The 114,402-nt window shown below is 58.4% G+C and carries 103 protein-coding genes, 3 tRNA genes and 1 riboswitch (1 of these 107 cut by a window edge); of the genes, 40 read left to right on the plus strand and 66 right to left on the minus strand.

Annotated features, from left to right (window positions below; all coding sequences use genetic code 11):
- The first annotated feature begins 92 nt into the window (after positions 1–92).
- On the plus strand, positions 93–1,418 hold the full coding sequence (gene rimO, locus BBA90_RS14360; RefSeq protein ID WP_065649744.1) for a 30S ribosomal protein S12 methylthiotransferase RimO: 1,326 nt from the start codon (positions 93–95) through the stop codon (positions 1,416–1,418).
- Here the strand turns inward: rimO and BBA90_RS14365 are convergent.
- The 6 genes from BBA90_RS14365 to BBA90_RS14390 form a co-directional block, all read right to left on the minus strand.
- Positions 1,415–1,864, minus strand: coding sequence for a DUF4385 domain-containing protein (locus BBA90_RS14365; RefSeq protein WP_065649745.1), 450 nt, complete (start codon positions 1,862–1,864; stop codon positions 1,415–1,417). The two genes, rimO and BBA90_RS14365, sit on opposite strands and share 4 nt — an antisense overlap.
- A gap of 166 nt (positions 1,865–2,030) precedes the next feature.
- Positions 2,031–2,936 (minus strand): glutathione ABC transporter permease GsiD, encoded by a 906-nt coding sequence (gsiD, locus tag BBA90_RS14370; RefSeq protein ID WP_065649746.1) that lies wholly within the window; start codon positions 2,934–2,936, stop codon positions 2,031–2,033.
- 10 nt (positions 2,937–2,946) lie between these two features.
- The gene (gene gsiC / locus BBA90_RS14375; RefSeq protein ID WP_065649747.1) at positions 2,947–3,867 is read right to left on the minus strand and encodes a glutathione ABC transporter permease GsiC; all 921 of its coding nucleotides are present in this window, start codon (positions 3,865–3,867) and stop codon (positions 2,947–2,949) included.
- Positions 3,868–3,915: 48 nt separating this feature from the next.
- Positions 3,916–5,451 carry a glutathione ABC transporter substrate-binding protein GsiB gene (gene gsiB / locus BBA90_RS14380; protein ID WP_065649748.1) on the minus strand — a complete coding sequence of 512 codons (1,536 nt, stop codon included), beginning with the start codon at positions 5,449–5,451 and terminating at the stop codon, positions 3,916–3,918.
- 61 nt (positions 5,452–5,512) lie between these two features.
- Positions 5,513–7,348, minus strand: coding sequence for a dipeptide ABC transporter ATP-binding protein (locus tag BBA90_RS14385; RefSeq protein ID WP_065649749.1), 1,836 nt, complete (start codon positions 7,346–7,348; stop codon positions 5,513–5,515).
- 12 nt (positions 7,349–7,360) lie between these two features.
- Positions 7,361–8,311 carry an isoaspartyl peptidase/L-asparaginase family protein gene (locus tag BBA90_RS14390; RefSeq protein WP_065649750.1) on the minus strand — a complete coding sequence of 317 codons (951 nt, stop codon included), beginning with the start codon at positions 8,309–8,311 and terminating at the stop codon, positions 7,361–7,363.
- A gap of 284 nt (positions 8,312–8,595) precedes the next feature.
- Between BBA90_RS14390 and moeA the strand changes: the two genes are divergently transcribed.
- Together moeA and moeB are read left to right on the plus strand one after the other, a co-directional pair.
- Positions 8,596–9,831, plus strand: coding sequence for a molybdopterin molybdotransferase MoeA (gene moeA / locus BBA90_RS14395; protein WP_065649751.1), 1,236 nt, complete (start codon positions 8,596–8,598; stop codon positions 9,829–9,831).
- Positions 9,831–10,586 (plus strand): molybdopterin-synthase adenylyltransferase MoeB, encoded by a 756-nt coding sequence (gene moeB, locus BBA90_RS14400; RefSeq protein ID WP_065649752.1) that lies wholly within the window; start codon positions 9,831–9,833, stop codon positions 10,584–10,586. The genes moeA and moeB overlap by 1 nt, the downstream gene beginning before the upstream one ends.
- A gap of 54 nt (positions 10,587–10,640) precedes the next feature.
- Here moeB and BBA90_RS14405 read toward each other — a convergent pair whose 3' ends face one another.
- The 8 genes from BBA90_RS14405 to mntR form a co-directional block, all read right to left on the minus strand.
- Complete coding sequence (locus BBA90_RS14405; RefSeq protein ID WP_039383434.1) at positions 10,641–12,233, minus strand: ABC-F family ATPase; 1,593 nt, start codon at positions 12,231–12,233, stop codon at positions 10,641–10,643.
- A 283-nt stretch (positions 12,234–12,516) separates the two neighbouring features.
- Positions 12,517–12,918 carry an H-NS family nucleoid-associated regulatory protein gene (locus BBA90_RS14410; RefSeq protein WP_065649753.1) on the minus strand — a complete coding sequence of 134 codons (402 nt, stop codon included), beginning with the start codon at positions 12,916–12,918 and terminating at the stop codon, positions 12,517–12,519.
- 405 nt (positions 12,919–13,323) lie between these two features.
- The gene (locus BBA90_RS14415) at positions 13,324–14,802 is read right to left on the minus strand and encodes a sugar porter family MFS transporter (protein ID WP_065649754.1); all 1,479 of its coding nucleotides are present in this window, start codon (positions 14,800–14,802) and stop codon (positions 13,324–13,326) included.
- A 243-nt stretch (positions 14,803–15,045) separates the two neighbouring features.
- Positions 15,046–16,566 carry an efflux transporter outer membrane subunit gene (locus BBA90_RS14420; RefSeq protein ID WP_065649755.1) on the minus strand — a complete coding sequence of 507 codons (1,521 nt, stop codon included), beginning with the start codon at positions 16,564–16,566 and terminating at the stop codon, positions 15,046–15,048.
- A 1-nt stretch (position 16,567) separates the two neighbouring features.
- Positions 16,568–18,136 carry a DHA2 family efflux MFS transporter permease subunit gene (locus BBA90_RS14425; RefSeq protein ID WP_065649756.1) on the minus strand — a complete coding sequence of 523 codons (1,569 nt, stop codon included), beginning with the start codon at positions 18,134–18,136 and terminating at the stop codon, positions 16,568–16,570.
- Entirely contained in the window at positions 18,133–19,290 is a 1,158-nt protein-coding gene (locus BBA90_RS14430) for an HlyD family secretion protein (protein WP_065649757.1), read from the minus strand. Before BBA90_RS14430 ends, BBA90_RS14425 begins: the two co-directional genes overlap by 4 nt.
- Positions 19,291–19,462: 172 nt before the next feature.
- Positions 19,463–20,572, minus strand: a complete 1,110-nt coding sequence (locus BBA90_RS14435; RefSeq protein WP_065649758.1) for an SLC13 family permease — start codon at positions 20,570–20,572, stop codon at positions 19,463–19,465.
- 21 nt (positions 20,573–20,593) lie between these two features.
- Complete coding sequence (gene mntR, locus BBA90_RS14440; protein ID WP_065649759.1) at positions 20,594–21,052, minus strand: manganese-binding transcriptional regulator MntR; 459 nt, start codon at positions 21,050–21,052, stop codon at positions 20,594–20,596.
- Between the two features lie 224 nt (positions 21,053–21,276).
- On the opposite strand from mntR, the gene BBA90_RS14445 reads away from it, so the two are divergent.
- Positions 21,277–21,468: a hypothetical protein gene (locus tag BBA90_RS14445; protein WP_065649760.1), complete on the plus strand. Its 192-nt coding sequence runs from the start codon at positions 21,277–21,279 to the stop codon at positions 21,466–21,468.
- Between the two features lie 140 nt (positions 21,469–21,608).
- Here BBA90_RS14445 and ompX read toward each other — a convergent pair whose 3' ends face one another.
- Positions 21,609–22,121: an outer membrane protein OmpX gene (ompX, locus tag BBA90_RS14450; RefSeq protein ID WP_065649761.1), complete on the minus strand. Its 513-nt coding sequence runs from the start codon at positions 22,119–22,121 to the stop codon at positions 21,609–21,611.
- Between the two features lie 370 nt (positions 22,122–22,491).
- Between ompX and rhtA the strand changes: the two genes are divergently transcribed.
- The 5 genes from rhtA to glnQ all read left to right on the plus strand — a co-directional run bounded on the left by rhtA (position 22,492) and on the right by glnQ (position 26,709).
- Positions 22,492–23,382: a threonine/homoserine exporter RhtA gene (gene rhtA, locus BBA90_RS14455; RefSeq protein WP_065649762.1), complete on the plus strand. Its 891-nt coding sequence runs from the start codon at positions 22,492–22,494 to the stop codon at positions 23,380–23,382.
- Between the two features lie 306 nt (positions 23,383–23,688).
- Entirely contained in the window at positions 23,689–24,192 is a 504-nt protein-coding gene (dps, locus tag BBA90_RS14460; RefSeq protein ID WP_039383410.1) for a DNA starvation/stationary phase protection protein Dps, read from the plus strand.
- Positions 24,193–24,497: 305 nt separating this feature from the next.
- Positions 24,498–25,244: a glutamine ABC transporter substrate-binding protein GlnH gene (gene glnH, locus BBA90_RS14465; RefSeq protein WP_065649763.1), complete on the plus strand. Its 747-nt coding sequence runs from the start codon at positions 24,498–24,500 to the stop codon at positions 25,242–25,244.
- 86 nt (positions 25,245–25,330) lie between these two features.
- Positions 25,331–25,990 carry a glutamine ABC transporter permease GlnP gene (glnP, locus tag BBA90_RS14470; protein WP_039383407.1) on the plus strand — a complete coding sequence of 220 codons (660 nt, stop codon included), beginning with the start codon at positions 25,331–25,333 and terminating at the stop codon, positions 25,988–25,990.
- A complete protein-coding gene (gene glnQ / locus BBA90_RS14475) occupies positions 25,987–26,709 on the plus strand; it encodes a glutamine ABC transporter ATP-binding protein GlnQ (protein ID WP_065649764.1) in 723 nt (240 codons plus the stop codon). Before glnP ends, glnQ begins: the two co-directional genes overlap by 4 nt.
- A 66-nt stretch (positions 26,710–26,775) precedes the next feature.
- On the opposite strand, the gene rlmF is transcribed toward glnQ, so the two are convergent.
- Complete coding sequence (gene rlmF, locus BBA90_RS14480) at positions 26,776–27,702, minus strand: 23S rRNA (adenine(1618)-N(6))-methyltransferase RlmF (RefSeq protein WP_065649765.1); 927 nt, start codon at positions 27,700–27,702, stop codon at positions 26,776–26,778.
- Positions 27,703–27,862: 160 nt separating this feature from the next.
- Between rlmF and BBA90_RS14485 the strand changes: the two genes are divergently transcribed.
- The gene (locus BBA90_RS14485) at positions 27,863–28,489 is read left to right on the plus strand and encodes a flavin reductase family protein (protein ID WP_065649766.1); all 627 of its coding nucleotides are present in this window, start codon (positions 27,863–27,865) and stop codon (positions 28,487–28,489) included.
- 4 nt (positions 28,490–28,493) lie between these two features.
- Here the strand turns inward: BBA90_RS14485 and hutG are convergent, their stop codons facing one another.
- Entirely contained in the window at positions 28,494–29,279 is a 786-nt protein-coding gene (gene hutG / locus BBA90_RS14490; protein WP_065649767.1) for an N-formylglutamate deformylase, read from the minus strand.
- Positions 29,276–30,493 carry an imidazolonepropionase gene (hutI, locus tag BBA90_RS14495; RefSeq protein WP_065649768.1) on the minus strand — a complete coding sequence of 406 codons (1,218 nt, stop codon included), beginning with the start codon at positions 30,491–30,493 and terminating at the stop codon, positions 29,276–29,278. Before hutI ends, hutG begins: the two co-directional genes overlap by 4 nt.
- An 85-nt stretch (positions 30,494–30,578) precedes the next feature.
- Between hutI and BBA90_RS14500 the strand changes: the two genes are divergently transcribed.
- Together BBA90_RS14500 and BBA90_RS14505 are read left to right on the plus strand one after the other, a co-directional pair.
- Entirely contained in the window at positions 30,579–31,934 is a 1,356-nt protein-coding gene (locus BBA90_RS14500; RefSeq protein WP_065649769.1) for a formimidoylglutamate deiminase, read from the plus strand.
- Entirely contained in the window at positions 31,931–32,473 is a 543-nt protein-coding gene (locus BBA90_RS14505; RefSeq protein ID WP_065649770.1) for a HutD/Ves family protein, read from the plus strand. Before BBA90_RS14500 ends, BBA90_RS14505 begins: the two co-directional genes overlap by 4 nt.
- Here the strand turns inward: BBA90_RS14505 and hutC are convergent.
- Positions 32,457–33,212: a histidine utilization repressor gene (hutC, locus tag BBA90_RS14510; protein ID WP_065649771.1), complete on the minus strand. Its 756-nt coding sequence runs from the start codon at positions 33,210–33,212 to the stop codon at positions 32,457–32,459. The genes BBA90_RS14505 and hutC overlap by 17 nt on opposite strands.
- Before the next feature lie 317 nt (positions 33,213–33,529).
- Here hutC and hutH point away from each other — a divergent pair, with 317 nt between their 5' ends.
- The 3 genes from hutH to BBA90_RS14525 all read left to right on the plus strand — a co-directional run bounded on the left by hutH (position 33,530) and on the right by BBA90_RS14525 (position 38,107).
- Complete coding sequence (gene hutH, locus BBA90_RS14515) at positions 33,530–35,083, plus strand: histidine ammonia-lyase (RefSeq protein ID WP_065649772.1); 1,554 nt, start codon at positions 33,530–33,532, stop codon at positions 35,081–35,083.
- A gap of 10 nt (positions 35,084–35,093) precedes the next feature.
- The gene (hutU, locus tag BBA90_RS14520) at positions 35,094–36,779 is read left to right on the plus strand and encodes a urocanate hydratase (RefSeq protein WP_065649773.1); all 1,686 of its coding nucleotides are present in this window, start codon (positions 35,094–35,096) and stop codon (positions 36,777–36,779) included.
- A gap of 170 nt (positions 36,780–36,949) precedes the next feature.
- Entirely contained in the window at positions 36,950–38,107 is a 1,158-nt protein-coding gene (locus BBA90_RS14525; RefSeq protein ID WP_065649774.1) for a M20 aminoacylase family protein, read from the plus strand.
- Between the two features lie 51 nt (positions 38,108–38,158).
- Here the strand turns inward: BBA90_RS14525 and ybiB are convergent, their stop codons facing one another.
- From ybiB to BBA90_RS14545, 4 genes are all read right to left on the minus strand, one after another.
- Complete coding sequence (gene ybiB / locus BBA90_RS14530; protein WP_065649775.1) at positions 38,159–39,127, minus strand: DNA-binding protein YbiB; 969 nt, start codon at positions 39,125–39,127, stop codon at positions 38,159–38,161.
- Positions 39,128–39,197: 70 nt separating this feature from the next.
- Positions 39,198–41,333 (minus strand): ATP-dependent DNA helicase DinG, encoded by a 2,136-nt coding sequence (gene dinG, locus BBA90_RS14535; RefSeq protein WP_065649776.1) that lies wholly within the window; start codon positions 41,331–41,333, stop codon positions 39,198–39,200.
- 92 nt (positions 41,334–41,425) lie between these two features.
- Entirely contained in the window at positions 41,426–41,941 is a 516-nt protein-coding gene (locus BBA90_RS14540; RefSeq protein WP_065649777.1) for a GNAT family N-acetyltransferase, read from the minus strand.
- Entirely contained in the window at positions 41,938–42,501 is a 564-nt protein-coding gene (locus BBA90_RS14545; RefSeq protein ID WP_065649778.1) for a helix-turn-helix domain-containing protein, read from the minus strand. The genes BBA90_RS14540 and BBA90_RS14545 overlap by 4 nt, the downstream gene beginning before the upstream one ends.
- Before the next feature lie 152 nt (positions 42,502–42,653).
- Between BBA90_RS14545 and BBA90_RS14550 the strand changes: the two genes are divergently transcribed.
- The gene (locus BBA90_RS14550; RefSeq protein WP_065650490.1) at positions 42,654–43,388 is read left to right on the plus strand and encodes a MerR family transcriptional regulator; all 735 of its coding nucleotides are present in this window, start codon (positions 42,654–42,656) and stop codon (positions 43,386–43,388) included.
- Between the two features lie 169 nt (positions 43,389–43,557).
- Here BBA90_RS14550 and BBA90_RS14555 read toward each other — a convergent pair whose 3' ends face one another.
- The 9 genes from BBA90_RS14555 to bglX form a co-directional block, all read right to left on the minus strand.
- Positions 43,558–44,292, minus strand: coding sequence for an ABC transporter permease (locus tag BBA90_RS14555; protein WP_065649779.1), 735 nt, complete (start codon positions 44,290–44,292; stop codon positions 43,558–43,560).
- Positions 44,289–45,221, minus strand: a complete 933-nt coding sequence (locus BBA90_RS14560) for an ABC transporter ATP-binding protein (RefSeq protein ID WP_065649780.1) — start codon at positions 45,219–45,221, stop codon at positions 44,289–44,291. The genes BBA90_RS14555 and BBA90_RS14560 overlap by 4 nt, the downstream gene beginning before the upstream one ends.
- On the minus strand, positions 45,214–46,380 hold the full coding sequence (locus BBA90_RS14565; RefSeq protein ID WP_065649781.1) for an ABC transporter permease: 1,167 nt from the start codon (positions 46,378–46,380) through the stop codon (positions 45,214–45,216). The genes BBA90_RS14560 and BBA90_RS14565 overlap by 8 nt, the downstream gene beginning before the upstream one ends.
- Before the next feature lie 3 nt (positions 46,381–46,383).
- A complete protein-coding gene (osmF, locus tag BBA90_RS14570; RefSeq protein WP_065649782.1) occupies positions 46,384–47,292 on the minus strand; it encodes a glycine betaine ABC transporter substrate-binding protein OsmF in 909 nt (302 codons plus the stop codon).
- Between the two features lie 160 nt (positions 47,293–47,452).
- On the minus strand, positions 47,453–47,986 hold the full coding sequence (idi, locus tag BBA90_RS14575) for an isopentenyl-diphosphate Delta-isomerase (protein ID WP_065649783.1): 534 nt from the start codon (positions 47,984–47,986) through the stop codon (positions 47,453–47,455).
- 203 nt (positions 47,987–48,189) lie between these two features.
- On the minus strand, positions 48,190–50,085 hold the full coding sequence (locus BBA90_RS14580) for a methyl-accepting chemotaxis protein (RefSeq protein WP_065649784.1): 1,896 nt from the start codon (positions 50,083–50,085) through the stop codon (positions 48,190–48,192).
- Between the two features lie 207 nt (positions 50,086–50,292).
- Complete coding sequence (locus tag BBA90_RS14585) at positions 50,293–51,402, minus strand: suppressor of fused domain protein (RefSeq protein WP_065649785.1); 1,110 nt, start codon at positions 51,400–51,402, stop codon at positions 50,293–50,295.
- A 129-nt stretch (positions 51,403–51,531) separates the two neighbouring features.
- A complete protein-coding gene (locus tag BBA90_RS14590; RefSeq protein WP_065649786.1) occupies positions 51,532–52,410 on the minus strand; it encodes an oxygenase MpaB family protein in 879 nt (292 codons plus the stop codon).
- A gap of 74 nt (positions 52,411–52,484) precedes the next feature.
- A complete protein-coding gene (gene bglX, locus BBA90_RS14595; RefSeq protein WP_065649787.1) occupies positions 52,485–54,782 on the minus strand; it encodes a beta-glucosidase BglX in 2,298 nt (765 codons plus the stop codon).
- A 155-nt stretch (positions 54,783–54,937) separates the two neighbouring features.
- Between bglX and dld the strand changes: the two genes are divergently transcribed.
- Positions 54,938–56,647 (plus strand): D-lactate dehydrogenase, encoded by a 1,710-nt coding sequence (gene dld / locus BBA90_RS14600; RefSeq protein ID WP_065649788.1) that lies wholly within the window; start codon positions 54,938–54,940, stop codon positions 56,645–56,647.
- Between the two features lie 48 nt (positions 56,648–56,695).
- On the opposite strand, the gene BBA90_RS14605 is transcribed toward dld, so the two are convergent.
- From BBA90_RS14605 to BBA90_RS14615, 3 genes are all read right to left on the minus strand, one after another.
- Positions 56,696–59,149: a DUF3772 domain-containing protein gene (locus BBA90_RS14605; protein WP_065649789.1), complete on the minus strand. Its 2,454-nt coding sequence runs from the start codon at positions 59,147–59,149 to the stop codon at positions 56,696–56,698.
- A gap of 163 nt (positions 59,150–59,312) precedes the next feature.
- Positions 59,313–60,251 carry a D-alanyl-D-alanine endopeptidase gene (gene pbpG / locus BBA90_RS14610; protein WP_065649790.1) on the minus strand — a complete coding sequence of 313 codons (939 nt, stop codon included), beginning with the start codon at positions 60,249–60,251 and terminating at the stop codon, positions 59,313–59,315.
- A 186-nt stretch (positions 60,252–60,437) separates the two neighbouring features.
- A complete protein-coding gene (locus BBA90_RS14615; protein ID WP_065649791.1) occupies positions 60,438–61,025 on the minus strand; it encodes a Yip1 family protein in 588 nt (195 codons plus the stop codon).
- 168 nt (positions 61,026–61,193) lie between these two features.
- On the opposite strand from BBA90_RS14615, the gene BBA90_RS14620 reads away from it, so the two are divergent.
- On the plus strand, positions 61,194–61,769 hold the full coding sequence (locus tag BBA90_RS14620; RefSeq protein ID WP_065650491.1) for a DedA family protein: 576 nt from the start codon (positions 61,194–61,196) through the stop codon (positions 61,767–61,769).
- Here BBA90_RS14620 and BBA90_RS14625 read toward each other — a convergent pair.
- Positions 61,766–62,545: an SDR family oxidoreductase gene (locus BBA90_RS14625; RefSeq protein WP_075050748.1), complete on the minus strand. Its 780-nt coding sequence runs from the start codon at positions 62,543–62,545 to the stop codon at positions 61,766–61,768. The two genes, BBA90_RS14620 and BBA90_RS14625, sit on opposite strands and share 4 nt — an antisense overlap.
- Positions 62,546–62,662: 117 nt before the next feature.
- On the opposite strand from BBA90_RS14625, the gene BBA90_RS14630 reads away from it, so the two are divergent.
- The 3 genes from BBA90_RS14630 to BBA90_RS14640 all read left to right on the plus strand — a co-directional run bounded on the left by BBA90_RS14630 (position 62,663) and on the right by BBA90_RS14640 (position 67,523).
- Positions 62,663–64,477 (plus strand): glycoside hydrolase family 15 protein, encoded by a 1,815-nt coding sequence (locus BBA90_RS14630; protein ID WP_065649792.1) that lies wholly within the window; start codon positions 62,663–62,665, stop codon positions 64,475–64,477.
- Between the two features lie 197 nt (positions 64,478–64,674).
- Entirely contained in the window at positions 64,675–65,790 is a 1,116-nt protein-coding gene (locus tag BBA90_RS14635; RefSeq protein WP_065649793.1) for a L,D-transpeptidase family protein, read from the plus strand.
- Between the two features lie 137 nt (positions 65,791–65,927).
- Entirely contained in the window at positions 65,928–67,523 is a 1,596-nt protein-coding gene (locus BBA90_RS14640; protein WP_065649794.1) for an inorganic phosphate transporter, read from the plus strand.
- A gap of 67 nt (positions 67,524–67,590) precedes the next feature.
- Here BBA90_RS14640 and dusC read toward each other — a convergent pair whose 3' ends face one another.
- The 3 genes from dusC to BBA90_RS14655 all read right to left on the minus strand — a co-directional run bounded on the left by dusC (position 67,591) and on the right by BBA90_RS14655 (position 70,572).
- Positions 67,591–68,541, minus strand: a complete 951-nt coding sequence (gene dusC / locus BBA90_RS14645; protein WP_065649795.1) for a tRNA dihydrouridine(16) synthase DusC — start codon at positions 68,539–68,541, stop codon at positions 67,591–67,593.
- 4 nt (positions 68,542–68,545) lie between these two features.
- A complete protein-coding gene (rhlE, locus tag BBA90_RS14650) occupies positions 68,546–69,925 on the minus strand; it encodes an ATP-dependent RNA helicase RhlE (protein WP_065649796.1) in 1,380 nt (459 codons plus the stop codon).
- 254 nt (positions 69,926–70,179) lie between these two features.
- Complete coding sequence (locus BBA90_RS14655) at positions 70,180–70,572, minus strand: YbhQ family protein (RefSeq protein ID WP_039383339.1); 393 nt, start codon at positions 70,570–70,572, stop codon at positions 70,180–70,182.
- A 176-nt stretch (positions 70,573–70,748) separates the two neighbouring features.
- On the opposite strand from BBA90_RS14655, the gene BBA90_RS14660 reads away from it, so the two are divergent.
- Genes BBA90_RS14660 through BBA90_RS14670 form a run of 3 tightly spaced genes read left to right on the plus strand, consistent with a single transcriptional unit; the run spans position 70,749 to position 73,716 of the window.
- On the plus strand, positions 70,749–71,510 hold the full coding sequence (locus BBA90_RS14660) for an endonuclease/exonuclease/phosphatase family protein (RefSeq protein ID WP_065649797.1): 762 nt from the start codon (positions 70,749–70,751) through the stop codon (positions 71,508–71,510).
- Positions 71,507–72,751, plus strand: a complete 1,245-nt coding sequence (gene clsB / locus BBA90_RS14665) for a cardiolipin synthase ClsB (RefSeq protein ID WP_065649798.1) — start codon at positions 71,507–71,509, stop codon at positions 72,749–72,751. The genes BBA90_RS14660 and clsB overlap by 4 nt, the downstream gene beginning before the upstream one ends.
- Complete coding sequence (locus tag BBA90_RS14670; RefSeq protein ID WP_065649799.1) at positions 72,751–73,716, plus strand: lysylphosphatidylglycerol synthase domain-containing protein; 966 nt, start codon at positions 72,751–72,753, stop codon at positions 73,714–73,716. Before clsB ends, BBA90_RS14670 begins: the two co-directional genes overlap by 1 nt.
- 66 nt (positions 73,717–73,782) lie before the next feature.
- Here the strand turns inward: BBA90_RS14670 and BBA90_RS14675 are convergent, their stop codons facing one another.
- From BBA90_RS14675 to moaA, 7 genes are all read right to left on the minus strand, one after another.
- A complete protein-coding gene (locus BBA90_RS14675; RefSeq protein WP_039383334.1) occupies positions 73,783–74,490 on the minus strand; it encodes a Bax inhibitor-1/YccA family protein in 708 nt (235 codons plus the stop codon).
- A 56-nt stretch (positions 74,491–74,546) separates the two neighbouring features.
- Entirely contained in the window at positions 74,547–75,641 is a 1,095-nt protein-coding gene (locus tag BBA90_RS14680) for a DUF1615 domain-containing protein (RefSeq protein WP_065649800.1), read from the minus strand.
- 73 nt (positions 75,642–75,714) lie between these two features.
- Positions 75,715–76,170, minus strand: a complete 456-nt coding sequence (gene moaE, locus BBA90_RS14685) for a molybdopterin synthase catalytic subunit MoaE (protein WP_065649801.1) — start codon at positions 76,168–76,170, stop codon at positions 75,715–75,717.
- Positions 76,171–76,172: 2 nt separating this feature from the next.
- Positions 76,173–76,418, minus strand: a complete 246-nt coding sequence (gene moaD, locus BBA90_RS14690; RefSeq protein ID WP_065649802.1) for a molybdopterin synthase sulfur carrier subunit — start codon at positions 76,416–76,418, stop codon at positions 76,173–76,175.
- The gene (moaC, locus tag BBA90_RS14695) at positions 76,411–76,896 is read right to left on the minus strand and encodes a cyclic pyranopterin monophosphate synthase MoaC (protein ID WP_065649803.1); all 486 of its coding nucleotides are present in this window, start codon (positions 76,894–76,896) and stop codon (positions 76,411–76,413) included. The genes moaD and moaC overlap by 8 nt, the downstream gene beginning before the upstream one ends.
- Positions 76,893–77,414: a molybdenum cofactor biosynthesis protein B gene (gene moaB, locus BBA90_RS14700; RefSeq protein ID WP_065649804.1), complete on the minus strand. Its 522-nt coding sequence runs from the start codon at positions 77,412–77,414 to the stop codon at positions 76,893–76,895. Before moaB ends, moaC begins: the two co-directional genes overlap by 4 nt.
- A gap of 17 nt (positions 77,415–77,431) precedes the next feature.
- Complete coding sequence (moaA, locus tag BBA90_RS14705; protein ID WP_065649805.1) at positions 77,432–78,418, minus strand: GTP 3',8-cyclase MoaA; 987 nt, start codon at positions 78,416–78,418, stop codon at positions 77,432–77,434.
- Positions 78,407–78,542: riboswitch (molybdenum cofactor riboswitch) on the minus strand. (Overlaps the previous gene by 12 nt.)
- A gap of 193 nt (positions 78,543–78,735) precedes the next feature.
- On the opposite strand from moaA, the gene BBA90_RS14710 reads away from it, so the two are divergent.
- On the plus strand, positions 78,736–79,638 hold the full coding sequence (locus tag BBA90_RS14710; RefSeq protein ID WP_065649806.1) for a gluconeogenesis factor YvcK family protein: 903 nt from the start codon (positions 78,736–78,738) through the stop codon (positions 79,636–79,638).
- Positions 79,639–80,331: 693 nt separating this feature from the next.
- Here the strand turns inward: BBA90_RS14710 and uvrB are convergent.
- The gene (gene uvrB, locus BBA90_RS14715; protein ID WP_065649807.1) at positions 80,332–82,353 is read right to left on the minus strand and encodes an excinuclease ABC subunit UvrB; all 2,022 of its coding nucleotides are present in this window, start codon (positions 82,351–82,353) and stop codon (positions 80,332–80,334) included.
- Positions 82,354–83,253: 900 nt separating this feature from the next.
- Here uvrB and BBA90_RS14720 point away from each other — a divergent pair.
- Entirely contained in the window at positions 83,254–83,970 is a 717-nt protein-coding gene (locus BBA90_RS14720; protein WP_065649808.1) for an ABC transporter ATP-binding protein, read from the plus strand.
- 24 nt (positions 83,971–83,994) lie between these two features.
- Here the strand turns inward: BBA90_RS14720 and bioD are convergent, their stop codons facing one another.
- From bioD to bioB, 4 genes are read right to left on the minus strand one after another with little or no spacing between them, the layout of a single operon-like run.
- On the minus strand, positions 83,995–84,663 hold the full coding sequence (bioD, locus tag BBA90_RS14725) for a dethiobiotin synthase (protein WP_065649809.1): 669 nt from the start codon (positions 84,661–84,663) through the stop codon (positions 83,995–83,997).
- The gene (gene bioC, locus BBA90_RS14730; RefSeq protein WP_065649810.1) at positions 84,660–85,415 is read right to left on the minus strand and encodes a malonyl-ACP O-methyltransferase BioC; all 756 of its coding nucleotides are present in this window, start codon (positions 85,413–85,415) and stop codon (positions 84,660–84,662) included. The genes bioD and bioC overlap by 4 nt, the downstream gene beginning before the upstream one ends.
- Positions 85,399–86,547 (minus strand): 8-amino-7-oxononanoate synthase, encoded by a 1,149-nt coding sequence (bioF, locus tag BBA90_RS14735; protein ID WP_065649811.1) that lies wholly within the window; start codon positions 86,545–86,547, stop codon positions 85,399–85,401. Before bioF ends, bioC begins: the two co-directional genes overlap by 17 nt.
- On the minus strand, positions 86,548–87,579 hold the full coding sequence (gene bioB / locus BBA90_RS14740) for a biotin synthase BioB (RefSeq protein WP_065649812.1): 1,032 nt from the start codon (positions 87,577–87,579) through the stop codon (positions 86,548–86,550).
- A gap of 85 nt (positions 87,580–87,664) precedes the next feature.
- On the opposite strand from bioB, the gene bioA reads away from it, so the two are divergent.
- Both bioA and BBA90_RS14750 read left to right on the plus strand, forming a co-directional pair.
- Entirely contained in the window at positions 87,665–88,957 is a 1,293-nt protein-coding gene (bioA, locus tag BBA90_RS14745) for an adenosylmethionine--8-amino-7-oxononanoate transaminase (RefSeq protein ID WP_065649813.1), read from the plus strand.
- A 67-nt stretch (positions 88,958–89,024) separates the two neighbouring features.
- Complete coding sequence (locus BBA90_RS14750; protein WP_065649814.1) at positions 89,025–89,501, plus strand: kinase inhibitor; 477 nt, start codon at positions 89,025–89,027, stop codon at positions 89,499–89,501.
- 69 nt (positions 89,502–89,570) lie between these two features.
- Here the strand turns inward: BBA90_RS14750 and pgl are convergent, their stop codons facing one another.
- On the minus strand, positions 89,571–90,557 hold the full coding sequence (gene pgl, locus BBA90_RS14755; protein WP_065649815.1) for a 6-phosphogluconolactonase: 987 nt from the start codon (positions 90,555–90,557) through the stop codon (positions 89,571–89,573).
- 148 nt (positions 90,558–90,705) lie between these two features.
- Here pgl and BBA90_RS14760 point away from each other — a divergent pair, with 148 nt between their 5' ends.
- Complete coding sequence (locus BBA90_RS14760) at positions 90,706–91,524, plus strand: pyridoxal phosphatase (RefSeq protein ID WP_065649816.1); 819 nt, start codon at positions 90,706–90,708, stop codon at positions 91,522–91,524.
- A gap of 15 nt (positions 91,525–91,539) precedes the next feature.
- Here the strand turns inward: BBA90_RS14760 and modC are convergent, their stop codons facing one another.
- From modC to BBA90_RS18850, 4 genes are all read right to left on the minus strand, one after another.
- Positions 91,540–92,598 (minus strand): molybdenum ABC transporter ATP-binding protein ModC, encoded by a 1,059-nt coding sequence (gene modC, locus BBA90_RS14765; protein ID WP_065649817.1) that lies wholly within the window; start codon positions 92,596–92,598, stop codon positions 91,540–91,542.
- The gene (gene modB / locus BBA90_RS14770; RefSeq protein WP_065649818.1) at positions 92,598–93,290 is read right to left on the minus strand and encodes a molybdate ABC transporter permease subunit; all 693 of its coding nucleotides are present in this window, start codon (positions 93,288–93,290) and stop codon (positions 92,598–92,600) included. The genes modC and modB overlap by 1 nt, the downstream gene beginning before the upstream one ends.
- The gene (gene modA, locus BBA90_RS14775) at positions 93,287–94,060 is read right to left on the minus strand and encodes a molybdate ABC transporter substrate-binding protein (RefSeq protein WP_065649819.1); all 774 of its coding nucleotides are present in this window, start codon (positions 94,058–94,060) and stop codon (positions 93,287–93,289) included. The genes modB and modA overlap by 4 nt, the downstream gene beginning before the upstream one ends.
- 151 nt (positions 94,061–94,211) lie before the next feature.
- On the minus strand, positions 94,212–94,370 hold the full coding sequence (locus BBA90_RS18850; protein WP_039383289.1) for an AcrZ family multidrug efflux pump-associated protein: 159 nt from the start codon (positions 94,368–94,370) through the stop codon (positions 94,212–94,214).
- A gap of 118 nt (positions 94,371–94,488) precedes the next feature.
- On the opposite strand from BBA90_RS18850, the gene modE reads away from it, so the two are divergent.
- The 6 genes from modE to gpmA all read left to right on the plus strand — a co-directional run bounded on the left by modE (position 94,489) and on the right by gpmA (position 101,206).
- The gene (gene modE / locus BBA90_RS14780; protein ID WP_065649820.1) at positions 94,489–95,271 is read left to right on the plus strand and encodes a molybdenum-dependent transcriptional regulator; all 783 of its coding nucleotides are present in this window, start codon (positions 94,489–94,491) and stop codon (positions 95,269–95,271) included.
- A 74-nt stretch (positions 95,272–95,345) separates the two neighbouring features.
- Complete coding sequence (gene modF, locus BBA90_RS14785) at positions 95,346–96,830, plus strand: molybdate ABC transporter ATP-binding protein ModF (protein WP_065649821.1); 1,485 nt, start codon at positions 95,346–95,348, stop codon at positions 96,828–96,830.
- Positions 96,831–97,082: 252 nt separating this feature from the next.
- Entirely contained in the window at positions 97,083–98,126 is a 1,044-nt protein-coding gene (gene galT, locus BBA90_RS14790) for a galactose-1-phosphate uridylyltransferase (RefSeq protein ID WP_065649822.1), read from the plus strand.
- The gene (galK, locus tag BBA90_RS14795) at positions 98,127–99,275 is read left to right on the plus strand and encodes a galactokinase (protein WP_065649823.1); all 1,149 of its coding nucleotides are present in this window, start codon (positions 98,127–98,129) and stop codon (positions 99,273–99,275) included.
- Positions 99,269–100,303, plus strand: a complete 1,035-nt coding sequence (gene galM / locus BBA90_RS14800) for a galactose-1-epimerase (RefSeq protein ID WP_065649824.1) — start codon at positions 99,269–99,271, stop codon at positions 100,301–100,303. Before galK ends, galM begins: the two co-directional genes overlap by 7 nt.
- A gap of 150 nt (positions 100,304–100,453) precedes the next feature.
- Positions 100,454–101,206: a 2,3-diphosphoglycerate-dependent phosphoglycerate mutase gene (gpmA, locus tag BBA90_RS14805; RefSeq protein WP_065649825.1), complete on the plus strand. Its 753-nt coding sequence runs from the start codon at positions 100,454–100,456 to the stop codon at positions 101,204–101,206.
- Between the two features lie 56 nt (positions 101,207–101,262).
- On the opposite strand, the gene aroG is transcribed toward gpmA, so the two are convergent.
- Positions 101,263–102,315 carry a 3-deoxy-7-phosphoheptulonate synthase AroG gene (gene aroG / locus BBA90_RS14810; RefSeq protein ID WP_065649826.1) on the minus strand — a complete coding sequence of 351 codons (1,053 nt, stop codon included), beginning with the start codon at positions 102,313–102,315 and terminating at the stop codon, positions 101,263–101,265.
- A gap of 296 nt (positions 102,316–102,611) precedes the next feature.
- Here aroG and BBA90_RS14815 point away from each other — a divergent pair, with 296 nt between their 5' ends.
- The 4 genes from BBA90_RS14815 to zitB all read left to right on the plus strand — a co-directional run bounded on the left by BBA90_RS14815 (position 102,612) and on the right by zitB (position 107,645).
- Positions 102,612–102,965, plus strand: a complete 354-nt coding sequence (locus tag BBA90_RS14815; protein WP_084798769.1) for a YbgS-like family protein — start codon at positions 102,612–102,614, stop codon at positions 102,963–102,965.
- A 105-nt stretch (positions 102,966–103,070) separates the two neighbouring features.
- A complete protein-coding gene (locus BBA90_RS14820; protein ID WP_065649828.1) occupies positions 103,071–103,655 on the plus strand; it encodes a response regulator transcription factor in 585 nt (194 codons plus the stop codon).
- Positions 103,637–106,711, plus strand: coding sequence for an ATP-binding protein (locus BBA90_RS14825; protein ID WP_240484893.1), 3,075 nt, complete (start codon positions 103,637–103,639; stop codon positions 106,709–106,711). The genes BBA90_RS14820 and BBA90_RS14825 overlap by 19 nt, the downstream gene beginning before the upstream one ends.
- The gene (gene zitB, locus BBA90_RS14830) at positions 106,686–107,645 is read left to right on the plus strand and encodes a CDF family zinc transporter ZitB (RefSeq protein WP_065649829.1); all 960 of its coding nucleotides are present in this window, start codon (positions 106,686–106,688) and stop codon (positions 107,643–107,645) included. Before BBA90_RS14825 ends, zitB begins: the two co-directional genes overlap by 26 nt.
- On the opposite strand, the gene pnuC is transcribed toward zitB, so the two are convergent.
- Both pnuC and BBA90_RS14840 read right to left on the minus strand, forming a co-directional pair.
- On the minus strand, positions 107,642–108,361 hold the full coding sequence (gene pnuC / locus BBA90_RS14835) for a nicotinamide riboside transporter PnuC (protein WP_065649830.1): 720 nt from the start codon (positions 108,359–108,361) through the stop codon (positions 107,642–107,644). The two genes, zitB and pnuC, sit on opposite strands and share 4 nt — an antisense overlap.
- A 163-nt stretch (positions 108,362–108,524) precedes the next feature.
- On the minus strand, positions 108,525–109,028 hold the full coding sequence (locus BBA90_RS14840; RefSeq protein WP_065649831.1) for a methylated-DNA--[protein]-cysteine S-methyltransferase: 504 nt from the start codon (positions 109,026–109,028) through the stop codon (positions 108,525–108,527).
- 159 nt (positions 109,029–109,187) lie between these two features.
- On the opposite strand from BBA90_RS14840, the gene BBA90_RS14845 reads away from it, so the two are divergent.
- A complete protein-coding gene (locus tag BBA90_RS14845) occupies positions 109,188–110,669 on the plus strand; it encodes an AlkA N-terminal domain-containing protein (RefSeq protein WP_065649832.1) in 1,482 nt (493 codons plus the stop codon).
- A 342-nt stretch (positions 110,670–111,011) separates the two neighbouring features.
- Here the strand turns inward: BBA90_RS14845 and BBA90_RS14850 are convergent.
- The 7 genes from BBA90_RS14850 to tolA all read right to left on the minus strand — a co-directional run.
- Positions 111,012–111,087, minus strand: a tRNA-Lys gene (locus BBA90_RS14850).
- Positions 111,088–111,119: 32 nt separating this feature from the next.
- Positions 111,120–111,195 (minus strand) — tRNA-Lys (locus BBA90_RS14855).
- 50 nt (positions 111,196–111,245) lie between these two features.
- Positions 111,246–111,321 (minus strand) — tRNA-Lys (locus tag BBA90_RS14860).
- Between the two features lie 166 nt (positions 111,322–111,487).
- Complete coding sequence (cpoB, locus tag BBA90_RS14865) at positions 111,488–112,282, minus strand: cell division protein CpoB (protein WP_065649833.1); 795 nt, start codon at positions 112,280–112,282, stop codon at positions 111,488–111,490.
- A gap of 9 nt (positions 112,283–112,291) precedes the next feature.
- Complete coding sequence (gene pal / locus BBA90_RS14870; RefSeq protein ID WP_065649834.1) at positions 112,292–112,819, minus strand: peptidoglycan-associated lipoprotein Pal; 528 nt, start codon at positions 112,817–112,819, stop codon at positions 112,292–112,294.
- A gap of 67 nt (positions 112,820–112,886) precedes the next feature.
- Positions 112,887–114,182 (minus strand): Tol-Pal system beta propeller repeat protein TolB, encoded by a 1,296-nt coding sequence (gene tolB, locus BBA90_RS14875; RefSeq protein WP_065649835.1) that lies wholly within the window; start codon positions 114,180–114,182, stop codon positions 112,887–112,889.
- Positions 114,183–114,299: 117 nt separating this feature from the next.
- Positions 114,300–114,402, minus strand: partial view of a cell envelope integrity protein TolA gene (gene tolA / locus BBA90_RS14880; RefSeq protein ID WP_065649836.1) — the 3' end only. 1,253 nt of this gene lie beyond the right edge of the window; only the last 103 of its 1,356 coding nucleotides appear in the window; the start codon falls outside the window, past its right edge; it ends in the stop codon at positions 114,300–114,302.

Here is a 114,402-nt window from a genome sequence, read left to right on the forward strand (position 1 = left end):
AGGCAGATTATCGCTTCAGCTATACATTTTCCGCTGCAACCTCTGTACAATCGCGCTCCTGTCCATACTAATTATGATGAATTTTTATCCTTATGAGCCATGTCACTAATCCGCCACGCGTGGGCTTCGTCTCACTCGGTTGTCCTAAAAACCTCGTTGACTCAGAACGTATCCTGACGGAACTGCGTACTGAAGGCTATGACGTGGTACCACGCTACGATGACGCGGAGATCGTTATCGTTAACACCTGCGGATTTATTGACAGCGCGGTTCAGGAATCTCTGGAAGCGATTGGTGAAGCGCTGAATGAGAACGGCAAAGTGATCGTCACCGGCTGTCTGGGTGCCAAAGTGGATCAGATCCGCGAAGTGCACCCGAAAGTACTGGAGATCACCGGTCCGCACAGCTATGAGCAGGTACTTGAGCACGTGCATACCTACGTGCCTAAACCTGTGCATAACCCGTTTCTGAGCCTGGTGCCTGAGCAGGGCGTGAAACTGACGCCGCGCCACTACGCCTATCTGAAGATCTCAGAAGGCTGCAACCACCGCTGTACGTTCTGCATTATTCCGTCCATGCGTGGCGATCTCGACAGCCGCCCGATTGGCAGCGTGCTGGATGAGGCGAAGCGTCTGGCTGAGTCGGGCGTGAAAGAGCTGCTGGTGATCTCACAGGACACCTCGGCTTACGGCGTTGATGTGAAACATCGCACCGGTTTCTGGAACGGCGCGCCGGTAAAAACCAGCATGGTGAGCCTGTGCGAACAGCTCGCGAAGCTCGGCGTCTGGGTGCGTCTGCACTATGTTTATCCCTATCCGCACGTCGATGATGTCATCCCGCTGATGGCAGAAGGCAAAATATTGCCCTACCTCGACATTCCGCTGCAGCACGCCAGCCCGCGTATTCTGAAGCTGATGAAGCGCCCGGGCGCTGTGGAACGTACGCTGGAGCGCATCAAGCGCTGGCGCGAGATCTGCCCGGAGCTGACGCTGCGCTCTACGTTTATCGTGGGCTTCCCCGGTGAAACCGAAGAAGATTTCCAGATGCTGCTCGACTTCCTGAAAGAAGCGCGCCTCGATCGCGTAGGCTGCTTCCAGTACAGCCCGGTAGAAGGTGCTACCGCTAATCAGCTGCCGGATCCGGTTCCGGAAGAGGTAAAACAGGCGCGCTTTGACCGCTTTATGCAGCTGCAGCAGCAGATCTCCAGCGAACGTCTGCAGGAGAAAGTCGGCCGCGAAATACTGGTGATCATCGATGAAGTGGATGAAGAAGGTGCCGTCGGACGCAGCATGGCAGACGCACCGGAAATCGACGGTGCCGTCTATCTCAACGGCGACCGGCAGGTAAAAGCAGGTGATGTGGTGCGGGTGAAAGTGGAACACGCCGACGAATACGATCTGTGGGGCAGCCGCATCTAACCATATTTCTTCTGATGCGCTTTTTTACGCGCCAGATAATCTTCATCAGCGCGTAATTTATCCCAGCACGCTTTAAAGATGGCCGCCGCGGCGGCCTTCTCTTTCTCTACCGTCCGCGGCAGCTCTTTGCCATCAGCATCATATTTACGCCCGCCCTGATGATTGCTGTAGCGCCGGGCGCGCGTATATCCCATCTGAATAAATTTGCGTGCCATATCCATACCGACAAAATCATCTTTCTCGCGATAGTCTTCAAACAGCTGCATGATTTTTTCAGACGACTCTTTCGCCACCTCGACGGTGCGAAAACGCCACCAGGGCAGAATCTCGCTTTTGTAAGGCTCTACCATCAGTACGCCCTGCTCACCCCGCCCCACGCGATAAAGCTCAGGATGCTGTCGCAAATCGAGATTTTTATAATCCTGCTGATAGTCAAACGGTTCCATCTCTTTTCTCCTTTGCGCCCTGACCTGTGATCGGAACTGCTTTGCGCCGGCAGCATGCTTACCGGCAGAGCAACGTCCTGCGAAACGGGCCGGGGAAAATCTGTGAAAGCGTTATTGCTGCTCCTTTAATATTAGACACATTTAGTGGCCCGGGCCGGTCCGCTGCTCAGCTTTTCAGTTTTGGATCCAGCGCATCGCGCAGACCATCACCCAGCAGGTTAAATGCCAGTACGGTCAGAAAAATCGCCAGACTGGGAAAAATAGCCACGTGGGGTGCCATCACCATATCCGCCCGCGCTTCATTCAGCATCGCTCCCCACTCCGGCGTGGGTGGCTGTGCACCGAGCCCCAGAAAAGAGAGGCTGGCGGCAGTAATAATTGAGGTGCCAATCCGCATCGTGAAATAGACCATGATTGATGAGATCGTGCCGGGCAGAATATGCCGTAAAATAATGGTCCGGTCTGAAGCACCGATACTGCGCGCCGATTCGATATAAGTCTGCTGCTTCAGCACCAGCGTGTTACCCCGCACCAGCCGGGCGAACGCGGGTATGCTGAAAATCGCTACCGCCACAATGACATTGCTCATCCCGCTGCCCATAATGGCGACGACCGCAATCGCCAGCAGAATACCGGGAAACGCGAACAGTACGTCGCAGATGCGCATAATCAGGCGATCCCACCAGCCCTCATAGTAACCCGCCAGCAGACCCAGCAGCGTACCGATAAACGCACCGATAATCACAGAGAAAAAGCCCGCCATCAGCGAGATACGGGTACCAGCCAGCACCCGGCTGAATATGTCGCGCCCCAGCGAGTCCACGCCAAACAGATGCAGCCAGGATGGCCCTTCATTCAGGCGATCGTAGTCGAAATAATTTTCCGCATCGAAAGGCGCGATCCACGGTGCAATACAGGCCACCACAATCAGCAGCAGGACAAAACTGCCTGCCAGCAGCGCCACATGCTGCCGGCGAAAACGGCGCCAGAACTCACGCCACGGGGTACGCACCCGGTTTTCCGTCAGGTGCGGCAGCTGTTTCACCGCCGCATCGCGTCGCCAGTTATTCAATTGCGACTCCTTATTTGTAGCGAATAGCCGGATTAATCGCCGCGTAAAGCATATCGACAATCAGGTTGATCAGAATAAACTCCAGCGAAAACAGCAGGACTTCCGCCTGAATCACCGGATAGTCACGCATCTCCACTGAGTCCACCAGCAGGCGACCCAGACCAGGCCAGTTAAACACCACCTCCACGACGATAGATCCCCCCAGCAGGAAACCAAACTGCAGGCCCATCATCGTGACCACCGGGATCAGAGCGTTACGCAGCCCATGTTTTACCACCACCAGCGATTCGCGTACGCCTTTGGCCCGGGCGGTGCGCATGTAATCTTCCTGCAAAACCTCTATAAAGGAGGCGCGGGTAAAGCGCGCCATGATCGCCGCGACGGCAGCGCCCAGCGTGACAGAGGGCAGAATATAGTGCTGCCAGCTATCCGCGCCGACGGTGGGCAGCCAGCCCAGCTCCACGGAGAAAATCTGCATCAGCAGCATGCCCAGCGCAAAGGCCGGAAACGAGATGCCGGAAACCGCCAGCGTCATGCCGATACGATCGGGCCAGCGATTGCGCCATACGGCAGAAACAATCCCCAGCGCCATACCCAGCAGCACTGACCACGCCATACTGGCCAGCGTCAGCCACAGCGTCGGATAGAAGCGCATCGCAATTTCATCCGCGACCGGGCGTCTGGAGACCAGCGACTGGCCGAAATCGCCCTGCAGCGCGTTGAAAATAAAGTGCCCGAACTGCCGGATGAGAGGCTGATCCAGCCCCAGCTCGCTGCGTACCAGCGCAACAACGGATGCATCGGCTTCGGGTCCGGCAATCAGACGTGCCGGATCGCCGGGCAGCAGATGCACGAACAGGAACACCAGTACGGCAACAATCAGCAGCGTGGGGATCAGCCCCAGCAATCGTTTAAAAAAGTAGTTGAGCATGCAACATCCTGCGCAGCAGTGGCCAGCCTGAACGGCTGGCCAGTCTGGTTACTTCAGATCCGCTTCGTCGAAATTAAACGAGGTATCCGGCATGACATAAAACCCGGTCAGGTTTTTGTTACTGGCAGAGAGCAGCTGCTCTACCACCAGCGGGATCCACGGGCGATCGTTCCAGATGCGATCCTGCGCATCTTTATACAGCTGCGCTTTGCGTTCACGGTCGGTGGTCTTTAACGCATCAGCCAGATCTTTATCCACCTGCGGGTTACTGTAAAACGCAGTATTGAAGATCGCTGGCGGCCATGAGGTGGTGGCGAACAGCGGCGTCAGCGCCCAGTCGGCTTCACCGGTAGAGGCGGACCAGCCGGTGTAAAACATGCGCACACCGCTCTCTTTCTGCCCCTTGCCTTCCACTTCCGCGGCCCGCTGTCCGGCATCCATGGCGGTGACTTTTACCTTCACGCCTACCTGAGCCAGCTGCTGCTGGGTAAACTGCAGCACCTTCTGCGCCGTACTGTGGTTATGCGAGGACCAGAGCGTGGTCTCAAAACCGCTGGCGTAGCCCGCTTCTTTCAGCAGCGCGCGCGCTTTTGCCGGATCATATTTGATAGCCGGATAACGCTGAGCGAAATCGATAGAGGGCGGCACGATACCGGTAGCGGGGGTGGCATAACCGGCAAACGCCACTTTTGCCAGCGCCTCGCGGTTAATGGCATATTCCAGCGCTTCACGCACTTTCGGGTTATCAAACGGCTTTTGCGTCACGTTGAGGCTGATGTAACGCTGCATGATAGAAGGCGTGGTCACTACGTTCAGCTTACCGTTGCTTTCAAGGCGTTTGGCCTGCTCAAAAGGAACCGGAAACGCAAACGTTGCCTCACCGGTCTGCAGCATGGCCGCGCGGGTGTTGTTATCCACGACTGGCCGCCAGGTGATGGTATCGAGTTTTGGATAGCCCGGCTTCCAGTAGCCCGGCCACTTTTTCACTTTGACAAAATCGGTCTGATTCCAGGTGTCAAACTGATAGGGTCCGGTGCCGACCGGATGGAAGCCAATCTCTTTGCCATATTTTTTCAGCGCGGTGGGCGAAATCATCGCCGCCGCCGGATGTGCCAGATTGTTGATAAACGCCGAGAACGGCTGCTTCAGCGTAATTTTTACCGTAAGCGGATCGACCACTTCCGTGGTCGCAATATATTTGAACAGGTTATAGCGTTTGAGATGGTTGTCGGGATTACTGGCGCGATCGAGGTTGACCTTCACCGCCTCAGCGTTGAAATCGGTACCATCCTGAAATTTGATGCCGGAACGCAGTTTGATGGTGTAGGTGAGCCCGTCATCGCTGGCCTGAGAGCTTTCGGCGAGCACGTTAACCAGCTTCATCTCCTTATCAAAGCTGAACAGCCCCTGATAGAAGGATTTGGCAACCGCCTGCGATAGCGTATCGTTGGCGTCATAAGGATCCAGCGTGGTAAAGGTCGAGCCCACGGCAATGACCGCATCTTTTGCCGCCCAGGCGGGCAGCGACAGCGCAGCGCTCAGCACGCCAGCCGTCATAATTCCGTTACGCATAATCTGGTGCATGATGGTGATTCTCCTGTAGTCCCTGTCTGCTGCGTCCTGGGTTCAGGACGCTCTGTTTTTGTCAGGCGCCACTGATCGCGTGGCGTGCCACAAAGTGTCCCGGCGCGACCTCCAGCAGCGGCGCGATTTCCGGCTCATCTCCCAGCGGACGTACGGCGCTGGGGATCTCATCAACCATTAACGCCCGTTCACGGTGCCGGTGTGCCGGATCGGCTACCGGTACCGCCGCCATCAGCTTGCGGGTATAAGGATGACGTGGCTGCTCAAACACCGCCTGGCGTGGTCCTATCTCAACGATCTGTCCCAGATACATCACGGCTACACGATGGCTGATCCGCTCCACCACTGCCATATCATGGGAAATGAACAGAAACGCGATGCCGGTTTCCCGCTGCAGATCAAGCATCAGATTGATAATCTGCGCCTGGACCGATACATCCAGCGCTGACACCGATTCATCCGCAATCACCACTTTGGGATTCAGCGCCAGCGCACGCGCAATACAGATGCGCTGACGCTGCCCGCCTGAAAACTCATGCGGATAGCGCTGCGCATGCTCCGGCTGCAGCCCTACCCGCTCCAGCAGCCAGGCAACGCGCTTCTCTGCCTGCGCGCGACTCATCACCCGGTGCACCAGCAGCGGCTCCATCACAGAAAAGCCCACGGTAAGGCGCGGATCGAGGGAGGCGTAAGGGTCCTGAAAAATAAACTGAATATCGCGCCGCAGCGCCGCCAGCGCGGCACCCTGCAGCGCGTCGATGCGCTGACCGTCAAAGGTAATGCTGCCGCCCTGACTGGCGACCAGCCGCAGCAGTGAACGACCGGTGGTCGATTTACCGCATCCCGACTCACCAACCAGTGCCAGCGTCTCACCGGCATAAAGATCAAAGCTCACCTTCTCTACCGCGTGCACCCGGCGCGTGACCCGGTTAAAGAGACCGCCACGCAGATCGAAGCGGGTGACCAGGTCGCGCACCTGCAGCACCGGAGGCCGATCGCGACGCACGGTATCCTGCGGCAGAGCCGGCACCTCTTGCCCGCCGGGGTGGAGCAGCGGAAATTTCGCCGGCAGTGGCTGCCCGCTCATTGCACCCAGCCGGGGCACGGCCGCCAGCAGCGCGCGGGTATAGGGCTGAACCGGTGCGTTAAACAGCTGCTGCACCGGCGCCTGTTCGATAACATCGCCGCGATACATCACCTGTACCCGATCGGCCATCTCAGCAACGACGCCCATATCGTGCGTGATAAAAATCACGCCCATCTGCATCTCTTTTTGCAGCACGCGGATGAGCTGCAGGATCTGCGCCTGAATAGTGACATCCAGAGCCGTAGTCGGCTCATCGGCAATCAGCAGCGCCGGCCGGCAGGAGAGCGCCATCGCAATCATCACGCGCTGGCGCATGCCGCCAGAGAGCTGATGCGGATAGCGCGACAGAATAGCGTGCGCATCCGGAATGCGTACCAGGTCCAGCATGCGACGCGCTTCAGCCAGCGCCTGCTGGTGACTCATTTTCTGATGTAAGCGCACGGATTCAGCAATCTGTTCGCCCACGGTAAACACCGGGTTCAGCGAGGTCATCGGTTCCTGGAAGATCATCGCCATGTCAGCGCCGCGCACCTGCCGCATCTCACCGGCTGACGCACGCATCACGTCCAGGATCTCCCCGTTTCTGCGGCGCAGCTTTATCTCACCGCTTATCTCGCTGCCCGCCTGCTGAATCAGGCGCATCAGCGCCAGTGACGTCACTGATTTACCTGAGCCGGATTCGCCAACCAGCGCCAGGGTTTCACCCCGCAACAGATCGAGCGAAAGATGACGGACCGCTTCAGTTTTGCTCTCTTCATGCTGAAAAGTGACGCACAGATCGCGTACCGCCAGCACCTGCTGCTGTTCCATTCTGCCTGCTCCTTAGCTGTCGCGGTAAATGGCTACCTCAACCGGACCCTCAACGTAAGCAAAGCCCCGGTACATGCCTTCGCTGTTAAACGGCAGTGCAAGATTGCCGTGTGCGTCAACCGCAATCAGACCGCCGCTGCCTTCCAGCTCCGATACCGTATCGTGGATGACGCTGGCGGTCGCCTGCTGCAGCGAACGTCCGCCATATTTCATCTGTGCGGCGACATCATAAGCCGCCAGCGTACGCATAAAGACTTCACCAGTGCCGGTACAGGAGACCGCAGCGCTGTCGTTGCTGGCATAGCAGCCGGCGCCAATCAGCGGCGAGTCGCCCACGCGGCCAGCCTGCTTGTTGGTCATGCCCCCGGTGGAGGTCGCCGCGGCAAGATTGCCGTGCAGATCCAGCGCGACCGCACCCACGGTACCCAGTTTGCGATCCTCATCCAGCGGCGTCGCGGCCACATCGTGATCCAGCGGCGTAGCGTCGCTGTCGCGCACGCGCAGCAGCTGCGCCAGACGTTCTGGCGTTGAGAAAAAGTCAGCGGCAACGGGCTTCAGCCCCTGTGCCACGGCAAAAGCTTCTGCGCCGGCACCGATCAGCAGCACGTGAGGACTCGCCTCCAGTACTTTACGCGCGGCAAGGATCGGATGTTCAATATGACTGACGCCTGCTACTGCGCCCGCCTGCAGCGTACGACCATCCATGATGCTGGCATCCAGCTCGTGTGTGCCCTGATGGGTGAAAACTGCGCCCCGCCCGGCATTGAATAGCGGACACGCCTCCAGCCGTCGCACTGCGTCAGTCACCGCATCCAGTGCGCTTCCGCCTGCGGCCAGAATCTGCTGCCCCGCTGCGATAATGTCGTGCAGCTGCTGCCGGTAATGCTGCTCGCGCGCCGCGCTCATAGTCGTGCGGGAAAGCGCGCCTGCTCCGCCATGGATAGCGATTACTGCTTTCGTCATTAGCTGCACCTGTCAGGATTATCAGCAGAAAAAACACTGATTTAGAATGGTTTTCATCATTTTCAGACAATTTTCGACTATAGGAAGCACCCGGCAGCTTGTAAAGCAGAAAGTGCATCTGCCCTCATAACCTTTTCTCAGGCTTTATAGCTTTTTCCTTTCGCGACAGACCTTGTTAAATGCCCACCGCGCGATCTGTGCGGCCGGATCAAACGGGTCTGGCCTTACGCCAGCGCCTTAACCCATAATAGGTTACATCTGACATTTATCCGTCCGGGAGAGATATGGAACCCAATACCGCTGGCTTAATTTCGCTGGAAGAGGCGCAGCAGATGATGCTGCAAACGCTGCAACCTGTGAGCGGAACCGAACAGGTTACCCTCGCTGATGCTGCCGGACGCATTACCGCAGAGTCGGTGATCTCACCGCTGAATGTGCCCTCATTCGATAACTCTGCAATGGATGGCTATGCGGTGCGGCTAAGCGATCTCAGTGCTGACGGGCCGCTCGCCGTCGCGGGCAAAGCCTTTGCCGGTGCCCCCTGGCGGGGCACATGGCCGGCAGGCAGCGTTATCCGCATCATGACCGGTGCCCCGGTACCGGCAGGCTGTGACGCGGTGGTCATGCAGGAGCAAACGGAACAACACGCAGACGGTATCGCGATCACCGCACCGGTAAACGCGGGTCAGAATATCCGCCGCATCGGTGAAGATATTCGCGCCGGACATCAGGTTCTGGCAGCGGGTGTGCGGCTGGGTGCCGCTGAGCTGCCGCTGCTCGCCTCGCTGGGTATTGCCCGGGTATCGGTGCGGCGCAGGCTGCGGGTGGCAATATTCTCGACCGGAGATGAGCTGCAGGCCGTGGGGGAACCGCTGGCAGAGGGCCAGATTTATGACACCAATCGCCTTACCGTCTCGCTGATGCTCAGCAAGCTGGGCTGCGAGGTTATCGATCTCGGCGTTATCGCTGATGACCCGCTCGCGCTGCGTCAGGCCTTTATGGCAGCAGACAGTCAGGCCGATGTGGTTATCAGCACCGGGGGCGTCTCAGTGGGTGAAGCGGATTTTACCCGGGAGATCCTCGACGAACTCGGCACCATAGGCTTCTGGAAACTGGCGATCAAGCCGGGCAAACCTTTCGCGTTTGGCCAGCTGGCCAATAGTCTGTTCTGCGGGCTGCCGGGCAACCCGGTCTCTGCCGCCGTGACCTTTTATCAGCTGGTCCAGCCGCTGCTGGTCAGGCTGAGCGGTCAGACAACACCGGCAATGCCGCTGCGCCAGCGTGCGCGGACGCTGGACCGTCTGAAAAAATCACCGGGACGCCTCGATTTTCAGCGCGGGGTGCTCAGCCGCAGCAGCGAAGGTGTGCTGGAAGTTCGCTCCACTGGTGCACAGGGCTCTCACGTTTTCAGTTCGTTTGCGCAGGCCGACTGCTTTATTGTGCTGGAGCGCGAACGCGGTACGGCAGAAGCGGGTGAATGGGTTGAAGTTGAGCCTTTTAACCCTCTGCTGGAGGGGTAATGACACGCGAACTTACGCATGAAGAGATGCTGCGCTATAACCGGCAGATTGTCCTGCGCGGCTTCGACTTCGCCGCACAGGAGCAGCTCGCAGAGTCACGCGTGCTGATAACGGGCCTGGGGGGGCTGGGATGCGCGGCCGCACCCTGGCTCGCCTCCGCTGGCGTCGGACATCTGACGCTGCTCGACTTTGATACCGTCAGCCTGAGCAATCTGCAGCGGCAGATCCTGCATCGCGATGAAACGATTGGCCAGCCCAAAGTCGACTCTGCGCGCGCGCAGTTAGCCGCAATGAATCCGCACTGCGTGATTGAAACCTGTGACATGCAGGCTGATGACGCAGCCCTGAGTGCGCTGATTACGCGGCATGATGCGGTGCTGGACTGCACAGATAATGTGGCTACACGTGAACAGCTGAACCGCCTCTGCTTCCGGCAAAAAGTCCCGCTGATTTCCGGTGCAGCGATCCGCATGGAAGGCCAGCTGAGCGTTTTTACCTGGCAGCCTGGCGAGCCCTGTTACCGCTGTATCAGCCGTTTGTTCGGAGAACAGACGCTGAGCTGCGTGGAAGCCGGCGTGATGGCCCCGCTGGTGGGCGTCATTGGCGCAATGCAGGCGATGGAGACGCTGAAACTGCTTACCGCGTTTGGTGAACCCGCCCGCTCACGCCTGCTGATGTATGACGCAATGCGTGCTGAATTCCGCAGTATGAAAGTAGTGCAGGACGCACAGTGTGACGTGTGTGGTGCCCCCTGAATGCAAACAGGCCGCCCGGTCGGGCGGCCTGTTAAGCAGACAGAAAGATCAGGGTTATGAAATACCCTGGCTGCGCAGGTAATCTTCGTAGTTACCGGTGAAGTCAACGATGCGCTCGCCTTTCATCTCCATCACGCGCGTGGCCAGCGAGCTGACAAATTCACGGTCATGTGAAACAAAGATCAGCGTGCCTTCATACATCTCCAGCGCCATGTTGAGTGATTCGATCGATTCCATATCCAGGTGGTTGGTCGGCTCATCCATAATCAGAATGTTAGGCTTCTGCATCATCAGCTTGCCAAACAGCATCCGCCCTTTCTCACCGCCCGACAGCACTTTGGCCGGTTTTTTGATGTCGTCATGGCTGAACAGTAAACGGCCCAGTACGCTGCGCACGGCCTGTTCATCATCGCCATCCTGCTTCCACTGGCTCATCCAGTCGAACACGCTCAGGTCTTCGGCAAAATCTTCGGCATGATCCTGCGCGTAATAGCCGATGCGCGCATTTTCAGACCATTTAACGCTGCCGCTGTCCGGGGTTAATTCGCCCACCAGCGTTTTCAGCAGCGTGGATTTACCAATACCGTTGGCACCCAGAATTGCCAGCTTCTCGCCCACTTCCAGCATCAGATTCAGCTTATTAAAGAGTGGGCCGTTATCAAATCCTTTCGTCAGCGCTTCCACTTCCAGCGCATTACGGAATAATTTCTTATCCTGCTCAAAGCGAATATAAGGGTTCTGACGACTGGACGCTTTAACTTCATCCAGTTTGATTTTATCAATCTGTTTCGCACGCGATGTTGCCTGACGGGATTTAGAGGCGTTGGCACTAAAGCGGCTGACAAAAGATTGCAGGTCAGCAATCTGCGCTTTCTTTTTCGCGTTATCAGCCAGCAGACGTTCGCGCGCCTGCGTTGCTGCGGTCATGTACTCATCGTAATTGCCCGGATAAACGCGCAGCTCGCCATAATCGAGATCCGCCATATGCGTGCAGACCATATTCAAAAAGTGACGGTCATGCGAAATGATGATCATCGTACTGTTACGATCGTTCAGTACCTGTTCAAGCCAGCGGATGGTATCAATATCCAGGTTGTTCGTCGGCTCATCAAGCAGCAGAATATCGGGATTAGAGAACAGCGCCTGCGCAAGCAGTACACGCAGTTTCCAGCCCGGTGCAATTTCGCTCATTGGCCCGTAATGTTGTTCAACCGGAATACCCACGCCCAGCAATAACTCGCCCGCACGTGATTCCGCGCTATATCCATCCATTTCACCGTAGGCGACTTCGAGATCGGCAACTTTGTAGCCTTCTGCTTCACTCATTTCTGGCAGAGCGTAAATACGGTCGCGCTCTTCTTTTACGGCCCAGAGTTCCTGATGCCCCATTATGACCGTATCCAGCACACTATATTGTTCAAAGGCAAACTGATCCTGACGAAGCTTACCAATACGCTCATTGGGATCGAGTGAGACATTGCCGTTGGTAGGCACGAGATCGCCGCCCAGTATTTTCATAAAGGTCGATTTACCGCTGCCGTTTGCACCGATTAAACCGTAACGGTTACCTCCGCCAAACTTAACGGAGATATTCTCAAACAGCGGCTTGCTGCCGAACTGCATAGTGATATTGCTGGAAACTAACACGGCATTGACCTTTGTTACACGGTGGATGAAAAAACAGCGGGCATTATGCCAGAGATGGGCTATATGAGCCAGTCTGCGCCGGGCAATGGCGCAGCTTTTCCGCAAACAGGCTGTTAGCAGATGCAAAATAGTGTTAACAGCATCCGTATCAGGCGATTCTGCCCTGCTGACGTTACGTCATCGTTATCAGTTAGCGCAGTTTGTTACATAAGATAAAAACATCAGCCAATAAAAAAGCCGGGGACAATATGTCCCCGGCTCCCATATACAAGGATTGCGTCGCTTATTTAATCAGGAAACTGTCCAGGCTCTTGCCGGCATCCAGCGCTTTTTTAATCGCTGCTGGCGTGCGTCCCTGGCCGGTCCAGGATTTTTCATCACCGTTTTCGTCGGTATAGGTATATTTAGCCGGACGCGGTGCACGCTTGGCGCGTTTTTTACCGGTTTCAAGTGCGCCCAGTAATTCGTTAGGATCGATACCGTCAGCCAGCAGCATTTCGCGATATTTAGACAGCTTCTCTTCTTTTTCGCGATTTTGCGCTTCTTCGGCTTCAACTTCTTCACGACGTTCAGTCACAACAACAGTTAATTTTTCCAGAATTTCTTCCAGATCGGTCAGCGGCAGTTCACGCGCCTGCGCACGTAATGTGCGAATGTTGTTCAGTACTTTAAATGCGTCACTCATCACAATGTCCTTGTTTAAGGGGTATTAATAAACTGTAGCGGCAAGATTACCCAATTCAAATAAAAAAATAAATTAATTTTGCAGACCGGATTATTCTTAACAGGTTCGCTTATTGTTATTGTTCAGTCAGGATAAGCCGTATCGGTTAACATTAAGCGTTAATAAACTGATAAAGTTTCCCGCCACCTGTTGCATTGATATCGATTTCATTTGCCGATCCCACGAGTGAAACAAGTAGTTAGCAAAATTTTAGTTTGTGACATCCTGCAGGCGAAGCGTAAAAATAATTAATCATGTCGCTCTTATTCACATTTATTGTACTTTTTTATTGATGTGGAAGTCAGCCTGACTATCGCCTAAAAAGAAAAACCGGCGAGCGCCGGTTTTATCAGAGAAATCTATTTTTTATCCGCTTTTCTGAGCTGATGGCCTCATTACCTGACGCGGCGATGTTTCCGTCAGCCAGTCGCGCAGATAATGCTCAATCTGTTCCAGTGAACGATTACGGGTTTCCGGTACACAGCAGAAAACAAACAGCGTACCGAACAGGCCGGCTGCCGCAAAAATAAAAAAGGCACCTGACAAACCCACCCATGCGAGAAGCAACGGAAACAGTAATGAGATAGTAAAATTCGTCAGCCACATGGCAAATACCGCCCCGCCCATAAATATACCGCGCAGCCGCGTCGGGAAAATTTCGGATAATAGCAGCCAGGTGACCGGTGATAATGCCCCCTGCTGAAAACTTAAAAACAGCAGCATACCCAGCAGGACCATATAGCTGCGCAGCATATCAGGCTGACCGTTTAACGTGTCCGGCATAAAGTAGCTGACGGATCCGATAAAGACCAGGCAGGCAGTGCACCCTATTTGTCCGATAAGCGTGAGGGTACGGCGGCCAATACGTCCAAGCAGCCAGATCCCGGCAAATGTCATCAGTACTGAGATAACCCCATTGGCGATAGTGGCAAACAACGCGGCATTATCATCCATGCCTACCGCCTTCAGCATCACCGGCGCATAGTACATGATGGTGTTGACGCCGGTAAGCTGCTGGATTGCTGCTATACCTGTGCCGATAAAAAAGAGCTTAAGCAGCCAGGGCTGACGCAACTCGCGCAGACGCGGACGCTGCTGCTGCTCCTCTTCCAGCGTCTCGGTGATTTCGGTCATTTCCCACTCTACGTCTTCACGTGCGCGGGTCCGCTCCAGGACTTTGCGGGCTTCAGCCAGACGTCCTTTCATCGCATACCAGCGCGGCGTATCCGGCATAAACATCATGCCAAACCAGAGCAGGACAGCAGGCAGCGTCGCCACCGCCAGCATCCAGCGCCAGGTACTCTCACCGCCCCAGGCGGCATGGAATCCGGCATTAGAGATGTAGGCCAGCATCTGGCCGGAGACGATCATCAGCTCCTGCATCGTCACCAGCTGACCGCGTTTATTGGCGGGTGCCATTTCCGCAATGTAGACCGGAACAGTAGCGGAAGCACCGCCGACGGCGACCCCGAGGACCAGGCGGAAGAAAATCATCCACTCAGCGTCTGGCGCCAGCGCCGTTCCCAGCGCGCCGGCAGCAAAAATGGTTGCCAGTACCAGAATGATTTTTCTCCGCCCGACCGCCGCGGCAAAATGCCCCGATATCAGTGCGCCAAATGCCGCGCCCAGCAGCAGGCTACTGGTAACGAGACCGGTGGTTAAAGGCGTCAGATGTATATCATCCCCCATAAACAGCAGCGCCCCGGAGATGACGCCGGTGTCATAGCCGAAAAGCAGTCCGCCCAGCGTGGCAACGGCCGCAATCACTTTAACGAAGGGTTCTGTACGCGTATTACTGTTCGGTCCTGAGGCTTTATTGAGGGTAAGCCAGGTTTCACGAGGCATAACTAACTCCATTTCTGAAAAGATGCATCAAAAATAGAGTATTTTTGCCATAAAAATTAAATATGAAATTTTAGTTTTGCCGTGTTCATCATAACCGATGCCAGGAAATTAGATACCGATCACATAAAACCAGCGCACTTGTCTGTTTATGTCAGCTGCAGAAAGCGTAAATTTAAATTCTTATATAAAAAGGAATATTTATTTCAATTATCAGGTCGCCCCGGTGACAGGACGACCTGACGGTCAGTTTGCCTGCGTGGCCGGGCCAAATACCGCATAATCTGGCAGGGTAACCTGCTGATAATTTTCCCATCCGCCGCCCAGTGCTTTGTAGAGCGCCACCAGATCGAGCGCGCTTTGCGTACGGGCCTGTACCGACTGTGCTTTCGCCTGCGCCAGCTGCCGCTGCGCATCCAGAACGTCAAGAAAGGTGGTCAGACCCTGCTTATAGCTGTCGCTGGCCAGATCAAATGTTCGCTGCAGCGCGCCGGTGGTTTCATCCAGTGCCGTAACCTGCTGCTGATCTGCCCGGTAGCTGACCAGCGCATTCTCTACATCCTGCAGCGCCGTTAGCACTGTCTGCCGGTAATCCAGCGCAGCGCTGGCCTGCTGAGCCCGGGCCAGCTTCACGCTGGACACCAGCCGCCCGCCCTGGAAGATCGGAATAGAGAGTGACGGACCAATGCTGAAGAAATGGCTGCTCCAGTCGTCAAGATAGCTGGCATCGGTGTTACGGACGCCGAGCTGACCGGTCAGGGAGAGATCCGGAAAGAGGCTGGCAACTGAGACGCCAATATTGGCGGTCTGCGCATGCAGCGTGGCTTCAGCCTGACGAATATCGGGCCGCCGGCGCGCCAGCGTCGCTGGGATCCCTACCGGTACCAGGCCAGGCAAGGCCGGCAGCGCTTTTACCGGCATCAGCTCATTATCCAGCGCGCCGGGCGTTTTGCCGAGCAGCACCGCCAGACCGTTCATCGCCTGCCGCGCCTGCGCCTCATACTGTGGCAGCTGTGCATTAAGCGAGGCGAGCTGCGCCCGGGCATTTTCCACATTTGTTGCCGGTGCCAGACCGTTTTGCTGCTGGCTTTGTGTCAGTTCCCAGGTCTCCTGCGCAACGTTGATCTGCGTCTGCAGCGTCGCCAGCACCGCCTGCGCTCCGCGCAGCTGCAGATAGGCACGCGCCACTTCAGCTTCCACTGAAATCAGCACGTCGTCACGCTGTGCAACAGCCGCCTGCTGCTGCGCATCGGCGGCTTCCATCTGCCGGCGTACCTTGCCCCAGATATCCAGCTCCCAGCTGGCATCGAAGCTGCCCTGATAGAGCGTTACAGAGTGATTCAGTCCATCCAGCTGTCCGGCGATATCATTATCCACCCGATCGTATACGCCATTGGATTTAAGCAGGCCTTTCAGACCCAGCTGCTGGCGCGTGACTTTGGCTGAGCCATTCAGAGCGGGAAACAGTCCTCCGCGCGCCTGCGCCAGCTGCTCGCGTGCACCGGCGATACGTAATACCGCCTGCTGCAGTGAGAGATTACCGCTGATTGCGCGATCGATCAGGCTATTGAGCTGCGGATCGTTAAAGCTGCGCCACCAGAGAGGGTTGGGTGCGGCAGCCAGTGGCTTAGAGGTTTCCTGTGATGACAGTGCGTGAAAGCTGCCGGGCGTCTGCGGACGCGGGGGCTGATAGTCGGGGCCAACGGCACAGCCCGCCAGCAGCGTCGTCAGCGTCAGCGGCAGCGCAACGCGTGAAAAGGTTCTCATTTTAGTGTGCTCCTGCACTGCCTTCGCTCTTGATCGGCGAAAGTAACCAACATAGAGGGATCAATATCATCGCGACAATGCTCAGTCCCGTGAACACGTCGATATAGGCCAGAATGCGCGCCTGAGCGATCATCTCCTGATAGAGCTGGCCCGCGGCAAGCTGCAGCGGATCGCCAGCTACCTGCGTAAAATCGCGGATCGCCTGAGCCCACTGCTGCAATGTCAGGTTGAACTGTTCGTTCAGTGGCGACATGTTGTGCACCATGTGCGCAGACCGCACCTGTTCGCGCTCGGTGATGCCGGCGGTGGCCAGTGAGATACCGATCGAGCCGGCCACGTTACGAAACATGGTAAACAGCGCGGACGCATCGGCGTTGAGCTTCTGCGGAATCGTGACAAACGCAATGGTGGTAAGCGGAACAAACAGAAAGCCCAGTCCGATAGACTGCGCGCTGCGCATCATAACCAAGGTTTTAAAATCAACGTCCGGCGTCAGCGTACTGGAGTAGAAAAAGGCCAGCGCCAGGCAGCTGAAGCCAAAGGCGATAATATAGCGCGTCTGCACTATTGGCATCAGCTTGAGCACCAGTGGAATAGTCAGGACTATCAGTATTGCACCAGGCGACAGCACCAGTCCTGACCAGGTGGCGGTATAGCCCAGGTCCTGCTGCGCCAGCTGCGGCAGCACCACTGAGCTGCCGTAGAGGATCATGGCCATACCGGCCATCAGCAGACCGGCAACCCAGAAGTTGCGATCTTTCATCACGCGAATATCCACCACCGGCTTACGCGCATAGAGCAGCCAGTAGACGGCGCCCACCAGCCCCACCGCTGCCAGCATGGCGAACAGACGGATAAAATGGGAAGCGAACCAGTCTTCATCTTCACCGCGATCGAGAAACACCTGCAGACAGCCCAGGCCAAGTGTGATCAGGCTGATGCCGATATAGTCAATTTTCAGCCGGCCTTTGGCCCACTTGCGCTCCCACGGCGGATCTTCAAGCAGCTGGTAAATCGCCAGCACCGTTAAAATGCCCACCGGGATATTAATAAAGAAGACCCAGCGCCAGCTGTAGTTATCGGTGATCCAGCCGCCCAGCGTGGGGCCGATCACCGGCGCCACAATAATTGCAATAGAGGAGAGGCCAAAGGCTTTACCGCGATCGGCAGGCTTGAAGTAGTCCAGCAGCACCGATTGCTGCACCGGCTGCAGGCCACCGCCAAAAAAGCCCTGCAGCACGCGAAACAGGATGATTTGCCACAGCTCGGTGGCAATGCCGCAGAGAAATGAACAGATAGTGAACATCACAATACAGATCAGGAAGAACTGCTTGCGGCCAAACAGGCGACTGAAAAAAGCAGATATCGGCAATACAATACCGTTTGCCACCAGATAGGAGGTCAGCACCCAGGTGGATTCGTCATAGCTGGAAGAGAGTGAACCCGCAATATGCGGCAGCGCAACGTTAACGATAGTGGTGTCCAGAATCTCCATGAACACCGCCAGCGTTACTGTGATGGCGACCAGCCAGGGGTTGCTGGCCGGGCGCCAGCTCTCGCCTGCACTCATTCTACCGTCACCTCAGGCTCTACCGAGAGCCCAAGCGGCAGCGGATGCTCGGGATCCAGTCCGCTATCAATTACGATTTTAACCGGAACGCGCTGCACAATTTTCACATAGTTCCCGGTGGCGTTCTCCGACGGGAAGGCAGAGAAACGTGAGCCTGACCCCATCTGAATACTGTCGACGTGGCCATGCAGTTTCATATCAGGCCATGCGTCCACGCTGATTTCCACTTTGTCACCCGGGTTCATGCGCGCCAGCTGCGACTCTTTGAAATTAGCGGTGATCCAGATGTCGGGTGACACCAGCGAAAACAGGGCTGACCCCGCCTGCACCAGCGTACCGAGCTGCACGTTACGTTTGGTGACAAACCCGTCGTAAGGCGCGCGCACTTCGGTATAAGAGAGGTTCAGCTCTGCAGTATTGAGCTGCGCCTGCGCCTGCTCTACCTGCTGCTGGCGCGCTTCAACGTTCGTTTCCTGTTGCCGGATCTGCAGTTTTACCTGCGAGGCGACTTCAACCTGCGCTTTAGCGCTTTGCAGCTGTGCTTCAGCCGAACGCAGCTGCGCCGCCGCGGTATCGATATTACGCTGGGACGTTGCCCGGGGATCCACACCGCGCTGACGGCGATAATCCGCCTGCGCATTCAGTAAGCTGGCCTGCGCGCTCGCCTGCTGCGCCAGCGCCTGGTCGCGCTGCGCCGGATACTGCACGCGCGAGAGTGCCAGCTGCGCCTGCGCCTGATGCAGCTGCGCCTGGGCCAGACCCAGCTGCGCTTTAGCCTGATCGCGCTGTGCAGCGCTGTCGCGCGGGTCGATCACCACCAGCAGATCGCCTTTCTTCACCCGCTGATTATCTTTAACCAGCAGCTGCACCACATAGCCCGAGGCTTTAGGTGCCACGGTGACCGCATTGCCTTCCGTAAAGGCGTCATCGGTGGTTTCAATATTGCGGGTGGTAAACCAGAACCAGAAACCCACTATCAGCATAATCACCACAACAATCGCGAGAATGATGAGCGGCTTTTTACCGGGGCGCTTGCGCGGCTGCTCTTCATCCTGGTTATCTTTATCCTGCTGCTGCGGCTGGTTCTTATCCTGCTGCGATTCGTTGTCGTTTTCTGACGGTTTTTGCGGATCCTGCTGCTGATTTTCGCTCATAATTTGTCATCACTGGCTGAAAGCCCGTTCCCCGGGCACAAACGGTCAACTTAACATTAGATAATAAATTGACAAATTCCAGTGTAACTTTACATAAGCAGAGACAGGCGGCACGTTCTGCCACAGTCGCTGAAAAGGCGCTGAACAGAGAGCGCCCGCAGACGAGAGAAACCTAGTGAAGCCACTGCAGCAGTAGCCAGCCGCAGAGCATTGACCACGCCAGCATCGGCAGTGAGTAGAGATGAAAACGCCACCAGACTGCTTTGTCCTGCGCCATGCGCAGCGCAATCAGGTTCGCCAGCGATCCCGGCAGCAGCCCAAAGCCGCCTATATTGACCGCCCAGGCGAGCACTATAGAGGGATCGGTTTTTTGCAGCAGCAGAATAGTGGCCGGAACATTACTGATAAACTGCGACAGGCCGATAGCCAGTAAATAGATACCGCCCTCCCCCAGCTGCCCGATGCGGGCGAACCACGGCTGCAGTGCAGGCAGATGCATGAGCAGAAAAACGTCGATAAACATCGCGACAAAGACCAGCAGCAGACTCCAGTCAATTGCGGCCAGTACACCTCGCGCCATCATCAGGAAACAGACCGCGACCAGCAGCAGCGCCCAGCCAGTCATCTTCAGCTCCAGCGCCACGATAAATATGATATAGAGCAGCAGACTTACGCTGAACAGACGCCGGCTCCACTGTTGCGCAGCAGCATCGCTGTGTTTGTCTATATGCTGCGCCGGGAAGCTCCACCAGGTCAGCGCGATCAGCGTTATCATCAGCACGGCCGCCAGCGGCAGCATCTGCAGGACAAATCCACCCACGCTCAGCGAACCGTGACTCCACAGCAGGATATTTTGCGGATTCCCGACCGGCGTCAGCAGCGATCCGGCATTGACCGCCAGCGCTTCAAAGATAATGAGCCGCGAAACCGGCAGATGGGAGAATTTACGCAGCGTCAGCGTCAGCGGGACCAGGATAAACAGTGCGACATCATTGGTCAGGAAGGTTGAAAGCAGCGCGGCAGCGCAGACCATAAACAGCGCCAGCGCGCGTTCATGCTGAAAGCGCTGAATCAGTCGTGCGCCCAGGACGTCAAAATAGCCGCTGTTTTCCAGCCCTTTCGTCAGCATCAGCAGGCCGGTCAGCGTCATAATGGTCTGCCAGTCTACGGAAGCCGGCAGCTGTGGCCAGCGATACTCTGCCAGCGGCAGCAGTATCACACCCAACAGTAACAACAAATGCAAAATACGGTCACGCATTAAGGATCGAAGCACAATGGGCATGATAGCGGCAGGCCTTATAAGTTAACGACTCTCATAAAATTTCTGGAAGACAGCCAGGGTTTCGTCACTGACGTGATGCTCCAGCCCTTCAGAGTCGCGTCGTGCGGTCTCCGGGCTGACGCCTAATGCCAGCAAAAATGTTTCAACGATATGGTGGCGAACGCGGCTTGCCTCCGCGAGTTTTTCGCCTTCAGGCGTCAGGAAGACGCCACGATAGGGTACCTGCTCTACCAGGCCTGTCGTGCTCAGACGCTTCAGCATTTTTGCCACAGTGGGTTGCGATACGCCAAGACGCGCCGCCATATCCACCTGACGCGCCTCACCAAATTCACGAATGAGATCGGAAATCAGCTCGACGTAATCATCAATCAATTCACGACGATGAGCTTCGCGCACCTGACGAAAGCCTTCAACATGCTCCTCAATATCCTTAAGCGGCCCCTGAGGGGTATTGATGGCATTTTTCGCACGACGACTCATTAAGCTTCCTCTTTATTATCTGCCGCACCTTACCTGCCGTGCGGACTGGCTGCGCTCATTGTAAACCAGGCGCAAATAAGCACAAATTTTTCATGAATAGTGTTGGCTAAAGAGTATAGCCAATGCTATATTTGTACATGATGTAAGCGAAAAGCGTGAAAAGGCAGCAGTGTCCGGTACGCAGCCGCGCTTACGCATCATCTGTTATTCATGGGGAGGTGAAGATGAGCACCCTGAAAAACTGCCTTGATTGTGGCAAATGCCCGCAAGCCGCTCAGCGCAAGCCCGCTTTTGATATCAAATCGCTGCTCTGCCTGTTCAGCCGCTCGCCTTTTGCGCTCCGTCTGATGCTGCTGGAAAAGCTCGCAGGCAAAAAGTGTGAACGCCCGTGCGAGCAGATTATCTGGCGCGGCTGAACGTCCGCAAGGCTACTGCTTAACCCGCCCAATGGCGGGTTTTTGTTTTTCTGCCCTGCTCTGCTGCAACTCAACACGCAGGCAAAAAAAAACGGCCCCCTGCGGGACCGTTTCATGTGCAACTCTGGTCTAAGCTAAACTTAGAAGCTGTAACCGACGCCAGCGATCCAGGTGCCTACGTCAACGTTGCGGATGCGGCTCTGCTCGTAGCCCACGTCCAGCGCAACGTTTTCAATTGGGTTAAACTGCAGACCTGCGCCGTAAGAGAAGCCTACGTCGCTGCTGTCAGATTTAGACTGACCGGCAGTTTCGTTCTGCTGGAATTTACCGTAGCCGATACCTACAACACCGTAGATGCTCGCCCAGTCATTCAGACGGTAAGCCGGACCACCGGTGAAGCCGTAGTACTGGCCTTTGTTGTAAACACCATCTTCAGTACGATCTTTTTCGGTGTAGGTGAAAGAACCGATCCAGCCCAGTGGGTTGGAACCGTCTTCGTAGCGGTATTTCAGGTTGAAGCCGTTAGCTTTGTTAGCAACGCCCTGATAATCGCTCTGTGCGTAACCGCCAGAAACGGTGCTCTGTGCCATGGCTGAACCAGCAGAAACTGCCAGTACACAAGCCAGTGCTGAAAGACATGCAATTTTTTTCATAACCACCTCAAATGTGAAAATACTTCTCTCCTGACAACGCTAAAAATATAACAAAAGTTAGGGAGAAACTCTGCCCGGATTTTGTTGTCCAAGAGATTGTTTGGTGTAACAGAAAGTTAATGAAGTTTCCTATGTCATTCATTTTACTTATAAAATACGCGGTTATTTAGTTCAATAATTCTGCAAACAAAAAATGCCTTTAAGTAAATTCCTAAAGTAATCTGACAATTCTTTACAAAATCGGCCCTGCAAATGGCTCTTTTTTAGCCATTTTCTGAAGCGTAACTGGCCTTATTTTCTCCCTGTCCGCCAGTATTTGCTTTAAGCTACTCCCCTTCGCTCACCCCTTATTTCCGGAATCGACAACAGGATGTCTGCGCCTCTTTCTCGCAAAAATAGCTTTCCCATATGGCTGCCCGTCGTCATTTTACTTGTCGCTATGATGTCACTGCAGGGTGGCGCTTCGCTGGCAAAATCGCTGTTTGACGTGGCGGGCGCGCCTGGCATCACCGCGTTGCGTCTCGGACTCGGAACGCTACTGCTTTGTCTCTTTTTCAAGCCCTGGCGATTGCGCTTTACCCCCGCGCAGCGCAAACCTCTGCTGATTTACGGTCTGGCGCTCGGCTGTATGAACTTCCTGTTTTACCTCGCCCTGAGAACCATTCCGCTGGGAGTGGGCGTTGCGCTGGAGTTTCTCGGTCCGCTGGCGCTGGCGCTGGCGGGCGCACGCCGGCTGCTTGATTTTCTCTGGATCGCCCTGGCGGTCGCCGGCCTGTGGTTTCTGCTGCCGATTGGTGACGGTGTCAGCCATATTGATCCGCTGGGCGCCCTGCTGGCGGTCGGTGCCGGCGTCTGCTGGGCAATCTATATTCTCGCCGGGCAGCGTGCCGGCGCGGAGCACGGTCCGGCAACCGTGGCAATGGGTTCACTGATTGCTTCAGTCATCTTTGTGCCGCTGGGGCTGCTGTTTGCCTCGCCCGGCATCTGGCACTGGGAAATTCTGCCGCTGGCGCTGCTGATCGCTCTGCTCTCCAGTGCCATCCCCTATTCACTCGAGATGATTGCAATGACCCGTTTGCCGGCGCGGATCTTTGGTACGCTGATGAGCCTGGAACCCGCTGTGGCAGCCCTCTCCGGTATGCTATTTCTGGGTGAACGGCTTACTCTGCCGCAGTGGCTCGGTCTGCTGGCGATTATTGCCGCGTCAGCAGGCACAACGCTCACGATGCGACAGAAAGCCCGGCTGAAAGAAGTCGCATGAACCACCTTTAATTATCTCTGGCCGCTGCAGCCTGTTATTTCAGCAGGCTGCAACAGCATCCGGAATCATTATCATTCCGTTATCGCATCGCTAAAGCTGTTATTATTTTGTCACACTGAAAATGCTTTTCAGCTCCATATAATAACTAACTGAATAATATACGTTATTGCGCAAGCATACTTATAAATCCGTCTCATGTCTTTATCTATCTCTGCTATCGGCCAGAACGCTTCAGCATATTTTATAACAGCTGCTATACTTATTTCCGTGCTTGATTAGGGCAACATCAATTAGAGGACATAAATGATGAGTACCGCAAAACTGGTTAAAAACAATGCTTCCGATCTGATTTACACCCGCAATGATGTGGCTGACAGCGAAAAGAAAGCCACCATTGAGGTGCTCAACCGTCTGGTTGTGGAATTCATTGACCTGTCCCTGATCACCAAACAGGCGCACTGGAACATGCGCGGCGCAAACTTCATTGGCGTGCATGAAATGCTGGATGGATTCCGTGCTGCTATTACCGAACATCAGGACACCATTGCTGAACGCGTGATCCAGCTGGGCGGCGTGGCACTGGGCACCACGCAGGTCGTAAATGATAAAACGCCACTGCAGAGCTATCCGCTGAATATTCACAGCGTCCAGGATCACCTGAAAGCGCTGGCCGATCGCTACGCCATTGTGGCTAACGATACCCGCAAAGCGATCACTGAAGTCAAAGATGAAGATACTGCAGATATCTTCACCGCAGCGTCCCGCGATCTCGACAAGTTCCTGTGGTTTATCGAAGCTAATATCGAATAATTATCAGAGGCGGGTTATCCCGCCTTTTTTATTGCTGCTGCCCCGCTTTTTTGACCCTGTTAACACTTCTTTCATCCCACTCTTTTCTTGTCATCATCCTGATGCACACTGTGGCTGCACCAAAAATGTCATATGCACCATAATGGTGCCCACAAATAGTGCATAGGTTCATTTTTCTGCAAAATCGTGTCAGCTGATAGCCCTGCAGCCGGTAATTTCGGGCTGTTATTAAAGTTGGCATAATTTTTTCATATGACAGCCGTAGTGCAGGCCATCAGGCCTGCAGAGCAATAAAGGATAAAATGATGAAGTCTCTGTTTAACGTCTCTGTGGCCGCGCTGGCGCTGGCCTTTTCTCTTTCTTCTACAGCTGCAGACAAAAAACTGATTGTCGCGACCGACACCGCATTTGTTCCTTTTGAATTTAAACAGGGAGACAAATATGTTGGTTTTGATATCGATCTCTGGGATGCAGTGGCGAAAGAGCTGAAGCTGGATTACACCCTGAAGCCAATGGATTTCAGCGGCATCATTCCGGCACTGCAAACCAAAAATGTCGATCTGGCCCTGGCCGGCATTACCATTACCGAGGAACGTAAGAAAGCGATCGACTTTTCTGATGGCTACTATAAAAGCGGTCTGCTGGTGATGGTACGTAATAACGAAAATGACATTAAAGGCATCGACGATCTCAACGGTAAAACCGTTGCGGTGAAAAGCGGGACCGGCTCGGTGGACTATGCCAAAGCGCACATCAAAACCAAAGATTTGCGTCAGTTCCCGAATATCGACAACGCCTACATGGAGTTAGCCACTAACCGCGCTGACGCCGTGCTGCACGATACGCCGAATATTCTCTATTTTATCAATACCGCCGGTAAAGGCCGTTTCAAAGCGGTAGGCGAGTCGATTGAAGCTCAGCAATATGGTGTGGCACTGCCTAAAGGCAGTGATGAACTGCGCGACAAAATTAACGGTGCACTGAAAACGCTGCGCGACAACGGTACTTACAACACAATCTATAAAAAATGGTTCGGTACTGAACCAAAATAATGCCTGCGTAAACGGGCTTATGCAGCAGGGCGCCCTTTGCGCCCTGCTTTTACCTTTTCCATTGCAACATATTCCGGAGTAACACCATGGAGTTTGACTGGAGCGTCATCTGGCCAGCCCTGCCGATTCTGATCGAAGGCGCCAAAATGACCCTGCTGATTTCCGTTCTTGGCCTGATAGGTGGCCTGATTATCGGCCTGGTGGCTGGCTTTGCCCGCGCCTACGGTGGCTGGATCACCAATAACGTCGCGCTGGTATTTATTGAGCTGATCCGCGGCACGCCGATTGTTGTGCAGGTCATGTTTATCTACTTTGCGCTGCCGATGGCTTTTCCCGATCTGCGTATCGATCCCTTCACTGCAGCGGTCGTGACCATCATGATCAACTCGGGTGCCTATATTGCCGAAATTACGCGTGGTGCCGTGCTCTCTATCAATAAAGGCTTCCGCGAAGCGGGCCTGGCACTGGGCCTGTCGCGCCGTGAGACGCTGCGCTATGTGATTATGCCGCTGGCCCTGCGCCGCATGCTCCCGCCGCTGGGCAACCAGTGGATTGTCAGTATTAAAGATACGTCGCTGTTTATCGTTATCGGCGTGGCGGAACTGACACGACAGGGCCAGGAGATTATTGCCGGTAACTTCCGCGCGCTGGAGATCTGGAGTGCGGTTGCCATTATCTATCTGATTATTACGCTGGTGTTGAGCTTTGTGCTGCGCCGTATTGAGAAAAGGGTGAAAATCCTGTGATTGAATTTAAAAACGTCTCTAAAAATTTCGGTCAGACGCAGGTTCTGCATGACATCAACCTGAAGATTAATCAGGGCGAAGTGGTGGTGATTATCGGCCCTTCCGGCTCCGGTAAGTCGACGCTGCTGCGCTGTATTAACAAACTGGAAGAGATCACCAGCGGCGATCTGATTGTCGACGGCATGAAAGTCAACGATCCGAAAGTTGATGAGCGCCTGATTCGTCAGGAAGCGGGCATGGTGTTTCAGCAGTTTCATCTCTTTCCGCAGATGAGCGCGCTGGATAACGTCGCCTTTGGTCCGATTCGCGTCCGTGGCGCGAAAAAAGAGGATGCTCACAAACTGGCGCGTGAGCTGCTGGGCAAAGTGGGCCTGGCTGAGCGCGCGCACCATTTCCCGGCTGAACTCTCTGGCGGTCAGCAGCAGCGCGTGGCGATTGCACGGGCGCTGGCTGTGAAGCCCAAGATGATGCTGTTTGATGAGCCGACATCTGCGCTTGACCCGGAGCTGCGTCATGAAGTGCTGAAGGTGATGCAGGATCTGGCCGAGGAAGGCATGACGATGGTGATCGTCACGCATGAAGTGGGTTTTGCACAGAAAGTTGCGTCGCGGCTGATCTTCATTGATAAGGGTACGATTGCGGAAGATGGCGATCCGGATACCCTGATCACCTCTCCGCCAAGCGAGCGTCTGCGCGAGTTTCTGCAGCACGTCTCCTGATGCGCTACGCACTCTGAATGAGGCCGCGCCGGGTAACCGGGCGGCCTTTTTTATCCGGCGCTTACCTTAGCGCTTCATCCGCTGTGCGCGGGTAGCGGGCGTCATAAAGCTCCAGGCGAGAAAGCGGCTCTGCTTCTGTCCCTGTGCCATGTTAACGATGCGTACCTCACAGGCCTCTACTGTGGCGAGCCGGTCGCGCAGCGCCGGAAGATTCTCTTTCCGCGAGACCAGCGACGTAAACCAGACAATGCTGCTGCCCTGCACGACGCTCTCATCAATCATACTGCCGATAAACGCCAGCTCACCGCCTTCACACCACAGCTCATTCTGCTGACCACCAAAATTGAGCGGCGCATTCTGCTTCAGTCCGAGATTGCGTACTTTGCGCTGACTGCCTGCTGCGGCATCAGCAGCCGAGGCATGAAACGGCGGATTGCACATAACAGCATGGTAGCGCTCGTTTTTATGGATCACACCGCTGAAAATCGCCTGCGGTTGTTTCTGGCGGCGCAGACGTATCGCACGCTGCAGCCCCGGATTGCCCGCCACAATCTGGCTGGCGGCGGCGATCGCCTCAGCGCTGGTATCTGTACCGGTAAAACGCCAGCCATACTCGGCGTGACCAATCAGGGGATAAATACAGTTGGCCCCGCAGCCAATATCCATGACATCAAGATCGCGCGGGAGCGCCCCGCCGTTGTCTCCCGCCAGCAGATCGGCCAGCGCGTGAACGTAATCCGCTCGGCCGGGTACCGGTGGCGTCAGATAGCCTTCCGGCAGCTGCCAGTTAAGGTTATAAAAGAGCTTCAGCAGCGCCTGATTAAGCAGCATCACCGCCTGCGGATCGGCAAAATCGATCGACTGTTCGCCGTGACCGTTAGGGCGAACCTTCGGCGCAAGCGGCGGATGTGCGGCGGTAAGCGCAGGAAAATCGTAACGCCCCTGGTGGCGATTGCGCGGATGAAAGGGCGTACTGGCGGCTGGCTTATTCATAGTCTCTCCGGAAAGTAAGGCGGGCGTAAGATACTCCGGCTGCTGCCAGCGCACAATCCGCTTACCGCAATTTTACGTTTACACCAGACTCTTTTAGCAACGTTTTTTGCAACGCACGTCGCCCGCCGCGATATGCCTTCATCTTCATTCAGGAGTTTTTATGACGCGCCATCGCTACAGCTACCAGCCCCGGGCCGGACACGGCCTGCCCCACGATCCACTGAACGCCATTATCGGTCCGCGTCCGATTGGCTGGATCAGTTCCCGGAGCCGCAGCGGTCAGGATAACCTCGCGCCTTACAGCTTTTTTAACTGCTTTAACTACCAGCCTCCGATTATCGGCTTCGCCAGCAGCGGCTGGAAAGACAGCGTGCAGAACATCAGCGAAAGCAAGGTGTTTGTCTGGAATCTGGCCACGCGCCCGCTGGCGGAAGCGATGAACGAAAGCTCCGCTTCGGTCGACAATGATGAGTTCGCGCTCGCCGGTCTGACGCCGGTTGCGGCCTCCCATATCGACTGCAGCATGGTGGCAGAGAGCCCGGTTAACTTTGAGTGTCGCCTGACGCAGCTGATCCGGCTGCAGGATGCGCAGGGCAACGAGCTGGAGAGCTGGCTGGTACTGGGTGAAGCGGTCGCCATTCATATTGATGAAGCGCTGCTGGAGGATGGTATCTATCAGACCGCCAGGGCGCAGCCGATTCTGCGCGCCGGGGGCCCTTCTGCCTATTACGGCATCAGCGAGGCGCAGCGTTTTGACCTGGTGCGCCCTGACGCGCGTAAACGGTAAGCGTTTAACGGCTTCCTGCCGTCAGTAGTGCGCCGAGCAGCTGCTGCAGCACCGGCTGCAGCTGTGAAGCGCGCGCCGGCTGCCAGGTGAAAGGCAGCGATTCATCCATGTAGTTGTGCTGCGCCAGCTCCAGCTGTACCGCCTCTACCCCCTGTGCCGGCTGACCATAGGCGCGCGTAATATATCCGCCTTTAAAGCGGCCATTCATCACCCAGCTGAATCGCTGCTGATCGGTACACACCTGCCTCAGCGCGTCGCTGACCGCCGCTGAGCAGCTGGCCCCATCATGGGTTCCCAGATTCAGATCGGGCAGCACACCGCTGAACAGCCGTGGTACCCGTGAAGCGATGGAGTGCGCATCAAACAACAGCGCGTAGCCATATTGCGCTTTCAGGCGCGCCAGCTCCTGCTGCAGCTGCTGGTGATAGGGCTGCCACAGCGTCTGCAAATAGCGCTGACGCGTCGCGCTATCCGGCGTCATGCCGGGTGCAAATACCGGCGTGCCATCAAACAGCGTCTCCGGCCAGAGTCCGGTGGTCGCTGTGGTATAGAGCGGCTGATCATCGGGCGGCCGGTTGAGATCGATAACAAAACGGGAATAGCGCCCGGTCAGCACGCTGGCACCGAGATCGTGCGCAAAATCATACAGCTGCGGCAGATGCCAGTCGGTGTCCGGCAGCGAACGTGCCGCGTCGCTCAGCCCCGCCGCCACCTCCGGCGTAAGCTGCGTCCCGGCATGCGGTATTGAGATCAGCAGCGGCAGCCTGCCCGGCGTAAAATCAAAACTCATTGTGCTTCTCCACGATAGATAACCCGGCACGGCAGTTCGCCGCCCAGCCAGTAAGCCAGCTTGCCCGGACGCGTCAGCGGCCAGTGAACAAAGCTGGCGACTTTGCCCGCCTCCAGTGAGCCGTGCGTCTGCTGCAGCCCCAGCGCTTTCGCGCCCCACAGCGTCACCCCCGCCAGCGCCTCCTCCGGCGTCATGCCAAACAGCGTGCAGCCCATGTTCATCATCAGCCGCAGCGAAAGCGCGGGTGAAGTACCCGGATTGGCGTCGCTGGCGAGCGCCATCGGTACGCCGTAGCGGCGGAATAGCGCGACCGGCGGCCGCTGCGTTTCGCGCAGCAGATAGAACGCCCCCGGCAGCAGCACCGCAACGGTACCGTGCTCTGCCATCGCACGGACATCCTCTTCGCTGGCGTACTCCAGATGGTCAGCGGAGAGCGCGCCGTAGCGTGCGGCCAGCGCCGCCCCGCCCTGCGCCGAGAGCTGTTCAGCGTGCAGTTTTACCGGCAGATCCAGCGCGCGCGCCGCATCAAACACCGCGCTGACCTGCGCAGGCGACAGCGCCAGATGTTCGCAGAATGCATCCACCGCATCCGCCAGATTTTCCTCTTTTACCTGCGGCAGCAGCCGCTGGCAGATGATATCGATCCAGCCCTGCGGGTTGTCACGGAACGCCGGCGGGATCGCATGCGCGGCCAGACAGGTTGCGATGACATCAGCCGGCACGCCGGCTGCCAGCTGGCGTATGGCGCGCAGCATTTTCAGCTCGCTCTCTTCATCCAGACCGTACCCTGATTTAATTTCTACCGTGGTCACCCCCTCCGCCAGCAGATGGGCCAGCCGCGCCCGCGCTGACGCCACCAGCGCCTCCTGTGACGCGGACCGCGTGGCGCGTACCGTGGCAAGAATGCCGCCGCCCTGCGCGGCAATCTCTGCATAACTGACCCCGTTGAGACGCTGCTCAAATTCCGCGCTGCGATCGCCGGCGAACAGCAGATGCGTATGGCAATCCACCAGCCCCGGCGTAATGATGCCGCCGCTGAACGTATGCCGCTGACGCGGCGCGAACGCCGGCAGTTCACTGCGCGATCCGACCCATACCAGACCGCCGTTATCCACGGCCAGCGCACCATCGGGAATGATGTTATAGCGTCCGTCACGCAGCGTAACGATATCTGCGCCCAGCCACAGGCTGTCGATCTGCTTCGCGTTATTCATGTCCGGTTCCCCGCGTGCGGACGATTTACACGTCCTGCTAAAGTATGTATATGTATATACAACTTTCCTGCCTGAAGGATCAACCATGACCACCTATTTTGCCCCGCGCGCCCGGCTGGCAGATGGCTGGCACCACCACGTTATGCTGGAGGTCAGCGATGCCGGTTTTATCACCCGCGTTACGCCAGACAGTACGCCAGGCGCTGCGATACCGCTGGCGGGGGCCGTCATTCCCGCCATGAGCAACCTGCACTCGCATGCGTTTCAGCGTGCGATGGCCGGGCTGGCCGAGGTTGCGGGCGATCCGCAGGATAGCTTCTGGACCTGGCGCGATCTGATGTATCGCATGGTGGCGCGGCTGACGCCACAGCAGGTAGGCGACATCGCCACCTGGCTCTATATAGAGTTGCTGAAAGGCGGCTACAGCCAGGTCGCTGAGTTTCACTATCTGCATCACGATCCGCAGGGCCAGCCCTACCCTGATGATGCCATGCTGCAGCAGGTAATGCTGGCCGCAGAGCGCACCGGTATCGGCCAGACGCTGCTGCCGGTGCTTTACAGCTACAGCGGTTTTGGCGCACAGCCTGCCAGTGCCGGACAGCGCCGTTTTATCCAGCAGACCGGCGTTTACCTGCAACAGCTGCAGCGCGTGGCTGCCGCCTGTGCAGATAACCCGCTGCTGAACTACGGCATCTGCTTTCATTCGCTGCGCGCGGTAAGCGAAGTGCAGATGCACGAGGTGCTGGCCGCCGCGCCGCGCGATCTGCCGGTGCATATCCATATTGCCGAGCAGGAAAAAGAGGTCAGCGACAGTCTGGCGTGGAGCGGCGAGCGTCCGATCGCCTGGCTGCTGCGCCGCTTCAGCGTTGATGCACGCTGGTGCCTGATCCACGCCACCCATCCGGATGAGAACGAGCTGCAGCAGCTTGCCGCCAGCGGGGCGGTCGCGGGGTTATGCCCGACGACCGAAGCCAACCTCGGCGACGGTATTTTTCCGGCGAGTGCCTATATTGCACAGGGCGGGCGCTGGGGGATCGGATCGGACAGTCACGTCTCGGTCAGCGCCCGGGAAGAGCTGCGCTGGCTGGAGTACGGGCAGCGGCTGCGCGACAGGCGACGCAACCGCCTTGCGCTGCCGCAGCAGCCGTCAGTAGGCGATCTGCTGTGGCAGCAGGCTGCTGCCGGGGGCGCTCAGGCATGCGGCATTCGCAGCGGCGTGCTGGCACCCGGCCTGCGCGCTGACTGGCTGGTACTGCGCGACGACCCTCTGCTCAGCGTGACTCCCTCCGACGCCCTGCTCAACCGCTGGCTGTTTGCCGGCGCGCGCAGCGGGATCCGGGATACCTTTGTTGCCGGCCGGCAGGTGATCGCTGACGGTCAGCACGCAGAGGAGGCGCAGGCGGCAGTCCGCGCCGCCGCCGCGCTGCGGGCGCTGCAGTGATGCACCGCTTCCGCTACGACGCGCTGCCGGTCAGCCGCTGGCGCAACGGCGGCGGCGAGACGCGCGAAATTGTCAGCTTTCCGCCCGGCGCGGCGGATTTTGGCTGGCGGGCCAGCATCGCCACGCTTGACGCCAGCGGCCCTTTTTCGCTGTTTCCTGGCGTGGATCGGGTGATCACCCTGCTGCAGGGCGACAGCCCGCTGCTGCAGAGCGGCCAGCAGGCGCACCGGCTGCAGAGACACCAGCCGTGGCGATTTGCCGGAGACGCCGCGGTACAGGCGACCGTACACGGCCGCTGCAGCGATTTTAATATCATGACCCGTCGCGACAGCTGGCGGGCGGATGTCAGCATCGTGCAGGACTCACCGCAGCAGAGCCTGCACGGCGTGGCTTATGTGTTATCCGGCGCGTGGCAGTGCGCCTCAGGTGACATGCTGCAGCTGGCGCAGGGGATCTGGTGGCTGGATGAGGCGCTGACGCTGGCACCGCAGAGCTGCGATGCCCTGCTGCTCTGGTGCCGGCTCAGCCGTGTCCTTTAAAACGTCCCAGCAGCTTATAGCGTGAGCCGGGATAGAGCAGCCGCGCATAGGTCACGATCTTACTGTCGCTCCATGTCTGACGCCGGATCAATAAACAGGGTTCATGCTCCTCCAGCGCCAGATGCCTGCGCTGGCGCAAATCGGGCAGTACCGCTTCAACAATATGCTCGCCGGCGGTCAGCGGCGCGACCCGCATCAGATAGGTATAGGGGGTGACGCTATGGTAATCCTGTTGCAGATAGTCAGGCGCCATCTGCGGGTTCACCAGACGATCTTCCAGCTGCACCGGCAGGTCGTTTTCATAGTGCACCATCAGCGAATGAAACAGCGGCTGGCCGGTGCGCATACCCAGCAGCGCCGCCTGCTCCGGATCTGCCCGCCCCTGCGCCAGCGTCAGGATCTGGCAGCGATGCTGATGACCGCGCTGCGCAATCTCATCCGCAATGTTATGCACTTCCAGCATTGCCGTGTAGCCCTTCATCTCTGCGACAAACGTACCCACACCCTGCATACGCAGCAGATAACCTTCAGCGGTGAGTTCACGCAGCGCGCGGTTGATGGTCATCCGGCTGACGCCCAGCTCGCTGACCAGCTCGCTCTCTGAGGGTACGCGCTGCCTGGCTTTCCACTCTCCGGCACGGATCTGGCTGATAATCGCCTGCTTGACGCGCTGGTAAATCGGTGCCGGTTCATCGCCCATGGCGGCGGCTAACTGCGCCAGTGCCGTTTGCTCGGTCATCTGCTGTTCCTTTCTGCTCTGAGAAGGAAAGTTTACTGGTCCGGCGGGCAGATGTATAGACATGCAGTGGTGCAGTCCGATCACGTCGGGTGCAGAGGCTGCTGCTTTAGCGTGCAGCAGATTAACTCCCTGACCTGCTCACCTGCAGTGCGGCACATTTCACAAATTACAGGGAAACTGGCATAGCGTTTGCTACTTGTATAGACAGGAATAACGTACCTGTGCTTCACTCGGCTTACTGCAGGCGAGTTCTATAACGCCCGGCGTTACGGCGTATTACTGCGCCTGCCACTTACTTGTATATACAGGAGTAGATCATGTCGCATGCACTGCAGGAAATCTGCCTGGAACCCGGCGAGGTGGATCTCGCAACCCTGCGTACTATCTATCAGCAGCCGGTGACGTTACAGCTGACGCCCGCGGCGCGCAGTGCTGTGCACCGCGCCCATACTACCGTCAAAGAGATCGTCGCGTCCGGCAGCGTGGTGTATGGCATCAATACCGGCTTTGGCAAGCTGGCACAGACGCAAATCCCTGCCGCCCGCCTGGCTGAGCTGCAGCGTAATCTGGTGCTGTCGCACAGCGTCGGTCTGGGCGATCTGCTGCCGGATAACGTCACGCGCCTGGTGATCGCCAGCAAGATTATCAGTCTGGCGCGCGGCCATTCCGGTGTACGCATTGAGCTGGTGGACGCCCTGCTGGCGCTGTTTAACGCCGGAGTTATGCCCTGTATTCCGGCGAAAGGCTCAGTGGGCGCGTCCGGCGATCTGGCGCCGCTGGCGCACCTGTCGCTGATGCTGCTGGGTGAAGGTGAGGTGCGCATTGCAGGCGAACGCCTGCCGGCAGCGGAAGGCCTGGCGCGCGCCGGTCTGACGCCGATTGTGCTCGGGCCGAAAGAGGGACTGGCGCTGCTGAACGGCACCCAGGTTTCTGCGGCCCTGGCGCTGCGCGGCCTGTTTGAAGCGGAAAATATTTTCTCTGCCGCGCTGATGGCGGGCGCGCTCTCGCTGGAAGCGATCAAAGGCTCCGTTAAACCTTATGATGCGCGTATCCATCAGGCGCGCGGCCAGCCTGGCCAGATCGCTGTTGCCGCCGCCGTCAGCTCGCTGCTTACCGGCAGCGGGATCCTGCAGTCGCATACCCATTGCGGACGCGTTCAGGATCCCTATTCCATTCGCTGCGTGCCGCAGGTCATGGGCGCCTGCCTTGATAATCTCAGCCACGCCGCGCGCGTGCTGCAGATTGAGGCTAATGCCGCTTCTGATAACCCGCTGGTTTTCAGCGACAGCGGTGAGGTGATCTCCGGCGGCAACTTCCACGCCGAGCCGGTGGCGTTTGCTGCTGACATTATTGCCCTCGCCGTGGCCGAAATAGGGGCTATCTCTGAGCGCCGTCTGGCGCTGCTGCTGGACAGCGGCCTCTCCGGCCTGCCGCCTTTTTTGGTACAGGATGGCGGCGTGAACTCCGGCTTTATGATTGCCCAGGTGACCGCTGCCGCGCTGGCGTCAGAAAACAAGTCGCTGGCGCACCCCGGCAGCGTAGACAGTCTGCCTACGTCGGCCAATCAGGAAGATCACGTCTCTATGGCCACCTATGCAGCACGCCGTCTCGGAGAGATGTGTTTTAACACCGCGGCGGTGGTCGGCATTGAAGCGATGGCGGCCGCTCAGGGCATTGAGTTTCACCGGCCGCTGCAGAGTTCAGCCGTACTTGAACAGGAGATGCAGCGCATCCGCACCAGGGTGGCATTTCTTGCCAGCGACCGCCTGCTGGCACCCGATATTGAGGCGATGCGTCTGTGGGCCGCTGACGCACAGTGGCCTGAGGCGCTAAAAACGTTGCTGCCGAGCCAGCGCCAGAACCAGCACTAAGGAACCGATCATGAGCGATACCCTGACGCAGGCCGTGGCCCGCGAAATCCGTGCCCCGCACGGAAGTGAACTGCACTGCGCTAACTGGCTTATCGAAGCCGCCTGGCGCATGATCCAGAATAACCTTGATCCTGATGTCGCCGAGCGTCCGGACGATCTGGTGGTCTACGGCGGGATCGGCAAGGCCGCACGTAACTGGCCCTGTTTTGAGCAGATCCTGCGCTCACTGCGCCTGCTGCAGCCGGATGAGACGCTGCTGATCCAGTCCGGCAAACCGGTGGGCGTGTTTCGCACTCATGCCGATGCACCGCGCGTGCTGCTGGCTAACTCCAACCTTGTACCGCACTGGGCGAACTGGGATCACTTTCATGAGCTGGATCGCGCCGGCCTGATGATGTATGGCCAGATGACCGCCGGCTCATGGATCTACATCGGTGCTCAGGGCATTGTGCAGGGAACGTTTGAGACCTTTGCTGAAGCGGGACGACAGCACTATCACGGCGATCTTGCCGGCCGCTGGATCCTCACCGCGGGCCTCGGCGGCATGGGCGGCGCCCAGCCGCTGGCCGGCGTGCTGGCAGGGGCCTGCGTTTTAGCGATTGAGTGTCAGGAGTCGCGCATCGATTTTCGCCTGCGCACCCGCTATCTCGATCACAAAGCGCGCACGCTGGATGAGGCGCTGGCGCTGATTGAACAGGCGACTGCGGCAAAAGAGGCGATCTCTGTCGGCCTGCTGGGCAACGCGGCAGAGATCCTGCCGGAGCTGGTAAACCGCGCCCGCGCCGGCGGCATGCGACCCGATATCGTGACCGATCAGACCTCTGCGCACGATCCGGTAAATGGCTATCTGCCGCAGGGCTGGGATGTGGCACGCTGGCAGGCGGAGCGCCAGCGCAATCCGAAAGCAGTTGAACAGGCGGCGCGCGCCTCTATGGCGGTACACGTCCGGGCCATGCTTGAGTTTCACCATATGGGCGTACCGACCGTGGACTACGGCAATAACATTCGCCAGGTGGCTCTGGATGAGGGCGTCAGCAACGCCTTTGACTTCCCGGGCTTTGTCCCTGCTTACATCCGTCCGCTGTTCTGCGAGGGCAAAGGCCCGTTCCGCTGGGTGGCGCTCTCGGGCGATCCTGAGGATATTTATAAAACAGACGCGAAATTAAAAGCGCTGTTTCCGGATAACCTCAATCTGCATCGCTGGCTCGACATGGCGCAGGCGCGCATCGCCTTTCAGGGTCTGCCCGCCCGTATCTGCTGGCTGGGACTGGGCGAGCGCCATCTGGCTGCGCTGGCGTTCAACGAGATGGTGCGCAATGGCGAGCTGAAAGCGCCGGTAGTGATTGGCCGCGATCATCTCGACTGCGGTTCGGTGGCGTCTCCTAATCGCGAAACAGAAGCGATGCGCGACGGCTCGGATGCCGTATCCGACTGGCCGCTGCTTAACGCCCTGCTGAACACGGCCGGCGGCGCCACCTGGGTCAGCCTGCATCATGGCGGCGGCGTCGGCATGGGTTTTTCACAGCATGCCGGCGTCGTGATTGTCTGTGACGGTACGCCTGAAGCGGATGCGCGGCTGGCGCGCGTCCTGTGGAATGACCCGGCCACCGGTGTGATGCGGCATGCTGATGCCGGCTACGAGCAGGCGCAGGCGTGTGCCGTGCGGCACGGGCTGAATTTGCCGATGCTGACCTGACGACCTGGCGCGCAGGGACGCGTGTCCGCGGCTGGTCAGGATGTTATATTCCATAAAGGTATATTCTATAGCCAAATTATTCCGTTTAGCGATAGACGCTCCGGCGACATATCACTACAGTGATGACTTACCCCCCGCGCTGGCGCGCGCTGCGACTGGAGCCCTCTGTTATGAGTCTGCCTGCTCTTCTGCTGGAAAATGCCCTTACCTGGCGTCATCAGTTACATCAACACCCTGAGCTGGGTTATCAGGAGCAGCAGACCAGCGAGCTGGTCGCCCGGGTACTGGAGGAGGCCGGGCTTCAGGTATTTCGCGGCGTGGCCGGCACCGGCGTCATTGGTACGCTGGAGAACGGTCCGGGTCCGGTGATTGGTCTGCGCGCCGATATGGATGCGCTGCCGATTACGGAAAAAGGCAGCGCGCCGTGGAAATCGACCCGGCCTGGCGTGATGCACGCCTGCGGTCACGACGGTCATACCGCCATGCTGCTGGCTGCCGCCTGTCAGCTCGCTGCCACGCGTGATTTCAGCGGCACCATTCACTTTCTGTTTCAGCCCGCCGAAGAGAACCTCGGCGGCGCACGCCGCATGGTAGAGGAAGGCCTGTTCTCGCGCTTCCCTATGGATGCCGTCTATGCGATGCACAACTGGCCCGGGCTGCCGCTCGGCACGCTGGCGGTGAATCCGGGGGCGATGATGGCGTCGCTCGATTCCTTTGAAATCACCCTTTCCGGCCGCAGCTGTCATGCGGCCATGCCGGAAAGCGGCGCGGACCCGATGGTCGTGGCGGCTGAGCTGGTGCTGGCGCTGCAGACCATCCCTTCACGCCGTCTGTCACCGCTGGCATCCGCCGTGGTGAGCGTGACGCAGATCCATGGCGGCGAGGCGATTAACGTCATTCCGGAGCAGATCACCCTGCGCGGCACGGTACGCTGCCTGCAGCCGGAGGTGCGCGATCGGGTGCGCGGATTGATCGAAGAGTTTGTGACCGCACTGCCGCGTCCGTTTGGCGTCAGCGGCGACATTCACTGGTATCCCGGCTATCCGGTGACCGCGAATCACCCTGCCCCGGCACAGCAGGTGCGTGAGGTGGCAGAGCAGATGCTGGGTGACGCGCAGGTAAAATGGGCGTGCAGCCCGTCAATGGCGTCCGAAGATTTCGCCTGTATGCTGGAAGCCTGTCCGGGCGCCTACTTCTGGCTGGGCGCTGACGGCGAAGCGCCTTCTGCGCCGCTGCATAACGCCAGCTACGACTTCAATGATGCGCTGCTGCCGGTGGGGATTACCTTCTGGCAGAAGCTGGCAGAGCGCGTACTGGCAAAACGCTGAGGGCCGTTTTGGTCCGGTAAGCCGGGTGCGCAGAACGGCCTGCTCTCGCGTTTACATTCCCGCCTGCTGCAGCCGGATTTCAGCCTCAGACAGCGTTGCCGCTTCACCCGTTGCCACCAGGCAGCAGGCGAGCTGCAGCCGCAGCGACTGCGGCACGGCACGCATGCCGTTCAGCACCTCATCACTCCAGCGCGCGGTCGCTTCAGCCTGTTTGTTCTCCGGCAGCGCTTCCACACGCTCCGGCTGCCGCTCAACCCAGATTTGCGCCTCACCCGCTGCGCCAGCGATGTAGTTGATCGCCGGACAGCGTAGCGGACTGGCATACACTTCGCCTTCCGTGCCGTTAAGCAAAATAGCGGGCGCGTCTATCGCCTGGAAAAACGCGCCGACGCGCGGCACATATTCAGGGTGCGACACGCTGGCAAGACGCAGCGCGGCGCGTTCTTCAAACGGCGTGGCCAGCTTTGCCAGCGTGTGCGCACTGTTACGCACGCCCATCCGCCAGCGCAGCGCCAGCTGTCTGGCCATGGGCGGACAGAGCGTATCGATGGTGATAAACGCCAGCTCACCGCGATCCAGCGCCGCCTGCGCCTGCGCGGCGCTGGTTACCGCAGCGATGCCTGACGCAGCGAGCACCGCTTCACTGGTTACGCGCGTGGCGTCTTCGCTGATACCGTGCAGCAGCACCGGAAAACCCAGTTTTACCAGCAGCCGCGCCAGCAGCGGCGTCAGATTGCCCTGACGGCGTGCGCCGTTGTAGCTGGGGATCACAATCGGCATGGGCCGGCCGGCCGGCGCCTGCAGCCGCAGCATACGCTGCTGCATAGCGTGGTAGAAGCCACGCATTTCGGCTTCGCCTTCGCCTTTAATCCGCAGCGCAATCAGGATGGCGCCCAGCTCCAGCTCCGGCACCTCCTCTGCCAGCATGGCGCTGTAAAGCGCCACCGCACTGTCGAAATCGATATCGCGCGCGTGGTTTTTACCGCGCCCGATCTCTTTAATTATTTTATTCAGTTCCATATTACGCTTCCTGCTCTCTGGGCGCGCCGCAGTGCGGCGGCCGGAACGAGTACCCGCTCAGCGCGGCTACTCAGGCTTTTCTTTTGCGCTTGGCGCTTTTTTTCTCTTCCGGCACTGCAGGCTGCTCAATCGGAAATACCGGCAGCGCCGCCAGCAGCCGGCTGCCATAGCTTTTACTGAGCAGACGGCGATCGTAAATCACAATTTCACCAAAGCACTGATGGCTGCGGATCAGGCGCCCGACCTGCTGTATCAGCGTAAACGAGGCGCTGGGCAGACTCTGGACTTCAAACGGATAGCGGCGCAGGCTTTTCAGCCACTCGCCTTCGGTCAAAATTACCGGACTGTCTACCGGCGGGAAAGCGATTTTGTGAATATGCACCTGTGACAGCAGATCGCCTTTGAGATCGAGCCCTTCAGCAAACGACTGCAGACCCACCAGAATGCTGCTGCTTCCTGCTGTCACGCGTTCACGATGCAGCGTGACGAGCCTGGAGCGCGGCTGATCGCCCTGCACCAGCATCGTGAGACGCAGCTCCGGCAGCTGCGCAACAAACTGCTGCATCGCCCGTCCGCTGGCAAACAGCACCAGCACGCCTTTATGTTCGCCTTCTGCCATCTGCTGGCGGAAAAAGCGCGCCATCTCGGCGATGTGCTCAGCTTCATTTGCCAGCAGCGGCTCGTAGCGCATTTGCGGGATCACCAGCTTGCCCTGATCGACATGATTGAAGGGGGAATCCAGCGCCACAAAACGATCGCCCGCTTTCTCACTCAGCCCTGACATTTCCTGCAGGCGGCTGAAGCTGCTGAGCGAACGCAGCGTGGCTGATGTCACGACCACATGCGGAATCTTGTGCCACAGCAGTTTCTCAAGCTGGTCGCTGACGCGGATGCCGGCGCAGTGAAACAGCAGGTGCGCCTGCCCTTCGCGCAGTTCACGCGTCACCCATTTAGAGACCGGCGCGTTAGAGGCCTTTTCCATTGCGGCCAGCCGCCACAGTTTGCTGATGGCTTCAAACCAGCCGAAGTGACGGTTCAGCTGCAGAATCGCTTTATGCAGGCGCATGATATCCGCTTTGCCGGTCTGCTCGCCCAGTTCGTTCAGCAGCCCTTCACTCAGGCCGCGCAGCGCATCGCTCAGCTTAAACAGCCGGGTACAGAGCGTCAGCAGCGCTTCCGGCAGCTCGCCCAGCACAAAACGAAACTCACCCGGCTGATTATCGGGTGGCAGCAGCGGATTCAGCGCCTGACTCAATGTCTGCAGCAGCTCACGCATCTCTTCGCAGTGCTGTTTCAGCCGTTCAGGATTCGTCAGCGGCGGCGGCGATTTAGGCCGGAACTGCGCCATGATCGTTTCCACCAGCCGTATGAAGAGATCGAGCTGCAGCCCGCTCCAGCCTGGTGTGATCTCCGCGCTCATCTCCAGTGCGTCACGCGCGACCTCCGGCAGATGGTGCCCTTCATCCAGTACCAGCATCAGGTGCTTTGCCGGTGGCAGCACTGACTCGTTCTCCATAGCTGCCATTACCAGCGCATGGTTTGCGACGACGACGTCAGCCTGCTCAATCTCGCGCCGGGCGACAAAAAAGGGGCATTCGCGATACCAGCGGCAGTGGTGAGCAAGACAGTTGGCTTTATCGGTCGAGAGGCGCTGCCACAGGCTGTCATCAATCGCTTTCTCAGCGTGATCGCGCAGGCCATCCCATGTATGGCGGCTGAGATCTTTCTCCAGCCGGGAACAGATTGTCTGCTCCTCCTTTGAGCCGGTCACCGCCTCTTCATCCAGATAAAACAGCAGATCGCCCTGCTGATCGTCGCTGGCGGCCAGGGCCGCCAGATTACGCGGACACACATAGCGTCTGCGGCCAAAGGCCGCCGTAAAGGTGAGATCGGGGATGATCTTTTTCAGCAGCGGGAGATCTTTGGTGAAAATCTGATCCTGCAGCGCTACGTTGGCCGTGCTGATAACCAGCCGTTTGTCATCGGCACGGCTTACCGCAATGCCGGGGATCAGATAAGAGAGCGTTTTACCTACGCCAGTAGGGGCTTCAATAGCCAGATGGCGCCCCTCATCGCCGGCCAGACTTTTTGCCACTTCGGCAATCATCTGGCGCTGCGGCGCGCGCGGGATAAAGTCAGGAACCTGCTGCTGCAGCGCTTTATACCATTGCGCGATCTGGCTTTTAATTGCTGCTGTCAGAGCCATAATTATTACTGTTGAGTTAATCCGGCCTGTATTTTTACACAGTAATCTGACAGCGTCAGCCTCAGCGGGTGATTTTTCGAACCCGCCTCCTGTTACAGCAGCTTATACATCAGGGTGGTCGCCTCCATGACCCCTTCCGTTGAGCAGGCATAGTGCGGAATAGCGCCGGCGATCTGCCAGCCCAGGGAGAGATAAAGCTGGCTGGCCACATCCCCGCTGCGGGTGTCCAGCACCAGCAGCGTTTTTTCCCGCGTCCGTGCCCGTGCCTCTGCCCGCAGCATCAGCTGACGCGCGATGCCCTGCCGCCGCTGCTGCGGGTGTACCAGCAGCTTGCTGATTTCTGCCCGATGGTAACCGTTAGGCATCGTGCAGCTGCTCAGCGTCACGGTTGCTACCGGGATCTGCTCCTGCCATGCCACCAGCAGGTCATCACTCCCGCCGGATAATGTCGCGATTCTCGCCTGCCAGAAGCGCTCTATCGCCTGCCGATCGCGGGCATCGGTGAAGCCCACGCTGGCGCCGTCCGCCACACAGGCCTGCAGCAGATCGCTTAACGGCGCGAGCGCGTGTGCTGCGCTGGCAGCAGTAAGCTGAGAGAACGTTATCATGGTTTGCATACCGCCAGAATATAACGGGCGCCCGCCTGCGCATCGGCGCTGAACGCAGATCGTCCCGTCAGGTGAAAACGCAGGCAATCGCCGGCGGCCAGCGTCCAGCGCTGATCTGCCATGACGATCGTTAAGCCGCCCTTCTGCAACCAGATATGCTGCTCAAGCCCGGACAGGGGTGGCATGTCATAGTGAATATGTGCGCCTGGCGGGAGTACCCCTTCAATCAATTCTGTTTTAAACTGCCTTGCAGGAGGAGAAAGGGTACGACGCTGAAAACCGCTGTCGGGATCGTGCCAGCAGGTTTGCTGGTCAGCTTTTATCAGCAGCACCGTCTCATCTTCAACCTCCTCCAGAAGACGTGACATTGTCACGCCATAAGCATGACATAACCGGTTGAGTAATGCCGCGGTAGGACTGGTCTCAGCGCGCTCAATGCGCGACAATGAGGCCCGGCTGATGCCTGTAGCCTGAGCGAGTGTATCCAGCGACCAGCCCTGCTGTTCGCGAAGTTCAGCAAGCCGCAGCGCCAGCCGGTTATTCGTTTCAGTTGCTGACATAATGCCCCTTTCAAATATGAGAAAAAAATCTCTTATTTGAGAATTAACCGAAAACCGGGATAAAACTCAAGTTGTACAATAAAATAAAGATTGTACAAGGCAGCCCCGACGGTTAAGGTGTTTTTATGCAGGTCGCAATATTTGAGGACATTATGGCCTTATACAGTATCGGCGATGTTGCCGAGCGCTGTGGAATAAACCCGGTAACACTTCGCGCCTGGCAGCGACGTTACGGTCTGTTAAAGCCCCAGCGCACCGAAGGTGGTCATCGCCAATTTGATGATGAAGATGTTCAGCGTATTGAAGAGATTAAACGCTGGATAGAGAGTGGCGTGCCCGTGGGCAAAGTAAAAGCGCTGCTTGAAGGCGAAACGATCAATGTACACGATGGCTGGACTGCGCTGCAGGAAGAGCTGATGAGCGTGCTGCGTCACGTACGCGCTTCAAAACTGCGTACCAAAATCGCCACCATCGGACGTGAACACCCTATTGATGCACTGATCGATCACGTTTTTGTGCCGGTACGCCAGCGTCTGGGTCTCGATCAAAACACCGCCCGTACCATGTGCAGTCTGCTGGACGGCGCTATCATCGATTACGTTGCTTTCTGTCTGGCCGGGGCGCGCAAAAAGCCGGGTAAAGATGCGCTGATGATCGGCTGGGCTGTGGAAGATCGCACCCGTATCTGGCTGGAAGCCTGGCGTCTGGCGCAGCACGGCTGGCGTATTGATGTACTGGCTGAGCCGCTGGATATGCCACGCCCTGAACTCTTTCCGGGCCAGCATCTGTTTATCTGGACCGGAAAACGGCCAACGCGGCGTCAGCAGGAGCAGTTTGAGCACTGGCAGGCGCAGGGTTTTTCAATACAGATGCATGAACCGGCGTAATGTAAAACCGCACGTCAGGCCTTTTTCCTGCGCCGGGCGCGCGTTATTATGCCTGACTCCCGGCATCAATCAGGTACTGTAATGAACTGGAATAAAATTTTTATCGGTACGCTGTTCGCGATTATGGCGATTGGCGGCATGGGTGGCATGATGCTGGTAGGCTACAGCCTTATTCTGCATACCCGGTAAACCAGCGCTGTACCCGCTCCAGTAGCCGATCGCAAATCAGCGCCAGCAGCGCAACCAGTATGGCTCCCTGAATGACATAGGCGGTGTTAAAGCCGCTCAGACCAATGATCACGGGCGAGCCGAGGCTGGCAGCGCCTACTGTAGACGCAATAGCTGCTGTGCCGATATTGATCATCACCGATGTACGTATGCCTGCCATCATTACCGGCGCAGCCAGCGCCAGTTCAATCTGCCAGAGGCGCCGCCACGGCCCCATGCCCAGTCCGGTTGCGATCTCCCGGTTACTGGCCGGTAAGCTCTCAATGCCCGCCAGCGTCCCCTGCAGCACCGGCAATACGCCATAAAGAAACAGCGCCACAATGGCAGGCGTGGCGCCAAACCCCATTACCGGCACGGCAATCGCTAACACTGCAACCGGCGGGATCGTCTGCCCTGCCGCCGCCAGCGTTTCCAGCGTTGGACGGAACGCACGGCCACAGCGGCGCGTAGCGAAAATTGCCCCGCCCGCGCCCACGATCACTGCCAGCAGGGTGCCACTTGCGACCAGCCAGAGATGGGCCAGCGTCAGGCGCCAGAAGCTCTCCTGCTGATACAGCGGGCGCTCAAGCTGCGGAAACCAGTACGCAAACAGCGGTTCACTGTGCGGCAATCCCCACAGCAGCAGTAAAAACAGCGCGATCAGCCAGCTCAGCGGCTCGTATAACAGGCGCTTCATTGAACGTCCCGCGGGCGCAGCAGATCGCTGAAATGCAGCACACCTACCCGCTGCTGCTGATCCACTACCGGTAACCTGTCGGTCCCGCGCGCAATAAACTGCGACAGCGCCTCGCGCAGCGACAGCGCGGCGGCAATCGGCTCGGCCTCTACCCATTCGCCGCGGCGCGCCACGCTGCCCGCCTGCCCCAGCGCCAGCAGCCTTACGCCCAGCTCACTACGGCCAAAAAAGTTACGGACAAAGTCGCTGGCGGGCTGCGTCAGCAGTGCAACCGGTGCCCCCTGCTGTACGATTTCACCGTTATCCATTAATACCAGCCGATCGGCCAGCGTCAGCGCCTCATCAATGTCGTGTGTAACCAGCACGATGGTACGGCCAGTGAGCCGCTGAATGCGCAGCATCTCCTGCTGCAGCGCCTGACGGTTTACCGGGTCGAGCGCGCCGAAGGGCTCATCCATCAGCAGCAGCTCCGGATCGGCAGCCAGCGCGCGCGCCACGCCAACCCGCTGCTGCTGTCCGCCGGAAAGCTGGTGCGGATAGCGGGTCGCCAGCCGGGGATCAAGGTTCAGCAGCGCCAGCAGTTCCGCTACGCGTGCCGCTATTTTTTGCGCTGGCCAGCCCAGCAGCGATGGCACGGTGGCGATGTTTTTCGCCACGCTCCAGTGCGGGAATAAGCCGATTGACTGAATGGCATAGCCGATGCGCCGGCGCAGGGCGCGAACATTCATCTGTTCGATAGGCTCGCCTGCAAAGCGGATCTCGCCGCTGTCATGTTCCACCAGCCGGTTGATCATCTTCAGAAGGGTCGATTTACCGGATCCGGACGTGCCGATCAGAACCGTAAAACTCCCCTGCTTAATCTGCAAAGAGAGGCGGGAAATCGCCGTTTTTCCGGCAAACTGTTTACTTACATCATGAAACTCAATCATGTTTTTTCTCCAGCAGCGCGGACAGCAGCCGCAGCAGCGCATCACAGAGTACCGCCAGCGCCACCACCGGGATCACACCCAGCAGAACCAGATCCAGCGCGCTGCTCAGCAATCCCTGAAAGACGATAGCCCCGAAGCCGCCCGCACCAATCAGCGCCGCCACGACTGCCAGACCCACGGTTTGCACCACTACCACCCGTAAACCGGCCAGCCAGACCGGCAGCGCCAGCGGCAGCTCTGCCTGCCAGAACTGTTGCCCGGCACTCATGCCCATAGCGCGTGCGGTTTCACGTACCTCAGGCGGCACCTGCGCCAGCCCGGCGACCACGCTGCGCACCAGCGGCAGCAGCGCATAAAGCACCAGCGCAATCAGCGCCGGTGCCATACCGATACCGCTGATGCCAAGACGACCAAGCAAGGGAAAGTGTGCAGCCAGCCCCGCCAGCGGTGCGATAAGCAGGCCGAAAAGCGCCACAGAGGGTATGGTCTGGATCAGATTCAGCAGGCTGAATACCGGCCGCTGCCAGCCAGGACGTCGCGCAATGGCCAGTCCCAGCGGGACACCTGCCAGCAGCACAGGCACCAGCGTACCGCAGACCAGCAGCAGGTGCTGGCTAAAGGCCGCATGGAAAGTGGTGCTGCGGCTGGCATACTCTTTTAGCAGCGAAAGCTGATCCAGCCAGCCGGTCAGTAAAAGCAGCAGCGGCAGCACGCCGGTTTGCAGATTCAGCAGGATGCGCCAGACCACCTGCCCGCTTATCGTTCTGATCGCTTCAGCTGCCAGCAGCAGCGTTAATCCGGCCGCACACCATAAACCGCTGCCAGGTGCCGTACGCGCCAGCAGTGAACTGCTGCGTGCCAGCTCGCTGGCCCCGCTGCCGCCGAGGCCGATGAGCAGTACAAGCAGCCCCTGTGCGCCCAGCAGCGTGAACAGTGATGTACGCCGGCCCGGTAGCCCGAACAGGCTCAGCCAGAGTACCGCGACAGGCAGCACCAGCCAGCCAGCGTGCGCAACCTGCCACGCCATCAGCGGCTCACCCGAGACCAGCCGGTTAGCGGCGAAGCGCAGAAACGGCAGCGTCAGCAGCGTTAGCGTGATCAGCGCCGTCAGCAGCAGCGTGACCGGCTGCCGGCCGGGGCGCAACAGCAGCTGTCTCACCTTTTACAGCAACTTGTTCTGCTGCAGCCACGCTGTTGCTACCTGGCTGGCATCCTGCCCTTCCACCGCAATCTGCGCATTGAGCTGCTGCAGCGTTTTTTCATCCAGCTTACTGAACACCGGTTGCAGCCATTCTTTCATCTGCGGATACTGCTTCAGTACCGCTTCACGCACGACCGGCGCCGGTGCATAGATTGGCTGTACGCCTTTGGGATCGCTCAGCGTCTGCAGACCCAGTGCCGCTACCGGGCCGTCCGTTCCGTACGCCATAGCCGCATTAACACCTGAGGTCTTCTGCGCCGCAGCTTTAATGGTGACCGCCGTATCGCCGCCGGCCAGCGAGAGCAGCTGTGACTGACTAAGTTTGAAGTTATACGCTTTTTCAAACGCCGGCAGGGCATCGCCGCGTTCGATAAATTCAGCGGAGGCAGCCAGTTTGAACTCGCCGCCCTGTTTCAGATACGCGCTGAGATCGTCAAGCGAGGTCAGCTTATGCTGCTGCGCCACGTCACCACGCACGGCGATGGTCCAGGTGTTATTTGCGGGTGCCGGCGTCAGCCAGACGAGATGATTCTTTTCTGCATCAAGCTGTCTGACTTTCTCATAACCCTGCTGCGCATTTTTCCAGGCGCTTGCTTTTTCATCGTTAAAAAAGAATGCGCCGTTGCCGGTATATTCCGGATAGATATCCAGTTCGCCCGCGACGATGGCGCCGCGTACCACCTGCGTGTTGCCAAGCTGAATTTTATTCACGGTTTTTACACCGTGCTTATTGAGTACCTGCAGAATGATATTGCCCAGCAGCGAGCCTTCTGTGTCGATTTTCGATCCTACTTTAACCGCATCGGCGGCATGCGCCGCGCCCATGCTCAGTGACAGGGCAATCAGCCCCAGTAAACCCTGTTTAATCATGATGTTTTCCTTACGCCCTGTTTAGCACCTGGTGATAAACAAGCGTAGCCTGGCGCAGCAGGCGACGGGAAAAAAGCGGAGATTTTACGTCTGTTTTGTTAAGCCGGGCAAAAATTGCCCCGTACAGCACGGGCGTGGTACGCCCGAAAGAGGAGACGTGTCAGGCGGTCAGGCGAAAGTCACCCAGCGTATGCGGAATGCGCGGGAAAGTGTGCAGAAACCACGGGGTAAATTGCTCCGGTTCGGCCTGCATCTGCTGCTGGATTTGCCCGACCGAACGGTAGCACCAGGCGTCCGCTTCTTCCGGATTCAGCACCGGCTCTTCATCGCTGATGGCAAAAAAGACGTGACCATACTCATGTTCAATCAGACCGTTGCTGAGCGGCAGGTTGTAGCTCAGCTCAAACACCGGCGTCAGCGCCAGGTCCAGTCCCATCTCTTCACGCAGACGACGTTCGGCCGCGTCGCGCGTTGGCTCCTGCGGGAAGGGATGACTGCAGCAGGTATTACTCCAGAGCCCGCCGCAGTGATATTTACTGCTGGCACGCCGCTGCAGCAGCAGCTCATGACGCGAATTAAACACGTAAACCGTGACTGCGCGATGCAGTAAGCCTTTTTCATGCACTTCCAGCTTTTCCATCTTGCCGGTGGGACGATCGAGGTGGTCAACAAGAATAACTTCTATGGCAGGCATGAGGGCTCCTTCAGAAAAATCCCTGCTATTGTACACAATCACCGCGGCGGCAGCGGAGAAAATCACGCGCGTTTCGTGCGCTGGCGCGGTAAAAAAATAAGCTTAGCAGGCTTAATCTGAATCGGCGAAGAAGAAGGTATGCAGAGGTAAAGCATGATGAGATTGCGGCAGCGTGTGCGCCACCGCAATCAGGGTTAGTACGGTTACAGCCTGAAGCTTTGCACGACCTGTTCCAGCTGTACGCTCTGCTCTTCCATCGCGCGTGCAGCCGAAGAGACCTGCTCCACCAGCGCGGCGTTCTGCTGGGTGCTGCCATCCAGCTGCGTGATCGCGACGTTAACCTGGTCAATGCCCATGCTCTGCTCACGGCTGGCGGACATGATTTCGCTCATCAGCGTGGTGACGCTGCTGACGCCCTGCATCAGCTCATCCATGGTCTGTCCCGCCTGTTCAACCAGCTGGCTGCCGGTGTCGATATTTGCCACCGACTCCTCAATGAGCTTTTTAATTTCGCGTGCTGAGTTAGCTGAGCGCTGCGCGAGATTACGCACTTCTGAGGCCACCACCGCAAAACCGCGTCCCTGCTCGCCGGCGCGTGCCGCTTCAACCGCCGCGTTCAGGGCCAGAATGTTGGTCTGAAACGCAATGCTGTCGATGACGCTGATGATGTCGACGACCTTACGCGATGAGTGATGGATCTCTCCCATGGTGGTCACGACCTGACGCACGACTTCACTGCCGCGCGCCGCCACGGTGGCCGCGCCGTCAGCCAGCTGATTGGCGTGGGTGGCGTTATCGGCGTTTTGGCGCACGGTGCCGGTCAGCTCCTCCATTGAAGCTGCCGTCTCTACAATCGAGCTGGCCTGCGATTCGGTCCGCGCAGAGAGATCGGCGTTGCCGCTGGCGATTTCACGCGAGGCTGCCGTGATCGCCAGCGCGCTGTCGCCAACCTGACGCATCAGCCCCTGCAGGTAACTGATAAACTGGTTAAAGCTCTCTGCCACGGCGTTAAATTCCGGGCTATTGCTGGCAGGCAGGCGCTGCGTCAGGTCGGCACCGCCGGTGGAGAGTGCTTCAATGTTTTTGTGCAGTACGCCCAGACGTTTCATCATTGCGCGGACAAAGCCCAGCGATACCAGCAGCAGAATGATAGCCAGCGGGATCTGCACCACGCCCAGCCGCGTCAGCATACTGTGCGTCTGCGCATCCAGCAGGCTGGAGGGCACGTCGCTGGCGAGATACCACGGGCTGCCGGGGATCGCCTGCAGGAACAGCGTATGCTCACCATCCTCGCCGCTGAACGTGGTCTGCGCCGGCTCACTACCCGCCTGCGTCAGCAGCGACTTCAGTGCAGCAGCCATCGGCAGCCGGGTCTCGCTCAGGTTTTCCAGCTTTGGCGCACCGTCCAGCAGCGCCGCGTTGCCGACCACTTTGCCATCCGCTTCCACAATCAGCACGCGGCCGTTAATGGCGTCCCCCATCTGCTTCGCCAGCTGATTAAAAAAGCCCAGCGTTACGTCAATGGTAGCCACGCCCCAGACGCTGCCGTCGCGATAGATAGCCATCGCGCAGTTGGTACGCGGCTGCGGGCTGGCCGCATCCTGATAGGCTTTAGCCCAGGCGCACTGCCCTTTTGCTGCGGCCATCCCCGCTTTGTACCACGGCTGCTCCCAGTACTTATCAGCCGCATCAGAATTCCAGTAGGTATTGACCTGCAGCTGATTACTGGCATTGCGCGCAAAAAAGGTGCTGTCTTTCTCTTTTGCCGGATCGCGCCGGTTCGGCAGCGGCCAGATCCCGCCGCCAAACACGTTACTGTCCTGGTACTGGTTCACCAGCGCCGGCAGCAGAATATCTATCGTCGCGCTCTCCATCACGCCGGCAGCTTCCGTTATCGCCCGCTGCTGCGCCTGAACCCGGTTCATCTGTTCGACAATGCGTCCGGCCAGGCCATCAACCTCATAGCGCACCAGGCGGCTCTCATTCTGACTCAGCTGCGGTGCGATAAACTGATTGATCACCAGCACGGTGACCAGCATCAGCACAACAAAAAACGCGACCAGCGTCGCGGTAAAACGGGATTGCGTGGTTTTAAACATTCGGATGCCCTTACCCTGGTTGGCGAGTTGCCTGATCGATGTTAACGGCGTGTTAATAGGGAACTTGAGAGGGGCGGGATCACAAAAAAAGCAAATAGTTGAATCGGGTGACTATTTTCTGCGGTAAGAAACAAGGGGGGAAGCACAGCGGAAAATCGCCTGCCGGTACCGGCAGCGCGCCCCTCTTCACAGAAGAAGGGCGGGCATTTACTGAGGCGGCGCCACAACCTCCTGACGCGGCCGGAAGATATGGCTATTTCCCTCTGCCAGCAGCCGCTGAAGCAGCTGCTGTCCGCCCTGTTCATCTGACTGTGCGAAGTGGCGTTCCGCTTCGGTGATCGGCGTCGCCCAGAGCAGCTCCGGCCGGTCGCCGTCGCGCTTCGGCAATCGCAGCGACGCCGCCTCCGGTGCCAGCGCGTTAGCCAGCAGGAAACTTTCAAAGCCGACCGGTGCCACTTCAGACGCCAGCGTATGCCCTTCGCCAATCCACGTCAGCCGTGCCCACGGCAGGTGTGCAAACTCCGCCAGCGCGCTCGCCATCTGCACCGCGTTGGCCTCGGTCATTACCTCGCCATCTACCGCCAGCGCCAGTTCAACCCGCCGGTACTGGGGTGCCAGCTCTTCAAACAGATAATCGACCTGCGGCATCGGACGAATGCTCATCCCCAGCGTGACAAAATACCAGACGCCGTTGTGCCAGTGCTGAGAAAGCGCCATCGGCGGCCAGCTGCCCTGATCGATAGCGTAATATTTGACCGATTCACCAAATTGCGCCTGGTACACCTGCAGCATTTCATGCTGGATTTTTTCCCACTGCTGGTCGTCGTGCCAGTCACGCCAGAAGTGACGCTGCTGCTCAGCACGCGCATAGTATTCATTGGTGGAGGCTGAACCCAGCGGCGCCGTGAGGCGGTTTTTCCTGATACAGCCGGCTGAGAAGCTGACCTGTTTGCTCTGATAGAGACTCCAGCCAGGGATCACCGCCAGCAGCTGGCCGTAGTACCACAGGGCAGCACCGGTATCATCCGGCTCCCACAGTATCTGCAGGCCTGCGGGATCGAGCATTGGCTCTGCCTCCAGCGTGCGGCAATACTCTGCGCTCAGCAGCGGCGCGATCCCCTGCTCCATCGCTTCGCGATCTTCCTCTGCCGGTGCCGGCAGAAGGTTGCGCAGCCAGCAGCCGCGAACAGCGTACTGGCTGCGAAACAGGTCGTTGGGCCAGATATAAAAATAGGCAGTGCGCGCATCCTGTTCGACGATCGCGGTTAAAGTATGTTGCTGATTCGGCACCTCAGCAATCAGAGGGTAACTGGTCATAACGCCTCGACAATGCCTGGAGGGATCCATTTTCCCCGAGAATAGAGCAGGATCGGCACTCGCGCCATGTGAGACAAGGGTAAAACTCTCAAAGTGCGGCTGCGCTCGCGCTGAGCGCCTGACTTTGCTTCAGCGGTAGCGGACGTCACGGCCCATACGCTGCATCGCCCGTGACCAGGCGCCGCGCTGGATCGACCAGCGCAGCAGGCGCGCCAGCAGCGCCATCTGCCGGTCGGTGCGCCACTGCGTCAGCGGACTGACCGGGCGCTGCAGCTGCAGCTGTGCCCACTCCGGCAGTAAGCCGATGCCCGCCTGCAGCATCGTGCGCATTGCCGGTCGCGCCTGCCAGCCGGGCGCCGGCGCATTCATCAGCAGCGTCATCACCTCCTGGGTGCGCGCATCAAAACAGAGTTCAGGACGTATCGCCTGCAGATAATCCGCTACCTCCGCCACGCTGGCCGGCACCTGCTCTGCACCCAGCGCAATCGCCACCTGCGCCGCTTCCTGATAGTAGCGGTCCTGCTCAGTCCGGCTGAGCGCCGGGTTTTTATAGCGCAGATGGGCCGCCAGAAAACGGCTGGTTTCCGCTACATGCACCCAGGTCAGCAGATGCGGATCGCTGGCCGCGTAAGGATTACCGTTGCTGTCCGTGCCGCTGACCTGCAGATGGATGCGCTTCACCCGTTCAATCAGCGTCCGGGCATCGGCCGTATTGCCAAAGGTCGTTACGGCGATGAACTGGCTGGTGCGGCGCAGCCGGCCGAGCATATCCTGACGGAAGCTGGAGTGATCCCAGACCCCGGCCAGCGCCGCCGGATGCAGCATCTGCAGCATCAGGGCGCTGATACCGCCGCAGAGCATCGCCGGAAAATCACCGTGGATGCGCCAGATAGTGGAGTCGGGGCCAAATAAGCCGGGATCGCCGGGCGGCTGCGAGAGGTCAAACTCGTTGAGTGCCAGCCCGTTAAGGCGAAAGATCTGCTGTTCAATGCGATTGCGAAGCGTCATGGTGGCGTGGTGTCGGATAAAAAGGCGTCAGGGATAGCGCCCCCGGCCTGGCGACCGGGAGACGCGGTTATCCGTTAAAGATAGTCGAACTGCGCATCCTGAGTGCGTACGGAATCCAGGCCAATCATAACGTTAAATTTGCCGGGTTCCGCCACGTGCTGCATCTGCTGATTCCAGAATTTCAGTGCGTCAGTATCAATGGTAAAGCGCACGGTTTGTGACTCTCCGGCTTTCAGCATAATACGCCGGAAGCCGCGCAGCTCCTGTACCGGACGGCTGATACTCGCCACCGGGTCGTTGAGATACATCTGTACCACCGTCGCCCCGTCGCGTTTACCGCTGTTTGTCACCGTTACGCTCGCTTCAATGCTGCCGCTGCGCGGCATCGTGCGCGCAGAGAGCGTCACCGGTGAAACGGTAAAGCGGGTATAGCTCAGGCCGTAACCAAACGGATAGAGCGGACCGTTAATCGTGTCGTAGTAGTGGGAGGTATATTTATTCGGCTTTTCCGGATTATAAGGTCGCCCGGTAGGCAGATGATTATAGTAAAGCGGGATCTGCCCCACTGACCGCGGGAACGTGACCGGCAGTTTACCGGAAGGGTTGTAATCGCCAAACAGCACGTCAGCGATGGCATTGCCGCCTTCCGTGCCGCTGAACCAGGTTTCCAGCATCGCATCCGCCATGCGGTCTTCATTCACCAGCGTCAGCGGCCGGCCATTCATCAGCACAATCACCAGCGGCTTGCCGGTGGCTTTCAGGGCCGCCAGTAATTTCTGCTGGCTGGCCGGGATCGCCAGTTCACTGCGGCTCGACGCTTCATGCGCCATGCCCTGCGCCTCACCCACCGCAGCGACCACCACATCCGCTTTCTCTGCCTGAGCCACCGCCTCATCGATCATCTGCTGCGGGGTACGCGTATCCACGCTGACCGCCTGCTCATAGAGATTGAGGAAACCCTGAATACCTTTGTTGTCTGAAACGTTAGCCCCTTTGGCGTACAGCAGCGTGCCTTTGTTTGCCATGGCATTGCGCATGCCCTGCAGCAGCGTCACCGACTGCTTTGCCACGCCCGCAGCTGACCAGCTGCCCATGATATCGCGCTGGCTGTCCGCCAGCGGCCCTACCAGCGCCACGGTCGCGTCACGCTTCAGCGGCAGCGTCTCGCGCCAGTTCTTCAGCAGCACCATGCTCTTGCGCGCCACGTCGCGCGCTTCGGCACGGTGCAGGCGGCTCTCAGCGTTGGTATCCTGTGGATCGCTGCTCTGCGGTCCGAGGTGGCTGTACGGATCGTTGAACAGCCCCATGTCATATTTTACATTGAGCACGTGACGGGCAGCGTCATCAATTTCACGCATACTCACTGCCCCGCGTTTCACCAGCGCCGGCAGATATTTGCTGTAGTACTCATCGCTCATGCTCATGTCGATGCCTGACTTCAGCGCAATGCGCACCGCATCCTGCGGATCGCTCGCCACGCCGTGTTTGATCAGCTCTTTAATCGCGCCGTGATCGCTGATGGTGATGCCTTTAAATTTCCACTGATCGCGCAGCAGATCTTTCAGCAGCCAGCCATCGGCGGTGGCCGGGGTACCGTTCAGCGAATTCAGCGCCACCATCACGCCACCGCTGCCGGCATCCAGCGAGGCTTTATAAGGCGGCAGGTAGTCCTGCGCCAGCCGCTGCGGGCTCATATCCACGGTGTTGTAATCACGTCCGCCTTCCACCGCGCCGTAGGCGGCAAAATGTTTCACGCTGGTCATCACGGCATAACGATCGGCCGGGCTCTTGCCCTGCATCGCTCTGACCATGGCGCTGCCCATCTGCGACGTAAGATAGGTATCTTCACCAAAGCCTTCTGAGCCTCGTCCCCAGCGCGGTTCGCGGCTGACATCCACCATCGGTGCCCAGGTCATATTCAGACCATCATCCGCGGCCTCATAAGCAGAAACACGTCCCACCTCACCAATCGCATCGCGATCCCAGCTGGCCGCGAGGCCCAGCGGAATCGGAAAAATAGTGCGCTGGCCGTGCACCACATCGTAGGCAAAAAACAGCGGAATTTTCAGGCGGCTTAACTGCATCACCTGATCCTGCATGGCGCGAATATCCTGGCGGGTGACGGTATTAAAAATTGCCCCAACCTGCCCCTGCTGGATCATATCGCGAATCGCCTCTTTCGGCGTGTCGGGTCCGACGCTGATCAGCCGCATCTGGCCAATCTTTTCGTCCAGCGTCATTTTGCTGAGCAGCTGGCTGACATACGCGTCGCGCGCCTGCTCCGTCAGGGGATGTGTTTCACGCAGCGTATCGGCAAACGCCGGCTGCAGAGCCAGGGAGACCGCGAGGCTAACAGAGTAAATCCATTTCATCAGGTTGGGTTCTCTTAAGTAACTGCGCACAATGAAGATTAGCGGGGCAGTGTGCCACAAGATGAGGATAGCAGGTAGCCGCCTTTGTCACACGGCGACCAGAGCCGCGCCGCGTGCTACAGTAGAAACGCCACGTTAACGACAAGGACAGGCTCATGAATTCTCACCTTTCTCATCCTGCACTGGTTGCCGACCTGCGCCGTCTGGTTGGTGCCTCTCATCTGCTGACTGATGCGGAGCAAACCGCGCGCTACCGTACCGGCTTTCGCTCCGGCGCGGGCGATGCGCTGGCGGTGGTCTTTCCGGGGTCGCTGCTCGAACTCTGGCGGGTCCTGCAGGCGCTGGTCAGCGCGGACGCTATTATTCTGATGCAGGCGGCCAATACCGGCCTGACGGAAGGCTCCACGCCCAGCGGCAACGATTACGATCGTCCGGTGGTGATCGTCAGCACCCTGCGTCTCGATCGGCTGCAGCTGATTGATGGCGGCAAACAGATCCTCGCGTTTCCCGGCAGCACGCTCTATCAGCTGGAGAAAACGCTTAAACCGCTGGGGCGCGAGCCGCACTCGGTCATTGGCTCCTCCTGCATCGGTGCTTCAGTACTGGGCGGGATCTGTAATAACTCCGGCGGCTCGCTGATCAAACGCGGGCCAGCCTACAGTGAGATGGCGCTGTTTGCGCAGGTGGACGCCAGCGGTAAACTCAAGCTGGTTAATCATCTGGGGATCGACCTGGGCCACTCGCCGGAAGAGATCCTCGGGCGGCTGGATGATGAGCGCTGGCAGCAGAGCGATGTGCGCTGGGATGAGCGTCACGCCTCGGACCATGAATACGCCGGGCGGGTACGTGATATTCACGCCGATACGCCGGCGCGCTTTAACGCTGACGCCCGCCGGCTGTTTGAAGCCTCCGGCTGCGCCGGTAAGCTTGCGGTGTTTGCCGTGCGTCTGGATACCTTTCCGACTGAGCCACAGCAGCAGGTATTCTATATCGGCACCAACGACCCCGCCGTGCTGGGCGACATCCGCCGTCATATCCTGGCAGAGTTCACCCATCTGCCGGTGGCGGGTGAATATATGCACCGCGATATCTTCGATATTGCCGAAGTGTACGGCAAAGATACTTTCGTGATGATCGACAAGCTCGGCACCGATAAGATGCCGCTCTTTTTCACGCTCAAGGGACGGATGGATGCCTGGCTGAACAAGCTCAGCTTTGTGAAACCGCACTTCACCGATCGTCTGCTGCAGCGTATCAGCCGCCTGTTTCCGGCACACCTGCCAAAACGCCTTAAGCAGTACCGCGATAAGTATGAACACCACCTGATGCTGAAAATGTCCGGCGAAGGCGTTGCCGAGGCGCAGACGTACCTGCAGGACTATTTTCGTGAGGGCGGCGGGGAGTTTTTCGCCTGCGACAGCAAAGAGGGATCGCATGCGTTTTTGCATCGGTTTGCCGCCGCCGGGGCTGCTGTGCGCTATCACGCAGTACATGCGGATGACGTGGAAGATATTCTGGCACTGGATATTGCCCTGCGACGCAACGATGAAGAGTGGTTTGAACAGCTGCCGCCGGAGTTTGATAACGATCTGATCCACCGGCTCTACTATGGCCACTTCTTCTGCCATGTGTTCCATCAGGATTACATTGTGAAAAAAGGCGTGGACGTGCACGCGCTAAAAGAAAGGATGCTGGCGCTGCTCAGCGCACGCGGCGCCGAGTATCCCGCGGAACATAACGTGGGTCATCTCTATAAAGCGAAACCGCAGCTGCAGGCGTTTTATCGGGAACTGGATCCGACCAATACCTTTAACCCCGGCATCGGTAAAACCAGCAAGCAGAAAGGCTGGGCAGTAAAAGCCTGAGACCGGCACTCATGCGCAGGGTGGCCTGATAACCACCCTGCCATTGACTCAGGGTTGCGGCGGATCCTGCTCCTGTGTGGCCGCCGCCAGCGCGCGGCGTTCGATGATCATGGTCTGCGGTGCAGACAGCACAATGCCTTCTTTACGCAGGCGCGTCAGAATATCGAACAGCAGATCGCTTTTGGCTCCTGAGATCTGGCGCTGACTGGCGACGTTGCCGGTTACGCTCAGCACAATGCCCGACGGCGTAAGATCTTTAAACGACACGGAAGGATCAGGCGTCTCCAGAATGCGCTCATTCTCGTTATAGACCTCCAGCAGCAGTTCACGCACCCGCACCGGATCGATATCCAGCGGGAACGTCAGCTGAATGGTCACAACGCCCTGCGCATTTCCCATGGTGGCATTACGTACGTTCTGCGAAATCAGCTGCGAATTGGGCACAATCACCGTCGACTTGTCGCCGAGCTGAATCTCTGTGGCGCGAACATTGATACGCCGGATATCGCCCTCAATGCCGCTGATGCTGACCAGATCCCCTACCTTGACCGGTCGCTCAGTGAGCAGGATCAGGCCGGAAATAAAGTTTTTTACAATCTCCTGCAGACCAAAACCGATGCCCACCGACAGCGCGCTGACGATCCACGCCAGCTTATTCCACTGCAGTCCCATGATGGAGAGCGTCAGCAGGATAATCAGCACGTAGCCGATATTGCTGAACAGCGTCACCAGCGAGACGCGCATGCCGACATCCATGGTGGTTTTCGGCAGAAAATCGTTATCCAGCCAGCGGCGTACTGAGCGTAATATCCAGATACCCGCCACGAGGCAAAGCAGGGCATTGACCATATGCGCCGGTACAATATTCAGCGACTCCAGCCCTTTGCCACCCCAGAACTCAATTACTTTCTGAATCAGTTCTACCGGCGTCGAAGAGGCGAACGTGCCGGTCATCAGCGCCAGCGCGACAATGCCCATCAGCAGCGCTTTACCCAGCGCGCTGAGCAGCGTGGCGGCCTGCTGCAGATAGCGCTCATCAATATTCAGCGAACTCTGCAGGCGGCGTCCGGCTGCGCTGCTGGTGGAGAACAGACTTTCACAGCCGTCGGTAATGACGTGACTCAGAAAATAGAAGGAGCCAAACAGGATCCCGCACCACACCACTTCATAGCTCAGAAAACGCGCCAGCGTCACATAGCCAATCGTCAGTGAAATCAGAATCGCCACGGCGGTCAGCGTGAGCGCCAGCTGAACCAGCCCGACCACTGTCGGACGCGCCTCCGGCGGGTTACCCAGCCGGGTCATCCGGCGACGCACGCGGTTGGTGCGCATACTGATGGCGAGCCCGGTGCTGCCAATCAGCAGTGCAGTCAGGCCGTTAGCAAAAATCGTGGTGCTGAGGCTGGTGCCTACCGTGTAGTTAAACGCTTCTGCGGTCTGAAAGATAAACACCAGCGCAGCGGTAATCGGCGGAAACGGCTTCAGCGCCAGCGCAACCTCATTAGAGATGGCCGGCAGACGCCAGCTGGGACGGCGGGTCGAGAGAAACGCCCGTCCCAGACCGGCAATCAGCCCGCAGTAGACGCTCAGCTGCACCAGGCGGGTAACAAAATCCTGTACGTCACCGGAGACTTCATCCCGGCGGGTAAACGCCAGCGCGCTGAAGTTAAAGGTCAGCACCACCGCCGCCAGCGTGGTCAGCGCAATGGCAGCAGCGAGGAAACTGCGCCGCAGCCGCCCTTCCGGCAGTTTGTGAATACTTACCCAGGCAAGAAACTCTTCGCTGTAGCGCCGTCCCAGCGTCATCACCAGCATGGCTGCCACCAGCCAGCCGATGGTGCCGGCACGCCAGTCCGATTCCCACGACAGGGCCGCCGACGCCTTCAGCTCCGTAATAAAGTCACTGATTTTTTCGCCGTCAAGATCCTGGCGGCTCACCAGCGGCGCCCAGAAGCGCGGGCCAAAAATACTGCCGGAGTTCAGCGCCAGCTGGTTTTTCAGCTGATCGCGGCGCAGATTCACAATCTGTGAAGAGAGCACCAGCGCGCCGTTTTTAATGCCTTCTGCCTGTTTGATCTGATCGTCCAGCTTGCCTTTCTGGCTTTCCAGCGAACGGCGTTTGCGCGTGACCTCCGGCGTCTCTTTAACGCCGCTGTCCGCTTTCGGCGCGGGACCCAGTACCGCCAGCTGCGCATCAAGCTGCTGGCGCTGCGGGAGTAACGCCTGCCCCAGCGTCTCTGCATTGCCCGACAGCTCCAGCGCCATCTCATTAAGCTGGTTGAGCTGGTTTTCGCTGGTTTCTCCCGAGACCTGTCCTTTGATCTTGTCGAGAATTTTTTGCATTTTTGGCAGCTCAACCGCCGGATTAACCTGCGGCGGCGCTTCTTCTTCCTGTGCCGGCTGCTGTTGCGTCACATCGGGCGCGTCATCCGCCTGGCTCAGCGCGGGCACACACAGCATGAGCAGTAACAGCGGAATCGTGAAAAAACGAAACTTCATCATAGAACGACATTCCAGCGAATAAGCCAGTTAAATGAGTGTGGCGGCCCGTACAGGAGGTCGCCGCCGGGTGATAACAGGATTGAGCATATCAAATCAGGGGACGGGTGATATGCCGCTTTGCAAGGGGTGCGGTCCGCCTGCTGGCGGGCGCGCACCCTTGCCGTTATTCCACTACCGTGTTGCTGGTAGTGAGTCCCGCTTTCTGTTTTTTATACGCCAGCGCTGCCGCCGGAACCGGGGCTGCTTTACCGGTTTCCAGCCAGTCGCGCAGGCGATTAGCATCGGCAAAGTGGGTATATTTGCCAAACGCATCCAGTACCACCAGCGCCACCGGGCGGTTGTTGATCACCGTACGCATCACCAGGCAGTGGCCCGCCTCATCGGTGTACCCTGTTTTCGTCAGCTGGATCCGCCAGCCCTCTTTGTAAACCAGGTGATTGGTGTTGCGGAACGGCAGTGCGTAGCTCGGGTGCTGAAACACCGCCGTCTGCTCTTTTGTGGTGCTGAGCTGGCCGAGCAGCGGATACTGACGCGTCGCTTTCAGCAGCTTAACCAGATCGCTGGCGCTGGAGACGTTCTGCGTGGAGAGGCCGGTGGGTTCCACATAGCGCGTATGCGTCATACCCAGCGCGCGCGCTTTGGCATTCATGGCGCGGATAAAGGCGTTATAGCCGCCCGGATAGTGGTGCGCCAGACTGGCCGCCGCGCGGTTTTCAGAGGACATCAGCGCCAGCAGCAGCATAGAGCGGCGACTGATTTCGCTGTTGAGTTTGACGCGCGAAAACACACCGCGCATTTCGCGCGTCTGGCTGATATCCACCGAGAGCAGCTCATCCATGGGCAGTTTTGCATCCAGCACCACCATCGCCGTCATCACTTTAGTGATAGAGGCGATAGGTCGCACGCGGTCAGGATGGCTTGAGAACAGCACCTTGCCCGTGTCGAGATCAACAATCATGGCGCTGCCGGAGGCGATTTGCGGCTGGGCCAGCGGTGCCAGACCCGGGAGCGCGGCGGGTGCAGCCAGTACAGGTGTTATCGCCGCCGGGGCTGCCATAAACAGCGCCAGCGACAGCAGAGAAACAGGTAATTTTACAGACATCGTGTCAGTGAGATCCGATCAGGAATTTTGCGCTGTGAAAGCTCCACAGGCCGCCCGCATCAGGCCTGTCAGGGTACGGGCTGGCAGCAGGATAATACGCGCAAATGGAGCAAATTTCTTAGTGAGATTGTTTCCGGGCGTTAAAAAGGCCGCAGTTATGTGCGGCCTCAGAAAAAAGCGCGAATATCAGAACAGCCGAGGCCCATAACCCCACAGTACAACCGTCAGCGCCAGCAGCACTTCAAAGACCAGTACCCCAATCGCCAGCGTGGAGCCGGAGAAGCGCATACTCTCTTCACGATCGATATTTAAAAACACCGGAATACCGACATAGAGCAGATAACCGGTGTAAACCAGCGCCACTGCTCCCGCCAGTACGCAGAGCCACACCAGCGGATAAAGCGCCACCAGACCGCTGAGAAACAGCGGCGTGGCCACGTAGCCGGCGAATACGGTGCAGCGCTGAATACCGGGACGCTGCGGATAGTCGCGCGCCATCCAGTGGATCACCCGCCCCATCACCGCGACGCCGCCCAGAATTAACAAATAGAAGAGAATACCCAGACCGATGCCGGTCATCAGATTGAGCTGAATAAAGCGATTTTCGCCAAGATTCCAGCCAAATTGTGTCGTGCCGATAAAGGCACATATTACCGGTATCGCTGCCATGAGCAGCACGTGATGCGTGTAATGATGTGAAACGCTTTCGTTTTCCTGCTTGATATGGCGCATTTCCTGATTCGGATGCGCCAGAAGACCCCAGACATGATTCATAAAATCACTCCTCTGATGCAGTGGGCCGCCCCTTTAGCATTCAGTCAGACTCCGACAGGCAGCGTCTCTTCAAGTATAACCAGCCCGCCTGTTTTTGCGGCCCGCAGCACAAAAAAAGCCGTCTGCAGCTACACTGCTCAGGTGTTTGTTCTGTGCAGGGAGAAAAAATTGCATCTCGATATCAATGGATTAATCACCCAGTATGGCTATCTGGCCCTGATGATTGGCTGTATTGCCGAAGGGGAAACCTTTACGCTGCTGGGCGGCGTGGCAGCCCATGAGGGGCTGCTGCACTACGGCGGCGTGGTGCTGGCGGCGATGGCAGGCGGGATCATTGGCGATCAGCTGCTGTTCTGGCTCGGCCGCCGCTACGGTACACGCATTTTGCGCCGCTTCAGTAAACATCAGGCGACGATTGGCAAAGCTAAGCGCCTGATCCAGAAGCATCCCAGCCTGTTTGTTATCGGCGTACGCTTTATGTATGGCTTTCGCCTGATTGGGCCGATTATCATCGGCACCAGCCGCCTGAAGCCGCTGCGTTTTTTTGTTCTCAATGTGATCGGTGCTGCGCTCTGGGCGCTGATATTTGTCACGCTGGGCTATTTTGCCGGCGAAATCATTGCGCCCTGGCTGCATAAGCTTGATCAGCACCTCAAACATCTGGTCTGGCTGGCGGCGGCTATCGTCACCGGTATCGTATTACGCTACCTGATCCGCCGCTGGAACCACCGCCGCGCCGGTTAGCTGTGGTAGCCTTTGAACTGCGGATTTGCCAGGGTGAATCCGCCGTCTACCACAAACGACTGGCCGGTAGTATAGGTGGCCCATTCAGAGCAGAGCCATGCCACCAGACTGGCAATTTCACGCGTGTCGCCAGGCCGGCCTATCGGGATCTCCGGCATATGGCGACGACGCGCATCGCTGTTTTCCATATCGTTCATCGGCGTGGCTATCGCACCGGGTGCCACGGCATTAACCAGGATATGGTGCGGCAGCAGACTCAGCGCCATCGATTTAGTCAGCCCGCCCAGCGCATGTTTCGCGGCGGTATACGCCACCGCGCCGGGCAGCGGCGTATGCTCATGCACGGAGGTGATATTGATGATTCGCCCGCCGTCGCCCTGGTCAACCATATGATGGGCAGCGATCTGTCCACAGACAAACGCGCCGTCGACGTCAACATCAAATACCTTACGCCACTCACTAAAATCCATGTCGAGAAAATCTGCCTGCGATACCACCCCGGCATTGTTGACCAGCACATCAATGCGCCCCAGCGAGTTAATCAGCTGTGCCAGCTGTTTGCCGCCCGCCTGCGGATCGGAGAGATCAAGCTGACGCACCTGCGCCTGCTGTCCCTTGCTCTCCACCAGACGCGCAGTCTCCTGCGCGCCCTCCTCATCGGTGTGCCAGGTAATGCCCAGGGTATACCCCGCTTCTGCCAGCATCACGGCACAGCTGCGGCCAATGCCTGAATCCGATCCGGTTACTACCGCGACTCTCTGTTTGCCTGTCATCATCACGCGCTCCTTACTGTCAGGGATTTTTTAGTATAGAAGTTATCCATCCGTGCCACGACGCTGCCCTGCAAACCGTTTCGTCTATAGTTAACAGTCAGATAAGCTATCGGAGGCGGGATGAGCAAAATTAAACGCAGAATTGATGACCACGGTGTAATCGGCGATTTGCGCACCTGCGCCCTGATCGCTAACGATGGCACTATCGACTATCTCTGCTGGCCAGAACTGGACAGCCCTTCTGTCTTTGCAGCGCTGCTCGACAGTGAAGAAGCGGGCCGTTTTACCCTTGCCCCTGACTGGCCACAGGCGCGTCGCCAGCAGCTTTACCTCCCTGATACCAATATTCTGCAGACCCGCTGGCTGGCTGATGAGGGGGTCGCGGAAATCACCGACTATATGCCGATCTGCGATGAGAGCAGCAAAGTCCCGCGCCTGGTACGCCGCGTAAAAGTGGTGCGCGGTACCGCCACTTTTCAGCTGGTCTGCGCACCGCGTCACGATTACGCCCGGGCAGAAACGCGTGCGGAAATGCGTGAGGGCGGCGTGGCCTTTCTGGCGGAGGGACAACCTGCGCTACGCCTGAGCGCCACGCTGCCGCTGCGCTGCGAAAATCAGGCGGCGGTAGCGGAATTCACGCTGCAGAGTGGCGAACACGCGGAGTTTGTTTTTGGCAACGATGATGACCCGCACGTTGAAACGATCTCAACGGCGCGCTGCTTTCAGGACACGCTTGATTACTGGCTGCGCTGGAGTAATCACAGCTCCTATCAGGGGCGCTGGCGTGAAATGGTGACGCGCTCAGCGCTGACGCTGAAGCTGCTTACGTCGCACGAGCATGGCTCCATCGCTGCCGCCGCCACCTTTGGTCTGCCGGAGGAGCTGGGCGGTGAACGCAACTGGGACTACCGCGCCTCCTGGATCCGCGACGCCTCGTTCAGCATGTATGCACTGATGCGTCTCGGCTACGTGGAAGAAGCGCACGATTTTACCCGCTGGGTCGGCCGCTGTGTTGAACACAGCCATGATGACACGCCGCATCTGCAGGTGATGTATCGTCTGGACAGCGGCACTGAACTGCATGAAAGCGAACTGCTGAATCTTTCTGGTTACGCTGATTCACAGCCGGTGCGTATTGGTAACGACGCGTGGCGACAGACGCAGCTCGATATTTATGGCGAACTGATGGACGCTATCTATCTGGCCAACAAATATGGCGACGCCATCTCCCATCGTGGCTGGCTGCATGTCTCCAGCATGATTGATTACGTCTGTGACAACTGGAACCAGCCTGACGCCGGCATCTGGGAGATGCGCGGTCAGCCGGAGCATTTTCTTCATTCGCGCCTGATGTGCTGGGTAGCGCTGGATCGCGCGCTGCGTCTGGGCATGAAACGTTCACTGCCGATGCCTTACGATCGCTGGGATCGGGTGCGCAGTGAGATCCGCGATGATATCTGGCAGAACTTCTGGAATGCCGAACTGGGCCATTTTACCGCGACGCGCGGCGGCACCGCTCTGGATGCGTCCATGCTGCTGATGCCGCTGGTACGCTTTGTCAGCTCTACCGATCCTGACTGGCTGGCCACGCTGGATGCGATTAAGGCTAACCTGGTGAGTGATGGCCTGGTACGGCGCTATAATATCAGCGAAACCCCGGCTGACGGACTGGCAGGCGGTGAAGGCGCTTTTGTCGCCTGCTCTTTCTGGTATGTGGAGTGCCTGGCGCGTGCCGGCCGGGTGCAGGAGGCGCATTTTGAGTTTGAGAAGCTGCTGAGCTATGCCAACCCGCTGGGTCTGTATGCCGAAGAGTTTACTGAACGCGGCTATGCCCTGGGTAACGTTCCGCAGGCGCTCAGCCACCTGGCGCTGATCAGTGCCGCCTTTTTTCTTAACCGTAAACTCAGCGGTGAAGTCACGCTCTGGCAGCCCTGACTATTCACAATTTGGGGCATTGCGCCAACAGATTTATCTGTGAAGAAGGACTTTTTGCGTAAAGTATCTTCAGGCAGTAAAAATCATCATTCCCATCGCCGCGGCAATGCACATATAATGCGCAGCGGGTCACACTGACCACGATGGATTCGATACTCTGACAAGCCTGAAACACGGCCATAACGACTTGTAAAAACATGAAAAAAAGCATTCGCGCGTTCGCTTCACTAGCTCTTGCCCTGGCCGCTTTCAGCCAGTCAGCCTTTGCTGTCGTCTATCCGCTCCCTGCAGCGAATAGCCGCCTGATTGGCGAAAACATTGAAATCACCGTGCCGGAAGAGAGTAAACTTCCGCTGGAAGCTTTTGCTGCTCAGTATCAGATGGGCCTCAGCAACATGCTGGAAGCGAACCCCGGCGTTGACGTTTACCTGCCTAAAGCGGGCAGCAAAATGGTGATCCCACAGCAGCTGATCCTGCCTGACGCGCCGCGTGAAGGCATCGTGATCAACAGCGCCGAGATGCGTCTCTACTACTACCCGAAAGGCACTAAGACCGTTGTCGTGCTGCCTATCGGTATCGGTGAGCTGGGGAAAGATACCCCGGTTAACTGGACCACCAAAGTAGAGCGTAAAAAAGCGGGCCCGACCTGGACGCCAACCAAAGCGATGCACGCTGAATATGCAGCACGCGGCGAGAGCATTCCGGCCGTCTTCCCGGCCGGCCCGGATAACCCGATGGGTCTGCACGCGCTCTATATCGGCCGCCTGTATGCGATTCACGGGACTAACGCCAACTTCGGTATCGGCCTGCGCGTCAGCCACGGTTGCGTCCGCCTGCGTGCCGACGATATCAAATGGCTGTTTGACAACGTGCCGGTCGGCACCCGCGTGCAGTTTATCGATCAGCCGGTTAAAGCGACCGTTGAGCCGGATGGTTCACGCTGGATTGAGGTGCATAACCCGCTCTCCACCACGGAAGAGCAGTTCAACTCGCGTGAGCTGGTACCGATCAATCTGACGTCAGCCGTGACAAAAGTGGTTGCTGATGCCAGCACGCGTCAGGATGCGGTCAACAACGCCATCCAGGCACGCAGCGGTATGCCGACCAAAATCAACGGTCAGGCCGATGATGCGCAGCCGGCAGCAATTGCCGTTCAGGAATCGGCTGATGCAATGCCAAAAGAGGAACCGATGACGCCACAGGGCGCAACGGCCGTCGCACCGCCAGCCGATCAGCCTGCTGCACAACCGCAGGCAGAACAGCAGCCGGCACCGGTCGATCAGGCGCAGCCCGCGACCAGCAACAGCCTCTGATGACATTCTGATGCTGTCAGAAAAGCCAGCCTCCGGGCTGGCTTTTTTATTGCCATCATCATTCTGTCACACTGCAGGCGTATCACACTGCCAGTAGCGGATGCGGTGGGTGCATCCGGTCATCGATGGGGTGTGTCATGGCTGAAACCAGTTTACCGGCGGCGCGCGGACGTCCCGACCTGCAGCGCGGCAGCGGTCCGCTCTCCCGCCTGCTGTTTCTGCTGCTGCTGGCTGCAGGGCTGATTTTTACCGCTGTTAACCTGTTTAACGATGTGGCAGAAACCGGCGCGGTGGTCACCACCTATACGCCCTTTTTTCTGCTGGCGCTGGCGTTGCTGATTGCGCTGGGCTTTGAATTTGTCAACGGTTTCCACGACACCGCCAACGCCGTGGCGACGGTGATCTATACCCATTCTCTGACGCCCGGCGTGGCGGTGGTCTGGTCCGGTATCTGTAATTTTCTCGGCGTGCTGCTCTCCAGCGGCGTGGTGGCCTTTGGCATTATTTCGCTGCTGCCGGTCGAGCTTATTCTGCAGGCGGGCAGCGGACACGGCTTTGCCATGGTCTATGCGCTGCTCTTCTCTGCCATTATCTGGAACCTGGGAACCTGGTATTTTGGTCTGCCCAGCTCCTCTTCCCATACGCTGATTGGCTCTATCATCGGCGTCGGGGTGGCGAATGCGCTGCTGCATGGCCGCAGCGGCACCAGCGGCGTTGACTGGGATCAGGCGCTGAAAGTGGGCTACGCCCTGCTGCTCTCGCCGATCGTGGGATTTGTCTGCGCGGCTCTGCTGCTGCTGGTGCTGAAAGCGCTGGTGCGTCATCGCCAGCTCTATCAGGCGCCCGACAGCGCCCGGCCACCGCCGGTCTGGATCCGCGGGCTGCTGATCCTGACCTGCACCGGCGTCTCTTTCGCGCACGGCTCCAATGATGGCCAGAAAGGCATGGGACTGATCATGCTGATTCTGGTGGGCACGATGCCGATTGCTTACGCCCTGAACCGGTCATTGCCGCCGGAGCAGATCCCGCGCGTCGCGGCACTGACGCAGATCACGGAGCAGCAGCTGCTGACGCTGCAGCCGGCACCGGATGCCATGCCGGCTCCGCGCACGGTGCTGACGGAATTTGTCCGCAGCCGTCAGTACCGTCCTCAGGTGTTGCCGGCGCTGGGCCTGCTGCTGGGTGATATCAACGAACAGATCAGGCGCTACGGTTCAGTGAATAATATTCCGGCACAGGCGGTGACCAACACCCGTAATGACATGTACCTGGCGTCAGAAAGTATCCGGCACCTGCAGAGCAGCCGGGTGACGCTGCCCGAAGAGACCGCACGCAATCTCAGCGCCGCTAAGCGCGAGCTGGATAGCGCCACGCGTTTTATTCCGCTCTGGGTGAAGGTCGCGGTGGCGCTGGCGCTGGGCCTCGGCACGCTGGTGGGCTGGCGACGTATCGTCATTACGGTGGGCGAACGCATCGGCAAATCGCATCTCAGCTATGCGCAGGGGGCCAGCGCCGAACTGGTGGCGATGGCGACAATCGGCGCGGCGGACGCGTTTGGCCTGCCGGTCTCAACCACGCATGTACTCTCATCCGGCGTGGCGGGAACCATGGCCGCAAACCGTTCCGGCCTGCAGCTTGCCACGCTGCGTAATCTGGCGATGGCCTGGATCCTGACGCTGCCGGTCTCTGTGCTGCTGGCGGGCGTGCTCTATGCGCTTTTCGCACAGATATGAGCGACGGTAAGGCAAAAAAAAAGCCAGCACGGAGGCTGGCTTTTTATAGCGGGGAAGCGCATAACGCTTAGCGTTCCAGACGCTCCGCATAGCGCTCAATCGCTGCGGCAATATCGGCAGACACCCGCAGCGTCCGTACCTCACTGAAGAGATCGGCCGCTTCAGGGTAGGCTTTACGCAGATAGCCCAGCCACTGTTTGATGCGCGCAACATGATAATTGCCGGTGTCTCCCTGCTTCTCCAGCCGGGTATACTTCAGCAGCAGCGCCACCACATCCGGCCAGCCCATCGGCGCCTCGTTATGCTTCACCACGCGTCCGAGGTTAGGCACATTCAGCGCACCGCGGCCAAGCATCACCGCATCGCAGCCGGTGATGCGCATACAGGCCTGTGCATCTTCCCAGCTCCAGATCTCACCGTTGGCGATGACCGGGATCGACAGCCGCTGACGAATTTCGCCAATCGCCTGCCAGTTAATGCATTCAGCCCGATAGCCATCCTCTTTGGTGCGCCCATGCACCACCAGCTCGCTGGCACCCGCCTGCTGTACCGCATCGGCAATTTCAAAGCGGCGATCGCTGGCATCCCAGCCGAGCCGCACTTTAACCGTGACCGGCAGGTGATCCGGCACGGCAGCACGCATCGCCTGCGCGGCGCGATAGATAAGCTCCGGATCTTTCAGCAGCGTAGCGCCGCCGCCGCTGCCGTTAACCAGCTTTGACGGACAGCCGCAGTTAAGATCGACCCCCCATGAGCCGAGTTCGGCTGCGCGGGCGGCATTTTCTGCCAGCCAGGCCGGGTGCTGTCCCAGCAGCTGCAGCCGCACCCGCGTACCGGATGGCGTGCGGCTCTGATGGTGCAGCTCCGGACAGAGGCGATAGAACGACTTTACCGGCAGCAGCTGATCGACCACGCGCAGAAACTCGGTCACACAGAGATCGTAATCATTGACGCCGGAGAGCAGTTCACGCACCAGTGAATCCAGTACGCCCTCCATCGGAGCCAGTAACACCCGCATTGCGTTATGCGTTCCCGTTGCCTTTGGCAGCCGGACGACGTGAACGTGCCGGTTTGCCTGCGTTACCTGCCGCCGGGCCGTTGCCGCCCTGACGACGCGGCGCACGCGACTCACTCTGCGGGCGCGCAGCGCCATTACCCTGACGCTGACCGCCGCCGGCGCGACCGGCGTTGCCGCCCTGCCCCTGACCACGACCGCGCGGCTGCTGCTGACGACCATTCTGGATCGGCTCCGCTTTAATGCTCGGATCGGGCTCAAAGCCCGGCAGCGCAATGCGCGGGATCTCACGCTTCAGCAGCCGCTCGATATCACGCAGCAGCTTGTGTTCATCAACACAGACCAGCGACAGCGCGGCACCGGTTGCCGCGGCGCGTCCGGTACGGCCGATACGGTGCACGTAATCTTCCGCCACGTTTGGCAGCTCATAGTTCACCACGTGCGGCAGCTCTTCAATATCGAGACCGCGTGCGGCGATATCAGTCGCGACCAGAACACGAATGCTGCCCGATTTAAAATCAGCCAGCGCGCGGGTACGGGCGCCCTGACTCTTGTTACCGTGGATAGCCGCTGCGGTGATGCCATCTTTGTTCAGCTGCTCAGCCAGGTGGTTGGCACCGTGCTTGGTACGGGTAAACACCAGTACCTGCTGCCAGTTGTCACGGCCAATCATCAGCGACAGAAGTTCCCGCTTACGCTTCTTATCAACAAAGTGCACCTGCTGCGACACCTGCTCTGACGCGGTGTTGCGGCGGGCCACTTCTACCTGCTCCGGGTTCGTCAGCAGTTTTTCTGCCAGCGTCTTGATTTCGTCGGAGAACGTTGCTGAGAACAGCAGGTTCTGACGCTTCGCCGGCAGCTTCGCCAGGACGCGACGGATGTCATGAATAAAGCCCATATCGAGCATGCGATCGGCTTCATCCAGCACCAGGATTTCGACCTGCGAGAGATCAACCGCATTCTGATGCGCCAGATCCAGCAGACGACCTGGCGTTGCCACCAGCACGTCAACGCCGCCGCGCAGTTTCATCATCTGCGGATTAATGCTGACGCCACCAAACACGACCAGTGAACGCATGTTCAGGTACTGGCTGTATTCGCGCACGTTCTCACCGACCTGTGCGGCCAGCTCACGCGTTGGCGTCAGGATCAGCGCGCGCACCGGGCGGCGGCCGCGTGCCGCGGCAGGATTTTCAGAGAGACGCTGCAGCAGAGGCAGCGTAAAACCGGCGGTTTTACCGGTACCGGTCTGGGCGCTCGCCAGCAGGTCACGGCCAGCCAGCACCACGGGAATTGCCTGACGCTGAATTGGCGTCGGTTCGCGATAGCCCTGTTCTGCTACCGCACGCAAAATATCGGCATTTAAGCCGAGAGAGTCAAAGGACATGCAGGTGTATTACTCCGAACCGCCCTGATCGCGCTGCGCGATGTAGTTTTCAGGGGGGATATGACGCAGCCCCGGGGGCCTGCGTGTGAAAAGGGCACAAACTACCATGCGTAAGGAGGCGAGTGTACCAGCTTTCACTGCGCACTGCGACCTGCAAAACAGGCACGTCGCCGGTTGCTGCTGCGTGACGTGGGGTACAGCAGGCAATAAAAAGGGAGCCTTTAAGGCTCCCTGACTGGCGGGATGCGCAGCGGTCAGCTACGCTTTTTCTCCACGCGGGGGGCGGGTTCTCTGGCCAGCAAAGAAACCAGCGCCGGGCCCACCAGCATCACGACGCCCAGGCAACCAATCAGCAGGTTGTTATGGAAAAAGCGTGAGATCAGGAACAGCGTCAGCATCGCTGCGCCAAAATAGTAAGTTGTGGTGACCTCTTCCAGAGTGTCACCCATACGGCGTAAACGGGCACTACGCTGCAGGGCCAGCATGGAGATAAACACCACTGCATAAGCTGCCACCAGGGTACTGCTCACTTCAACCAGTGCCTTGTGTTTCCAGCCCCAGACCAGTGCGGCAATCACCAGCAGATGCGTGGCGATGTGCAGACAGGTTTGACCGGTAACAATCTGAACACGATTAGACCATTTCATACTTTTCTCCTGGCAGACCCAACAGGTCGCCCAAGTGTATCTGACCGGAGCCAGACGGATTTCCTCAATGTAAAACAAATTTCAGATAACACCTTAATTTTCTCGCCCTGGCACCACCCGTTTGTGACAAAGACTACACTTTGTTCTATTCATGATGAAAAGGAGCGCGTCGCAGTATGCCACAAAACACGCAAGGATTTTCATTTAAAGTCCTGACGATCAATACCCATAAAGGTTTTACCACGTTTAATCGTCGCTTTATCCTGCCCGAATTACGCGACGCCGTACGCGCCACATCAGCGGATATCGTCTTTTTACAGGAGGTGATGGGCACCCACGCTATTCATGCCGCACAGATAGAAGCGTGGCCTGAAAACTCACATTATGAGTATCTGGCTGACACGATGTGGCGCGACTTCGCCTATGGCCGCAACGCGGTTTATCCTGAAGGCCATCACGGCAACGCGATATTGTCACGCTTTCCTATTGCTGAATATCAAAATCGCGACATATCTGTTGCTGGCAGCGAAAAGCGCGGCATGTTGCACTGTCAGATTACGCTGCCTGACCGGGCGCAGCCGCTGCATGTGATTTGTGTCCATCTCGGCCTGAAAGAGAAGCACCGGCTGATGCAGATGAAAATGATGTGTGACGTGATCAACGCGCTCCCGGCAGATGCCCCGCTGGTGGTAGCCGGTGATTTCAACGACTGGCAGGTGCGCGCTAACCGTTTCCTGCAGCGCGGTGCCGGGCTGAAAGAGGTGTTCAGCCTGAAAAATGGCCGTCCGGCACGCACCTTCCCTGCACGCTTTCCGCTATTGCGCCTCGATCGTATCTATATTCGTAATGCATCCGTCAGCCAGCCCTGGGCGCTGCCGGTCAAACCCTGGTCTCATCTGTCCGATCATGCGCCGCTGGCGGTGGAGATATTCCTATGAATTTCAACTGGCGTGACGGCAACCAGCTGCGCCTGCTGGAGAACGGCGAAGCGTTTTTTCCGCGCGTATCGGGTGCCATCCAGCGCGCCGAGCGCACGCTGCTGCTTGAAACCTTCATTCTTTTTGAAGATAACGTCGGCAAGGCGCTGCACCGTGACCTGCTGGCGGCGGCGCAGCGCGGCGTAAAAGTCGAAGTCATGGTAGATGGCTACGGCTCTCCCGATCTCTCCGATGATTTTGTTAATACGCTGACGGAGGCGGGCGTTCGGTTTATCTACTACGATCCGCGCCCGCTGGTGCTGGGGATGCGTACCAATCTCTTTCGCCGTCTGCACCGTAAGATCGTGGTGATCGATGAGCAAATTGCCTTTGTTGGCGGCATTAATTTCTCGGCAGAGCACAACACCGATTACGGTCCGGAAGCGAAGCAGGATTATGCCGTTGAAGTAAAAGGACCGGTGGTGATCGATATCGCCCGCTTTGTCCAGATGGCGATGGGCAGCGATCAGATCACCCGCCGCTGGTGGGGGAAACCGTCAAAGCACGTGGCCGTTAATGCCCAGCCCGGCAGCGCGCAGGTGCTGTTTGTTTATCGTGATAATAATGAACATCGTGACGACATTGAGCAGCACTATCTGGATATGCTGCGTAAAGCCAAACGCGATGTGATCATCGCCAACGCCTATTTTTTCCCTGGTTATCGTCTGCTGCGCGAGATGCGTAACGCTGCCCGGCGCGGGGTGCGCGTGCGGCTGATAGTACAGGGTGAGCCCGATATGCCGATCGTAAAAGTAGGGGCCGAGCTGCTCTATAACTATCTGGTGGATGGCGGTGTGGAGGTGTATGAGTATTGCCGCCGTCCGCTGCATGGCAAGGTCGCGGTGCAGGATCAGCACTGGACCACGGTGGGCTCCAGTAACCTCGATCCGCTCAGCCTGTCGCTGAATCTTGAAGCCAACCTGATAATTTACGACCGCACATTTAACCAGACGCTGCGCGATAATCTGGAAGGCCTGATCCAGCATGACTGCGTGCGCGTTCAGGATGACAAACTGCCGCCGCGTAACTGGTGGCAGTTAACCAAAGGCGTCATTGTCTTCCACTTTCTGCGCCACTTCCCGGCCATTGCGGGCTGGCTGCCTGCACATACGCCTCAGCTGTCCCAGGTCTCTCCTCCGGTCCAGCCAGAGATGGAGACGCAGGATCGGGTGGAAGCCAATAACGAAGGAGCAAAATCCTGATGAGCAAAAAGAACCCGAAGTGGCGGCTGGCGAAAAAGATCCTGACGTGGCTCTTTTTTATCGCCGTGATCGTTTTGCTGGTGATTTATGCGCGTAAAGTCAACTGGGAGGATGTCTATAAGGTCATTACCGGCTACAACCGCTATGTGGTGCTGGGCGCGGCCGGGCTGGTGGTGGTCAGTTATATTACCTATGGCCTGTACGATCTGATTGGCCGCGTCTACTGCGGTCATAAGCTATCGAAGCGGCAGGTGATGCTGGTGTCGTTTATCTGCTACGCCTTTAACCTGACGCTCAGTACCTGGGTGGGCGGCGTCGCCATGCGCTACCGCCTTTATTCACGCCTGGGCCTTTCAGGCAGCACCATTACCCGCATTTTTTCACTGAGCATTGCCACTAACTGGCTTGGCTATATTTTGCTGGGCGGCGTGGTGTTTGTCTCCGGCATGGTGCCGATTCCGCCGCGCTGGTTTATTGGTGAAGGCACGCTGCGTATCATCGGTGGTGCACTGCTGCTGCTGACAGCGGTCTACCTCTGGGCCTGCGCCTTTGCGAAAAAGCGGCAGTGGACGGTGAAGGGCCAGCGGCTGCAGCTGCCTTCACTGCGTATGGCGCTGTTTCAGTTTGCCGTCTCCTGCGCGAACTGGATGGTGATGGGCACCATTATCTGGCTGCTGCTGATGCGCGAAGTGGATTATCCCATCGTGCTGGGTGTGCTGCTGATCAGCAGTATTGCCGGGGTGATTATTCATATTCCGGCGGGTATCGGCGTGCTGGAAGCGGTGTTTCTGGCCCTGCTGAGCGGACAGCACGCTTCACATGGTGAAATTATCGCCGCGCTGCTTGCCTACCGCGTCCTCTACTTTATTCTGCCGCTGCTGCTGGCGCTGGTGCTGTATCTCTGGCTGGAGAGCCGGGCGAAGCATCTGCGACATAAAAATCAGCAGAAAATGGCAGAGCAGTAACTGCAGCTGACGGGATGAAAAACGGGGGCGCATCGCTGCGCCCCCGGTCACATTAAACGCGGCGTGTTAACGACGGTTGCCGAAAATCCGCAGCAGCATCAGAAACAGATTGATGAAGTCGAGATAGAGCGTCAGCGCGCCCATGATAGAGTAGCGGCGTAAATTTTCGCTATCGCGGGCATCAATGTTTTCGCCCACCGCTTTCAGCTTCTGCGTGTCATAAGCGGTCAGCCCCACAAACACCACCACGCCGATATAGGTAATGGCCCACATCAGCGCCGGGCTCTTCAGCCAGAAGTTCACCAGCGACGCCAGCACGATACCAATCAGCGCCATAAACAGCAGACTGCCGATACGGCTCAGATCGCGTTTAGTGGTGTAGCCGTAAAAGCTCATCGCCCCAAACATTCCGGCGGTAACAAAAAAGGTGCTGGCGATAGACGAGTAGGTGTAAACGAGAAAAATACTCGCCATGGTCAGACCGGTCAGCGCCGAATAGAGCATAAACAGCGCGGTCGCCACGGCCCCGCTCATGCGCTGTACCAGGCCTGACAGCACAAAGACCAGCGCCAGCTGTGCGATGATCAGGCCAAAGAAGGTGATGCGGTTAGCAAACACCAGCTCCATCACCGCGGGGGTACGCGCGGCAAACCAGGAGACAAACGCGGTAAGCAGCAGGCCGCAGGTCATCCAGCCATAGACCTGAGCCATATAAGCCTGCAGCCCGGCTGACGCTGGCTGCACAAACGAATCATTACGTGGATATCGATCCATGACGCACCTCTCAAATAAAAATTACAGGGTCAGTGTGAAGTGTATACCATGCCGCTTCAACGGCGCGTCATACACTGCTGATATCGGCTATTAACCCGCTGGGCAAACCACGCGGTGGTCAGATTGCGGGTGATTTTCGGGCTCTCCAGTTTGATCCCCGGCAGCATTTCGCGCGGCACCCGCTTGCCCGCCATTTTGTCAGCCAGAATAAAGGTCTGTTTCCATAACGTTGTGTCGCTGAAGCCCGCCGTGTCCCCTTTTTCCAGATCGCGGCGAATTTCCCGGTCGCTCATATCCAGGCGTTTACCCAGCGTACGTACCGCCAGCTCAGTCGAGCCCGCCTGCTCGCTGCCGTAATTGATCAGATCGCCATCCAGCGCCAGACGAATACCGCTGGCGCGCGCAATCGCGGCCTGAAACGCCGCGTTGCGGCTGGCGTACCAGCCTGCGTTAAAGTCGGCGAAACGATAGAGTGGCTGACTATAGTCCGCCGGGTAGCCCAGCAGATGCTTCGTGCCAAACCAGATCCCTCCGCGCTGGCTAAACACCTCGCGCCGGATTGAGCCATCGATAGCATACGGGTAGCCCTGTGCATGCGCCTCGGCAAAGGCAACGCTCACCTGCATTGGTCCGCCGGTGTGTACCGGATTCAGCTTGCCAAACAGCGTCTGCCCCATCGGCACCATATCGATAAAATCATCAAATATGGCGCTCAGCTCTTTTTCACTGCGCACCTTGTCCAGCCGCGCGGCGTAGCTCTCACCGTTTGAGGATTTAATCAGCAGTGCAGTCCGCACCAGAAAGGCCGGAACATGCAGCTTTGCGGCCCGCCGGTCAATCTCGCCCCAGGCAATTTTGGGTAATCCGGGCACGTTAGCATCCGCGCTGAAATTGGACTCCTGCCCGGCCACGGCAATCACCGCGCACAGATTGCTGGCGCTGGGATCGAGCTGCTGGACACGAAAAGCGGTATAAATGTCATCAGCCCAGGCTGATTTTTGCGTCACGTAACCGGGCAGCAGCTGCTGGATCTGCGCTTTGACATCCGCGGGCTGGCGCGCCGGCGCCTGCGGCTCTTTTTTACTGCTGCAGCCGGCCACGATCAGCGCGGTCAGCAGAAGCGCGCCGCGGCGTAAGAAGGTTGGTTTCATCCTGCTCCCTGATAAGAAAAAGCGTGCCTCAGGCACGTTGCGGGCGTGAGGCTGTCAGCCTCCGCCCTGTCCGTTATGAGTCCCAGCGCGCCGCTGCCTGATGGTCACTGTCGCGTGCATCCACCCAGCGATCCCCCTCCGGGGTGGCTTCGCGCTTCCAGAACGGCGCGCGGGTTTTAAGATAATCCATAATAAACTCTGCCGCCGCAAACGCGCTGCCGCGGTGTGCGCTGCTGACGCCTACCAGCACAATCTCATCGCCGGGAAAAAGCTCGCCCACGCGATGGATCACCGTGATCTGCTGTAATGGCCAGCGCTGCCGGGCGGCTTCAGCAATTTCCGCCAGCGCTTTTTCCGTCATGCCCGGATAGTGCTCCAGCGTCAGTGCCGCCACGTCAGCGCCCAGGTTGTGATTGCGCACTTTACCGGTGAAGGTCACGATAGCGCCATCCCGATCGTCTGCGGCCAGCAGCCGGTACTCGGCTCCTGTATCAAACGGCTCGCGTCCGACGCGAATACGGGTTGTCATGATTAACCTCCGGTGACCGGCGGGAAAAAGGCCACTTCATCCCCTGCCTGCAGCGGATGGGTCATAGGGACCAGCGTCTGATTAACCGCGGCCAGCAGCCTGCCCGACTCCAGCGCCAGCGCCCAGCGATCGCCGCGCTGCGCCAGCGCATCACGCAGTGCCGCCACGTCGGGATAGGTTTCCGTCAGCGTCAGCTCACTGGTGCCGGTCAGCTCGCGCACCTGGGCAAAGAACAGGACGTTAATCATGGCTGGCCGCCTTAAAATCACCTGATTTACCGCCGCTTTTGCTCAGCAGGCGCAGCTGATCGATCACGATATCTTTCTGTACCGCTTTGCACATGTCATAGATGGTCAGCGCCGCTACAGAGGCTGCCGTCAGCGCCTCCATTTCCACACCGGTTTTACCGCTCAGGCGGCAGCGCGAAGTGACGCGCACCCGGCTCTGTGCCGGTTCCGCTTCCAGCGTCACTTCCACTTTACTCAGCATCAGCGGATGACAGAGCGGTATCAACTCCCAGGTGCGCTTTGCGGCCTGAATGCCGGCGATGCGGGCAGTGGCAAAGACGTCGCCTTTATGATGGCTGCCTTCCATGATCATCTGCAGCGTGGCGGGTGACATCAGCACCAGCGCCTCCGCCTGCGCTTCGCGCACGGTTTCGTTTTTACCGGAGACATCGACCATGTGCGCTTCGCCAGCGGCGTTAATATGTGTTAACTGATTCATACAGTGACTTTCTTCAGGTGAGAGACAAAATTACAGGGCCGGGTGCGCGCATCCAGCTGATCGGCGATGATGCGTTCCCAGCCGCAGCGGCAGGCGCTGGTAGACCCAGGCAGAGCAAATATCAGGGTCTGATTAGCGAGGCCGGCAACGGCACGCGACTGCAGCGTTGCGCTACCGATATCTTCATAAGAGAACATGCGGAACAGTTCGCCAAAGCCGTCAATTTCACGATCAAACAGCGGCAGCAGCGCTTCCGGGGTACTGTTTTTACTGTTAAAACCGGTACCGCCGTTCACAATCACCACCTGAATATCGTCGCTGGCGATCCAGCGCGACACCGTGGCGCGGATGCGGTAGCGATTGTCAGGCAGAATAGCGTGGTCCACCACCTGGTGCCCCGCGTCAGCAAGCGCCTCGCGCAGATAATCACCTGAGGTGTCGCTGGCCGCATCGCGGCTGTCGGATATGGTCAGCACCGCGGCAGACAGGGCGGTAAATTCGCCGGTTGGTTTAGCCATGGCTGTAACTCCTGTGTTTAGCCACCAATGAAAGAGAGATTTTGCGTAATACCGGTCTGGCCCTGATGCAGAAAATGCGTCTGCTTTTTCTGGCCAAGACTGTGGGCGATACGCGCCTGCAGCTCGCCCTGCTGTGCATCGGAAGCGAGCAGATCGCGCAGCTCTACCCCGCCGTCGCCAAACAGACAGAGGTGCAGTTTTCCGGTGGCTGAGACGCGCAGCCGGTTGCAGCTGGCACAGAAATCTTTTTCATACGGCATAATCAGACCCACCTCACCCTGATAGTCAGGATGACGAAATACCTGCGCCGGTCCGTCGCTGCGGCCGCGCGGCTGGCGCTGCCAGCCCTGCATGATTAGCCGATCGCGGATCACCTCACCGGAGATATGGTGACGCCGGAACAGATCGCCTCCTTCGCCGGTCTCCATCAGCTCAATAAAGCGCAGCTGGATCGGACGCGTGCGGATCCAGGCCAGAAACGTATCCAGACTCTGGCTGTTGACATCGCGCATCAGCACGCTGTTGACTTTGACTTTTTCAAATCCGGCGTCAAACGCGGCGTCGATGCCGGCCATGACTTCAGCAAATTTATTCTGCCCGGTAATGGCATGAAACTGCCGCGCATCCAGGCTGTCCACGCTGACGTTGATGTGGGTCAGCCCTGCATCGCGCCATGACTGAACGTCACGCGCCATCCGGTAGCCGTTGGTGGTCACCGCGATCTGTCGCAGCGCGGCGTTTTCACGCACGGCAGCAATGATGTCGGTAAAGTCGCGGCGCATTGAGGGTTCGCCACCGGTAAGGCGAATTTTCTCCGTTCCCGCGGCGGTAAAAGCGCGGGTTACCCGGCGGATCTCATCCAGCGAAAGAAAGCTCTTGTTGCGGGTACTGCCAGGTTTATAGCCATCCGGCAGACAGTAAGTACAACGGAAATTACATACATCCGTGATCGACAGGCGCAAATAATAGAAGCTACGCGCCCAGGCATCTGTAAATTGTGGCACCTTAACACCTTTCCAAAGTCGGGAGATGCAGGCATTTCTTTCTGCACCCTGGCAGCATTACGCTGCGGCCAGGCGGCCCTATCATTTGACTTAGGCGCGCAAGGCTTAAGAGTTTGTTGTCATTGAGGACAACGCGGTCTCTGGATGGTAGCGTGCTTTGCGTCAGTCAGCCAGTCACTGCGTGCGTTGTATAATATGATATATAGCGATTTTTAACGGCATTATCGCAGCAGAATAGGCTAAACTGCGCCACATGACGCTGCCTTCCGGCAGCAGAAATCAGCTTTTTGAGCGCAGTAAATCAGGTAAGGAGCAGCATGAATCGAACGCTGGCAGATTTAGATCGCGTGGTGGCACTGGGCGGCGGGCACGGCCTGGGCCGCGTGATGTCAGCGCTGGCACCGCTGGGTTCGCGTCTCACTGGTATTGTGACCACCACGGATAATGGCGGCTCTACCGGACGTATCCGCCGTTCAGAAGGCGGGATCGCCTGGGGAGACATGCGCAACTGTCTTAATCAGCTGATTACCGAACCGAGCGTGGCTTCCGCGATGTTTGAATATCGCTTTGCCGGTAACGGCGAGCTGGCGGGGCATAATCTGGGTAACCTGATTCTGAAAGCGCTGGACCATCTCAGCGTGCGCCCGCTGGAAGCGATTAACATTATCCGCAATCTGCTCAAGGTTGATGCGTTTCTTATCCCGATGTCGGAGCAGCCGGTGGATCTGGTGGCACAGGATGCAGAAGGCAATATGGTTTATGGCGAAACTGCGATTGATGAGATGCGGCAGGCCCCTCAGACGCTGATGCTGCATCCGGCCGTTAATCCCACCCGCGAAGCGCTGGACGCCGTGGCAGAAGCCGATCTGATCCTGATTGGTCCGGGCAGTTTTTACACCAGCCTGATGCCGATTTTGCTGATGGAAGAGATGGCGCGCGCGCTACGTCGTACGCCTGCCACCATGGTCTTTATTGGCAACCTTGGACGCGAGCTCAGCCCGGCGGCAGCCCGCCTTAGCGTGGCAGATAAGCTGGCCATTATGGAACAGGCGATTGGTAAACGGGTCATTGATGCCGTGGTCATCAGCCCGACCGCCGACACGCAGGGTCTGGCACAGCGCGTTATTGTACAGGAGCCGCTGGAGGCCGAGGATATCCGTTACCGTCACGATCGGCAGCTGCTGCGTCTGGCGCTGGAGCACGCCATTCAGGCGCTGTAAGCGCGCCAGGGCCGCATGAATACGCCAGGGCCGCATGAATACGCCAGGGCCGCATGAATGCGGCCCCTACGGGAGATTCGCGCAGGCGTGCCATTCATGGTGCCCTGGTTACGTATAAAATCCGCGGAATTTACGCAGGGGCGCCATTAATGGCGCCCTGGTCACATATAAATATGGTGGTACCTGAATGCGGCCCCTACGGGAGATTTGCGCAGGGGCGCCATTAATGGCGCCCTGGTCACGTATAAAATCCGCGGAATTTACGCAGGGGCGCCATTCATGGCGCCCTGGTCACATATAAATATGGTGGTACCTGAATGCGCCAGGGCCGCATGAATGCGGCCCCTACGGGAGATTTGCGTAGGGGCGCCATTAATGGCGCCCTGGTCACGTATAAAATCCGGTGGTGTATGAATACGCCAGGGCCGCATGAATGCGGCCCCTACGGGAGATTTACGCAGGGCCGCCATTAATGGCGCTCTGGTTACGTATAAAACCCGCGGAATTTACGTAGGGGCGCCATTAATGGCGCCCTGGCTGCGTATAAATACGGTGGTGCCTGGATTCGCCAGGGCCGCATGAATGCGGCCCCTACGGAATGCGGCCCCTACGGAATGCGGTCCCTGCGGAATGCGGTCCCTGCGGAATGCGGCCCCTGCGCAATGCGGCACCGGTGAGGCTCTGTTGTGCCGGTCAGGAAGCGGCGATAAACAGTTCGCGCAGTTCGTGCAGACGGTCGCGCAGGCTGGCGGCTTCTTCAAATTCCAGGTTTTGCGCATGCTGCTGCATCTGCGCTTCCAGTTCGTGAATTTTCTTCTGCATCGCCTGTGGCGTAAGCGCCAGGTAATCGGCATCATTCTCTGCCGCCGTGCGCGTGGCCGTTTTACCCTTGCCGCGGGTTTTCACCACGTTTTTGCCCAGCTCAAGAATATCCGTGATCTTTTTATTCAGCCCCTGCGGCACAATGCCGTGCTCAGTGTTGTAGCGCTCCTGCTTCTCACGGCGGCGCTCAGTCTCTTCAATTGCGCGCGCCATAGAGGGCGTGATCTTATCAGCATAAAGAATCGCTTTACCGTTCACGTTACGTGCAGCACGGCCAATCGTCTGAATCAGTGAACGCTCTGAGCGCAGGAAGCCCTCTTTATCGGCGTCCAGAATCGCTACCAGAGAAACCTCCGGCATATCGAGTCCTTCACGCAGCAGGTTGATCCCTACCAGCACGTCAAATTCACCCAGGCGCAGGTCGCGAATAATCTCCATGCGCTCAACGGTGTCGATATCAGAGTGCAGATAGCGCACCTTCTCACCGTGCTCTTCAAGGTATTCGGTGAGATCTTCGGCCATACGCTTTGTCAGCGTCGTTACCAGCACGCGCTCGTTAATCTCTACGCGCTTACGGATCTCAGACAGCAGATCATCCACCTGTGTACCCACCGGGCGCACCTCAAGGATCGGATCGAGCAGGCCTGTCGGACGCACCACCTGATCGATCACTTCCGTGCCCGATTTTTCCAGCTCATATTTACCCGGCGTGGCTGACACATAAATGGTCTGCGGGGCCAGCGCCTCAAACTCCTCAAACCGAAGCGGACGGTTATCCAGCGCGGAAGGCAGACGGAAACCGTACTCCACCAGCGTCTCTTTACGCGCGCGGTCGCCACGATACATGCCGCCGATCTGCGGAATGGTCACGTGCGACTCATCCACCACCAGCAGACCGTCGGCAGGCAGATAGTCAAACAGGGTCGGCGGCGCTTCACCCGGCCCGCGCCCCGAGAGATAACGGGAATAGTTTTCGATCCCCGAGCAGTAACCCAGCTCATTCATCATCTCCAGGTCAAACTGGGTGCGCTGCGTAATACGCTGCTCTTCCAGCAGCTTGTTGTTTTCCAGCAGCACTTTGCGGCGCAGGGCCAGCTCATCTTTGATCTCTTCCATCGCCTGCAGGATACGTTCACGCGGCGTAACGTAGTGCGTTTTGGGATAGATAGTAAAACGCGGGATCACTGATTCGATTTGCCCGGTAAGCGGATCAAACAGTGACAGCCGCTCGACCTCTTCATCAAACAGCTCCACCCGCAGAGCGATATCATCAGATTCCGCCGGGAAGATATCGATCACCTCTCCGCGCACGCGGAACGTACCGCGCTGAAACGCCTGATCGTTACGCGCATACTGCAGCTCAGCCAGACGCCGTAAAATACTGCGCTGATCGATGATCATGCCGCGCGTCAGGTGCAGCATCATTTTCAGATAGAGATCGGGATCGCCAAGACCATAAATCGCTGAGACCGACGCCACCACAATCACATCACGCCGTTCCAGCATCGCTTTGGTAGCAGAGAGACGCATCTGCTCAATGTGCTCGTTCACCGCCGCATCTTTTTCGATAAAGGTGTCAGAACTCGGCACATAGGCTTCAGGCTGATAGTAGTCATAGTAAGAAACAAAGAATTCCACGGCATTATCCGGAAAAAACTCTTTCATCTCCCCATAGAGCTGCGCCGCCAGCGTTTTATTGGGCGCCAGAACCATCGTCGGCCGGTTGAGGTCGGCAATCACGTTGGCAACGGTAAAGGTTTTGCCCGAACCCGTTACGCCGAGCAGGGTCTGATGCGCAAGGCCATCTTCCAGCCCCTCCTCCAGACGGCGGATCGCTTCAGGCTGATCGCCTGAAGGCTTAAAGGCGGAGTTAAGTTTAAAGGCTTTGCTCATGATTTCAGAATTCCTGCTGAAGAAAAGGGCTGGCAGGCTGATAATTCTACTCTGCTATGGCGATTTTGCCAGAAAAAAACACTGGATATATTTACAGATAAACGCCACGATGGACCTTTAGCCTGTGGCATCGCTTCAGAGGCATTAAAGCGGCCGCTGGCTAAAATATGTCGCGCAAGGTTATCCCCAGGCGAGCCGGGGTTTTAACAATTGTCAAGAGAACGTCATTAAAATGCAGCGATAAACTTCAGCGGACATTTTGCAGGCTTGCTTTTAAACAACATACTGAATTTATTGGATATACCTCAAAAGCCCAGTTTCGCAGCATAATGTATCCAGGCCGCGTATTTCCTCGCTTGCGCCCGGTTTTCAGTCGCTAATACACAAGGTTATCCACAGGAATGGTGGATAAGTGAAGCCAGCCCCACGCCCGCAGGCTGTGTATAAAAAATCCCGGCCCGTTCTGCGCTAACAAAAAAATTTTTTTTATGATTATTTTTCCAGCAAGGCCGGCGGGATTAACTATTCTTTTTTGATTCCACAGTGCCGCTACGCCTGGGCCGCGCTGTTTTCCTGCCTTATGCCACTGCTTTATTAATGAACAGATGCACCAGAAAAGTTTAGTAATCAGCACCGTCAAAGTGCAGTGGCTTAATCACCTGCTTTCACAGTTAAGTTTTTCTGATGTTTAAGGCACCGTTGCAGGTATTTGTTAACGCCACACATGCGGAATGATCGATCTGGCCCGCTGCTTGCATCTCTCCTGTTGCGGCAGAACATGCAGGTTTAACAGGGACTCCCTGATGTCTGATACCACCGCGTCACGTTTAATCTGTTACTGCATGCCAGACGACACAGAGCGGGTGCATTCAGGCTAATTATCTGTAAGGAGAAGATCAGATGCTGAGTTTACGTTCGGTGAATCAGTTTTATGGCCAGAACCAGATGCTGTGGGATGTCGATCTTGATCTGCCTCCGGGATCCTGCACCGGCGTGCTGGGCAGTCCGGGAATGGGGAAAACCACGCTGGTCAACTGCATTATGGGCCATCTGCCGGTTAACAGCGGCTCTATCTGCTGGCAGGAAGCGGGTTATCCACCGGAGGATCTGCTGCTGCAGCCCGCTATGCAGCGGGCGCGAATGGGCATCGGGTATGTGCCGCAAAAGCGCCATATCTTTACGCAGATGAGCGTTGAGGACAATCTGCTGATTGCCCTGCTGGCGGCTGAGGATGAGCGCAATCGCGCTATTCCGGAGAGTGTGTTTGACCTGTTTCCTGCGCTCTATACCCTGCGCCATCAGCGCAGCGGCGATCTGCCGGTCAATCTGCAGCAGCAGCTGGCACTGGCACGTGCACTGGTGCTGAAACCGCGCCTGCTGATCCTCGATGAACCCACCGGTACGATGTCGCCCTGGCTGGAAGAGGAGACAGGCAACCTGATCCGGCGACTCAACCGGGAATATGGGCTGACTATCCTGCTGCTGGAACAGCACGTCTCCTTTATACGCCGCGTAGCCGACTACTTTCTGCTGCTGCATCGCGGGCGCAATGTGGCGCAGGGCCGCGTCGCGCAGCTGGATGATCTCACCGTTAGCAAATGGTTAGCGCCTGCCTGATGCCGTTTACACAAGGATTGCCGCTCACGGCAGCGTCAGATAGTGTGCGCACGTGGCCTGCTCCGCCGCCGACGCCAGCCAGGGGATTTCGCCCAGAAATGGCGCCCCGATGCGCTGGCGCAGCGAGGCGATATATTCGTGATGGCGTTTGCCCGGCGGCTGAATATCATTTGCGATCCAGCCTGCCAGCGGCACGCCGCTCGCCTTTATCGCCGCAGCGGTCAGCATGGCGTGATTAATACAGCCCAGCTTTACGCCCACCACCAGTATCACCGGCAGCTGCTCTGCGATAACCCAGTCTGCATATGTCTGTGTCTCAGAGAGCGGTGTGAACCAGCCGCCCGCGCCCTCAACCAGCAGCCATTCCGCCTGCGTTTCCAGCGCGCGCAGGCCCGCTGAGAGCTGTGCAAAGTCGATCGGCCTGCCCTCTTCTGCGCTTACGATATGCGGTGAGGTCGGCTCCATGAATGCCAGCGGGTTAACCTGCTCATAGCGCAGCGGCACGCTGCTGTAGCGCTGCAGCGTCAGCGCATCGCTGTTGCGCACGCCTTCCGCCGTCATTTCACAGCCTGAGGCGACCGGTTTGTAACCTGCGGTACGCAGCCCGGCAGCGCTGGCCGCCTGCAGCAGCGCCCCGCTGGCAACTGTTTTTCCCACTTCGGTATCCGTTCCGGTGATAAACCAGCGTTTCATTTTTGCAACACTCCATACATCAGGTGATAAGTAAGACGATAGCCCTGTTCATCCTGCGGCCAGTGCCGCTCAAGCTGCGCCAGCTGCTGGCGCGTCAGCACACTGTTGCTGCGCCCGTCGTGCAGATGCGTGGCACCAATTCCCTTCAGCGAACGCATCGCGCTCAGCGCATCAGGAAAGTGCAGCGTAATGATCTGCTGCGTGCTGCGCAGCGGCTGCGCGCGCGCGGCTGCGACAATATCACCGGCCTGAAGAAAGCGATTGGCGTGACGGCGCGAATCTATCGCTGCCCATGCGCTATCCACCTCCGGCAGCGATCCCGCCAGCAGCGTTGAAAAAAGCGCGGTGCCGCCGGGCCGCAGCACGCGACAAAATTGCTGCAGAGCCGTGCTCAGATTGCTGCTCCACTGCACCGCCAGGTTGCTCCAGACGCCATCCACGCTGCCTTCAGCCAGCGGCAGCTGGTCGATATCACCCTGCAGATAATCGTGCGCCGATCGCTGCGCGCGCGCGGCGGCCAGCATGGGTAAAGAGAGATCGAGCGCGGTCACCGTACGCCCGCGATCGCGCCAGTACCGGCTGTACCAGCCGGTGCCGCAGCCGGCATCCAGCAGGTGTGGCCCGAATCCGGCAGGCGCGCAGGCGAGCAGCGCATCGCCGCTCAGGCGCTGCAGCGCAGCGTGCTGCTCATAGTGCGGTGCAGCACGGCCAAACGCCTGTGCCACCGCCTGCTTGTTAACCTGCAGCGTCATACAGCGCCTCCAGCAGCGCGTCGATATCTTCCGGCTCATGCGCCGCCGTCAGGGTGATGCGCAGCCGTGCCGTACCGGGCGGCACGGTCGGCGGACGAATGGCGCTGACCCAGCACCCCGCCTGCGCCAGTCGCTGCGAAAGCGCCAGCGCAGCCGCGTTTTCACCGACAATCAGCGGCTGAATGGCACTCTCTGAGGCGGGCAGCACCCACGGCAGCTGCGCCGCCCCGGCGCGAAAGCGACGGATGTTTGCCTGCAGGCGTGCCCGCAGCGCATCGCCCTGCTGCACCTGCTGCAGCGCCGCCAGCAGCGCCCAGCACTGCGCTGGCGGCATGGCGGTGGAATAAATAAGGTGCCGCGAAAACTGCTCAACGTAGTCGGCGGTAGCCTCATCGCACAGCAGCGCCGCGCCGCTGACGCCAAAACCTTTGCCAAACGTCACCACCAGCAGCTCGGGTTTCACCTGCTGCTGCCAGCAGCTGCCGCGCCCCTGCTCACCGCTAATGCCAATGCCGTGAGCATCATCCACCAGCAGCCAGCCATCCGCAGCCCGGGTCGCCGCAGCAATCTCTGCCAGCGGTGCGCTGTCGCCATCCATGCTGAAAACACCTTCGGTGACCACCAGCGTGGCGCCCGCTCCCGGCTGCGCCAGCAGCTTTTGCAGACTTGCCGGCTGATTATGGGCAAAACGACGCAGCGTGGCCGGGCTGTGACTGGCAGCATCCAGCAGCGACGCGTGCGCCAGTTTGTCCGCCACGATGCGGTCCTGCTTCTGCGCCAGCAGATGAACAATCGCCTGGTTGGCGGCAAAGCCGGAGATAAACAGCAGCGCACGTGAATAGCCGAGCCAGCCTGCCAGCTGCTGCTCCAGCTCCGCATGATAGCGACTGTAGCCGGTCACATGACCCGACGCCCCCGCTCCTGCTCCCGCCTGCGCCGCGCCCTGCTGCCAGGCCGCAATCACCGCCGGATGCCGGCTCAGCCCGAGATAATCGTTGCCGGAAAAGTGACGATAGCGCTGTCCGTCCAGGGTGATTTCCCGCACGCTGTTCTGCTCAATACAGCGCCGGTAGCGCCAGCCATCTGCGTCCCGGCGCGCCTGCAGCGCCTGAGTGATACGTTCAGACCACATTCACACCGCCGCGTTGTAAAACTGCGGCGTATCGGCCTGAACCAGCTGCGCCTGCAGCTGATGCTGCTGTTCGTTATCTCCCGCTGCGGTTGCGGTATGTTCCGGATTCAGGCCCAGCTTGCGGAACAGGATCAGATCTTTATCTTCTTCCGGATTGGGCGTGGTCAGCAGTTTGCAGCCATAGAAAATGGAGTTAGCACCCGCCATAAAACACATCGCCTGCGTCTGCTCGCTCATCTGCTCACGGCCTGCTGACAGACGCACGTGTGAGGAAGGCATCATGATGCGCGCTACCGCGATAGTGCGAATAAAATCAAACGGCTCCACATCTTCGTTATCCGCCATTGGCGTGCCTTTGACCTTCACCAGCATGTTGATCGGCACGCTCTCGGGCGGCACCGGCAGGTTTGCCAGCTGCACCAGCAGTCCGGCGCGATCCGTCACCGTTTCACCCAGACCGACAATGCCGCCGGAGCAGACTTTGATACCGGCCCCGCGCACTTTATCCAGCGTATCGAGACGCTCCTGGTAGGTACGGGTCGTGATGACGCTGCCGTAAAATTCCGGTGAGGTATCCAGGTTATGGTTGTAGAAATCGAGTCCGGCCTCTGCCAGACGCTGTGCCTGGTTCTGTTCCAGCGTCCCCAGCGTCATGCAGGTTTCCATGCCGAGCGCTTTCACGCCCTGCACCATCTGCTCCAGATAAGGCATATCGCGTTCGTGCGGGTTTTTCCATGCGGCGCCCATGCAGAAACGGCTGGAGCCGGCCGCTTTAGCTTTACGCGCCGAGGCGAGCACCGCCTCCACCTCCATCAGCCGTTCTGACTCCAGTCCGGTTTTGTAGCGCGCGCTCTGCGGGCAATATTTACAATCTTCCGGGCAGGCGCCGGTTTTAATCGACAGCAGCGTGCTGACCTGTACCTGACGCGGGTCAAAATGCTGGCGATGCACCTGCTGCGCTTCAAACATCAGTTCCAGAAAAGGTTTATCAAACAGGGCCTGGGCCTGAGCCAGTGTCCAGCGGTTAGCCATTACATACTCCAAAAAGGGGTTCATCCCGACAATGATCGTGGTTATACTTGTAAACTAAATCTTTTCAAAATGGTTTACAAGACAGATGTTCACGCCTGACGACCTCGATTTTGACCGCCAGCATATCTGGCATCCCTACACCTCAATGCGCGACCCGCTGCCCTGTTATCCGGTGGTGGCCGCCCAGGGTTGCCAGCTGCAGCTGGCAGATGGACGCGAGCTGGTTGACGGTATGTCATCATGGTGGGCGGCGATCCACGGCTACAATCATCCACGTCTCAACCAGGCACTGCAGCAGCAGATGGCGCAGATGTCACACGTGATGTTCGGCGGTATTACCCATCCGGCAGCAGTCGCGCTGAGCCGTCAGCTGGTGGCGATGACGCCTGAAGCGCTGGAGTGCGTGTTTCTGGCTGACTCCGGATCCATTGCGGTGGAAGTCGCCATGAAAATGGCGCTGCAGTACTGGCTCGGTCGCGGCGAGAGGCGCCAGACATTCCTGACGCTGAAGCGCGGCTATCACGGCGATACCTTTGCGGCGATGGCGGTATGCGATCCGGAAAACTCAATGCACAGCCTGTGGCGTGGCTATCTGCCGGAGCATCTGTTTGCCGCTGCGCCGCAGTGCGGTTTCACTGATGCATGGGATGACGCCGATTTCAGCGACTTTGCCCGGCTGGCGGAGCAGCACCACCGCGACATTGCTGCGGTGATCCTCGAACCGATTGTGCAGGGCGCGGGCGGGATGCGCTTTTACCATCCGCGCTATCTGCAGCAGGTACGGGCGCTGTGCGATCGCTACGGGCTGCTGCTGATCGCCGATGAGATCGCCACCGGCTTCGGCCGCAGCGGGAAACTGTTTGCCTGTGAGCACGCGGGCGTGACGCCCGACATTTTATGCCTCGGTAAAGCGCTGACCGGCGGGACGATGACGCTCGCCGCCACGCTGACCACGCGCGAGGTGGCTGACACCATCAGCCGCAGCGCCGCTGGCTGCTTCATGCATGGCCCGACTTTTATGGGCAACCCGCTGGCGTGCGCAGTTGCCGCTGAAAGCCTGGCCATGGTGGCGGAAGGAGAGTGGCAGACGCAGGTTGCGGCGATTGAGCAGCAGCTGCAGCGGGAGCTGCTGCCGCTGCAGCTGCATCCCGCCGTGGCGCAGGCGCGCGTGCTGGGTGCCATTGGCGTTATCGAAACGCATCAGCCGGTGAATATGGCCGCACTGCAGCAGTTCTTTGTTGAGCGCGGCGTCTGGATCCGCCCGTTTGGCCGGCTGATCTATCTGATGCCACCTTATCTGATTTCTGCGCAGGCGCTGAGCCAGCTCACCCGCGCCATTCGGGACGCGCTGGATCACGCTGGCCATTTTCAGCCCTGACGCCGCTGGTATCTGCTGCGCTTTTGCACCATGATGACCTTCCGCGATTAGTAAAAAAGGAGGAGTTATGCGCCTGTTTAGTCAGGATTTTAACGACGGCGATAAGATGCCAGAGCGCCACGTGTTTAACGGCATGGGTTATCAGGGCGATAACCTGTCGCCCCATCTCGCCTGGGATGAGGTGCCGGAAGGCACAAAGAGCTTTGTCGTCACCTGCTACGATCCCGATGCGCCCACCGGTTCCGGCTGGTGGCACTGGGTGGTAGCGAATATTCCGGCTGAGGTCACGGTGCTGCCGCAGGGCGCCGGTTCCGGCGTGGCAGAGCTGCCTGAAAGCGCCATCCAGACCCGTACCGACTTCGGCCAGACCGGCTACGGCGGCGCCGCACCGCCGCAGGGTGAATCACACCGCTACATTTTCAGCGTACACGCGCTGGACGTGGAGACGCTGGATGTGGATGAAGGCGCCAGCGGCGCAATGGTCGGCTTTAACGTGCATTTCCATGCGCTTGCCAGCGCATCGGTTACGGTGAAATACGCCTGATCGCGCCGGGTGCGCTTCGCTGCGCGCTCTGATAAAGGTCGCCTTCAACGGCGACCTTGCATGACATCATTACGCCAGCGCGAGGATCGCTACCCACATCGGCCCCTGCCCGACCGCATAACGCGCCAGCGGCTGCAGCAGGCCACGCTCCGCAATCCGGTACACTTCAATATGATGCGATTTCTGTCCCGCAGCCACCAGGTAAGCGCCACGGCTATCGATATTAAACCCGCGCGGCTGCGTTTCGGTGGGCTGGTGGCCCTCAATTGTCAGCGCGTCGCCCGCGTCACTGACGCTAAACACGGTAATCGTGCTGCTGGTACGATCGCAGGCGTAGAGCGAGCGGCCATCCGGCGTGATATGAATATCTGCCGCCCAGCGGGTGCCGCTGAAATCCGCCGGCATCATATCCAGACTCTGTACGCACCTCATCTCGCCCTGCAGTGACCAGACATCCACCGTGCTGTTGAGTTCGTTGACCACATAGCCATACGCGCCGCCGGGATGAAACACCATATGACGTGGGCCTGCGCCTGCGGCAGTCGTGACGTCTGCCTGTGCGCACGGCGTCAGACGGCCATCCTGATGCAGCTGAAAACGGCAGATGCGATCCTGCTTCAGCGCCGGCACCAGCAGCGTCTCGTTACGCAGATCGATGTTGGCCGAGTGGCATCCCTCAAGGCCATTAATCACCTGCGACGGCGCCTGCGGCAGCCCGCTCTCGTCCAGCGGGCTGATGCTGACGCAGGCGTCGTTATAAGAGCCGCAGAACAGAAACCGGCCTTCGCGATCGGTGGAGATGTGCGTCGGGCTGCCCGGCAGCGGCGCTTCCCCCGCCAGCGTCAGCGTTCCGTCTGCGGCAATACGGTAGGCCAGCACGCGAAAATCGGGACGTACGCCCACATAAAGAAAATCTTTTTTCGGGCTCACCACCATGGGCTGCACCTGGCCGGCCACATCGGTCACCTGCAGTAGCGTCAGCACGCCATCTTCCTGAAGCTGCCAGGCGTGGATCTGCTGGCTCTCGGGACTGGCGGTATACACGACTTGTTTCATGCGTTTTTCCTTATTCGCTGCCTGATGAAAGGGATAACTGTAGCCTGTTTCAGCCGGCTACGCTGGCGGGATTTCTGCCCGCTTTTTTGTCTCAGCGCGGCTGGCAGGTGTAGACTTGATGCCTGTTTATTCAAAGACGGAACCCGTAATGAGCTATCGCGTAATCGCCCTCGACCTGGATGGCACCCTGCTGACACCCACTAAAACCATTCTGCCTGAATCGCTGGAGGCGCTGGCCCGCGCGCAGCAGGCGGGCGTGAAGGTGCTGATCGTCACCGGTCGCCATCACTGTGCTATCCACCCTTTTTATCAGGCGCTGCAGCTGGATACACCCGCAATCTGCTGTAACGGCACCTATTTGTATGATTATCAGGCAAAAAAAGTGCTGGCTGCCGATCCACTGCAGGAAAATCAGGCGCAGCAGGTTCTGACAATGCTGGAAGAAGAACATATTCACGGCCTGCTCTATGCGGATGATGCGATGTTCTACCAGACAGCGACCGGTCACGTTACCCGCACGCTGAACTGGGCCGCTTCGCTCCCTGAGGCGCAGCGTCCACTGTTTGTGCAGGTGCCCGATCTGCAGCAGGCGGCGCGCGATGCGCAGGCGATCTGGAAATTCGCCCTGTCACATCCAGACACGCGTGCGCTGCAGCAGTTTGCCCGGCGTACCGAAGTGGAGCTGGGTCTGGCGTGTGAGTGGTCCTGGCACGATCAGGTTGATATCGCTCAGGCGGGTAACAGCAAAGGCAAACGCCTGGCGCAGTGGGTGGAGAGCCAAGGCTTCAGCATGCAGGAGGTGCTGGCGTTTGGTGATAACTATAATGACCTCAGCATGCTGGAGCAGGTGGGACTGGGCGTTGCGATGGGCAACGCCGATGACGCCATCAAAGCGCGCGCGGCGGAGGTAACCGGCACCAACCTTGAGCCTGGCATTGCGGAGATTATTCGCCGGGAAGTGCTGTGACAACAGCGGTCTCCGTCAGGCAATAACTGAAACGCTTTTGAGCTGGACATAGAGCCACTGATCGACGCGAATGCCCAGCTCATCGCGTGCCCACGGCGTGATGCGCGCCCAGAGCTCACTGCTGCCAATGCGTACTCTGACCTCAACCTGATCGTCAATATCCAGCACCTCTGTAACCTGCGCGGGCAGAATATTACGCACAGAGGTGTGCTGCGCCGGCTGCAGCGCCAGCGAGACATCGGCTGACGCGATTCGAATACGCAGCGTGCTTTTTGCCGGCAGGTTAACGCGACTCACCCAGATATGCTGGTCGCCCAGCAGCAGCGCGGTCATGGGGTAGTAAGGATGCTGCTCCAGCACCTGCACGCGCAGCACGCTGGTGCGCTCGCTGGCCGGCAGCCAGGGACGCATTGCGCTGCTGCTCCACACTTTCTCCAGCGGGCCTGCTGCTTTAACGCTGCCGTTATCCAGCACCAGTACGTTGTCCGCGAGCTGCACAATCTCATCCAGGCTGTGCGAGACATAGAGCACCGGTACGGCAACCTGCTTTGTCAGCTGCTGCAGCCACGGTAGCAGCTCGCGCTTGCGCGGCAGATCCAGTGAGGCCAGCGGCTCATCCATCAGCAGCAGATCGGGCGCACTCAGCAGCGCCCGGCCAATTGCCACGCGCTGTTTTTCACCGCCTGAGAGCGTGGCTGGAAAGCGATCCAGCAGCGCATCCAGCCCCAGCAGCGCCACCAGCTGCGCAAACTGCGGTTTCATTGACGCTGCCATGCTGTACTGCAGGTTGCCGCGCACCCGATAGTGCGGAAACAGTCGCGCATCCTGAAACACATAGCCGATACGCCGCTGCTCCGGCGGCAGATTGATGCCGCGCGCGCTGTCGAACAGCACCCGGTCGTTGATCTGAATGCGGCCCTGCTGCGGCTGCGTCAGGCCGCTGATAGCGTTGATCAGCGACGTTTTTCCCGCACCCGACACGCCAAATACGGCGGTGATGCCGTGCGCCGGCAGCGTGGTGTCCACCTCCAGCAGATGGTCACCCAGCCGCTGTGAAAACTGCAGCGTCAGCATCAGGCGATCCCCCAGCGTTTACGGCCCCAGCGCGCCAGTAATTCTGACGCCACCAGCGACAGCAGCGCCAGCGCGATCGCCACCGCACAGAGGCGCGCGGCGGTGCTTTCTGCGCCCGGCGTTTCAATCAGGGTAAACATCGCGGAAGGAATGGTACGGGTTTCACCGGGAATATTAGAGACAAAGGTAATGGTGGCGCCAAACTCCCCCAGCGAGCGGGCAAACGCCAGCACGGTACCGGCAATAATGCCCGGCAGCGTCAGCGGCAGTGTAATAGTGAAAAAGACCCGCCAGCGCCCTGCTCCCAGCGTCCGCGCGGCCTGTTCCAGTCGGGTATCCACCGCCTCCAGCGCCAGCCGGATGGCGCGTACCATCAGCGGAAATGCCATCACCGCTGCCGCCAGCGCCGCACCGCGCCAGCTGAAGGCGAAAGTAAAGCCAAACCAGTCCCAGAGCCAGCCGCCGATCGCCCCGCGACGCCCCAGCGCCAGCAGCAGCAGATAGCCTACCACCACCGGCGGCAGCACCAGCGGCAGATGGACCAGACTGTCGAGCAGGGTTTTACCCGGAAAGCGGCAGCGTGCCAGGATCCAGGCCATGAGAATGCCAAACGGCAGGCTGCACAGCACCGCCACGCAGGAAACTTTCAGGCTGAGCACAACAGCCTGCCACTCGGGATCGCTCAGTATCATCTTTTTGGCGTAAATCCATACTGTTTAAAAATAGCCGCGGCCTCGGGCCCCTGCAGATAGTGCCAGAAGGCGGTGACCGCCGCGTTCTGATGCGCGTTAACAATGGCCATCGGATACTCTACCGGCGGATGCGAGTCGGCGGGAAAACGCCCGGCAACCATCACCCCTTTACTTGCCACGGCGTCAGATCCATACACGATGCCATACGGTGTTTCGTTTCGCTCAACCAGCGCCAGCGCGGCGCGCACGTTGCTGGCTGGCGCAAGCTGTGACGCAAGCTGCTGCCAGGCGCCCAGCTTTTGCAGCGCGGCTTTGGCGTAAATCCCGGCGGGCACATGTGCCGGATCGCCCACCGCCAGGCGCTGCCCCTGCAGCAGATTTTTCCAGTCGGTGCCGGCTGAGATCGTTACCGGCGCCGCGCCGGCGCTTTTAGGCGCGATCAGCACCAGATCGTTACCCAGCAGCGTCACGCGCGTGTTTGCTTCAATGCTCTGCTTTGCCGCCGCGTCATCCATCCACTGCTGATCGGCCGAGATAAAGAGATCGGCCGGCGCGCCCTGTTCAATCTGGCGTGCCAGCGTGGAAGAGGAGGCAAAAGAGGAGACCACCTCGGTCCCACTCTGCTGCTGATACCGGGTGGCGATCTCCTGCAGCGCATTGGTGAGTGATGCCGCAGCAAACACCGTGATTTTGTCAGCCGCCACCGCCTGGCCCGCCAGTGAAATTGTCAGCGCCGTTGTGGCCAGCCAGTAAGAGGATTTGTTCAGCATGTCAGACTCCCTGTTTCGTTGTATATCGAATCATACAACGCTTAGGCAGATGCCGCTATGCGCAGGATGCGGATCAATCTCAACAGAAGGAGTATCGGCAGGAGAGAGCGGAAATTGATAAAAAAACGCCCGCAGGGTGCGGGCGGGTCAATCAGTGCTGTGAGCTTTTCGCCGGGCGGTCATTGCGACGGCCAAATTTGGAGATAATGTTAAACACTTCTCCCAGGCCGTAAATCAGACCCAGCATAATCGCCATCACAATCGGCACCATGATGACCGCGACGGCCAGGCTTTTTATCAGTTCCAGCATGGAAACCTCACGCAGAATTTAAAAAAGTGATTGTAGCGGCAGAGGAAAAAAAGGCACTGCCCTTTTCGTGCTTTTACTTTACGCCGTACACTACCCGCTTCCGACTAAAGGAGCTGACATGCAGGCCGATCTCTCACTTCATATTCGTCTTCAGCAGAAACTGTTTGCCGATCCGCGCCGTATTGAACTGCTGCGACAGATTGCCGAAACCGGATCAATCAGCCAGGGCGCCCGGCTGGCGGGTATCAGTTATAAAAGCGCCTGGGACGCCATCAATGCGATGAACCAGCTGGCGGATGAGACGCTGGTTGAGCGCGCCACCGGCGGCAAAGGCGGCGGCGGCGCCCGTCTGACGCGCTATGGTGCGCGGCTGATCCAGCTGTACGATCTGCTGGCCCAGATCCAGCAGAAAGCGTTTGATGCCCTGCAGCAGGATAACCTGCCGCTGGACAGCCTGCTGGCTGCGATTGCGCGCTTCTCGCTGCAGACCAGCGCGCGTAATCAGCTGTTTGCTACCGTGCGCCGTCGTGACGACCGGCCGGTGCAGCAGCATATTGAGGTGGTACTGGCCGATGGCGTAACGCCGGTTAACGTGGCGCTGACCGCGCGCAGCGCGCAGCGGCTGCAGCTTGTGCCCGGCAAAGAAGTGCTGGTGCTGATCAAGGCACCGTGGATCCGGCTCAGTGACGACGACGAATCCGGCGATAATGCGTTATCCGCCCAGGTCAGCACGATTGAACAGGGCGAAGAGATGAGCGAGGTGCTGCTGACGCTGAGCGGGGGTGAAACGCTGTGTGCCACGCTGAGCGCAGCACAGCTGGCGCAACAAAAGCTGCAGCCGGGTGACAGGGTGACCGCCTGCTTTAGCGCTGAACAGGCGATCATAGCGACGCTGATCTGACTATTCTGCACCGATTGACTTCCGCTGCAGCGGCCGTTACAACAGTAACAACGATGCACAAACCGGAACAGATCATGTCTTTATTGCAGATTTCGCAAGGCACATTTCATCTTAGTCACCATCGTGCGCTCAGCATTGACGCGCTAACCGTTCAGCGCGGTGAGAGCTGGGCCTTTGTGGGCGCTAACGGCAGCGGTAAATCTGCACTGGCCCGGGTGCTGGCAGGCGAACTTAGCGCCGGGAAAGGCCACTTCAGCAGCGATTTTCGTCGACCCATCCGCCTCTCATTTGAGCAGCTGCAGCAGCTGGTGAGTGAAGAGTGGGAACGAAATAACACGGATATGCTCAGCGAAGGGGAAGAGGATACCGGCCGCACCGTCGCAGAGATCGTCCAGACGGAAATCAGCGATCAGGCGCGCTGTCGCGCGCTGGCGCAGCAGTTTGGTATTCAGGATTTGCTGGATCGCCGCTTTAAATATCTCTCTACCGGTGAAACCCGCAAAACCCTGCTTTGTCAGGCGCTGATGACAGAACCGGATCTGCTGATCCTTGATGAGCCGTTTGACGGACTGGATGTTGCGTCGCGCGCCAGCCTCACCGCGCTGCTGCTGCAGCTGCATACGCAGGGCTATACGCTGGTGCTGGTGCTGAACCGGTTTGAGGATATCCCCGATTTTATTCAGCAGGCGGGTGTGCTGGCAGAGTGCACCCTGACCCACGCCGGTGACCGCAAGACGCTGCTGGCGGAAGCGCTGGTGGCCCAGCTGGCGCACAGCGAACGGCTGCAGGGCATGGCGCTGCCGGAGGCAGATCGTCCCGATTTGCTGCCGGCGCTGGCCATGGATACCCCGCGCGTGCTGCTGCGGCATGGCCGGGTCGCCTATGACGATTGCCCCATTATCGATAACCTCAGCTGGCAGGTCAGCGCTGGCGAACACTGGCAGATTACCGGGCCGAACGGCGCCGGCAAATCCACGCTGCTTAGCCTGGTGACCGGCGATCACCCCCAGGGCTACAGCAACGACTTAACGCTGTTTGGTATCCGGCGCGGCAGCGGTGAAACCATCTGGGATATCAAACAGCATATTGGCTACGTCAGCAGCAGCCTGCACCTTGACTACCGGGTGAGCTGTAGCGTGCGCACCGTGGTGCTCTCTGGCTTTTTTGACTCCATTGGTCTTTATCAGGCCGTTTCAGAGCGTCAGAAAGCGCTGGCGCGCCAGTGGCTGGCGCTGCTGGGGATGGATAACGCGCTGGCAGATGCCCCTTTTCACAGCCTCTCCTGGGGGCAGCAGCGGCTGGTGCTGATTGCGCGTGCGCTGGTTAAGCACCCCGCCCTGCTGATACTGGATGAGCCGCTGCAGGGGCTGGATCCGATTAACCGTCAGCTGGTACGCCGCTTTACGGATGTACTGATTGGTGAAGGCCGCACCCAGCTGCTGTTCGTCTCGCACCATGCTGAAGATGCCCCACGCTGCATTACCCATCGCCTCAGCTTTATCAAAACCCCGGAGGGTTACCGTTATCAGCAGGAGGCGCTGCGCACGCCGCAGACCTGACCGCATTCTGCCCCGCTTACGCCGGGCTGCCGATCCTGCCTGACCAGCGATCGGCAGCAGCGTCTGTCAATGTAACCGCTACCACTAATCTGTGCTAAATTTAAATTGAAGCGTATTACAGGCCGCAAAATTAAGAATAAGCGACTTGTGTAAACGATACCATTTATCCAGACTTGATCACGCTTTTGCCGGCGGGCCTATGCTAGTTTGAGCGCAGAAAACGTTTACTGTTTGCCGTTACCAGGACAAGTTATGCAAAAATTTAATCCGGTGGATCATCCGCATCGCCGCTATAACCCGTTAACCGATCAGTGGATCCTGGTGTCACCACACCGGGCGAAACGCCCGTGGCAGGGTGCCCAGGAGACGCCGGCACGTGAGACGCTGCCGGCGCACGATCCCGACTGCTTCCTGTGCGCGGGCAATACCCGTATCACCGGCGATAAAAATCCTGATTACACCAACACTTACGTCTTTACCAACGACTTTGCTGCGCTGATGGAGGAGACCCCGGATGCGCCGCAGAGCGACGATCTGCTGATGCGCTGTGAAAGTGCCCGCGGCACCAGCCGGGTGATTTGCTTTTCGCCCGATCACAGCAAAACGCTGCCGGAGCTGTCGCTGAGCAACCTTGAAGCGATTGTAGCGACCTGGCAGCAGCAGAGCGCGGAGCTGGGTCAGCACTATCCGTGGGTGCAGGTTTTTGAGAACAAAGGCGCGGCCATGGGCTGCTCTAATCCGCATCCGCACGGTCAGATCTGGGCCAACAGCTTTCTGCCGAATGAAGCGCAGAAAGAGGATGATAACCAGCGGCGTTACTTTGCCGAAAAAGGCACGCCGCTGCTGCTGGATTACGCGGCACGCGAGCAGCAGGACGGCAGCCGTACCGTCGTGGAGACGGCGCACTGGATCGCCGTGGTGCCGTGGTGGGCCGCCTGGCCGTTTGAAACCCTGCTGCTGCCCAAAACGCACGTCAAACGCCTGACCGAACTCAGCGCTGAGCAGAGCAGCGACCTGGCGCGCGCGCTTAAGCTGCTGACCAGCCGTTATGACAACCTGTTTCAGTGCTCATTCCCCTACTCAATGGGCTGGCACGGCGCGCCGTTTACCGAAGAGACCGGCGATCACTGGCAGCTGCATGCGCATTTCTATCCACCGCTGCTGCGCTCGGCAACGGTGCGTAAATTTATGGTCGGCTACGAGATGCTGGCTGAAACCCAACGTGATTTAACGGCGGAGCAGGCAGCAGAACGTCTGCGCTCTGTCAGCGATATCCATTTTCGTGAGGCGCAATAAATGTCTTTGAAATCGACTACCCGGCAGCTGTTCGCTGACACCTTTGGCTATGCCGCCACCCACACCATTCAGGCACCGGGCCGCGTAAACCTGATTGGCGAACACACTGACTACAACGATGGTTTCGTGCTGCCGTGCGCTATCGATTATCAGACGGTGATCGCCTGCGCACGCCGCGACGATCGCCAGGTACGGGTGATCGCCATGGATTATGACAACCAGCAGGATAGCTTCTCGCTGGATGCGCCGATTGAACCCGTAAAGGAGCCTATGTGGGCCAACTATGTGCGCGGCGTGGTGAAGCATCTGCAGCAGCGTGACGCCGGCCTCGGCGGCGTGGATATGGTTATCAGCGGCAACGTGCCGCAGGGTGCCGGTCTCAGCTCTTCAGCCTCACTGGAAGTCGCCGTCGGCACCGTGTTCCGCGAACTGTGGCAGCTGGATCTGGATGGCGCGGCGATTGCGGTTAACGGCCAGGAGGCGGAGAACCAGTTTGTCGGCTGTAACTGCGGCATTATGGATCAGCTTATTTCGGCGCTGGGCAAACGGGATCACGCCATGCTGCTCGACTGCCGTACCCTGGCGACCCGGGCGGTGCCAATGCCGGATAATGTCGCCGTGGTTATTATCAACAGCAACTTCCGCCGCTCACTGGTGGGCAGTGAATATAATACCCGTCGCGAGCAGTGTGAAACCGGCGCGCGCTTCTTCAACAAACCGGCGCTGCGCGACGTCACGCTGGAGGAGTTTGAAGCACGGGCACATGAGCTGGATAAGCTGGTGGCGAAGCGCGTGCGCCACGTTATTACCGAAAACGCCCGTACGCTGGAAGCAGCCGACGCGCTGAGCAAAGGCGATCTTGAGCGTATGGGCGAGCTGATGGCGGCCTCACACGCCTCTATGCGTGACGATTTTGAAATCACCGTGCCGGCAATCGATCAGCTGGTGGCGATTGTCAAACAGGAAGTGGGCCCGCACGGCGGCGTGCGCATGACCGGCGGCGGCTTTGGCGGCTGCATCGTGGCGCTGATGCCGGCAGATCGGGTGGATCAGGTCAGAGCGGCGGTGGCAGAAAAATATGAAGCGCAGACCGGTATCAAAGAGACCTTCTACGTCTGTAAAGCGTCAGAAGGAGCGGGTCAATGGTAAGCGACGTCAACTCTCATGCGCCAGACGGACAGCCGTGGCGCATAACGGTGCTGCGCAACCGTAACGGCATGGTCGCCACCTTTATGGACTGGGGTGCCACCTGGCTTTCGGCGCGCGTGCCGATGCAGGATGGCAGCGTGCGGGAAGCGCTGCTGGGCTGCGCCACCCCGTCAGATTATCTGCATCAGGATGCCTATCTCGGCGCCACGATTGGCCGCTATGCCAACCGTATCGCACAGGCTGAGCTGAAGACGCTTTCGCTGAAGCTGGCTGCAAATCAGGGGCCGCATCAGCTGCACGGCGGACCGGAGGGGTTTGATAAACGCCGCTGGCAGATTGTCAGTCAGAGCGACAGCAGCGTGCACTACCGGCTCGACTCACCAGAGGGCGATCAGGGCTATCCGGGTAATCTTATCGCCTCGGTAACGTATGAGTTGACGGAAGATAATACGCTGGCGATCCGCTATCAGGCAGAAACCGATTGCGCCTGTCCGGTCAACCTGACCAACCACGCCTACTTTAACCTTGATGCGCATCATGGTGACGCCCGCCAGCATCGGTTACAACTGCAGGCAGACCATTACCTGCCGGTAGACAGCGAGGGCATTCCTGATGCGCCGCTGAAAGCCGTTGCGGCAACCAGCTTCGACTTCCGCCAGCCTAAACGCGTGGCGGATGAGTTTCTGGCCGATGCCGATCAGCAGGCAGTCAAAGGCTACGATCACGCATTTTTGCTGAACGCTAAAGGTGACATCACGCAGTGTGCCGCCGGACTCTGGTCCGCTGACGGCGCGCTGCAGCTCAGCGTGTTTACCACGGCACCTGCGCTGCAGTTCTATACCGGCAACTACCTGGCGGGAACGCGCGCCCGCGAGCAGGAGAGCTATACTGCTTTCCAGGGCATTGCGCTGGAGAGTGAATTTTTACCCGATTCGCCTAACCATAGCGAGTGGCCGCAGCCCGATTGCTGGCTGCAACCCGGTGACATCTGGCGCTCAGAGACGCGGTATCGCTTTACGGCACACTGAGACGACGGCTGAAAAACGCGCACTGCGTATGCGACAGACTTACGCCGTGCGCCGTTTTCCGTTATGGTATGGCGCTATCAGTGTGCCGCCGCTTCAGGCGGCCGCAGCCGGGTTCATTACTAATCTACTTAAGCATTAAGGAGTAAAGCTATGGCCGTAACTAAGCTGGTTCTGGTCCGTCACGGCGAAAGCCAGTGGAATCAGGAAAACCGCTTCACCGGATGGTATGATGTGGATCTCTCTGATAAAGGTCGCACCGAAGCAAAAGCGGCGGGTCAGCTGCTGAAGAAAGAGGGCTTCGTGTTCGATTTCGCCTATACCTCCGTGCTGAAACGTGCCATCCACACCCTGTGGAACGTGCTGGATGAACTGGATCAGGCCTGGCTGCCGGTAGAGAAAACCTGGCGTCTGAATGAGCGTCATTACGGCGCACTGCAGGGGCTGGATAAAGCAGAAACCGCGGCTAAATATGGCGATGATCAGGTTAAACAGTGGCGTCGTGGTTTTGCCATTACTCCGCCAGAACTGGATCGCAACGATGAGCGTTTCCCTGGCCATGATGCACGTTATAAATCACTGACCGATGCACAGCTGCCAACGACCGAAAGCCTGGCGCTGACCATTGATCGCGTCATCCCTTACTGGAACGAGACCATTCTGCCGCGTATCAAAAGCGGTGAGAAAGTTATCATCGCCGCACACGGTAACTCGCTGCGCGCACTGGTAAAATATCTCGATAACATGAGCGAAGATGAGATCCTCGAGCTGAACATCCCGACCGGCGTGCCGCTGGTGTATGAGTTCGATGAAAACTTCAAGCCTATCAAACACTACTATCTGGGTGATGCCGACGAGATCGCAGCGAAAGCCGCGGCCGTGGCAAACCAGGGTAAAGCGAAGTAAACGATCGCAGTCATCAAAAGGCCAGACATCCGTCTGGCCTTTTTTATGCGTCACTCTCAGCCGCGGCGGGTCCGGATCGCCTGCGCCAGCTGACGCAGCGCTTTTTCCGTATCTTCCCAGCCAATACAGGCATCGGTCACACTCTGACCATACACCAGCGGTTTTCCGCTCTCCAGGCTCTGATTACCCTCAACCAGATGGCTCTCAATCATCACACCGGTAATCGCCTGCTCGCCGCCGGCGATTTGCTGTGCCACGTCTTCCGCCACTACCATCTGCCGCTGGAACTGCTTGCTGCTGTTGGCATGGCTGAAATCGATCATTACCTGCGGACGGAGACCCGCTTTTTCCAGACCGCTCTTCACTGCCGCAACGTGTTCAGCGCTGTAGTTTGGCTCTCTGCCGCCGCGCAGGATGATGTGGCAGTCTTCGTTGCCGCGCGTCTCAACAATGGCCGAGTGGCCATATTTGGTCACTGACAGGAAGCAGTGCGGCGCGCTGGCGGCGCCGATGGCGTCAATAGCGACTTTGATCGTGCCGTCGGTGCCATTTTTAAACCCTACCGGACAGGAGAGACCGGAAGAGAGCTCGCGATGCACCTGTGATTCAGTGGTACGTGCACCGATGGCGCCCCAGCTCATGAGATCGGCCATATATTGCGGCGTGATCATATCCAGGAATTCACCGGCAGCCGGCAGCCCGGTATCATTGATATCTACCAGCAGCTTACGTGCCAGGCGCAGCCCCTCATTAATCTGAAAGCTGCCGTCCATGTGAGGATCGTTGATCAGCCCTTTCCAGCCTACCGTGGTGCGCGGCTTTTCAAAATAGACGCGCATCACCACTTCCAGCTCACCGCTCAGCTCATCGCGCAGCGTCAGCAGGCGGGCAGCGTACTCTTTCGCCGCTGCCGTGTCGTGAATTGAACAGGGCCCGATAACCACCAGCAGGCGATCATCCTGGCCATGCAGGATCCGGTGAATGGCCTGACGCGCCTGCGATACGGTCGCCGCCGCATTCTCCGTTGCCGGATATTTTTCCAGCAGCGCAACCGGGGGAAGTAACTCTTTGATCTCTTTGATACGTAAATCGTCGTTCTGGTAATCCATACTTATTCCATTCAGATTTTTGTCCTGCGTGCGCCGGACGTAACCTGTTCAATCTATCCCTTCAGCCGCCATGAGTAAATTAAGAGCGTCATGAAAATGCTTTTGTCTTATTTGCATTTATACAGCCATCGACTAAGCTTTTTAAACGTAAGCACTGAGGAACGAGTCGCTTACACTATATTTTTTTACGCCGAACACTCCTGACGAAATTTAATTTCGTTACGGCCCGCTTTTTTCGTCACACAGCACCCGTGGGTGTCAAACGGCAACTATCCATTTATTACAGGAGCATAATGATGAATAAGTTTGCAATTGTTTTTCTGACGGCAGCAATGACTCTGGGTAGCGGTGCAGCGATGGCTGCAAGCAACAATGGACAGGCCAACGCATCAGCTGAAGCGGGTGCAACAGCAGGCGGCGCAAAACAGAATCTGCCTCCGCACAATGTTGATAACAACGATATCAACACCGGCAACACCAATACCAACGGCGCAGCAATGTCAGGCACTGAGTCAGGCGATATGTCTGCAAAAGAGATGCATAAAAACACCATGTGTAAAGATGGCCGCTGCCCGGACATGAACAAAAAAGTCGAAACCCAGTCGGGTAGCGACAATGTAAATACCAAAACCGACGGCACTACCCAGTAAGGGATGTCTCTGCGGTAATCAGGGCGAGCGCAGGCTCGCCCTTTATTTTTTCCGGCCACGCTTTTCCGCTATGCTAACCGCCATGAAATTCACAGGAACGGTGTCATGGCTACCCTACTGCTTATTGACGATCACCCGCTGGTCGAAGTCGCGCTTCAGGCTGCCTGCCAGCACGCCCCTATCCCTCTGCAGCTCTATGCAGCCGCGGATGAATTTCAGGCGCGCACCTGCCTGCAGCAGCACGCTATTGACGTGATCATTCTTGATATCGGCCTGCCGGATTGCGATGGTCTGGAGCTGCTGCGCCGCCTGCGCGCGCGTGATGCACAGCGCCCGGTGCTGATTTACTCTGCCCAGCAGAGCCGCCATACCTTGCTGAGCGCAGCCTCGCTGGGAGCGGCAGGCTATGTGGTGAAAAGCCAGAGCATGGCCCAGCTGCTCAGTGCCATCCTCGCGGTACTGGGAGGGCAGCAGGCTTTTCCGCCGCTGCCGGAGCGGCTGGACCTGCCGCTGACGGAGAAAGAGCAGCAGATTGTGGCGCTGCTGGTGCGGGGTCTCTCTAACCTGCAGATTGGTGAACAGCTGCATATCAGTAATAAAACCGTCAGCACGCATAAAAAAAATATCATGGCCAAAACAGGCGTGACCTCAGTAGTTGAGCTGGCTGAGCTGTGGAAAGCGCAACAGTGAAGTGGCTCTGGCTGTTGTGTCTGCTGCTGGCAGCCAGCGTGCGCGCTGAACTGCTGCCCGCCAGCAGCGTCATGCTGCCTGCAGTGATGCCCGCACCTCATGCTGCGCCACCGCCGGCCGCGCAGCTGCGCGTGGCGGTGCCGGTGCAGAATAGCGCGCCCTGGTCAATGCGCATCGGCGATCGCCTGTGGGGGATTGATGCTGACTATCTCAGCGCCCTCAGCCAGCAAAGCGGCGTGCGGTTTCAGCTGCAGGGCTACCCTGACCGGACAGCGCAGCTGCTGGCGCTGAAGCGCGGCGAGGTTGACCTGGCCCTGACCACCGAAAGCACGCCGCTGCCTGCCGGCGCCTCGCTCAGCACCAGCTGGTTCAGCACGCCGCTGCGTATTTACCGCAATCGTGAGAATCAGCGCGCGGTGATGTTTAACAGCGACAATGCTCAGCTGACGATTGCCGGCAGCACGCTGACGCAGCTGCCGCCCGCGCTGGCAGCACGCCACCGCTGGCATCCGCTGGCTGGTAATTTGCAGGCGCTCTACGCCCTGCTCAATCAACAGAGTGATTATCTGGTCGCCGATGAAGCCAGTGCTAACTTCCTGCTCAGCCAGCTGCAGCAGGGAGAGATCTACCAGATCACCGCCGATCCGGACGCGGTACTGACGCTGCGCACGATCGCCCGCGATCCGGCGCTGACAACGTGGATCGATACCCAGCTTCGTCTGCTGCCGGCGGAGTTCAGCCGCCAGGTTGCACAGCGCTGGAGCCCGCCGCTGCCGCGCTATCAGGATACGCAGACGCTGATGCTGAGTCAGGCAGAGCAGCAGTGGCTGGCGGAGCATCCCGTTGTCACCTACGCCGCTGCGCCGGATAATGCACCCTGGAGTTACCGTGACGCCAGCGGTAACGCACGCGGTTTCGGTATCGATCTGCTTAATGCGCTGAGCCAGAGCACCGGCATCCGCTTCACGCCGCGCTGGGTTGCTAATCCGCAGCAGGCGCAGGCGCTGCTGGCACAGCAGACGGTAATGCTTACTCTGCTGGAGCCGCTGGATACGCCTGATGCAGCCTCCACCACGCTTCCGGTATGGCGTGCTATCTGGGGTGTTTACAGCCGGATGCCGCTTGCGCCTGCCGACTGGTCCTCACTGCAGGGTAAACGTCTTGGCGTGCTGCGCGGCGATCTGGCCCGTCAGCTGCTGCCTGCGGGCATTACGCCCCAGTGGTTTGACGATCGAACCCGGCTCTGGCAGGCGCTGGGCAGCGGACAGATTGATGCGCTGGTGGATAATGTCATCTCTGCACGCTGGCATCTGGCCAGCCGCGATGACACCGCGCTGCGCCTGGCCTTTGCCGCCAGCGATATCGCCTGGCCGATGGCGCCCCGGGTGGCGCCGCAGCAGCCGCAGCTGCGCGCCTTACTCGATCGCGCGCTGCAGCAGATACCACCAGAAACGCTGAACCAGATGCGCGCAAGCTGGGCCCAGCCGCCGCAGCCCGGCAGCACGATGATGATGCGCAGCATACCGAAACTGGTGCTGTTTGCGGCAGCGCTGATGATGACGGCGCTGCTGCTGCTGCAGCTGCGTCATGTGCTGCAGCAGCGGCGTGAACGACGGCAGCGTGCGGAAGCGGAGCGCGCCAGTGCGGCTAAAAGCCAGTTTCTCGCGACCGTCAGTCATGAGTTGCGCACGCCAATGCAGGCGATCCTTGGCCTGCTGGAGCTGGAACAGCAGCAGCATGTGCCCGCGCGAATGGCGCTGATGCACAGCAGCGCCCGCTCTTTGATGACGTTGCTGAACGACTTGCAGGATCATGCGCGGATTGAGAATCAGAGTTTTCGCCTGACGCCGCGCCCGCTTAATCTGTCCCGCTGGCTGCAGCAGCAGCAGCAGTTCTACCATCCGCTGATGCGTGCTGACGGCCCGCAGCTGCGCGTAACGGCCCTGACGCCGCTGCCCGCGAGCGTACTGCTGGACGGCGATCGCCTGCAGCAGGTTATTAATAACCTGGTAGCCAATGCGCTGAAGTTTACCCGTGAAGGCGAGATCAGCCTTACGCTGGCGGTACAGGAAAAGATCACGCTTGTTGTATCGGACAGCGGCAGCGGTATTCCGCTCAGCGAGCAGGCCCACCTGTTTGAACCGTGGTATCAGGCGCCGTCTGGCCGGCGTCATGCGGTACAGGGCAGCGGGCTGGGACTCTTTATCTGCCGGGAAATTATACAGCGTATGGGCGGTACGCTGCAGCTGCGCTCTGCGCCGGGCCAGGGCACGCGCGTCAGCGTGACGCTGCCGCTCACGCCCTGCGACATCCCGGATGCCGGCGACGATCCGGTCTGGCCGCGTTACCCGCAGCTGCGGGTGGCGATTGTTGACGATCATCCGACTAATCTGCTGGTGCTGCAGCAGCAGCTGGCTGCGTTTGGCGTCCAGGCTGACACCTTTGATGCGGGACGCGCCCTGCTGCTTGCCGATGCCCGGCAGCCGTTTGATGTGCTGTTTATCGATCAGATGATGCCGCATCCCGACGGTCTGACGCTGCTGCGCATTCTGCGCCGCCGCCAGCGACAACGGCCGCGCCCTGCCCTGCGCGTTATCTGTTCCGCCGACGTGCAGCGTTTACGCCTGCCGCTGCAGGCGCATGAGGCGCAGCTGGTGAAACCGGTTACGCTGCAGGCGCTGGCCGCGCTGCTGGCGCAGGCGCAGCCCGATCCGCTGGCGCAGCTGCCGGCAACGCTGCAGCAGCTGGCTCAGCACGACGCCAGCTGGTTGCCACGCGTCTGTGAGACACTGCAGCGCGCCGTCACGCAGGATCGCGATGCGCTGCTGCAGGCCAGCGGTCAGCACGACTGGCCTGCCGTTGAAAAAGCCGCCCATCGTCTGAAAGGCAGCTGGCTGATGCTCGGCATAGAAGAGGCTGCCGGAGAGTGTCAGCAGCTGATTGACGCCGCGAAACAGCAGCAGCCCCGTCCTGATACACTCAATTTGCTGATATTATTAACCAACAAGCTACTTAACCAACTGGAACGCTATGGCACATTCTCACTCTCACGGTGACCACAATGCTAATCGCACCCGCCTGGCGGCGGCGTTTGGCGTCACGGCACTGTTTATGCTGGCCGAAGTGATCGGCGGCCTTCTTTCAGGTTCCCTGGCGCTGCTGGCCGACGCCGGACATATGCTGACCGATGCCGCCGCCCTGCTGATGGCGCTGCTGGCGGTGCAGTTTGCGCGCCGTAAACCCAATGCGCGGCATACCTTTGGCCTGCTGCGTCTGACCACGCTGGCCGCGTTTGTGAACGCGATTGCGCTGCTGGTGATTACCGTGCTGATTGTCTGGGAGGCGATCCGCCGCTTTACTCATCCGCAGCCGATCGAGGGTGGCCTGATGCTCGGCATCGCTATCGCCGGGCTGTTTGCTAACCTGCTTTCATTCTGGCTGCTGCACCGTGGCAGCGACGAGAAAAATCTCAACGTGCGCGCCGCCGCGCTGCACGTTCTGGGAGACCTGCTTGGCTCTGTAGGCGCTATTGCCGCAGCGGTTATCGTTATGCTCACCGGCTGGACGCCTATCGATCCGATCCTTTCCCTGCTGGTTTCCATACTGGTAGTACGCAGCGCCTGGGCGCTGCTGCGCGAGAGCCTGCATGAGCTGCTGGAGGGCGCGCCGGTGAATATCAATATTGATAAGCTGGCGCGCGAGCTGAAGCTGAATATTGATGAGGTGCGTAACGTTCACCATATCCATCTGTGGCAGGTAGGTGAGAAGCCGGTGCTCACGCTGCATGTTCAGGTGGTGCCGCCGTACGATCACGACGGCCTGCTGCACAAAATCCATCACTATCTGCATCAGCACTATCAGATTGAACATGCCACGGTACAGATGGAGTATCAGGCGTGCAGCGGGCCCGACTGCGCGCTCGGATCAGAACACGCGGCTGATGACGATCATCATGCGGTGCTGGACGGGCACGCGCATCATCATCACTAACCCGCCAGCGCACGTGAGCCCTGCTCGCGTGCGCTCTGTATCCACATACGCGAGCCGTTCAGCGCAATCAGCGTAAGAATGGCGTACTCCAGCGACATCGCATACACCCCCTGACGGGCAAAAATCATCACGCTTATTACGTTGATGACCACCCACAGCAGCCAGTTTTCGACATATTTACGCGTCATCAGAATCATCGCTACGATGGAAAGCACCATCATGCAGGCATCCCAGAAGGGAAAGGCGTCAGGCTGCAGCTGCGGCATGCTGACCTGCAGGCCCATTCCCTGCATGATCTGCACCGCGCTGCGGGTGAGGAAACCAAACACCACATCGATATAGCGCGTCATCAGCGCAATTGCGATAACGCAGGCGGCCCCCCATCCCAGCGCTTTCGGCAGCGACAGCCAGCGAATTTTTAACGCGCGCTCATGATCACTGGTTTGCCGGCTCCAGGCGTACCAGCCATAAAGATTGGCAGCAAAGAAAAAGAGCTGCAGCAGCAGGCTGGCGTAGAGCTGGATTTGAAAGAAAATCACCGCAAACAGCGTGACGTTGATCAGACCAAACAGGTAGTTGCTGATTTTTTCCAGGCTGGCCAGCCAGATGCAGAGCAGCCCGGCCAGTGTGCCGATCGCTTCTATCCATGAGAGATCGTACCCTCCCACGCCAAAGGGGATATGTACCAGGATATTTTGCGTGCTGAAAATGTCCATTACGGGCTCCTGTGCCTGAAATGCGCGATGCAGAGTAAAAACCAGGGTTGATTGACTGCGGCGCTGCACGAAATCACATCGCTGCACCTGTGTTTTATTTAATTAACAACAGATGCCAGAAAAATACTACAAAGAACAATAAATGGCCATTGAGTTTTTTATACTAAACAAGCGGCGCATCCGGTTTTTTGCCGGCCAGCTCCAGCTCCAGTAAAAACGCTTTAACCGGCAGACCACCGGCAAAGCCGGTAAGTTTGCCGTTGCTGCCAATAACACGATGACAGGGGGCCATAATAGAGAGCGGATTTTTGCCGTTGGCAGCGCCCACCGCGCGTACGGCTTTGGGATGGCCAATCTGCTCGGCTATCTGCCGGTAGCTGCGCGTTTCTCCAAACGGGATAGTCAGCAGAGCTGCCCATACCTTTTTCTGAAACGGTGTGCCCAGGGTGTCGTAGTTCAGGGTAAAACACTGCCGTGTGCCGGCAAAATATTCCTGCAGCTGGCGTTCAGCCTCGCACAGCACCGGATGCTGGTCATTACGCGACAGCGGCGTCAGCGGCACGCGCTGCGATCCTTCATTTTCCCACAGCACGGCTGCCAGCCCTTTATCGCTGGCAATCAGCGTCAGCTCGCCGACCGGTGTCACAATGGTTTTTGTATGGTACATAACAGACCTCCGCAGTGGATCACTCCCGACTATTATTGCATTAATCACGCCGCAAACTGGCTGTTTTCGGACAGGCACATAAACTGATTAGCTGTCCGAAAGCAGCGTGTTTCAGCCACCGGACTGCGCCATGATGCCCTTTATTTACCGGAGAAAACGATGCTGGATCCCGAAATTGCTTACCAGGCGCTGACGTCACGCGACAGTCGCTTTGACGGGCTGCTCTATGTGGGCGTGACCTCAACCGGTATTTACTGTCGTCCCGTCTGCCCGGTGCGCAAACCGCTGCTGAAAAACTGCCGCTTTTTTAATAACGCTGAGGCGGCGGAAAAGGCGCGCTTTCGTCCGTGTCTGCGCTGCCGCCCGGAGCTGGCACCGGGATGTGCACCGCTTGATAACCATCACCGCATTGCCGACCGCCTGATCCGGCGCGTTGAAGAGGGCATGCTGGAAGAGCAGACCTCGCTGGCTGAGATTGCCGGTGAGTTCTTTCTGAGTGAACGACAGCTGCGACGCGTTATTCAGCAGGAGCTGGGCGTTTCGCCGCTGGAGCTGCGTCAGACGCGGCGTATGTTGCTCGCCAAACAGCTGCTGACCGAAACCGCGCTGCCCGTAACGGAGATCGCTTACGCCAGCGGCTTTCGCAGCCTGCGTCGCTTTAATGACGTGTTTCAGGCGCGCTATCGCATGACGCCTTCTGCGCTGCGCAGGCAGAGTCAGCCGGAGGGCGCTGCCCTGCCGCAGCAAAGTGCGACCCTGCAGCTGAGCTATCGTCCCCCCTATGACTGGGCGGCGATGCTGGAGTTTCTTGAAGCGCACGTCATGAAGCAGGCTGAATGGGTGGCCGATGGCGCTTATCACCGTACCGTGGCGCTGGGCGGGTGTCGCGGCTGGGTGCGCGTCAGCGCCCTGCCCGATAAGCATGCGCTGCAGGTTGAGTTCACCACCTCACTGACGCCGGTACTGCCTGCCCTGCTGCGCCGGCTGCGCGATCTGTTTGACCTGGATGCCCAGCCGCAGGCGGTCAGCGATCTGCTGAGCCGCGATCCGCTGCTGGCAGAGAGTCTGGCCCGTCATCCGGGCCTGCGCGTGCCCGGTGCGTTCGATGCGTTTGAACTGAGCGTACGCGCCATCCTTGGCCAGCAGGTTACGGTTAAAGCGGCTGTAACGCTCAGCAGTCGTCTGACAGAGCGGTTTGGCGAGCCGCTGGTGACGCCCTGGCCGGCGCTCTCCCGCTTATCTCCGGATGCGGCCACGCTGGCAGCGGCGACGGTCGATGATATTGCCGTGCTGGGCATCGTCAGCGCCCGTTCAAATGCGATTATCGCGCTGGCTCATGCCTGCGCCAGCGGCGCGCTGCGCTTTAACGGCTCCCTGCCACCGGATACCGTACAGCAGCAGCTGCTGGCGCTGAAGGGGGTCGGACCATGGACCGCCAGCTATATCGCCATGCGGGCGCTGCGCTGGCCTGACGCCTTTCCAAAAGAGGATATCGCTATCCGGAACAATCTCGGCGGCGTGACGGCCAGGGAGGCAGAGCAGCTGTCACAGGTATGGCGTCCGTGGCGCAGCTATGCCGTGCAGCATATCTGGAAAAGTCTGATGCCCGAAAAAGCCCCCCGGAAAAAGCCGGCACGGTAGCGGCCAGGGCGCCATAAATGGCGCCCCTGCGGATAGATGGGCATATTCCGTCAACGCAAACGCATTACCGCTCCTCATACCCGTAGGGGTCGCATTAATGCGACCCTGGCGTGTTAATGCGACCCTGACGCGTTCATTAACCATCGGGGGGTTATACGCGGCCAGGACGCCATAAATGGCGCCCCTACGTATGGATGGGCATATTCCGTCAATGCATTACCGCTCCCCATACCCGTAGGGGTCGCATTAATGCGACCCTGGTGTATTAATGCGCGTCTGTGGGGGGCATTACCGTACTGCGGAAAACGAAAAAAGCGCCCGTTGGGCGCTTTTTTCTGAATCTGGTGGGTCGTGCAGGATTCGAACCTGCGACCAATTGATTAAAAGTCAACTGCTCTACCAACTGAGCTAACGACCCGCTGTGGAAGCGGCTTACAACTTTAAACTTGATGGTGGGTCGTGCAGGATTCGAACCTGCGACCAATTGATTAAAAGTCAACTGCTCTACCAACTGAGCTAACGACCCATCAAGGTTGTGAAGCTAACTGAAGAACCCGTCTGAACCTGTGGTTGAGATGGTGGGTCGTGCAGGATTCGAACCTGCGACCAATTGATTAAAAGTCAACTGCTCTACCAACTGAGCTAACGACCCATCTTCAGCGCTGCCGATACGTCTTTACATATGTCCCGGCAACGGCGGCATATATTACTGATTTAGCGGGAGGGCGCAACCCTTATTTTCCCGCAAATGACTCAACTGCTTACCTTTCAGGCGGCAAGACCAGAAATCAGACGAAATCTGGTCTTTTTTGTACACATTACAATCCGGCCAGCCGTTTTTGCGCCTGTTTTGCTGATTCACTATTTGGGAACTGCTTGATCACCTGCTGATAAACCGCTTTGGCTTTTGCCGTGTCTTTTTTATCCTGCATGATCACGCCAACCTTAAACAGCGCTTCCGCCGCTTTCGGTGATTTAGGGTAGTTCTTTACTACCGTGGCGAAATAATAAGCGGCATCATCCTTCTTGCCCTTATTGTAATGCAGCTGCCCCAGCCAGTAATTAGCATTGGGCTGATAGGTAGAGTCAGGATATTTCTTCACCCATGCCTGCAGCGCAGAGATAGCCTGATCGTACTGCTTCTTCTCCAGAATCAGCGCGACGGCAGCGTTGTAATCGGTGTTTGCATCGCCGGTTTGTGCGGGTGCAGCAGCTGTATTACTGCCACCCGCATCAGCGTTTCCCGCGGCGGCACCGGCGCTGGCAGCATCCGCGTTACCGCCGCTCTGTGCAGCGGATTGGCTGCTGCTTAGCGTATCGAGCTGCTGATAAAGCTGCTTCTGGCGCTCAACCGCCTGGTTAAGCTGATAGCTGTTCTGCTGGATCTGCCCGCGCAGGGAGTCGATATCGCTCTGGTTATCGCTCATCTGCTGCTGCAGCTGCTGCAGCAGCTGTGCCTGGGCATTGGAGATACGTTCAAGAGTGGTGACACGGTCTTCGACCGAGCCTGAGCCAACGCTACTGATTGACGCCTGGGCATTAGCGGCCCAGGGGGCCGCTACGCCAACCAGTAACGACAGACCCGCAAGGGATAGTCTGAAGTTACTAATCATGTGATTCTCTTAGTAAACCAGTACGGCACGACGGTTTTTAGCATATGCTGATTCGTCATGGCCCAGTACGGCTGGTTTCTCTTTACCGTAAGATACGATAGACATCTGATCGGCAGAGACGCCTTTGCCCTGCAGATACATTTTCACTGCGTTAGCACGACGTTCGCCCAGGGCGATGTTGTACTCTGGCGTGCCGCGCTCATCCGCGTGACCTTCGATAGTCACTTTGTAAGACGGGTTGCCGCGCAGGAAAGCTGCGTGCTGATCCAGCATCTGAGCGTAGTCAGACTGCACGTCATACTTGTCCAGACCGAAGTAAACGATGTTGTTCTGCTGCAGCTGCTGCATCTGCAGACGCGCCTGCTCGTCAGAAGACATGTTGCCGCCGTTCATGCCAGCGCCAGAGCCCGCACCATACGCACCATCAGTACCCATACCGGACTGATCGTTGTTGTTGTTTTTGTGTGAGCTACAGGCAGCGACTGCAATTACTGGCAGAGCCAGCATCAAACCCTTCAGCATTTTGTTCAGTTGCATTTCTTTATCCTATTATTTTGTTTGCCATACATTGGCTCCCCCGCCTGAGAGGCAAGGGAGTGATGCATCACAGATACGGCGACCAGGCAGGTGATTTTACCTGTCCATCAGTTGCCGGAAGACGCGCTTTGAAACGCCCGTCAGTTGAAACCAGCTGCAGCACGGATCCCATCCCCTGAGTAGAGCTGTAGATAACCATGGTGCCGTTTGGTGCCAGACTTGGCGTTTCATCCAGGAACGTGTCCGTTAACGTTTGAACGGCTCCCGTTTCCAGATCCTGTTTGGCGACGTGCTGCGCGCCACCGGCGCTGCTGATCATCACCATGGTTTTACCGTCGGTCGACACATCCGCATCCTGGTTCTGTTTGCCTTCCCAGGTAATGCGTTGTGGCGCGCCGCCGTTAACACCGACTTTATAAATCTGCGGTGCACCCGCCTGATCCGAGGTATACGCCAGCGTCTGGCTATCCGGGAACCAGGTTGGCTCAGTGCTGTTATAGCGGCCGTCCGTTACCTGGCGGATCTGGCCTGAGCCCAGGTCCATCACATAAAGATTCAGGCTGCCCGTTTTAGAGAGGGCGAAAGCCAGCTTAGATCCATCCGGTGAAAAGGATGGCGCACCGTTGTGACGCGGGAAAGAGGCAACCTGACGAATAGCGCCATTCGCCAGCGTCTGGATCACCAGCGCTGACTTGCCGCTCTCAAAGGTAACGTATGCCAGCTTGCTGCCGTCCGGTGACCAGGCCGGTGACATCAGCGGCTGCGGTGAACGGTGTACCACAAACTGATTGTAACCGTCGTAATCAGACACGCGCAGCTCATACGGGAACTGACCGCCGTTAGTCTGCACAACATAAGCAATACGGGTGCGGAACGCACCTTTAATGCCGGTCAGCTTCTCAAACACTTCATCACTGGCAGTATGCGCCGCATAGCGCAGCCACTGCTTCGTCACTTTGAAGGAGTTTTGTGCCAGCACGCTGCCCGGCGCACCACCGGTGTCAACCAGCTGATAGGCAACCTGATAGCTGCCATCGGCGTTAGGCGAGACCTGGCCGACGACCACGGCATCAATGCCCAGCGCGCTCCAGACGGCGGGCTGAACTTCCTGCGCGCTGCCGGGCTGCTGTGGCAGACGTGAGCGATCCAGCGGATTGAATTTACCGCTGTTACGCACGTCAGCTGCCACAATGCCGCCGACATCTTCCGGCGCCGCACCAGGTCCGGCCCATTTAAACGGTACTACACCAATTGGACGGGCAGTATTAACGCCCTGCGTAATTTCAATGCGTACTTCTGCGTGCAGCATGGCGGCCCACAGCAGTACAAAAAAACCTAAGGTTACACGAAGTGCCTGCTTCATCTTATCTCCCTTACCTGAACCTGAGTTCACGATAATTCGCACAGTTCCTGAAAAAACACGAGTATTTTATAGAATACGGCAAGCTAACCTTAGTTCAACCTGCCGTACGTTACTGCATTATTGCGGCCTGAAACGCATTGGTGCGTTTTTAAACACTTCATACACCGCCTGCGAAGGCGGCTTAGGTATACGCGCCTGCTTCGCGGCGGCAATAGCAGCC

It is taken from the genome of Pantoea eucrina, from assembly GCF_001691555.1.
GTDB lineage: Bacteria > Pseudomonadota > Gammaproteobacteria > Enterobacterales > Enterobacteriaceae > Pantoea > Pantoea borealis.

What these genes read in the sequence shown, in the direction of transcription:
- rimO (WP_065649744.1), top strand. Translation starts at nt 93, where the DNA reads ATGAGCCATGTCACTAATCCGCCACGCGTGGGCTTCGTCTCACTCGGT.
- BBA90_RS14365 (WP_065649745.1), bottom strand. Translation starts at nt 1,864, where the DNA reads ATGGAACCGTTTGACTATCAGCAGGATTATAAAAATCTCGATTTGCGA.
- gsiC (WP_065649747.1), bottom strand. Translation starts at nt 3,867, where the DNA reads ATGCTCAACTACTTTTTTAAACGATTGCTGGGGCTGATCCCCACGCTG.
- gsiB (WP_065649748.1), bottom strand. Translation starts at nt 5,451, where the DNA reads ATGCACCAGATTATGCGTAACGGAATTATGACGGCTGGCGTGCTGAGC.
- BBA90_RS14385 (WP_065649749.1), bottom strand. Translation starts at nt 7,348, where the DNA reads ATGGAACAGCAGCAGGTGCTGGCGGTACGCGATCTGTGCGTCACTTTT.
- BBA90_RS14390 (WP_065649750.1), bottom strand. Translation starts at nt 8,311, where the DNA reads ATGACGAAAGCAGTAATCGCTATCCATGGCGGAGCAGGCGCGCTTTCC.
- moeA (WP_065649751.1), top strand. Translation starts at nt 8,596, where the DNA reads ATGGAACCCAATACCGCTGGCTTAATTTCGCTGGAAGAGGCGCAGCAG.
- moeB (WP_065649752.1), top strand. Translation starts at nt 9,831, where the DNA reads ATGACACGCGAACTTACGCATGAAGAGATGCTGCGCTATAACCGGCAG.
- BBA90_RS14410 (WP_065649753.1), bottom strand. Translation starts at nt 12,918, where the DNA reads ATGAGTGACGCATTTAAAGTACTGAACAACATTCGCACATTACGTGCG.
- BBA90_RS14415 (WP_065649754.1), bottom strand. Translation starts at nt 14,802, where the DNA reads ATGCCTCGTGAAACCTGGCTTACCCTCAATAAAGCCTCAGGACCGAAC.
- BBA90_RS14420 (WP_065649755.1), bottom strand. Translation starts at nt 16,566, where the DNA reads ATGAGAACCTTTTCACGCGTTGCGCTGCCGCTGACGCTGACGACGCTG.
- BBA90_RS14425 (WP_065649756.1), bottom strand. Translation starts at nt 18,136, where the DNA reads ATGAGTGCAGGCGAGAGCTGGCGCCCGGCCAGCAACCCCTGGCTGGTC.
- BBA90_RS14430 (WP_065649757.1), bottom strand. Translation starts at nt 19,290, where the DNA reads ATGAGCGAAAATCAGCAGCAGGATCCGCAAAAACCGTCAGAAAACGAC.
- BBA90_RS14435 (WP_065649758.1), bottom strand. Translation starts at nt 20,572, where the DNA reads ATGCCCATTGTGCTTCGATCCTTAATGCGTGACCGTATTTTGCATTTG.
- mntR (WP_065649759.1), bottom strand. Translation starts at nt 21,052, where the DNA reads ATGAGTCGTCGTGCGAAAAATGCCATCAATACCCCTCAGGGGCCGCTT.
- BBA90_RS14445 (WP_065649760.1), top strand. Translation starts at nt 21,277, where the DNA reads ATGAGCACCCTGAAAAACTGCCTTGATTGTGGCAAATGCCCGCAAGCC.
- ompX (WP_065649761.1), bottom strand. Translation starts at nt 22,121, where the DNA reads ATGAAAAAAATTGCATGTCTTTCAGCACTGGCTTGTGTACTGGCAGTT.
- rhtA (WP_065649762.1), top strand. Translation starts at nt 22,492, where the DNA reads ATGTCTGCGCCTCTTTCTCGCAAAAATAGCTTTCCCATATGGCTGCCC.
- dps (WP_039383410.1), top strand. Translation starts at nt 23,689, where the DNA reads ATGAGTACCGCAAAACTGGTTAAAAACAATGCTTCCGATCTGATTTAC.
- glnH (WP_065649763.1), top strand. Translation starts at nt 24,498, where the DNA reads ATGAAGTCTCTGTTTAACGTCTCTGTGGCCGCGCTGGCGCTGGCCTTT.
- glnP (WP_039383407.1), top strand. Translation starts at nt 25,331, where the DNA reads ATGGAGTTTGACTGGAGCGTCATCTGGCCAGCCCTGCCGATTCTGATC.
- rlmF (WP_065649765.1), bottom strand. Translation starts at nt 27,702, where the DNA reads ATGAATAAGCCAGCCGCCAGTACGCCCTTTCATCCGCGCAATCGCCAC.
- BBA90_RS14485 (WP_065649766.1), top strand. Translation starts at nt 27,863, where the DNA reads ATGACGCGCCATCGCTACAGCTACCAGCCCCGGGCCGGACACGGCCTG.
- hutG (WP_065649767.1), bottom strand. Translation starts at nt 29,279, where the DNA reads ATGAGTTTTGATTTTACGCCGGGCAGGCTGCCGCTGCTGATCTCAATA.
- hutI (WP_065649768.1), bottom strand. Translation starts at nt 30,493, where the DNA reads ATGAATAACGCGAAGCAGATCGACAGCCTGTGGCTGGGCGCAGATATC.
- BBA90_RS14500 (WP_065649769.1), top strand. Translation starts at nt 30,579, where the DNA reads ATGACCACCTATTTTGCCCCGCGCGCCCGGCTGGCAGATGGCTGGCAC.
- hutC (WP_065649771.1), bottom strand. Translation starts at nt 33,212, where the DNA reads ATGACCGAGCAAACGGCACTGGCGCAGTTAGCCGCCGCCATGGGCGAT.
- hutH (WP_065649772.1), top strand. Translation starts at nt 33,530, where the DNA reads ATGTCGCATGCACTGCAGGAAATCTGCCTGGAACCCGGCGAGGTGGAT.
- hutU (WP_065649773.1), top strand. Translation starts at nt 35,094, where the DNA reads ATGAGCGATACCCTGACGCAGGCCGTGGCCCGCGAAATCCGTGCCCCG.
- BBA90_RS14525 (WP_065649774.1), top strand. Translation starts at nt 36,950, where the DNA reads ATGAGTCTGCCTGCTCTTCTGCTGGAAAATGCCCTTACCTGGCGTCAT.
- ybiB (WP_065649775.1), bottom strand. Translation starts at nt 39,127, where the DNA reads ATGGAACTGAATAAAATAATTAAAGAGATCGGGCGCGGTAAAAACCAC.
- dinG (WP_065649776.1), bottom strand. Translation starts at nt 41,333, where the DNA reads ATGGCTCTGACAGCAGCAATTAAAAGCCAGATCGCGCAATGGTATAAA.
- BBA90_RS14540 (WP_065649777.1), bottom strand. Translation starts at nt 41,941, where the DNA reads ATGATAACGTTCTCTCAGCTTACTGCTGCCAGCGCAGCACACGCGCTC.
- BBA90_RS14545 (WP_065649778.1), bottom strand. Translation starts at nt 42,501, where the DNA reads ATGTCAGCAACTGAAACGAATAACCGGCTGGCGCTGCGGCTTGCTGAA.
- BBA90_RS14550 (WP_065650490.1), top strand. Translation starts at nt 42,654, where the DNA reads ATGGCCTTATACAGTATCGGCGATGTTGCCGAGCGCTGTGGAATAAAC.
- BBA90_RS14555 (WP_065649779.1), bottom strand. Translation starts at nt 44,292, where the DNA reads ATGAAGCGCCTGTTATACGAGCCGCTGAGCTGGCTGATCGCGCTGTTT.
- BBA90_RS14560 (WP_065649780.1), bottom strand. Translation starts at nt 45,221, where the DNA reads ATGATTGAGTTTCATGATGTAAGTAAACAGTTTGCCGGAAAAACGGCG.
- osmF (WP_065649782.1), bottom strand. Translation starts at nt 47,292, where the DNA reads ATGATTAAACAGGGTTTACTGGGGCTGATTGCCCTGTCACTGAGCATG.
- idi (WP_065649783.1), bottom strand. Translation starts at nt 47,986, where the DNA reads ATGCCTGCCATAGAAGTTATTCTTGTTGACCACCTCGATCGTCCCACC.
- BBA90_RS14580 (WP_065649784.1), bottom strand. Translation starts at nt 50,085, where the DNA reads ATGTTTAAAACCACGCAATCCCGTTTTACCGCGACGCTGGTCGCGTTT.
- BBA90_RS14585 (WP_065649785.1), bottom strand. Translation starts at nt 51,402, where the DNA reads ATGACCAGTTACCCTCTGATTGCTGAGGTGCCGAATCAGCAACATACT.
- BBA90_RS14590 (WP_065649786.1), bottom strand. Translation starts at nt 52,410, where the DNA reads ATGACGCTTCGCAATCGCATTGAACAGCAGATCTTTCGCCTTAACGGG.
- bglX (WP_065649787.1), bottom strand. Translation starts at nt 54,782, where the DNA reads ATGAAATGGATTTACTCTGTTAGCCTCGCGGTCTCCCTGGCTCTGCAG.
- dld (WP_065649788.1), top strand. Translation starts at nt 54,938, where the DNA reads ATGAATTCTCACCTTTCTCATCCTGCACTGGTTGCCGACCTGCGCCGT.
- BBA90_RS14605 (WP_065649789.1), bottom strand. Translation starts at nt 59,149, where the DNA reads ATGATGAAGTTTCGTTTTTTCACGATTCCGCTGTTACTGCTCATGCTG.
- pbpG (WP_065649790.1), bottom strand. Translation starts at nt 60,251, where the DNA reads ATGTCTGTAAAATTACCTGTTTCTCTGCTGTCGCTGGCGCTGTTTATG.
- BBA90_RS14615 (WP_065649791.1), bottom strand. Translation starts at nt 61,025, where the DNA reads ATGAATCATGTCTGGGGTCTTCTGGCGCATCCGAATCAGGAAATGCGC.
- BBA90_RS14625 (WP_075050748.1), bottom strand. Translation starts at nt 62,545, where the DNA reads ATGATGACAGGCAAACAGAGAGTCGCGGTAGTAACCGGATCGGATTCA.
- BBA90_RS14630 (WP_065649792.1), top strand. Translation starts at nt 62,663, where the DNA reads ATGAGCAAAATTAAACGCAGAATTGATGACCACGGTGTAATCGGCGAT.
- BBA90_RS14635 (WP_065649793.1), top strand. Translation starts at nt 64,675, where the DNA reads ATGAAAAAAAGCATTCGCGCGTTCGCTTCACTAGCTCTTGCCCTGGCC.
- BBA90_RS14640 (WP_065649794.1), top strand. Translation starts at nt 65,928, where the DNA reads ATGGCTGAAACCAGTTTACCGGCGGCGCGCGGACGTCCCGACCTGCAG.
- dusC (WP_065649795.1), bottom strand. Translation starts at nt 68,541, where the DNA reads ATGCGGGTGTTACTGGCTCCGATGGAGGGCGTACTGGATTCACTGGTG.
- rhlE (WP_065649796.1), bottom strand. Translation starts at nt 69,925, where the DNA reads ATGTCCTTTGACTCTCTCGGCTTAAATGCCGATATTTTGCGTGCGGTA.
- BBA90_RS14655 (WP_039383339.1), bottom strand. Translation starts at nt 70,572, where the DNA reads ATGAAATGGTCTAATCGTGTTCAGATTGTTACCGGTCAAACCTGTCTG.
- BBA90_RS14660 (WP_065649797.1), top strand. Translation starts at nt 70,749, where the DNA reads ATGCCACAAAACACGCAAGGATTTTCATTTAAAGTCCTGACGATCAAT.
- clsB (WP_065649798.1), top strand. Translation starts at nt 71,507, where the DNA reads ATGAATTTCAACTGGCGTGACGGCAACCAGCTGCGCCTGCTGGAGAAC.
- BBA90_RS14670 (WP_065649799.1), top strand. Translation starts at nt 72,751, where the DNA reads ATGAGCAAAAAGAACCCGAAGTGGCGGCTGGCGAAAAAGATCCTGACG.
- BBA90_RS14675 (WP_039383334.1), bottom strand. Translation starts at nt 74,490, where the DNA reads ATGGATCGATATCCACGTAATGATTCGTTTGTGCAGCCAGCGTCAGCC.
- BBA90_RS14680 (WP_065649800.1), bottom strand. Translation starts at nt 75,641, where the DNA reads ATGAAACCAACCTTCTTACGCCGCGGCGCGCTTCTGCTGACCGCGCTG.
- moaE (WP_065649801.1), bottom strand. Translation starts at nt 76,170, where the DNA reads ATGACAACCCGTATTCGCGTCGGACGCGAGCCGTTTGATACAGGAGCC.
- moaD (WP_065649802.1), bottom strand. Translation starts at nt 76,418, where the DNA reads ATGATTAACGTCCTGTTCTTTGCCCAGGTGCGCGAGCTGACCGGCACC.
- moaC (WP_065649803.1), bottom strand. Translation starts at nt 76,896, where the DNA reads ATGAATCAGTTAACACATATTAACGCCGCTGGCGAAGCGCACATGGTC.
- moaB (WP_065649804.1), bottom strand. Translation starts at nt 77,414, where the DNA reads ATGGCTAAACCAACCGGCGAATTTACCGCCCTGTCTGCCGCGGTGCTG.
- BBA90_RS14710 (WP_065649806.1), top strand. Translation starts at nt 78,736, where the DNA reads ATGAATCGAACGCTGGCAGATTTAGATCGCGTGGTGGCACTGGGCGGC.
- uvrB (WP_065649807.1), bottom strand. Translation starts at nt 82,353, where the DNA reads ATGAGCAAAGCCTTTAAACTTAACTCCGCCTTTAAGCCTTCAGGCGAT.
- BBA90_RS14720 (WP_065649808.1), top strand. Translation starts at nt 83,254, where the DNA reads ATGCTGAGTTTACGTTCGGTGAATCAGTTTTATGGCCAGAACCAGATG.
- bioD (WP_065649809.1), bottom strand. Translation starts at nt 84,663, where the DNA reads ATGAAACGCTGGTTTATCACCGGAACGGATACCGAAGTGGGAAAAACA.
- bioC (WP_065649810.1), bottom strand. Translation starts at nt 85,415, where the DNA reads ATGACGCTGCAGGTTAACAAGCAGGCGGTGGCACAGGCGTTTGGCCGT.
- bioF (WP_065649811.1), bottom strand. Translation starts at nt 86,547, where the DNA reads ATGTGGTCTGAACGTATCACTCAGGCGCTGCAGGCGCGCCGGGACGCA.
- bioB (WP_065649812.1), bottom strand. Translation starts at nt 87,579, where the DNA reads ATGGCTAACCGCTGGACACTGGCTCAGGCCCAGGCCCTGTTTGATAAA.
- bioA (WP_065649813.1), top strand. Translation starts at nt 87,665, where the DNA reads ATGTTCACGCCTGACGACCTCGATTTTGACCGCCAGCATATCTGGCAT.
- BBA90_RS14750 (WP_065649814.1), top strand. Translation starts at nt 89,025, where the DNA reads ATGCGCCTGTTTAGTCAGGATTTTAACGACGGCGATAAGATGCCAGAG.
- pgl (WP_065649815.1), bottom strand. Translation starts at nt 90,557, where the DNA reads ATGAAACAAGTCGTGTATACCGCCAGTCCCGAGAGCCAGCAGATCCAC.
- BBA90_RS14760 (WP_065649816.1), top strand. Translation starts at nt 90,706, where the DNA reads ATGAGCTATCGCGTAATCGCCCTCGACCTGGATGGCACCCTGCTGACA.
- modC (WP_065649817.1), bottom strand. Translation starts at nt 92,598, where the DNA reads ATGCTGACGCTGCAGTTTTCACAGCGGCTGGGTGACCATCTGCTGGAG.
- modB (WP_065649818.1), bottom strand. Translation starts at nt 93,290, where the DNA reads ATGATACTGAGCGATCCCGAGTGGCAGGCTGTTGTGCTCAGCCTGAAA.
- modA (WP_065649819.1), bottom strand. Translation starts at nt 94,060, where the DNA reads ATGCTGAACAAATCCTCTTACTGGCTGGCCACAACGGCGCTGACAATT.
- BBA90_RS18850 (WP_039383289.1), bottom strand. Translation starts at nt 94,370, where the DNA reads ATGCTGGAACTGATAAAAAGCCTGGCCGTCGCGGTCATCATGGTGCCG.
- modE (WP_065649820.1), top strand. Translation starts at nt 94,489, where the DNA reads ATGCAGGCCGATCTCTCACTTCATATTCGTCTTCAGCAGAAACTGTTT.
- modF (WP_065649821.1), top strand. Translation starts at nt 95,346, where the DNA reads ATGTCTTTATTGCAGATTTCGCAAGGCACATTTCATCTTAGTCACCAT.
- galT (WP_065649822.1), top strand. Translation starts at nt 97,083, where the DNA reads ATGCAAAAATTTAATCCGGTGGATCATCCGCATCGCCGCTATAACCCG.
- galK (WP_065649823.1), top strand. Translation starts at nt 98,127, where the DNA reads ATGTCTTTGAAATCGACTACCCGGCAGCTGTTCGCTGACACCTTTGGC.
- galM (WP_065649824.1), top strand. Translation starts at nt 99,269, where the DNA reads ATGGTAAGCGACGTCAACTCTCATGCGCCAGACGGACAGCCGTGGCGC.
- gpmA (WP_065649825.1), top strand. Translation starts at nt 100,454, where the DNA reads ATGGCCGTAACTAAGCTGGTTCTGGTCCGTCACGGCGAAAGCCAGTGG.
- aroG (WP_065649826.1), bottom strand. Translation starts at nt 102,315, where the DNA reads ATGGATTACCAGAACGACGATTTACGTATCAAAGAGATCAAAGAGTTA.
- BBA90_RS14815 (WP_084798769.1), top strand. Translation starts at nt 102,612, where the DNA reads ATGAATAAGTTTGCAATTGTTTTTCTGACGGCAGCAATGACTCTGGGT.
- BBA90_RS14820 (WP_065649828.1), top strand. Translation starts at nt 103,071, where the DNA reads ATGGCTACCCTACTGCTTATTGACGATCACCCGCTGGTCGAAGTCGCG.
- zitB (WP_065649829.1), top strand. Translation starts at nt 106,686, where the DNA reads ATGGCACATTCTCACTCTCACGGTGACCACAATGCTAATCGCACCCGC.
- pnuC (WP_065649830.1), bottom strand. Translation starts at nt 108,361, where the DNA reads ATGGACATTTTCAGCACGCAAAATATCCTGGTACATATCCCCTTTGGC.
- BBA90_RS14840 (WP_065649831.1), bottom strand. Translation starts at nt 109,028, where the DNA reads ATGTACCATACAAAAACCATTGTGACACCGGTCGGCGAGCTGACGCTG.
- BBA90_RS14845 (WP_065649832.1), top strand. Translation starts at nt 109,188, where the DNA reads ATGCTGGATCCCGAAATTGCTTACCAGGCGCTGACGTCACGCGACAGT.
- cpoB (WP_065649833.1), bottom strand. Translation starts at nt 112,282, where the DNA reads ATGATTAGTAACTTCAGACTATCCCTTGCGGGTCTGTCGTTACTGGTT.
- pal (WP_065649834.1), bottom strand. Translation starts at nt 112,819, where the DNA reads ATGCAACTGAACAAAATGCTGAAGGGTTTGATGCTGGCTCTGCCAGTA.
- tolB (WP_065649835.1), bottom strand. Translation starts at nt 114,182, where the DNA reads ATGAAGCAGGCACTTCGTGTAACCTTAGGTTTTTTTGTACTGCTGTGG.